Source organism: Pseudomonas sp. JZ114, from assembly GCF_051027705.1.
In the GTDB taxonomy this organism is placed as follows: domain Bacteria; phylum Pseudomonadota; class Gammaproteobacteria; order Pseudomonadales; family Pseudomonadaceae; genus Chryseomonas; species Chryseomonas luteola.
On sequence record NZ_CP069256.1, the window covers coordinates 3,391,005 to 3,506,347 of the forward strand.

Sequence of the window (115,343 nt, forward strand, 5' to 3'; positions counted from 1 at the left end):
ACTTTCTCGGCATGGGCCAATGGTGTAAAGGCCAGCGCAGCGGCAGTGGCAAGCAGCGTCTTACGAAGGGAAAGAAACACTCGGTCGTCCTCTTGGTTAGTGGCCAGTCCATACCTGACTGTGCGGCCGATTTCCTTGTGAAGAATCTATGAATGAATACAGGTTTAACGCGACGGCCCTACCATAGGGCTCTTACCTAACCCTGGAACGCATCCGGCAACGGCTAATATGGCCCGCACATGCACGGTTGCAGACATGCGAATTCCCGGCGGCTACCGCCAGTGGCAATAGTGCCTTCACCTGCTTACCGTACGGCCTGCCTGATAACGGGCCGCGTTGATACAGGATGAGCGTGGAAATGTCACGGATAAACTGATTTTTCGTATCGGTACAGCTCACCGAAGCTGCAATCAGATTCGAGCGTGGGTCGGATAATCGCTGCGTTGTATACATGCCCTATCCTTCCAGAAAGCCCCTCCAACAGCTGCCGGAGGGGCCTGCATCACTTATTTGCCGGACTTGATCGTTGTCCAGGCACGGGTCATCGCACGCTGCACCTTGGCCGGCAGGTCCGGGAAGGCGTACAGCTTGCCCATCGTCTCCTGAGTCGGGTAGATGCCCGGGTCGTTGCGAATCTCGTCGCTGACCAGCGGTGTCGCTTCCTTGTTGCCGTTCGGGTACTGCACGTAGTCGCTGATCTCGGCAATGATCTCCGGCTTCATGATGAAGTCGATGAACTTGTAGGCGCCCTCGGTATTGGTAGCGTCCTTTGGAATGGCCATGGTATCGAAGAACGTACCGGCACCTTCCTTGGGAATGTTGTACTTCACCGTCACGCCATTCTTGGCATCAGCGGCACGGGCCTTGGCCTGGGCAATGTCGCCGGAATAGCCGACCGCCACGCAGACGTTGCCGTTGGCCAAATCAGAGATGTACTTGGATGAGTGGAAGTAGGTGATCGACGGACGAATCTGCATGAACAGGTCCTGCGCCGCCTTTAGCTCTTTAGTGTCCTGGCTGTCAGGCTTGTAGCCCAGGTAATGCAGACCGGCAGGAATGATCTCGGTTGGCGAGTCCAGCAGTGCGACACCACAGCTCTTGAGCTTGGAAATATTTTCCGGCTTGAAAATCAGGTCCCAGGAGTCCACCGGGGCGTTGTCGCCCAGTGCAGCCTTTACCTTGTCAGGGTTGTAGCCAATACCGATGGTACCCCACAGGTAAGGAATGGCGTACAGGTTACCCGGATCGCTGACCTCCAGGGTCTTCATCAGCTGGGGATCCAGGTTTTTCCAGTTGGGCAGCTTGTTCCTGTCCAGCGTCTGGTAGACACCGGCCTTGATCTGCTTGGCCAGGAAAGAGTTGGAGGGGACAACCACATCATAGCCCGACTTGCCCGCCAGCAACTTGGCTTCGAGTACCTCGTTGCTGTCATACACGTCATAGACCACCTTGATGCCCGTTTCCTTTTCAAACTTGGCAATGGTGTCTTCAGCGATGTAGTCGTTCCAGTTGTAAACGTGCAGAACCTTGTCGTCTGCCATCGCGTGACCGGCGAAGGCGCCAGCCAGACTGAGTGCGAGCAGTGTCTTGCCAAAAGCTTTCATGCGGAAATGCTCCTAAACAGGGTCGTATAAGTATTCCGGAGGAGGCTTTTCAATCCTCCCCTGGTGCGTCTGGCCAACGCACCGGCGCAGTCTGGCAAGGTCCGGCGCGCGGCTCAAGAGTGCGCCACCATTCCTTTTGATTTTTGCCATCATCCAAGGGTGCTGTTATGTCAGACAAACACCCCTGGACGCTCGTTCTGCTCGCGACTCGTCTTCACTACCGATGCAGGTCAGCAGCCGTCAGGTCCAGGCACTTGCGCACCAGCACCATCAGCTCATCGATCTGCGCGGGCGTGATGACCAGCGGTGGCGAAATGATCATGGTATCGCCCACAGCCCGCATAATCAGGCCATTGCGGAAGCAATGTTCCCGACAGATCATGCCTGCCTCGCGTCCCGTAAAGCGCGCCCTTGTCCGCTTGTCCTGTACCAGCTCCAACGCGGCCACCAGGCCCACACCCCTCGCCTCGCCTACCAGTGGATGATCGGCCAGCGTCTGCCAGCACTTCTGCAAGTAAGGTGCCGTTTCGCTTTTGACTCGCTCGATAATGCCCTCGTCGCGCAGGATACGGATATTCTCCAACGCCACAGCGGCCGCAACCGGATGCCCCGAGTAGGTGAAACCGTGGTAGAACTCGCCGCCCTGGTTGAGCACCTCGACGATCTCGTCCCGCACGATCACACCTCCCATGGGGATATAACCGGAGGTCAGCCCCTTGGCGATGGGCATGAGGTCTGGCGTCATGCCGTAGTGCTGACTGCCGAACCATTCTCCGGTACGCCCGAACCCACAGATAACTTCATCGGAGATGAACAGAATGTCGTATTTCGCCAGTATTTCGCGAATCCGCGGCCAATAGGTATCCGGCGGAACGATTACACCTCCAGCCCCCTGGATCGGCTCGGCAATAAAGGCCGCCACCTTGTCCTCGCCGAGCTCAAGAATCTTTTGCTCCAGCTGATCGGCCACTTGAATCCCGAACTCATCCGGACTCATATCGCCGCCCTCGCCATACCAGTAAGGCTGGTCGATGTGCTCGATTCCCGGAATGGGCAGATCGCCCTGCTCGTGCAAGGCCTTCATGCCGCCCAGGCTCACGCCGGCTACGGTTGACCCGTGATAACCATTCCAGCGGCCGATGATAATCTTCTTCTGTGGCTGCCCCTTGGTCGCCCAGTAATGACGAACCATGCGCAGGACAGTATCGTTGGACTCCGAGCCCGAGCCGGTAAAGAACACGTGGTTCATGCCGTCGGGTGCGATATCTGCAATCGCCTTGGCCAACTCGATAGCTGGCGGGTGCGCAGTCTGGAAGAACAGGTTGTAGTAAGGCAGTTCGCGCATCTGCCGGGTAGCAGCCTGAACCAGCTCTTCACGGCCATAGCCGACATTCACACACCACAGCCCGGCCATCCCATCGAGGATGCGATTGTCATCGCTGTCCCAAAGATAGATGCCCTCGGCACGCGTGATGATGCGCGAGCCCTTTGCATTGAGCTGCTTGTAATCCGTAAAGGGCGGCAGGTGATGGTTCCGGCTGAGTGCCTGCCAGTGCGCGGTACGCTCGCTGACGGTCCTGTCGTTCATAACACCTCCTGGGTTGGAATGCGCCAGCTGTGCTGGCGCGATCAGGTCATACGCTCATCAACAGGAACTCGCGCTCCCAGGAACTGATGACCCGTTTGAAGTTTTCATGCTCGGCGCGCTTGACGGCCACATAGCCCCGCGTGAAGCGTGTGCCCAGGTATTGCTCAATGGTCACAGACTGCTCCATGCGCTCCAGGGCTGCTTCCAGTGTCAGCGGCAAGCGCAGGTTTCGACGCTCATAGCCTCGTCCCTTGACAGGAGCGCTGGGTTCGATGCCTTCGATCATGCCCAGATACCCACACAGAAGGCTGGCGGCCAGCGCCAGATAGGGATTGGCATCCGCACCGGCCAAACGGTTTTCCACACGGCGATTCTGCGGGTCGGAATCCGGCACCCGAAGGCCTACAGTGCGGTTCTCTTCGCCCCACTCCACGTTTACCGGAGCAGAGGTGTCCGGCAGGAAGCGACGAAACGAGTTCACATTGGGCGCAAACAGGGGCAAGGCTTCGGGGATGTATTTCTGCAACCCACCGATGTGATGACGGAACAGCTCGCTCATCGTGCCGTCGTCTTCCGAGAACACCGTCTTGCCTGTCTTCAGGTCCACGACGCTCTGGTGCAGGTGCATCGCGCTGCCGGGCTCACCGGTCATGGGCTTGGCCATGAAGGTAGCCGTGACGTTGTGCTTCAGAGCGGCCTCGCGCATGGTTCGCTTGAATACAATGATCTGGTCCGCCAGATGCAGGGCATCGCCATGACGGAAATTGATTTCCATCTGGGCCGTGCCTTCCTCATGAATCAGCGTATCCAGATCCAGCTTCTGAAGCTCGCACCAGTCGTACATGTCTTCAAAGAGCGGATCGAACTCGTTGGCGGCATCGATCGAGAATGACTGGCGGCCCGTCTCCTGGCGACCGGAGCGGCCTACCGGGGGCTGCAGGGGATAATCCGGGTCATCGCTACGCTTGGTGAGATAGAACTCCATCTCGGGCGCGACGATCGGCTTCCAGCCTTTGTCGGCATACAGCTTGAGCACCTTCTTCAGGATATTGCGTGGAGACAGTTCGATCGGGCGACCCTGCTTGTCGTAGGTATCGTGAATGACTTGCGCCGTGGGCTCGATGGCCCAGGGCACGAGGAAGACAGCGTTCTCGTCAGGCCGGCAAAGCATGTCAATATCGGCCGGATCGAGAAGCTCGTAATAGATATCATCCTCGACATAGTCTCCCGTCACACTCTGCAACAGAACGCTCTCCGGCAGGCGCATGCCTTTTTCATTGATGAATTTCGAGGTGGGCGAGATCTTGCCGCGGGCGATGCCGGTCAAATCGGAAATCAGGCATTCGACTTCGGTGATCTTGTGTTCTTTCAACCACTGGGTGAGCTGGTCAAGCTGGTTAGCCATAAAGACCTCAAGGTTTTGAAAAACCTGCCCGGAAGGCATATGGACTTACCGTCCAGGCAGGATGATACGGCGGTCAAGGACCGCCGTCAGCGCTGCCCGGCCCGCTGTCGGCAGGCATCGCCAAAGGCGTTGAAAATCGCCAGATAATTCGAATTGGAGCGTACCTGCCATTCAGGGTGCCACTGCACCCCAACGGCAAAGACAGAGGCGCCCTCTACGGAAAACGCTTCCACCAAGCCATCCGGCGCCAGAGCCTCGGCCCGAAGACCTGGTGCGAGACGCTCGACGCCCTGCCCATGCAGGGAATTGACCTGGAACTGCTCGGGCAACCCCAGGCGCTCGAATACACCGCCCGGCTGAACATGAACGGCATGACTGGGCGCATACTGCACGTCAAGCGGATCATCCGGTCGCTCGCGGTGGTCGGCAAACGGGCCGGCCTCATGCACCTTCTGATACAGGCTGCCGCCCATTGCCACGTTCATCTCCTGAAATCCGCGGCAGATACCGAGCACAGGAACACCTGCATCCACGGCCGCCCGAATCAGCGGCAGAGTAGTACGGTCGCGATCAGGATCATGGGCGGTGCCCGGCGCACTGGGAGGCCCTTGGTAGTGATGCGGCTCCACGTTGGAAGGCGAGCCGGTAAACATCAATCCATCGAGACGTGCAAGCAAGGTGGGCTGGTCAAGCAGGTCAGCCAGCGCGGGAATGACGAGTGGCAGACCACCCGCTCCGGTCACGACGGCACGCAGATACTTGTCGCCGGCGATGTGGAAGGTATGCAAACCGATCTGCTTGGTGCAGGCGGTCACGCCGATCAACGGCAGGCACGACATGGGACACCCGTTACGTTTGCCATGGTTGGATGAATTGGAGAGTAGTCTTGTTCATTTTTTTCCACAACCGTTCTTTCAAGACCGCTCATGCGGTTCGCACATTCTCTTTCAGCCGGCGTGTTACGGGGTCTCAAGCGAAGCCCTGTGCCCCAATGAAAGGCCTTGATGAGGCCTTCGAGCACCAATAACGAGCAAAGTTGACTTTAGGTCCCCTTTCGGATTGACTCCTAGGTGAAGTCCCCGCTGATTGATATTTTTAACAACTATAGGTGTTGCATCATGTCGGTACCCCCGCGTGCCGTTCACTTGAATGAAGCGACCGACTTCCTCCAGGCACATCCTGAAGTGCAGTTCGTCGACCTTCTGATCTCGGACATGAACGGCGTGGTGCGTGGTAAACGCATCGACCGAAACAGTCTGCCCAAAGTCTTCGAAAGAGGAATCAATCTACCCGCCTCACTCTTCGCCCTCGATATCACCGGCTCCACCGTAGAAAGCACAGGCCTCGGCCTTGATATCGGTGACGCCGACCGCGTCTGCTACCCCATCGCCGGTACGCTCTCCATGGAGCCCTGGCAGAAACGCCCCACCGCACAACTCCTGATGACCATGCACGAAATGGAAGGCGCGCCATTCTTCGCCGATCCTCGCGAAGTGCTGCGTCAGGTCGTTGAACGCTTTACCGAGATGGAACTGACGGTCGTCGCGGCCTTCGAGCTTGAGTTCTATCTGATCGATCAGGAAAACATCAACGGCCGGCCCCAGCCGCCCCGCTCGCCTATTTCCGGCAAGCGCCCGCAGTCCGTTCAGGTTTACTCCATCGATGATCTCGACGAGTACGCCGATTGCCTGCAGGACATCATCGACGGTGCCCGCGCCCAAAATATCCCTGCCGATGCCGTCGTGGCCGAGTCGGCTCCCGCGCAGTTCGAGGTCAACCTCAATCACGTGGCCGACCCGATCAAGGCATGTGATTACGCAGTGCTGCTCAAGCGGCTGATCAAGAACATCGCCTACGACCATGAAATGGACACCACCTTCATGGCCAAGCCCTATCCGGGACAGGCAGGTAATGGTCTGCATGTGCACATTTCGCTGCTGGACAAGAATGGCAACAATATTTTTACGAGCGAGGATCCCGAGCAGAACGCCGCGTTACGTCATGCCGTCGGCGGTGTGCTCGAGACCCTGCCCGCCTCGATGGCCTTTCTATGCCCCAACGTGAATTCCTATCGTCGCTTCGGCTCGCAGTTCTACGTACCCAATGCACCGAGCTGGGGGCTGGATAACCGCACTACGGCACTGCGTATTCCCACCGGCACACCTGATGCCGTACGCATCGAGCACCGTGTAGCGGGTGCTGACGCAAACCCCTATCTGCTCCTGGCAGGCGTGCTTGCGGGTATCCATCATGGCCTGATCAATAAGGTCGAGCCTCCGCCAGTAACTGAAGGCAACTCCTACGAGCAGCACGAGCAAAGTCTGCCGAACAACCTGCGTGATGCCTTGCGGCAACTGGATGACAGCGAAATCATGGCGCGATACATCGATTCGAAGTACATCGATATCTTCGTGGCTTGTAAGGAGCATGAACTGGAAGAATTCGAGCACTCCATCTCGGATCTCGAATACAACTGGTACCTGCACACCGTCTAGCACGTCGGTTGTAGACAACGTCCGTTCGTCCTCGCCGGGCGGCCGTTGTCTGTTTACGAGAACGACGTCACACTTTGCAGCTTTTCGTACCGTCCTGGCCTTAGTTCCACGGAAGGTCCCATGATGGAACACAAGGAGTTTCCATGCGAAAGCTGCTCATGGCACTGGCCATTCTGCCCCTGCTCGCACAGGCCGAAGAGGTTGTGCACGTCTATAACTGGGAGGATTACATTGACCCTCAGGTCATCAGTGATTTCCAGAAGGACACCGGCATCCGTGTCGACTATCACACCTTCAGCACTTCTGAGGAGGCGAATGCCCTCTTGGATGGCGACACGCCGATCGATGTGTATGCGCCTTCCCATGACGAGCTCAAGCAACTCATCCGGGAAAACAAGCTGCAAAAACTCAACACCCAACAGCTGCCCAATACCAGCAAGCTCGATCCCTATATTTCGGGCATTCTGAATTCCGTGGATCCGGGCAACCATTATGCAGTCCCCTACCTATGGGGCGCAGTAGGTCTGGCAATCAACGTTCCCAAGGCGCAGGAAGCCTTTGGCGGTCCGCTGCCGGAGAGCTGGAGCGTGCTGTTCGATCCCGAGCAGATCAAGCGCCTTTCCAAGTGCGGCGTCAATCTGCTCGACGACCCCATCTATGTCTCATCAATCATGATGAACTATCAGGGCAACATTCCCGAGCGCAGCTCTCCCGCGCAGATGGAAAAAATTGCCAAGGACCTGATGAGCATTCGTCCCTACATTCGCTCCATAGACAACGATGCCGCCATCGATGGTTTCAGGAATGGCCAACTGTGTGTCGCCATGGTGTACAGCGTAGGCGATGCCATTAATGCACGTAAGGCAGGCCAGCCGGTCAGCTATGTCGTACCGCAAGAAGGCACGTATGTCTTTGTGGATACGCTGGCTATCCCCAGCAAGTCGCGCAATGCGGAACTGGCGCATCGCTTCATCAACTATGTGATGAGTGCTCGTTCCCTGGCCCGCATTACCGAAGAGACGTCTTATCCAAATGCCAACCCTGACTCGATGAAGTTGCTTTCGCCTGAACTTCAGAAGGAAAATGCACTTTACCCCAACGGGGCGTTGCGCCGTCGCCTGTTTGCTCTGGTTCCGCCACCTGCCGAGACTCGTCAGACATTCGAAGGTCTCTGGCAGACATTCAAGCAGGCCCACTAAGTCTTAGAGGGAATCAACAGGCAGGCTACCCCCTGGATGGGCCGTATCAGGTTCTGGCAAGGCGCGGTAATACGGCGTGTCCGTACAGGCATTGTCAGAACCTCATCACCTTTGCGACCCAGGATACCGGTAGAGTCATGGCCCGAACCCCCAGCCCACGCAAGGCGCGCAGCAGCAGCCGCCAGCGAATCGAGCAGATTCTGACAGCGGCTCGGCACATGCTGATAGATCAAGGGCCTGCACGCCTGAGTATCTATGGCATCGCCGAAAGGGCAGACCTTCCGCCTTCCTCGGTCTATCACTTCTTTCCCAGCGTTACCGCACTGCTCGAGGCTCTTACCCAAGAGGCTCATGCAGCGTTTCGCGCCTGTCTTCAGGCTTCCGTCGACCATGACAGCCTTAACGACTGGCGTGATCTGTCGCGGATCGTCGAAGCACGCATGCTGGAAGTATATGAACAGGATGCCGCGGCCAGGCAATTGATCCTGGCCAATCACGGCCTGACCGAAGTAGTCCAGGCCGACCGACAGCATGACACCCGGCTGGGCGAGCAGCTTCAGGCCCTGTTCGCAACCCATTTTCATCTGCCGCCTCTGCCAGACGATATCGACGTCTTTACTCTTGCCATGGAGTTGGGTGATCGCATCTACGCAAGATCCGTACAACAGCACGGCGGTATTACGCCTCGCTGGGCTGCAGAAGGCCACCGGGTTTTCGATGCCTACCTCAGCCTTTACCTTCCTCCCTATCTGCCCAAGCGAAACACGCCCCTGCCAAACGACTTAACAGTTGCCCAATAAGCCGATAGTTATCCGTCCAGTTATCGCATGCCGTAATGGTATTGCTTAAATTCATTTTTAAGTCGGATATTTATCCGTTATAAAGCACGCCTTTGCCTGTCGGCATAACGGCCAGCCAGTAATGGCACTCGAATCTGCTACCGTTAACGGGATATCCCGCTCATTCGCGACCGTTGCCTGAACCTGTACGACCTACCCCTTCGATGGAGAATCACAATCATGAGTCTGCTCGCCTCGACACCCCGTGCTGAAGGCTTCCGTATGCCCGCGGAGTGGGAGCCCCAAAAGCAGGTCTGGATGATCTGGCCCGAGCGTACCGATAACTGGCGCCTGGGTGCCAAGCCAGCCCAACTGGCCTTTACCGAAGTCGCACGAGCCATTGCACGCTTCGAGCCGGTCACCGTTGGTGTTTCTGCTGCTCAGTTCGACAATGCCTGTGCACGACTCAACCACCCGGCCATTCGTGTCGTCGAGATCAGCAACGATGATGCCTGGGCGCGTGATACCGGCCCGACTTTCGTCATCAACGATCAGGGGGAAGTGCGCGGTGTGGACTGGACCTTCAACGCCTGGGGCGGGCTGGTTGGCGGGCTGTATTTCCCCTGGAAGCGGGATGATCAGGTCGCCAGTAAAATCCTGATGATGGAAAGCTGCCCCCGCTACCGCACTGAGGATTTCGTACTGGAAGGCGGCTCTATCCACGTCGATGGCGAAGGCACGCTCATCACCACCGGCGAGTGCCTGCTCAACCGCAACCGCAATCCGCATCTGTCCCAGCGTGAGATCGAGGCGATCCTGAGTGATTATCTGGCTGTGGATAAGGTTATCTGGCTGCCGGACGGTTTGTATAACGACGAAACCGACGGTCATGTGGATAACTTCTGCTGCTACGTGCGTCCTGCCGAAGTGCTGTTGAGCTGGTGCGACGACGAAAACGACCCGAACTATGCGCGGTGTCGCGCGGCGCTTGAGGTATTGGAAACCAACACGGATGCCAAAGGCCGCAAGTTCACCGTCCACAAAATTCCAACGCCCGGCCCGCTGTACGCGTCGGATGAAGAATACGAAACCGTAGATGCCTCGGTGGGCAGTCAGCCACGCAAGTCAGGCGAGCGTCTGGCGGCCTCGTACGTCAACTTCCTGATCGTCAACGGTGCCATCATCGCACCAACGTTCGATGTCCCGGAGGATGCCGAAGCGCTGGACGTTCTTCAGCGCTGCTTCCCCGAGCGCGAGATCGTCCAGGTCCCAGGCCGCGAGATTTTGCTGGGCGGTGGCAATATCCACTGCATTACCCAGCAGCAGCCTGCCCCCAGAGCGCGAAACTAAGCACCACGCGTACTGTGGAATAAAACCGGAGCCTCCCGCCAGGCTTCGGTTTTTTGTGAACATGTCAGGCGGTTCATATACAAACCGCCATCACGCATGTGATAACCCTGAATTGTCCTCTCGGATGTGCTGTCCATACCCCTACCGCGCTCCATAAGGAGCTTATCGGCAACTGGATCGGTGGACCCATCACATGAATATCCTTCTCGTACTGACGTCCCATGACCAACTAGGCAATACCGGTAAAAAGACCGGCTTTTGGCTGGAAGAGTTTGCGGCACCTTATTATGTATTCAAGGACTCAGGCGCTACGCTGACCCTGGCGTCACCCAAAGGGGGCCAGCCGCCTCTGGACCCCAAGAGTGATGAGCCAGAGGCGCGCACCGAGGCGACAGAACGCTTCCGTAATGATCCCGACGCACAGGCGGCTCTCGCCAATACCGTGCCGCTCGCGAGCGTCAAGGCGGATGATTACGACGCTGTTTTCTATCCCGGAGGCCATGGGCCGCTCTGGGATCTGTCTGAAGATCAGGACTCCATTGCGCTGCTGGAAGCCTTTTATGCGATGGGCAAACCCACCGCCCTGGTTTGCCATGCACCCGGCGTGCTGGCCAAGGTCAAGACTGCTGACGGTGAGCCTCTGGTCAAGGGCAAGCAGGTAACCGGTTTCACCAATACCGAAGAGGAAGCGGTTCAACTCACCGACGTCGTACCCTTCCTCGTGGAAGATATGCTCAAGGCCAACGGCGGCCTGTACAGCAAAGGGGCTGACTGGGCGCCTTACGTGCTGACTGAAGGTAATCTGATAACAGGCCAAAACCCCGCCTCTTCGGAGCCTGCGGCCAAGGCCGTGCTGGAACAGCTCTCTCGCTAAACCCGTAGAGCCTTCTGCAAAAAGAAAATGCCGCCTTCCCAAAAGGGAGGCGGCTTTTCCAGTCTACGTACCATCATAAAGGATGGTCTTATTCACGTCTTAGAGCAGCGGAATCGAATAGCTCAGCATCAGACGGTTTTCATCCTGATCGCGGGTGTTGGCGACATCGTTACGCCATACCGCGTTACGCCACTGAATGCCCAGCCCTTTCAAGGTTCCGGTAGGCACGGTATAACCCAGGGTAAAGTCCCGCTCCCACTCGCTCGGATTGCTGCCAGCCGCCTCGATATGGTCTCCCTTCAGATAGACCACACCTGCCGTCAACCCCGGCACGCCCACTTGGGAAAAGTCATACGCGTAGCGCACCAGCCAGGTCCGCTCACCGGCACGCGTAAAGTTCTGATTCTGCGAGAAGGTGATCAGGTATGGCGTAGCACCATCTCCCTGGTTCAGGAAGGGAAAGTTACTGTCCCCGTTGATGACCTGATAGCCACCGCCAAAGGTATGGCCGGCCACGCTGTACAGGAACTGACCGCTGTACAAATCGTTATCGACCTTGCCCTTGGTTACGCCGCTGCCGTAGTAGCCATTGGAGTAGTAGTCCGGATTATGTCCATTGGCACCATCGTCGGTACTGTGGAAATAACGCAGGTCACTCTTAAGCACACCCGGACCGATCTGCCAGTCATGCACCAGACCCAGGAAATGCTGCTTGTAGTAATCTTCAAGGTTGGCGTAGTAGTAGCTGACCGTCAGGTCCTTGGTCAGCTTGTAGTCACCCCCCGCAAAGTAGAACGTGTTGCTGCGCTCGGTGCCGCCGAGAATGCGCAGGCTGTCCATGTTTGAAGAGTTACGCGCCTTGGAATGCTCCAGGCGACCGGCATTCAAGGTCAGGCCTTCGATTTCCCTGGAGGTGATCATGCCGCCTTCAAAGGTCTGTGGCAGCATGCGGCTGTCATTGTAGGTCACCACCGGCAGCGTTGGCATAAGTGTGCCGTAACGCAGCTCGGTCTTGGAGATACGAACCTTGGCGGTCAGTCCCAGCGTTGAAAAGTTATCAACGCCAGTGCCGTGCCCGTTATCCGGGAACACACTGTTGGCATCAGTCCCATGCGTACCCTTGCCCGAGTCGAGCTTGAGACCCAGCATGCCCAAGGCATCGACGCCAAAGCCGACCGTACCCTCGGTGAAACCGGATTGATAGTTGAGCATGAACGCCTGCCCCCACTCCTCTGCCTTGGAAGCAGACTTGGGCGCAGCCGAGTCACGGTTATCCTGATTGAAATAGAAGTTACGTAACGTAAGGGTAGCCTTGCTGTCTTCCAGAAAGCCCGCGGCATGGGCAGCGCTGTTCAGGGTCAGGCCAAGGCAGCCGGCAGCAATGGCTGCGGCGAGAGGTTTTACGTTCAAAAGATGCTCCACAACTAACAACAACAAGAGCGGCTGTTAAGGCACACGTACGGCCGCACGGCTAGGCCGGCAAGAGAGCGGGTAGATCGAGGTTGGCTTTATAACGCCTTGTGTTTCCACTCCCTGGAAGATAAGGCCGTTCACTGACGCGTCCCTTGTCGGCGGCGCAAAACTAAATGTAAAAAAGTGTTTCGTCCATAACAAAGTGCCATCATTTCAGGCAAAACACTTTTTCACCGGAAGACTTGAATATTCAGAAAAATTCTTTTCTGCCAGGTCCAGGCTTGATAAGGCTTGCCGTGTAACGACAAGCCTCTCAACCTCATCAGAGCAGTGGAATGGAGTAGTTGATAATAACGCGCGTTTCATCCTGATCACGCTGCCCGGGAAAGCCCGGCCGGTACATGGCATTTCTCACCGTAAGACCCACACCCTTCAAGACTCCTCTGGGCACCGTATACGACACGGTAAGATCACGCTCCCATTCGCTTCTGTCACCTGTTTGATAACGGGCATTATCACCATGCCAGTAAGCAACACCGGCATTGAGCCCTTGTACACCTACGTTTCCAAAGTCGTACGCGTAACGGACATGCCAGGTATCCTCACCCGCATGGATAAACTTGCCAATCTGGGCATTGGTGATGGTGTACAGGGTCTTGCCGTTACCTTGCTCAAGGTAGGGGAAGTCACTGTTACCTTCCAAGCCCTGATACCCCGCACCCAGCGTATGCCCCGCTACGCTATAGCTGAACATGGCACTGTACAGGCGGTTGTCGATTTTGCCCTTCACAGCACTTCCGCCATCGTAATACCCGTTGGCATAGTACGCAGGCTCATGCCCATTGGCGCCGTCGCTACGGCTGTCGAAATACCGTAGATCCGTTTTGAGCACACCAGAGCCTAGCGGCTGGCTATGTAGCGCGCCCAGGAAGTGCTGTTTGTAGAAGTCTTCCAAACTGCCATAGTAATACTGGAGCGTCAGGTTTTTGGTGAGCTGGTAATCAGCCCCCGCATAGCGAAACTGGTTGCTGTCCGCTTTGGATCCGGCAATGGAAATCGACTCATAGTTGCTGGAGTTACGGTCTTTGACGTGTTCGATCTGGCCTGCAATCAATGTGAGGTTATCGAACTCTTTCGAGGTGATTTGCCCGCCCTCGTAGGTTTGCGGCAACAGGCGCCCATCGTTGTAGTTGACCACAGGGAGCTTGGGCATCAGCGTGCCATAGCGCAGCTCAGTCCTAGACATACGAACCTTGGCGGTCAATCCCAGGCTACTGAAATCATCCGTGGAAGCGCCATCGCTTTCGCGGGGAAACATGGTTCCTGGCTGGCGGCTGCCTTTGCCGATATGACTGCCGGAGTCCAGTTTCAGACCCAACATACCTATCGCGTCTACTCCAAAACCTACCGGCCCCTGTGTGAACCCGGACTGATAGTTGAGTATGAACGCCTGTCCCCACTCCTCGACCTTGGAAGGGTCCGTTGCCTTGCCGCCGCTTCGGTAGTCGGAGTTGATGTAGAAGTTACGCATGGACAGCGTAGCCTTGCTGTCTTCAATAAAGCCGCCTGCTTGTGCGGCCGTATGCAAGGAAAGCAGCCCGATGGCAGTCACCAGGGCAAAAGGGGAGGTATTCAAGGTGTGCTCCAACGCAATAACGACTTCTTGCAGCGCCGGAGCGCTACAACGCTTAGAGCAAGAGGTTGGTATTGGATGGGCTGCCTTACCTCCTGCCGGAGGCGGCAAAACTAAAGTCAAACGTCTGGAGCGTCTACCTTTCAATGCACTCTTTTGGGGCAAAACACTTTTAGCCAAGTAGCGCTTTTTAGGCCGCTCACCTGTCGATACAGTATCCGCCGTGAGCACGTACAAAAAAGCCCGCCATAAAGGCGGGCTTTTTTCCGAACCGCTCTATTAGAGCAGCGGCAACGAGTAGCTGACGATCAGACGGTTTTCGTCTTGGTCGCGCTGGTTAGGGAACTCAGAGCGATACATGGCGTTTTTCCATGTTAGACCCAAGCCCTTGAATGTCCCTTGGGGAATAACATAAGCAACGGAGATATCACGCTCCCACTCGCTCTTGTCACCCGTAGAGTGTCTGGCATTGTCAGCGTTCAGGTAGGTAACACCTGCCGTCAGGCCTGGTACACCAACAGTTGCGAAGTCATAGGCATAGCGAACCTGCCAAGTGTCTTCGCCAGCCCGGTTAAACTTAGCAATCTGGGAGTCCGTGTTGATATATGCAGAAGCGCCCTCACCCGTATTGATGAAGGGGAAGTCGCTGTCACCATTGGTGATCTGGTAGCCAGCAGCTACTGTGTGACCGGAAATGGTGTATGCAAACAATGCGCTATAGAGTTGGTTATCTACTTTGCCGCGGGTACGGCCGCTGCCGTAGTAGCCAGTAGAGCCGTAAAGAGCTGTTTGTGTATCAGCATCTTTATTGTTGCCGTTACCTTTGCTGTTGAAGTAGCGCAGGTCAGTCTTGAAGGTACCATCACCTAGCTTAACGCTGTGGCCCAGACCTAGGAAGTGCTGGTTGTAGAAATCTTCCAGCTGACCAAAATAGTATTGCAGCGTCAGGTCTTTGGTAACAGCGTAATCAGCACCTGCGAAACGGAACTGATTGGAATCGCGAGCGGTAACGCCACTGTTGGAACCAGCAATCGAAAACTCTTCATTGCTGCTGGAGCCACGAGTCTTGGTATGTTCAAGCTGACCAGCAATGAACGTTACGCCATCAATTTCCTTGGACGTAATTTGACCACCCTGGAAGGTTTGCGGCAGCAAGCGACCATCGTTAATAGTTACAACCGGAAGCTTTGGAGAAAGCGTGCCATAACGCAGTTCAGTCTTGGAAAACTTAGCTTTGGCAGTCAGGCCCAAGCTGCTAAATTCATTTTCATAGCTACCGTCTGTATCCAGAGGGAAGCTACCGCTAGCACTGGGCTGACGCTCTGCCGTGGACTTACCGACACGACCGCCGCCATCCAGGCGCAAACCCAACATACCAACAGCATCGACACCAAAACCAACGGTGCCTTCAGTAAAGCCGGATTGATAGTTAAGCATGAAACCCTGGCCCCACTCTTCCACCTTGGAAGGATTATTGGCGCCATTGCGGTTATCTGTGTTGATGTAAAAGTTCCGCATCGAAAGCGTTGCCTTGCTGTCTTCTACGAACCCAGCAGCTTGAGCGGAGGAAAAGGCATACAGAGACAAGCAAGCGCTGGCGACAGCCAGAGCCAAAGGCTTCTTACCCATGAAAATAGATGCTCCAAACTATTTTTGTGTTGCTACTGAACTTATCGGTCGATAAGTTCAGAACTTAAGCGTAGACCACTAGCAACACCGTTTTAACGCTATTTGAAATAAGGTTTCCCCGTCTTATTTCATGTAGCTATTAAAACCGTCATTAGTGACCGGTTCCCTTGCAGGGGAGCAAACTAAATGTAAAAAGGGTTTTCGTCTAGCCCTGGACGATCTGATCTTTACCCTGCCGCTTGGCCTTGTACATGGCCTCGTCAGCACGAGCGTAGAGGGCATCGAGCCCTTTGTCGTCTTCCTTGAGAACGGCCAATCCCTGACTGATCGTGACCCGCAAGGGGCCCTGGGGAGTAGGCACCATCAATTGGCGTACCGCTCGTTGCAAGCGTACCCCGATTTGCTCCGCCAGCTCTCGATCACAGCCCGGTAGCAGCAGCGCAAACTCTTCTCCACCGATGCGGCCAAACAGATCGCCCCGACGGATCATTTGGGCTCCACATTCAGCCACACGCTGAAGCACCAGGTCGCCCATCTGGTGACCGAAACGGTCGTTGATCTTCTTAAAGTCGTCGATATCGAAAAGCAGAAAAGCCAGCGGCTCAGCGGTCGTTTTAGCCAACTCAAAGGCACGCTGTGCGCTCTCGAAAAAGTGACGTCGGTTACTGCTGCGCGTAAGCACGTCAGTTGTCGCCAGGCGCTGGAGTTCTTCCTCCATGCGCTTTTTCTCGGTGATGTCCTCGGCGATACCGACGACCAGCAGCGGCATACCGGCTTCGCTGCGCTGGCTGACAAAGCACTTGTCGCTTAGCCAGCGAATTTCTCCATCCCCTCGAATAATGCGGTATTCACGGGATTCCATGGCGCCCTGCTGAAGCACCTGGTTAAGCGTTTCCTGAACATATTCGACGTCATCGGGGTAGACGTTATTTATCCAGACGTCGTAGCTGGTCATGGCCAGGGCGATCGGCCGACCAAATACCTGCTCATAGGCAGGGCTTACGTAGATGATTTCACCAGTCTGCCAGTTGAGTGCCCACAGAACCGAATTAACGCTTTCCAGCAGAGCGCTAAAGAGTCTTTCACGTTCCCGCAGACGCTCAGCCTCAGCACGCGAATGCAGTAACGCGAGCATTGTTTCATCCGCAGAAAGCGGACCTAGCAGCTGTTCGTCCATAATGTCGCCGTTATATCAATCCAGCAGCATAAGAACATCATTCGGGTTTCCAGTTCCGCTGCCGAAAAGACAAAAGCCCGCCATTTGGCGGGCTTTTGTTCAAGTTTATTTAAGAAAGCGCTGAAGCCGTTCCTGGTCGCAGTGAGTACGTCTTCAGATGCTCTGCAAATTCCTTCAAGGATTGGATGCCACTTGTCTCCGCCTCGACAATCCACTCCTTCATGGCCGATAGCATGTCATGTCCGTTGGCACTGGTCTTGACCCAGATATGCTGTAATGCCAAACGTTTCTCATAGATCAGTTTGAGCGACTGACTTTGCTCGAGCAGTGATTGAATTGTAGCGTGTTGGCGCTCTTTGAGCAGACTGGTTTCACGAGACAGCAACCGCTTTGCGCTGCGGATCAGCGGCCGCTTGGCTGGATCGGCCGTGCGCCACTCCTGCTTGACCAGGGGAGCAATGACCTGCTTTCGATATTGCGCCATGATCTGGAAGCGATTGTTGAGAATCGCCATGGCCGTATCCATATCGAGCAGCCCTTTCCCCTCCACGCGATGCGCGATGGGTGCCACGCGATTGACCTTTGCCAGCTTGAGCCAGGAAAAGAGCTTGATCCAGGCCCAGCCCATGTCGAACTCCCACTTCTTAACTGACAGCTTGGCCGAGTTCGGATAGGTATGATGGTTGTTGTGCAGCTCTTCGCCACCAATGATGATGCCCCAAGGGATCAGGTTGGTAGCCGCGTCGCGGCACTCGAAATTGCGATAGCCCACAGCATGACCCAGGCCATTGACCACACCGGCTGCCCAGAAAGGAATCCAGGCCATTTGGATAGCCCAGACGCTTAGTCCGAGCGTACCGAACAAGGCGATGTCGATAAGGAACATGAGCAGAATGCCGCCGTTGGGATAACGGCTGTATACGTTACGCTCGAGCCAGTCGTCCGGGCAGTTCTTGCCGTAGATGCGCAAGGTTTCTTCGTTCTTGGCTTCCTCTTTATAGAGTTCGGCGCCTTTACGAACGACTGTACTGAGTCCCTTGAAAACCGGGCTGTGAGGATCGTCTTCGGTTTCGCATTTGGCGTGGTGCTTACGATGAATGGCAGTCCATTCACGGGTGTTCATGGCCGTGGTCAACCACAACCAGAAACGGAAAAAGTGCTTGAGCGCGGGATGAAGATCCAGCGAGCGATGAGCGGAATAACGGTGCAGATACACCGTGACGCTTACGATGGTGATGTGCGTGAGCACCAGCGTAACCGCAATCAGTTGCCACACTGAAAGATCGAGCAAGCCGTTGTACCACATAGTGCTGGCATTACCTCAGAGGGGGTAAGAATGAATACGCTCAGTGAACAGGCGTTCGCCCATTATTACTGAGTATTTACAGATGTCCACTCATGCTTTTGCTACGAATAATGTCACCGCTCGGCTTCTTAAAATCTTAAAGCATAAGAAAATCACTAAATAGTATTTTAAGAAATAAGCCATTTCCATCACTATGCGCTCACGCCGTTAACACGACATGACGATCAGGAAGACTCCATGAGCGCAACGCCCTTTCGTAGTCTGGATAACCACAACGACACCATTCTTCACGATATTCAAAACGCTCTGCAGGGCCTGCGCTTCGGCTCGGTCGAGATCACCGTGCATAACGGGCAGGTTGTGCAGATTGAACGCAAGGAAAAGTTTCGCCCACAGCTACCTTCCAATAATAAGGCTTGAACGTCTATGCGACGTTCGTGCCATGCCACCGTCTATCCTAGTAGCCAACTCTAAATAAAAAGTCACAAGGAGCCGTTTCATGTTCATCCGCCGTTTCGCTTTGGCCGCGCTGGCCAGCGTATTGATTGCAGGGCCGGCCGCAGCCGCAACGGAACTGTTGAATGTGTCTTACGACCCGACACGTGAGCTGTACCAGGAGTACAACGCGGCGTTCGCCAAGCACTGGAAAAGCGAAACGGGTGAAGGCGTTACCGTCAAAAATTCGCACGGCGGTTCAGGCAAACAGGGGCGCTCGGTGATTGATGGGCTACGGGCGGATGTAGTCACGCTGGCCCTTGCAGGCGATATTGACCAGATCAGCAGCATCGGCAAGCTGCTGCCAGATAATTGGCAGACTCGTCTTCCCGATAACAGCACGCCCTATACTTCGACTATTGTTTTCTTGGTGCGCAAGGGTAACCCGAAAGGTATTCATGACTGGGCCGACCTGACCAAAGAAGGTGTAGAAGTCATTACACCCAATCCGAAAACGTCTGGCGGGGCTCGGTGGAATTTTTTGGCAGCCTGGGCCTGGGCCAAGAAACAGTACGGCACTGACGAGAAGGCACAGGCTTACGTGCAAGACCTCTACAAGCACGTCCCTGTATTGGACACCGGGGCACGTGGCTCGACCATCACATTCGTGAACAACCAGTTGGGCGATGTGCTCATTGCCTGGGAGAACGAAGCCTTTCTGGCCAAGAAGGAACAAGGCGGCGATCAGTTCGAGATCATCGTACCGTCACTGTCCATCCTGGCTGAGCCGCCAGTAGCCGTAGTGGACAAGGTGGTCGATCGCAAGGGGACACGCAAGGTTGCCGAGGCTTACCTGCAGTATCTGTATAGCGAAGAAGGTCAGCGCATTGCCGCGAAGAACTTCTACCGTCCGCGTAACGAGAAGGTGGTTGCCGAGTTTGCCCGGCAGTTTCCGAAGCTTGAACTGGTAACCATCGATGGTGCCTTTGGCGGCTGGAAATCGGCGCAGCCCAAATTCTTTAACGATGGTGGAATTTTCGACCAGATCTACCAAGGCCACTGATGCCAGGATAGCTCTACAGAATGGCCCCGGCTAACCGGGGCCTTTGCCAGGTCTGCGGGCCTGACTAAGGACACACTATGTCGCGTCGTACTTCCCCAGTCATACCCGGCTTCGGATTGACCCTGGGCTACACCATTGTCTACCTCAGCCTTCTTGTGCTGATTCCGTTGGGGGCCATGTTTGTCCATGCCGCCCAGCTTACGTGGGACCAGTTCTGGGCCATTATTACCGCACCGCGCGTCCTGGCCGCCTTACGCCTGAGCTTTGGCACTGCGTTTGCGTCCGCTGTTATCAACAGTGTTATCGGGATACTGCTGGCCTGGGTACTGGTCCGCTACACCTTCCCCGGACGCAAGATCATCGATGCCATGATCGATCTGCCCTTTGCGTTGCCAACGGCCGTTGCCGGCATTGCTTTAACGGCGCTGTATGCTCCGGCCGGACTTATTGGCAGCCTGCTCCAACCGCTGGGCATCAAGATTGCGTTCACCCCGCTGGGTATCACCCTGGCGCTGGTGTTCGTCACGCTGCCTTTCGTAGTCCGTACCGTGCAGCCTGTGCTGGCGGACATTCCCAAGGAAATTGAAGAAGCGGCAGCCTGCCTCGGCGCCAAGCCGTTGCAGGTGTTTCGTCATGTTCTGTTACCGGCGATTCTTCCAGCGTGGCTGACCGGCTTCGCCCTGGCCTTCGCCCGCGGGGTGGGTGAGTACGGCTCGGTTATCTTCATTGCCGGCAATATGCCGATGAAGACTGAAATCCTGCCCCTGCTGATCATGGTCAAGCTCGATCAATACGACTATACCGGCGCCACGGCCATTGGCGTGATGATGCTAGTGGTGTCGTTCATCCTGCTGCTGGGCATCAACCTGCTGCAGCGCCGCATCGAGCATCCTTGAGGGAACACCATGAATACATCGAATCCATCCTCCCTCAGTGCCGCTCGGCGTGGCAGCCCCTGGGGGCGACGTATCCTGATCACAGCTACCTGGATCGTATTTACACTGTTCCTGTTGCTGCCCTTGTATATCGTCCTGTCGGAAGCTCTGAAAGAGGGGTTCGGCACGTTCTTTAGTGCCATCATCGAGCCGGATGCCTTGTCGGCTCTGAAACTGACGCTCATTGCGACCGGTATATCGCTACCACTGAACGTGGTATTTGGCGTGGCGGCGGCCTGGTGCGTGAGCAAGTACGAGTTTCGTGGCAAGAGCATCCTGGTTACGTTGATCGATCTGCCCTTCTCTGTTTCGCCGGTCATCGCCGGTCTGGTGTATGTGCTGCTCTTCGGCGCGCAAGGACTGCTGGGTCCGTGGCTGCAGGATCACGATATTCAGATCATCTTTGCCGTACCCGGAATCGTGCTGGCGACCCTGTTTGTGACCTTTCCTTTCGTGGCCCGCGAACTGATCCCGTTGATGCAGGAGCAAGGCACGCAGGAAGAGGAAGCCGCGCGGCTGCTGGGTGCCAACGGCTGGCAGATGTTCTGGCATGTCACCCTGCCCAACATCAAATGGGGCCTGATCTATGGCGTGCTGCTGTGTAACGCACGTGCCATGGGTGAGTTTGGTGCGGTATCGGTCGTATCCGGCCATATTCGTGGCGTAACCAACACCCTGCCGCTGCATGTCGAGATTCTTTATAACGAATACAACCATGTGGCCGCGTTCAGCGTGGCCTCGCTGCTGCTGGCCCTGGCCCTGCTGACCCTGCTGCTCAAGCAGTGGAGCGAAAGCCGCCTCGCCAACCAGAACAGCACTCAGGAGACGCATTGATGAGCATCGAAATCCGTAACGTTAGCAAGCGCTTCGGTGCTTTCCAGGCCTTGAATGACATCAACCTTGATATCCAGAGCGGTGAACTGGTCGCACTGCTAGGCCCTTCCGGTTGCGGCAAGACTACCCTGCTCCGGATCATCGCCGGCCTGGAAACACCGGACAACGGCAACATTGTCTTTCATGGCGAAGATGTCTCCGACCGTGACGTGCGGGATCGGAACGTAGGCTTTGTGTTCCAGCACTACGCCCTGTTCCGCCACATGACCGTGTTCGACAACGTGGCGTTTGGCCTGCGCATGAAGCCCAAGCGCGAACGGCCCAGCGAGAAAGTGATCGCCGAAAAGGTCCATGAACTTCTAAACATGGTTCAGCTGGACTGGCTGGCCGACCGCTACCCTGAGCAGCTGTCCGGCGGCCAACGTCAGCGGATCGCCCTGGCGCGTGCGCTGGCGGTAGAGCCGAAGATTCTGCTGCTCGACGAGCCCTTCGGCGCGCTGGACGCCAAGGTACGCAAAGAGCTGCGCCGCTGGCTGGCCCGTCTGCATGAAGAAATCAACCTGACATCCGTTTTCGTCACCCATGACCAGGAAGAAGCCATGGAAGTAGCGGATCGTATCGTGGTCATGAACAAGGGCGTGATTCAGCAGATCGGCTCGCCGGGCGAGGTGTATGAGCAACCTGCCAGTGACTTTGTCTACCATTTCCTGGGCGACTCGAACCGCTTGCAGGTTAATGGCTCGGAGATCATGTTCCGCCCCCACGAAGTCTCCATCAGCCGGGAGGCACTCACAGGGCATCAGCCTGCCGAAGTCCGTGATGTTCGCCCGCTGGGCGCGACCACACGGGTGACGCTACGCGTGAATGGTCAGGATGAGCTGATCGAGGCGGAGGTCATCAAGGATCACGATAGCCTCATTGGCCTGCATAAAGGCGATGCCTTGTATTTCCGCCCCACCGTCAGCTGATCCTTACTATGAAAGCAGTCAGCCGTTGCCCGGCTGGCTGCTTTTTTATCGCCTGCTATAAATAGATCGCACCGCGCGTATTCACATACAGCGAATAAAGCGAGTGGCTGCTCGCCATGAAGAGGCGGTTACCGTTCAAGCCACCGAAGCATAGATTCGGGCAGCGCTCCGGCAAACGGATATGACCGATCGCCTTGCCGGCCGGATTGAAGACCATCACGCCGTCCAGCTCCTCCGGCTTAGCCTCCGGGACACCTGGGCTTCCCCAGCCACACCAGAGATTACCGTCTTCGTCACACTTGATACCGTCCAGTGCCCCGTAATTTACACCTTCAATATGCTTGCGCCGCTCACCTAACGTACCGTCATCGTTGACCACATAGGCCCAGACCAGCCGGTTCGGCTTGGCACGCCCCTCGACCACATACAGGGTCTTTTCATCTGGCGAGAAGCACAGGCCATTGGGCCCTGCCAGATTATCGATCACCCGCGTGACCGCTCCCGTCTTGCCATCGATGCGGTAAACCCCATGCGGCAGCTCGGTCTGGACCTTATGCCCTTCATAGTTACTGTCGGCCTGGAACGGTGGATCGGTAAACCAGATGGAGTCGTCACGCTTCACAGCAATATCGTTCGGCGAGTTGAAGCGCTTGCCTTCGAACTGATCCGCCAGAACAGTGATGCGACCGTCGTATTCCATCCGCGTGATGCGGCGGCCTTCATGGGTAGTGGTTGACCCTTCGCAGATCAACAGGCGGCCCTGACGATCCCGGCACAAGCCATTGGAGTAATTGGAAGAATCACGGAAAACGCTCAGGCTACCGGTAACCTCGTCCCACCGCATGATGCGGTTATTGGGAATATCACTAACCAGCAGATACCGACCGTCACCAAACCAGACCGGCCCTTCGAGCCAGCGCATGCCGGTGCCGAGCTTTTCAATGCTCGCGTTGAAAATGCGGTATTTAAGAAAGCTTTCATCCAGCACCTGGACCAGCGGATCCGGGTAACGCTCACTGAGCGGTTCGGGGCTTGCGGCTTCTGCAAGACTGAAGCGGCCCAGGGTTACAGATGCAGCCGAAAGGACGAGCGATGTTTTGAGAAAGCGCCTACGGGTATCGTCAGCCGTAGCGCCATGCTGCTGTTGATCAGCCATGGGGGCATAACTCCTTGTTCTTATTATGGATAGCCTGCCGAAACGTGGCGACGGGCCTGTCATCCTCCCGACAGCAACGCCCACATTGGCCGCTCGTGCTGCATACAGCACAGGAGCATTCGAAGAGGAAAGACAGACTCTAGACAAGTCATCGTATGACTTGCAAGGAAAAGGCTGCAGAATGCCTCACAAAGCGGCCTAAAGGCTCTAAATCAGCGCCTTAAATCGTCAGACAACTTTTTTTTCCAGACAATAAAAAACCGCCGCGAAAGCGGCGGTTCTTGTCATGCTGCAGATCAGGCCAGTTCGTCGAAGCATTCGCCGATAATGCTAATACCACGCTGCAGGTCTTCATCGCTGACAGTCAGCGGAACCAGGATGCGCAGTACGTTCCCGTAGGTGCCGCAGCTGAGCATGATCAGGTTCTTTTCACGGGCACGAACCACTATCTGGCTGGCCAGTGCACCGTTGGGCTTGTGGACGTCACCGTCCTCACCCAGCTCGACCGCAATCATGGCACCCAGGCCACGCACATCGACAATTGCCTTGTGCTTGGCAGCAATGGCCTTGAGGCCTGCTGTCAGCTGCTCGCCCACAGCCTTGGAACGGTCCAGCAGTTTTTCTTCCTCGAAGGCCTCGATGACGGCCAGTGCCGCCGCACACGCCAGCGGGTTACCGGCATAGGTACCGCCCAGGCCGCCAGCGCCAACAGAGTCCATTACGGTTGCACGGCCCGTAACCCCCGATAGCGGGAAGCCACCCGCGATAGACTTGGCAAAGGTGACCAGATCAGCATCAACGCCCATCTGCTCCATCGCGAAGAAAGTACCGGTACGGCCAGCACCCGATTGAACCTCATCGGCAATCAGCAGAATGCCATGGTCGTCGCACAGCTTACGCAAGCGAACCATGAATTCTTTCGGTGCTGCATAGAAACCACCCTCGCCCTGCACCGGCTCAAGAATGATCGCTGCGATATCACCCGGCTGTGCGTCGTTCTTGAATACACGCTCCACGCTGGCGATGGCGTCGTCCACGGTGATGCCATGCAGCTCACAAGGGTACAGGGCACGGAATACACCGCCCGGCATCAGCCCCATGCCAGCCGAGTAAGGAGCGACCTTGCCGGTAAGCGACAGAGTCATCATGGTACGGCCGTGGTAGGCGCTGGTAAACGCGATGACACCGGCGCGTTGAGTGGCTGCACGGGCGATCTTCACCGCATTTTCAACGGCTTCAGAGCCTGAGTTGAACAGTGCAGTCTTTTTGGGGAAGTTGCCTGGCACCAGCTGGTTGAGCTTTTCGCAAAGGGCGACATAGGGCTCATACGCTAGTACCTGGAAGCAGGTATGGGACACCTTCTTCAGCTGCTCCTGTACGGCCGCTACAACTTTGGGATGCAGGTGGCCGGTGTTCAGCACAGCGATACCGCCAGCAAAATCCAGGTATTCGTTACCTTCGACGTCCCACACCTTGGCATTCTCGGCGCGGTCGACAAAGATCGGGTGAGTCTGCCCAACGCCACGGGGTACAGCGGCGTTACGGCGATGCATCAGGGAAGCGTTTGTATCAGTCATGGTGTCCTCTTGAGCTGCTCATCGTCAGCCAGATAGGGAGTAAAAGCGAGCACCGGTCGCAGGGCAGCATACGATGATCGACTGCCAACAACGCCAGCCACTCGCCGGAGGTAGTGCGTTACCAACGGCTCGCTCAAGGCGATGACACCCTGAGCGAGGGAACCACAAGACGGCTACCAAAACTGGTCTGGCCTTGGGCCAAACGGGGTCCGATAGCCATCAACGTCTGTTAACCAGACGCCGTGGCGATCAAACACCCAGGCAGAGGTATTTGATTTCCAGATAGTCTTCCATACCGTACTTGGAGCCTTCACGGCCCAGGCCGGACGACTTCACGCCACCGAACGGTGCCACTTCGGTAGAGATCAGGCCGGTGTTGATACCTACCATGCCAGACTCCAGCGCCTCAGCCACACGGAAGACGCGGGACAGGTCGCGGGCATAGAAGTACGCGGCCAGACCGAACTCGGTATCGTTCGCGCGGGCAATGGCTTCTTCTTCCGTCTTGAAGCGGAACAGCGGAGCCAGCGGGCCGAAGGTTTCTTCCTTCGAGACTTTGGCGTCTGCCGGTACGTTAATCATGATGGTCGGCTCAAAGTAGCTGCCGCCCAGCTGGTGAGCCTTGCCGCCTGTGATCACCTGGGCACCGTGGGACACAGCGTCCTCGATGTGCTCCTTAACCTTGGCAGCCGCCTTGTCGTCGATGAGCGGGCCAATGGCTACGCCCTCTTCCAAGCCATTGCCCACTTTGAGCTTCTCGACCGCTGCCTTGAATTTCTCGGCAAACGCGTCGTACACGCCATCCTGTACATAAATACGGTTGACGCAGACACACGTCTGGCCGGCGTTGCGGTACTTGGAGATGAGCGCGCCCTGAACGGCGGCATCCAAATCGGCATCATCAAACACGATGAACGGTGCGTTGCCACCCAGCTCCAGAGACACCTTCTTAATGCCTGGGGAGCATTGCTCCATCAGCTTGGCTCCAATCTCGGTAGAGCCAGTGAAGGACAGCTTGCGAACAGTCGGGTTGCTGGTCAGCTCGGCGCCGATTTCGGACGCGCTGCCTGTGACCACGCTCAGCACCCCTTTCGGAATACCGGCACGCTCGGCCAGCTCGGCCATGGCCAGCGCGGTGAATGGCGTCTGGCTGGCAGGTTTGATGACCATGGTGCAACCGGCTGCCAGGGCAGGGCCGGCTTTACGGGTGATCATGGCTGCCGGGAAGTTCCAGGGCGTGATCGCTGCTGTTACCCCAATCGGCTGCTTGATAACAATAATACGCTTGTCCGCCTGATGGCCGGGGATGGTATCGCCATAAACACGCTTGGCTTCTTCAGCAAACCACTCAATAAAGGATGCGGCATAAGTGATCTCGCCCTTGGCCTCGGCCAGTGGCTTGCCCTGCTCCAATGTCATCAGGCGACCCAGGTCGTCCTGGTTCTCGATCATCAGCTCAAACCAGCGACGCAGCTTCTGCGAACGCTCCTTGGCCGTCAGATCACGCCAGGCCGGCAGGGCGCGCTCGGCTGCCTCGATGGCGCGCTTGGTTTCCGCGCGGCCCATCTTTGGTACTGTTCCCAGGGTTTCGCCCGTGGCCGGGTTGCCTACGTTGATCGTCTGGCCGCCGTCGGCATCCATCCAGGCTCCATCAATGTAAGCCTGCTGTCGGAACAGTGAAGCATCTTTCAATTGCATGAAGGTCTCCTCGAAGAGATTTCAGGTCGACGGGGCCACTTTATTAAGCCCCGCTGACAATATTCTGAATGGGAAAGGCAACAGCGCTTTCCGTTCAACTCTTTTATCGCGAATCGATAACCATCCCTCACCCTGAATTGAAAGGGTTATGAAGAGGCAATGATTGGCGGTACACAGCGGAACACGGCCCATCGCCGGACGGGCCGATGGATGACGCAGCGAACGTCTGCCAAAGCGAAGCGGCAAGCGTTCAAAATCTCAAACGCATGCTAGGCTTCCGCTAACATAAGCGCAATATGTGTTCGATAAAAACAACGCACGCTGCTTTATAGAAGAAATAAACCGTCAGAGAAGCTACGAAGCCAACCCGCTGATTTTGCTTGGAAACACGAACGCGCAACAGGGCATGGACGTTCCGCCCTGACATGCGTATCATGTCGCCCTCGTAACGCATCCGTAGCTCAGCTGGATAGAGTACTGCCCTCCGAAGGCAGGGGTCGTGGGTTCGAATCCCGCCGGATGCGCCAGATACCTGTTTCCACATGTGCTGCATGTAGCGAAACACCAAAAGCCCGCCTTGTGCGGGCTTTTTTGTTTCTTATCCCCTTTCGGCTTTGAGCAACGTTTCGTAATGCGGGCTGATTTCGGTCAGGATGACCAGGGCGGCAGCACCAAGGGCGACCGTGTCCGGGCCCGCAGCGCCGAGTTGGATGCGGGGGTATTCACGGTCCGGCCGGCGGCTGACCGAGACGGGTAGCGGCGCTAGCCGGTTTACCAGTTGCTTGAGAATTGGCTCAGGCAGAAAACCGCTGATGAGGATGGTTTGCGGGTCCAGGAGGGATTCGAGGATGTTGATGGCTTGTCGCAGGGCAGGTACGGCCTCATTCAGCCAGGCGTCGACGCCTGGCCTGAAGGCGACGGTATTGCAGTCCCAAGTGGCAATATCCTGATCGGCGGTTTGTCCCAGGTGTTCAAGCAGCGAGGCGATGGACACATACCGCTCCAGACAACCCGTGTTTCCGCAGTAGCAAACCTTGCCGTCAGGAATAACGGACATGTGGCCAATCTCCCCGGCGTTATGCCAGTGCCCGGGATACAGGCGATTCTCCAGATACAGCCCTGCCCCTAGGCCGCTGCCAATGAAGAGATGCACAAAGTTTTGCAGATCACTGGCAACGCCGTGTAGCCGCTCGCCCATGGTGGCGGCGGTGGCATCGTTCTCGATAAGCACGGGCAATTCCAGCGCCTCTTCAAGGCGTGAAGGAATGGCAGGGTCATCCCAGCCGGATAGGGCCGTTGGGCCAACGGCAGTGATGCCTTCCACGTCGAACGGCCCGGGCAAGGCAATACCGACGCCGATAAAGCGATGCGAGGGAAACTGTGCCCGGAAGCGGCCAACAGTTTCAGTGAGCAGGGGCAGCGCTTCGTCAAAGGTGGGGTAATCGACCGGCAGGCTGGCCTGCGCCTGACACTCTCCGAGCAGATCAAGCAGCACGGCAATGATGCGATGCTGCTCAACATGAAAACCGATGGCATAGCCGCCCTGAGGGTTGATCGACAGGGGAACAGGTGGCTGGCCCCGGCCAACCTTTTCCGGCGCATGGGCGAGCAGCACGCCCTCCTCCTGCAGCTCCGTCACGATGTTCGAGACGGTTTGAGCGGTAAGGGAGGTCAGCCTTGTCAGGTCGGCACGAGTCAGCCGTCCACCCAGGCGGATGGCTTCCAGAATGACCCGGCGATTATGCAGGCGGGCGTGTTCGGCATTGGTGCCGGTGGTCACGATGCGTTTGGTAGATGCCTTTCTCATGTTTACATCATCAGGAGCGCGCATTAATTAAATCAAGTTGAATTAATATAAAGCCTATGGTCTTCTAAGGGTGGTTCGCTGTTTGGCATGTACTCACCTGACCAAAGCGATCCCTTCACTACAACAACAATGCCGAATCGGTAGAGCCGATCGATGGCACGAAGAATCTTTCATCTGCCCATCCTTTACCTTTCGAGCGAAGAGATCGTCCTATGCCGTCATCACCCGTAACCGGCCAGCCTTCCTCCGGCCTCAAGAAAAAACTTGGTCTGTTTCCCGCCACTACGCTCAACATGAGCCAGATGTGTGGTGTGGGGCCTTTCATTACCATTCCAACCATGATTGTCATCATGGGCGGCCCGCAAGCTTATCTCGGCTGGATACTGGGCGCCCTGCTGGCCCTGTGTGATGGTCTGGTATGGGCGGAGCTGGGTGCGGCATTGCCAGGTGCGGGAGGCACCTATGTGTACCTGCGCGAGGCCTTTGGCAAACGCACGGGAAAGCTGATGCCCTTTCTGTTTATCTGGACGGCGATGCTGTTCATTCCGCTGATCATGTCCACGGGAATCATCGGGTTCGTTCAGTACCTCACCTGGTTCTGGCCGGACATGAGCCAGACGGCAGGCAATGTGATTGGCCTGGGGCTTATCTGGCTGATCATCGGGCTGTTGTGGCGCAAAATCGAGTCGGTCGCCAAGCTGGGCATCGTGCTGTGGGTGATCATGCTGATCAGCATTGGCAGTCTCATTACTGCAGCCCTCTCCCACTTTCACCCTGAGCTGGCCTTCAGCTTTCCCGAGGAGGCGTTTGATCTTTCCGACAGTGGCTTCTGGCTTGGCATGGCTGGAGGGCTGACAATCGGCATTTATGACTACCTGGGCTACAACACCTCGGCCTACCTTGCTGGTGAGGTTGACCAGCCGGGCCGTGTGATTCCCAGGTCCATCATCTTTTCGATTCTCGGCATTCTCGCCATTTACCTGTTGATGCAGGTGGGCGTGCTGGGCGTCGTGGATTGGCATCGCATGCTTGATCCCAATTCGGCGGCTTACAAATCCGTGGCCTCGGTGGTACTGAGCGAAACATGGGGCGCTACAGCGGCCAATGTCGTGACGGTTCTGATTCTGATCACTGCATTGGCTTCGGTGTTCGCAGGGCTTCTGGGGGGCTCGCGGGTGCCATATGAAGCGGCGAGGGACAAAGTGTTCTTCCAGGCGTTTGCCAAGGTGCATGCCCGCCATGAGTTCCCGACGTATGGCCTGCTGAGCATGGGTGTGCTGACGTCGATCGGCTTCATGATCGGCCGGTTGAGCGACCTGACCACGCTGATCCAGCTTCTGACAACCGTCATGATTCTGGTGCAGTCTGTTGCCCAGATCATTGCACTGTTCGTGCTGCGCAAGAACCAACCGCACCTGAAACGGCCTTATGCGATGTGGCTTTACCCGTTGCCGGCCGTTATTGCGCTGGTGGGCTGGGTCTATATCTACATGGCCTCCAACCATAACGCACCCGGTGCCTACCCGATCCAGTGGTCATTGGTCTGGCTGCTGGTGGGTGGCGGCGCCTATCTCCTGTGGGCGCGTACACACCGGCTCTCCTGACTGTAGCGCCATGACACAAGCACTTGAAAAAGAGAGTCTTACCATGCCTGATCAGGGCGTACTGCTGGCCATCGATGTTGGCGGTACTAAAACCCACATTGCCTGCTATGACCCCGCCAGCGAGCAGCTGGCGACCCGGGTCCTGGCGACCCATGCCAAGGGTCTGCTTGGCGATCCGGCCCTGATGCGCCTGCTTGAGGCCGCACGGGAATGTGCACAGCAACTCGGCGCAACGACCATTCGCAGCGTGGCGGGCGTATTCCCAGGCGTTGTACGTGGTCATACCTTGCTGATGGCGCCCAATACACCCGGCTTTGAAGGGCTCGACCTGCACGGCTTGATTGCTCAAGGGTTGGGTACGCCTGCGGTCATGCTGGACAACGACGTCAAGGCCGGTGCATTGGCCGAGGCACGCTGGGGCAGCCTGCAAGGTATCGATCATGCCCTCTACCTGAATCTGGGCACGGGGCTCTCTGCCGCAGCCATTGCCAATGGGCAGCTGATCCGTGGGCATAACGGCGCCGCCATGGAAATTGGCTATATGTTGTCACCGTTTCTGGACCCTGAGCGCGTATCGGACTGGTACAGCCACGAGCAAGGTGGCGCCCCGCTGGAGGAGCTATTTTCCGGAACGGCCCTGAATCAGCTGGCCGTTGAGCTACTCGGGCCGGGCCACCAGGCGCTCGACCTGTTCACCAGCCAGGAGCCTCGCGCTCAGCAGGCGCTGCATGTGCGGATTGCTGCCTGCACCGCTCAGGTGGCCAATCTGGCGATCGCCCTGGATGTTGGCCGCATTGCCATTGGTGGAGGGCTTTATCGGCAAGCGGCAACGCTGGCCCCGCTCATCAAGCACATGATTAACCGTACTGTTCCCTTTGCGCCTGAAATCGTCACGGCGCATTTCACGCACGACGCGCCTCTATGGGGCGCGCTCAGTATGGCTATGGATGCCGCCGGGCTTGCTTTTATCCCCGAGCAGATCCTGAGCCAAACCGAGCTTCTTTCCACACCGGACGCTACAGCGTCCGAAGGTTGACGTCCCGAAGGTAACTGCAATGTCCCTGATGTTGAATGAAACCCAGTCCATTCCTGCCGTCCTGCAACGTATGCTGGACGATGACAGTGCTGTTACAGCACTGGCAGACCGTCTGGCGCGTAATCTGCCTGACCTCATGATGACCGTGGCGCGGGGCAGCTCGGATCACGCAGCCGCCTATTTTGCTCATCTGATGATGTGCCGAATCGGCATTCCCAGCCTTTCCATGCCGCTTTCGCTGGTCAGCCTCAATCAGCCGCCCCTGCGCCTCAACAATGCCTGGGTGGCGGCGCTTTCCCAATCTGGCAAGAGTCCGGACCTGATTGCCAGCGTTCGTTATTTGAAATCCCGCGGCGCTCGGGCGACTGCCCTGGTAAATACGCCCGATTCGCCTCTGGCGGCAATTGCTGATGGTGAGGTCTTGCTGCCTGCCGGACTTGAGCAAAGTGTGGCTGCCACCAAGAGCTATGTTGCCATGCTTATGGCAGCCGCCCAGACGGTAGGTTATCTGGAGCGCAACCTGGGTATAAAGTCAGACCTGCTACAAGCGCTCCAGACATTGCCTCAGCAGATGGAGCGTGCCGTGGAGGCAGACTGGTCCAGGGCCATCGAGGTGCTGACACCGGTCGACAAGATGCTGGTCATCGGCAGAGGCCCGGCCCTCCCGATTGCCATGGAAGCAGCTCTGAAGCTTAAGGAAACCTGCGGCATACAGGCCGAAGCCTTTTCCAGTGCAGAGGTTAAACACGGCCCGATGGAGATCATCACCGAAGGGTATCCGGTTCTGATCTTTGCACCTGCCGGCCCTGAGCAGGCCGGCACGCTAGCGTTCGCCCAAGAGATGCGTGCGCGTGGGGCCAAGGTATTGGTGGCTGCAACCGAGGATAATGACGGCGTCGATTTACCCAGCGCCCGGACCGACCATGCCATGCTGGAGCCTTTCACCTTGATCCAGAGCTTTTATGTTCTTGCCGAGACACTGGCCAAGGCGCGCGGCTGCAATCCTGATCAGCCGCGTTACCTGAAAAAGGTGACCGAGACGCATTGATGAGCGCCTGCACGCTCTCGCCATGAATGCCGCCTCTCCCATTCATCGGTGACAAAACAAAGCCCCGATACGCCACTGGTCGGGGCTTATTGTCTTCGACTTAAGCTTGAATGTCCTTTGCCGATAGCCCTCGCATATCAGGCGCACTGTGCGCCGCGCATCAGCCAAATGGATAGAGTCATGGGACGCATGCCGCTTACGCAAAAGGCATTCACTGGATCAGTGCTTTTTCTTCTACCTTACCTGACATGGGCTGGGGATGCGGCTGCTGGGGCACTTTCCGTCAGCGATGCCGCGATCATGCTGGGTATTGTTGGCGTACTGGTAGCCTGGAGCGTCTATGAAGGGTTGCGCAGCAGTCGAGTACCTCAAAAACCCGCGCCGCACCATTCGATCATTGCTGCCAATGCACCTTTGGTTACACCCTGGCAGGCCAACGCGGAGAATTGCCCGTTCTGCTCGGCGCCCATGAGCCTGCGCACAGCCAAGGCTGGCAAGAGCTTTTATGGTTGCAGCCGCGCCCCTGTCTGCCGGGGAACAAAGCTCATCAGCCACTCTGCGAGAACGCATGGCTCTCGTCTATCCAGTCTCTAACCATGTTGCTCCAGTCTGAGGGCACGTCCGCCCCTTGCCTTCAGGGCACACAGTACGAATAAGCCAGCCGCTGCGGCCAATACCAGTGGCAGACCATTTGGCCCTGCGGACATGGCTGCGCCACTCAGGATGGGACCAGCAAGACTTCCCACGCCCCACAGAAACCCTGCACTGGCATTGGCGGTAATCAGGTCCTGCCCTTGAAAATGCTGCCCGATAAGGGTAATGGCCAGGGTATAGACGCCACCGGCTACCGCACCCAGTATGACCAGCACAGGCCAAAGCAACGCTTGCATCTGGATCAACCAGGGCAGCGCAAGACCAATCAGCAAGGCAATCAGGCCGCAGCCGAGGTAAAGGTGGTTGCGGTTGAAGCGATCGGACAGACAACCCAGCGGGTATTGCAGGCAGGTGTCACCTAGCAGAATGACGGTCGCCATCAGTGCGGCCAGTGCAACTTCGTAACCGTGGCTCAAGGCAAACACGGGAAACATGGACAGCACGACGCTATCAAAAAAGGAGAAGAACACGACGCCTGCGCAGATCGCAGGGGCGACCTTCAGAAAGCCCAACACAGTAAAGGTTTTTTCCTCGACGATAGCCTTACCGGCGATGGGGTTGGGCAGAAACCGCGCGGTAGCCAGCAAACACACAGCAAAGATCGCCAGAACGATGCCTGTGACCCAGGCACTGCTCGGGCCCAAGGCGGAAACCATGGCAGGCCCAAGCAGCTGAAAACCAGTGAAGAAGGTGGCGTACAGGGAGACAACACGACCACGGTTGGATTCATCAGCAATCTCGTTGACCCAGGCCTCCCCCAGAATGACGATCAGCCCTGCCCCTATCCCCATCAGAAAGCGGAACATCCCCAACAGGATGAGCTCGGCTCTGAAGACTTCCAGCATGGCGATGCTGATCATGGAGAGGAAAAAGCACAGCAGGTAGATGTGCTTGCGACCAAGCCGTGCGGTGAGCCATTCGACGATAAAGGCCGTCACGAGCATACCGGCGGCCGGCAAGGCCGAAAGAATGCCAATGGTCAGGTTGGGGATATCCGCTTCGTGCAGGCGTAGCGCCACGACGGGAATGGTGGCGCCGATACTGAGGCCGACGACAGAAATGCCGACAATCAGCACGGCAAGGATCAGTTTGTTGGGCAGCACACATCAACTCCACGCAAGCCATTCGGGCTGCGTCTCGATACTCATCAGGTAATGGGTGTCCGGCGTTATGGGGTGCCGGTTCAATAGGCTTATTCATACTCAGGGATAAGCGTGTCTTATTAGCTAGCTTACTGTAAGCAACATACCCTTACTAATCGGTGGTTCCTGTACTCCTCAAGATTGCCGTGCCGCTGATCAAGCGGCTTATTTTCAAGCTGTTCTCACTCAAGACTTACCAGGTCCAGCCGATGTTCTGTAACAACTTTCACGGGCTGAAACGTGCAGCGCCATGCATGTATAAGTCGGGTCGGACTTAATGAGTAATGATCTTTCGGCGTCTGATCGCGCCCAGATTTTGGAAACAGCAACGGATCGCTTCTGGAGCAGGGGTGTGCTTGGCATCAAGGCGGTGCTGGGTATTCACATCATTTTTCTGTTGACGTTCATTGCGCTGGACGTCAAAGCCCTCTGGCTGACCAATATTGGCAGCGTGGCCATCCACTTCTATTGCCTACAGCTACTGAAGGCCAAGCGCTATCGACTGACAAGCACGCTGTTGATGTCGGAAATCGTCGTGCATGCCGTGGTCGCAACCGTGGTCATAGGATGGCATACCGGGTTTTACTACTACTTGCTCTGCATCGTTCCGATTGCCTTGTTCAATTACACCGTTGCCCCCTTCTGGCGCTGGGTAACCTGCATACTGATTTGTACTTGCCTACTGATAGGCAAGGTTACGGATCTGTTTTTCGCCGTTGAACCCCTGCTCATGTTGAGCCCCAAGGTTACAGAGCTGTTCAGCCTGTTCAATCTGAGCTCGGCCATCGTGATGCTGGTCTATATTTCGGCCCTGACGGCTTCCAGCTCGATTGCCATGCAGGCAGACCTGTTTACCCTGGCCAACAAGGACAGCCTGACCAATCTATATACCCGCGGACGTCTGCACAGCGAGGCGCAGCGGCTGTACCGCAGCCCTCAAACGTTCAAGCCGATCTCACTGATCATGCTGGATGTAGATCATTTCAAGAACATCAACGATACCTTTGGCCACGACGTGGGCGACACGGTCCTGCAGCAGGTGTCATCGGTCATTGCCGCGTCGGTGAGAGGCACGGACGTGGCCTCACGCTGGGGTGGTGAGGAATTTTTGATCCTGATGCGTAATACCGACCTCAAAAATGCCGACAAGATTGCCGAGCGGATCTTGAATGAAATTCGCGCAATACGTTTAGAGGTAGAGGGTGCCACCATCATGGTGACGGCCACGCTGGCGACCTGCGTGATTGGCGAGTGCGAGTGTCTAAAGGATGCAATCAAGCGCACCGACAAGGCGCTTTACCAGGGTAAACAGCAAGGCCGCAACCGAATCATGCGAGCCGCTCAAGCTGTCGCAGCCTGAGCGGCATCAACGGGTGCCCTACCCTGTCAGCGGGCCTCTAGCGGAAACCGCAGCAGCAACCAGTGCAGGAAGACGCGGTTGACCTCATCGGGCCGCTCCTGCTGGGTCCAGTGACCGGAGGACTGGATGGCGCCTCGCTGAAGGTCATGCACGTACGTTTCCATGCCTTCCGACATGGAAGGCGGCAGGAAGGCATCCTGATCCGCAGTGACCATGAGCGAAGGCACGTTTATTTCCGTCGGCAGATTGGCCGAACGCTCCCAGTTACGTGTGATGTTGCGATACCAATTAATGCCACCGGTAAAGCCGGTCCGGCTGAAGGTTTCAACAAAGACGTTGAACTCCTCCTCGGTCAGAAAAGTTTCCCGAGTATCCTGTTCGGGCTGATAGGCCTCCAGCCAGCGCACCAGTGCAAAGGCTGAGCCCTGCTCGGATGCCTTGGCCTTTGCGATACCCGCCCCGTCGACCTCGTCTCCTCCAGGCTTTTTCATCAGGAAACTGAACACTTTACGGGCATCTCGGTTGAAAACGCTGTCTGCCTCGCCGGGCTTCTGGAAGTGCACCTGATACATCTCGTCGCCCATGCGCTTGCGCATCGCCTCGATCGGTTCGACGGGCGGACGTGGCAAATACGGCGTGTTAAGGCCGATCACACCGGCGGTACGGTCAGGATGCAAAAGCGGCATCTGCCAGACCAGCAGACCGCCCCAGTCATGACCACAGAAAATGGCTTTTTCCACGCCCAGATGGTCCAGCAGACCGACCAGATCACCGGTCAGGTGCTCCATGTCGTAGGCCTCAACAGCCTCGGGCCGATCGGTCAGCCCATAGCCGCGCTGATCAGGCGCGATGACCCAATACCCCGCTTCACTCAGCGCCTTGATCTGATGACGCCAGGAAAAGGCCAGCTCGGGAAAACCGTGGCAGAGCACAATGGGAATGGCTGGTTTGGAGCCGGTCATTCGAGGGCCGGCCTCGTAATAGGCCATCTGGATACCGTTGACCTGGGCTATACGAGCTGGCGGCATCATGGGAAGTGCTGGGGCAGACATGACGTTCTCCTCTGGTAGACCGTTCTTTAACGGACTGCGGCCAGTAGGAAGGGTTTTATTTCGTAGCGTTTTGTTGCGTTTAAGCGGAATGTGCAGCGGAAAAGATTCGATTCGCTCCAAACGAGACGGTAAGGCCAGGGTTTTGTATACAAAATGCTATCTATTGTCATTCATCAACGCCATTCATGAACAGTCGATAGCAGGGCTTGTCCAGAGTTAGGAAGGCTTGTGGCCAGTACGCACGCCATAACAACGATGCCACATAACGCACCCTGATGAGCTGAGGACTTTCCATGTCGACCACCCTTCCCATTCGCCCACTGCTGTTTGATCCATCATTTGAACAGATCCCGGAGGATGAGGCCGAGACCACTCGCGAGCTTGTCGAAACGATGCGCAAGATCATCGAGACGACCTCCGAGGATTATGGGCACGCCGTACGCAGTGTTCATGCCAAGAGCCATGGCTTGTTGCAGGGACGTCTGAAGGTACTGGAAGGTCTGCCACCGGAGCTTGCCCAGGGTGTCTTTGCCAAGATGGGTGACTACCCTGTCGTGCTGCGCTTTTCGACCAACCCTGGAGATCTGCTGGACGATAGCGTCTCCTCGCCGCGGGGGTTGGCGCTCAAGGTCATTGGTGTGGAGGGAGATCGCCTACCGGGTAGTGAAGGCCAGCTGACTCAGGATTTCGTAATGGTGAATGCACCGGCTTTTTCGGCAGCAACACCAAAGGCCTTTCTGAAAAGCCTGAAGCTTCTGGCCGCAACCACCGACAAGGCGCCGCGCCTCAAGAAAGCGCTGTCGGCTGTTCTGCGCGGTACTGAAAAGGTAATCGAAGCCGTTGGCGGTGAAAGTGCAACGCTCAAATCCTTGGGTGGCCATCCGGAAACCCATATCCTGGGCGAAACCTTCTACACCAGCGTGCCCCTGCTGTATGGCCCTTATTACGCCAAACTCAGCGTGGCGCCTGCTTCTCCCGAGCTGACGGCCCTGACCGACGCACCGCTGAATGTAAACGGCAAACCCAATGGGCTACGCGAGGCGGTAAGCGAATTCTTTGCCAGGCAGGGTGGCGTATGGGAGATGCGGGTTCAGCTGGCTACCGATGCGAAGAAGATGCCCGTCGAGGATGCTTCAGCACAGTGGCCGGAGGAAGAAAGCCCTTATATCACCGTAGCCCGGATCGAAGTCGATCCGCAGCCCACCTGGACGGAGGCCCGCGCTAGGGAAGTAGACGACAGCATGGCGTTCTCACCCTGGCATGGCCTGGCAGCGCATCGTCCCATTGGGGGTGTGATGCGTTCTCGCAAGCCGGCCTACGAGATGTCATCCGGGTTCAGGGGGCAATTCAACGGTTGCCCCATTCATGAGCCACGCTCACTGAATAGACTGCCTCAGTGAGCGTGCCCTGCCGGTGTCATCAGAAAGTGACGCCAGCAATCAATGCAATATTGGTATAGGGCTGGCATTCGCCAGTGCGGACCTGCACCCGCGCCTTTTTGCATAGCGCCTTGAGGTCCTCATGGCTTACCAGCTGGCGCTTGCCCAATTCGCCCGCGGCGCTTAACCGCTGGATTTCAACCAAGGCAGGCGGATGCTGGACAACGCTCTCCTCGGCGAGGACATGGGCCTCGACCTGCATTTCACTCACGATGACGCGTAGCGTAGTGGCGAAGTCGGGCACGCCATGAGTCACGGCCAGATCGATACATTCCACGCCGGGCGGTACGGGCATGCCAGCGTCGCCGATCACGATCACATCACCATGACCAAGGCTGGCAATCACGCGGGATAGCGCACTGTTAAGCAAAGGAGTCTTTTTCATGGGCGCTCTCAGATGTTCAATTCGCGGCGATAGGGAATGGAGGGTTGCGCTCCGGCACGGGTGACGGACAGCGCAGCCGCCTGCTGGCCCAAACGAACGGCCTCTTCCAGCGGAAGACCTTCACCCAGGGCAGCGGCAAATCCGCCGACAAAGGTGTCTCCGGCCGCCGTGGTATCCACCGCCTGGACAACCTGCGCCGGGAAGTGCTGCTGCCGTTCGGTATCCTTATACAGCACGCCCTGTGAGCCCATCGTCAGCAGGATACGCTTGGCGCCTGCGTCGAGCAGTTGTTGGGCAGCCTGGGCGGCTGTTTCCAGCGAGTTGACCTCAATACCAGTCAGAAGGCCGGCCTCGCTCTCGTTTGGAACCAGGTAATCCACATGACCATACCAATGAGCAGGCAGCGGACCTACGGCTGGTGCTGGATTGAGAATGACCGTCTTTCCCAGCTCGCGAGCGCGGGTCAGCGTCTTTTCGACCGTGGCGACCGACACTTCCAGCTGGGCGATGACCACATCGGCAGCCTGCAATGCGGCGTCGTGGCGGGTCAGGTGCTCGGGCGACAGCTCGCCATTGCTCCCCGCCACGATCACGATGCAATTCTGCCCATTGTCATCGACCAGGATGGAGGCGATACCGGTCGGTACACCCTCTACGGATGCGACCGTGGAGCACTCGATGCCTTCGGCTTCCAATCCACTGCGCAGCTGCTCGCCGTAGGCGTCACGGCCTACGCAGCCGATCATGGTGACCTGCGCGCCCAGACGGGCACACGCCACTGCCTGATTGGCACCCTTGCCGCCAGGCGCCGTCACGAAACTGCGGCCTGCCAGGGTCTCACCGCCTACCGGCACGCGTGGGGTCCGTACGACCAGGTCCATATTCAGACTCCCCACGATCACTATTTTTGCTTGCATCTTATGGACTCTCGTTCAATTCGATAGACGTGGTGGACTCGCGTACCACCAGGGTAGGCGCCACCACGGTATGTTCAGGTGTGGGCCGGTGCCGCTGCGCGAGCCGGGCCAGCAGCTGTCCGGCGGCGCGCTCGCCTAACTGCAGGATGGACTGCCCCACCGTGGTCAATGCCGGATAAAGGTAGCGGCTCACGGCAATATCGTCGAAACCCACGATGGACAGATCCTGCGGAACGCGCAGGCCGCGCTCGGCGGCGGCACGCAGGATACCGATTCCGATCATATCGTTCCCGGCAAAAATGGCCGTGGGTGCACTCTTTTCCAACAAGTGTGCGGCAGCGGTATAACCGGCGGCGCTAGTAAACTCGGTATTGAGCAGCCACGCAGGCTGTATCGTCTGCCCAGCTTCCTTCATCGCACGGCAATAACCAGCCAGGCGTTCCTGAGCGACCAGCGTTTCGGCAGGCCCACCCAGGCAGGCGATACGCCGATGACCCAACGCCAACAAGTGCCTCGTTGCCAGATAGCCGCCCTCTTCATGGTCGATCTGCACCAGATCGGCTTCCACACCTTCCAGCGGGCGGTCGACCAGCACCATCGGCACCTTGACTGCGGCCAAGGCCTGGGCGAACTCACCGTCGCCGCCCACGGTGGCCACGATCAAGCCGTCGATACGACGCTCCAGCAGCACACGCAGGTAACGGCGCTGCTTGTCGTTATTGTCATCGGAGTTGCAGAGGATGACGCTGTAGCCGTTACGCTCGCAGTGATCCTCGATACCCCGCGCCAGCTCCGCAAAGTACGGGTTGCTGCCATTGGGCACGAGCAGCCCAATGGTACTGGTGGCCTTGGCCTTGAGCGAGCGGGCCACGCCGCTGGGAACGTAGCCCAGCTGGTCAATGGCCGCCTCGACCTTGGTGCGTACTTCGGGGCTAACCGGGCGAGTACCATTGAGCACGTGCGATACGGTGGTATAGGAGATACCGGCCAGTGCCGCAACGTCCTTGATGGTCGCCATGGTTAGGCTCGGCGCTTGGCGCGATGGCTGCGGTAGGTGTCCAGCACCACGGCCACCACGATCACCGCACCGGTAATGATGCGTTTGGTCGGCTCGCTGGCGCCAATCTGTGCAAGCCCGGCGGCCAGCACGGAAATGATCAGCACACCAAAGAACGTGCTGATGACCGAACCGCGTCCACCCATGAGGCTCGTTCCGCCGATCACTACCGCCGCGATGACCTGCAATTCAAGCCCGGCGCCGGCGTTGGGGTCAGCCGCTTCCAGACGGGACACCTGAAACAACGCGGCCAACCCTGCCAACAGACCCATCAGGGCAAAAACCAGGATTTTGTAAGGCTTGGGGTTGATACCCGCCAGGCGCACTGCTTCTTCATTGGTGCCGATAGCGACGAGATAGCGGCCAAACACGCTGCGCGTCAGCAAGGCATGGGCAACGGCAATCACCAGCAGCGCGATGATAAAGGAAGGCGAAATCCCAAAGGCGAACGGCGTGGACAGCCAACCATAGGCGTCACCGATGTAGGCCGTGCGCGAATCCGTTAATTGGTAGGCCAGTCCCCGCGCCATTTCCAGCACACCCAGGGAGACGATAAATGAAGGAATCCGCCATGCCACGGTTACGCTGCCCGTCACGGTGCCTGCCAAGGCTGCGCAAACCATACCCAGGACCGCGGCTGGGAAAATGCCCCACCCCCAGTTGAGCGTAGCCACGCTAACGACCGAGGCCGCCAGTGCCAGCACCGAGCCTACGGACAAGTCGATCCCACCGATGATGAGGATCAGCGTCATGCCCACCGACAGCACCATCAGGTCCGGAATCTGGTTGGCCAGGGTGGTGAAGGTGTTATAGGACAGGAAATGGCTGCTCATGGCGGAGAACAGCACGATCATGGCCAGCAAGGCACCGGCCAGTCCCAGGTAGGTGCCCAGGCCGGACACACTGCTGCTGCGCTTGGGCGCGGCCGGAGTTACGGTAGTGTTCATACGGAGAGTTCCTGTATGGGAGAAACCGCTTCGCCCAGCATCGCTTCACGGCTGCTGTATCCGGCAAAGGCGGCGGCCAGAAGGCGATCCTGGCTCCAATCGTTACGGTCAAAGGTTTCCATGAGACGGCCGGCGGACAACACGGCGATCCGGTCGCAGATCAACATCAGCTCACGCAGGTCACTGGACACGACAACGAGCCCCTTGCCCTGCCGGGTCAGCTCGCCCAGCAAGCCGTAGATATCGAACTTGGCGCCGATGTCGATGCCGCGGGTAGGCTCATCGAACAACAGCACCTGACAATCACGCTCCAGCCAGCGACCGATCACGACCTTCTGCTGATTACCGCCGGAAAGCTCACCCACCGGCTGATGAGGGCTGGAGCTGCGAATGCGCATGGCCTTGATCTGCCGCTCAGCTAAGGCAAGTTCGGACGCGGACTGAACCACGCCGCGCTTGGCAACGGCAGGCATATTGCCCAGCGCCAGATTCGCGCAGATGGACTGGGTGAGTAACAGCCCCTCCCCCTTGCGATCTTCGGTGATCAGGGCGATGCCATTACGTACCGCCTCGGCTGGCGAGCTGACGTTGACTTCACGCAGCGGATTACCCACAAAAACACGCCCGCTGTCGGCCCGGTCGGCGCCGTAGATGAGCCGCAGCAATTCGGTACGACCCGCGCCGATCAAGCCGGAAATACCGAGAATCTCTCCAGCGCGAACCTCGAACGATACATCGCAGACCTTGCCGGCACGGCTCAGCTTGTCCACTTTCAGTATCGGCGCGCCAATGTGGCGCTCGCCCAGGTCAATATGCTCACCCAGCTCACGTCCCACCATCAGCGCTACCAGCTGATCGGTGTTGTAACGGCTAATGGACTCGGCGGCGACCAACCGGCCATCGCGTAGAACCGCGATCCGCTGGGAGATGCGCTTGAGTTCTTCCAGGCGGTGGGAGATGTAGACGATGGCGACACCACGGGCCTGCAGGCGCTCGATCTGCTCGAACAACAGGTCGACCTCGCGCGCCGTCAGCATGGCGGTAGGCTCGTCGAGAATCAGGATGCGGCAGTCACCGATCAGATTACGGGCGATCTCGACCATCTGCTGGTGGCCGACCCCCAGGTCAGAGACCAGGGTATCCGGATCAATAGCATCCAGCCCGACCTGCGCCATGGCCAGCCGTGCCTGCTCACGCAACCTCCCGCGGGAAATCCACCCGCCCCGACTGGGCAGGTTATCGAGAAACAGGTTTTCGGCAACGGTCAGGGTCGGCAGCAGGTTGAGCTCCTGCATAACCATGCGCACGCCCAGGCGCTCGGCCTCGGTGCGGCTACCGGGGGTGTAGGGCTGATCGAGAAAGGTCATCTGCCCGGTCGTGGGCGGAGTCAGCCCCGCGATGATCTTGGACAACGTACTCTTGCCGGCGCCGTTCTCACCTGTCAGCGCCAACACCTCGCCGGGATACAGCTCAAGGCTGACTTCTCCCAGAACGGGTTGCGCATAGGTCTTGCCGATGCCGGTAATGGAAAGGACTGGCCTGCCCGACATGACGGTCTCCTTTAAAACTCAGGTGCCCCGCAAGACTCCGGTGCAAAGGCGAATACGATCGACTCCGCGCCAAAGCCCGGCGGGTAAAGATGGATTACGGCTTGGTTACCAGCTCGACAGGCGTTTCGATCACACCGTCGACAGCACCGGTGGACTCACCCTTGACCAGCTTGAGCGCAGCGTCGATACCAAAGACCGCCTGCTTGCTGGCGTACTGGTCAGCCGTAGCCAGAACGCGGCCGTCCTTGAGCATGGGCTTGATGGCATTGATGTTGTCGTAACCCACTACCAATACTTCGCCCTTTTTGCCCGCAGCGCGAACGGCAGAAACAGCGCCCAGGGCCATGCTGTCATTACCAGCCAGCAGCGCCTTCAGATTGGGATGTTCGTTCATCATGGCAGAGGCCACGGCGTTGCCCTTGTCGATCTCCCAGGAGCCGGACTGGACACCCACGATCTTCATGTTGGCCGCTTCCATAGCGTCCTTGAAGCCAGCGGTGCGCTGCTGGGCATTGAAGGTAGTGGAAACGCCCTCGATGATGCCAACTTCGTCACCAGCCTTGAGCTGCTTGGCCAGGTACTCACCTACCAGACGGGCACCCTTGCGGTTGTCCGGGCCTACGAAGGGCACGTCAAGCTGCTTGCTCTTGAGTACGTCCTGATCCAGACGGTTGTCGATGTTTACGACCTTGATGCCTGCATCCATGGCTTTCTTGATGACGGGCACCAACGCCTTGGAATCTGCCGGTGCGATGACGATGGCATCGACCTGGGACACGATCATCTGCTCGACAATACGAATCTGGCTGGACGTGTCGGTTTCGTCCTTGATGCCATTGGAGATCAGATCGAACTGGTCAGAATGCTCTTTTTGATAACCCTTGGCACCGTCTTCCATGGTGCGGAAGAATTCGTTGGCGAGAGACTTCATCACCAGCGCGACCTTGGGTTTATCCGCATCCTGAGCATAAGCCGCGGACAAGGGCAGAAAAGCGGAAGTCGTGGAAAACAGAACAGCAGCAGCGAGAAGCCGCATAGGGCGGGATGCGTTCATGGTGCACTCCATTGTTGTCTTTGTTATGGCGCAAACGTTTGCGTGGCAAAACTATGAGAAGAATTGGCACGGTTGTCAATCTGCGAAGTGTGATGGCGGATGGGTTGCCAGAGAGAGAAAAACAGGGAAAACAGGCATGTCGAGCCGGCCATGACCGGCTCGACGAATAGCTTACGGTTTGGCGTGCTGAGTTTTCTCGATCAGGTCGAGGCGCTCTTTCCAGGGGTCCTCTTTAAGAACCGGACCTTCATCGGCCGCGAAATCCATGACCAGATTGCCCTCACGGTTGAACGGCAGCCAGCGCGCCACATTTGTACCGTTGGGATTACCCGTCTTGATGAAATTAACAAAGATGGCATGGGCCTCGTTTGCCATGTCCTGATCCTTGTCCGTTACCTTGTCGCCATATCGCGCTTCCAGCGTTTTGAAGAAATAGGGAATTTCGCTGGCATGCTGCGCCCCTTTGGTCTCACTGCGCAGCGAATCGGCGACGTAGGAGAAGCGATAAAGAAATGCCTGGCGATCATGCTGGGAGATCTTGCTGGCAACGAAACGAGCCGGCTCCGTCATCATCCGGTCCATAGCAACTGCGGCCCCTACCGCCTGCACATCGCCTGTATTTTCCGGGTCGTATAACTGACGGGCCCGCTCTGCTTCACGCCCAAACGGTGCGAACAGCTCTTCCATTGTCTTGGCCGTATTAAAGCCAAGATCGGCGCTAGTCGAACCGATCAGCATGGGCACCTTGTTTTCCTGACCGGCGCTGTAGACCTGCTCCGGTGTACCCACCACGACCCGCCCGTCGAGTACCGGTCCGCCCACGTAAGTAGAGGCATTGCTGCCCATGGTCATCATGTTCAGGTCGCCCAGCACACGGCTGGCCGGCAATTCACGCAGCGCCTTCAATGCCTTAGAACCAGTGCCTTCAACACCAACACTGCGGGCGAAATTCTTGCCGATGGTCTCGGCGGAGGGATTCCCGGGCAAGTCGCGGCTGATCTCATGCAGCTCACCCATCAAGGAACGTCCGCCCCCTGACATGACGATGGCACGGTCAAACAGCCCCCGCGTCAGTGGCGTGGTGGTGATATTGAGCACCGAGCCGCCGCCAGCAGACTCACCCATGACGGTAACGTTGTTTGGGTCACCGCCGAACTGACGGATGTTGCGCTTCACCCATTGCAGCGCAGCGATCTGGTCCATGTAGCCGTAGTTACCCAGCGGACCTTCTTTTGCAGCCGTCAGCGCAGGATGTCCAAAAAAGCCGAAGCGGCCAAGCCGGTAGTTGAAACTGACAAAGACCACGCCATCGCGGGCAAAGGCGCTGCCGTCATAGACCGACGGTGAAGCACCGCCGTTAACATAGCCGCCCCCATAGATCCAGACGACAACCGGCAGTGTGGCCTTGCGGTTTGCCGTCTCCTGCGCCGGACGCCAGACGTTGAGGTACAGGCAGTCCTCGGAGGGCTCTACGCCCAAGGGAGCTGCATCGCTGGCCATCGGCTTTTGCATGCAGTCTGCGCCATAGGCAGTCGCCTCACGCACTCCGCGCCAGGGCTTCACACGCTGAGGCGCACGCCACCGGTTCTCACCCACCGGCGGGGCCGCAAAGGGAATGCCTTTGAAGGAGATGACATCGCCCGACTGGCTACCTTTCAAGCGGCCACTGTCGATGCCTACCTCAGTCAACGCGCCGGGCTGAGCGAAGGCACCCAAAGGCGCCATGAGCAGCCCCAGGGTCATCAGTTTCTTTAGGGATGGAGTCATTGTTTTTCCTTTTGGCAGATCAACGGCGCCAGCCGCCTGCAGAGCATCTGGGGCGCCTGCGGGTGTGACTTGCAGGCCGCTGTCGTGGTTCCACCACCAGACCTTGCGCCAGCGTGTCTGGTACGCAGCCCGAACCTGTTTTTACACACGAATCCATACCGCGACGGCGACCTTTTGTCTGCGAACGCGGTTGCATTGAGGATCAAAACATCATTTGCACTGTCACAGCGGGAGTTGATGGCAATAGAGCATCATCTCGCCCTTAACCACAGATCGGCGCGCCTTTAAAAGCGTAGCCGAGACCAGACGCGGTATCGACTCGCCATACTTTCCGAGACTCATGCGGGAAAGCCCCTGGTAATGGAATGCCGCAGTTTGATGACTGCCGATAAAAGGACCCCACCCATGAGCATCGCCTCGATCATTGCCCTGATTCTTATCGTCGTCGTAGGAATTCCCTCCTTCAAGATCATTAGGGAAACGTTAGGCCGCGCGCGCCTGCTGGAAGATCAGCTGGTGGCCATCAGTACGCAACTCAGAGACGTCGAATTCAAGCTGGAAGAGCTGGATGACAAAGTGGCCGCTACACCGACCGTGCGCTCTTCAGAGCGTGTGGCGCGAGCCGCGGAAGAGGCCGCTCATCACTGAATGAGCGCTTAGCCAGGCTAACGCTGCGCGCCTGGGGCGTAGATGCCAGCAGGGACCGGTCTATGGTGAACGTCTTCTTTTAGGAGCTTTCGCCATGCTTACACGCACGCTCGGCAAGACCGGCCCCCAGGTATCAGCGCTCGGACTAGGATGCATGGGCATGTCGGACCTGTACGGTCCGGCGGACCGTACAGAAAGTATTGCCACGATCCACGCGGCGCTGGAAGCGGGCGTCAACCTGCTCGACACCGGTGATTTCTACGGCATGGGCCATAACGAGCTGTTGATTGCCGAAGCGCTCAGGGATCGCCGGGAGGCAGTAACGATCAGCGTAAAGTTCGGTGCCCTGCGAGGACCAGACGGGGCCTGGATGGGTTACGACGGCCGCCCCAAGGCTATCCGGAATTTCCTGGCGTACACGCTCAAACGCCTGAATACGGATCATGTGGATATCTACCGTATTGCCCGCCTCGATCCAGACGTTCCTATCGAAGATACCGTGGGCGCCATCGCCGAAATGGTCAAGGCAGGCTATGTGCGCCATGTCGGCCTCTCCGAAGTCGGGGCCGATACGATCCGCCGGGCCGCGGCCGTTACCCCTATCGCTGATCTGCAAATCGAATATTCACTGATTTCACGCGGAATCGAAGCGGACATCCTGCCTACCTGCCGTGAACTTGGCATCGGAATCACGGCCTATGGCGTGCTCTCACGTGGCCTTATCAGCGGTCATTGGTCAAAAGACCGCGCAGGTGAGCAGGACTTTCGCGCCATCAGCCCGCGTTTTCAGGGCAGCAATCTGGACGCCAACCTCAAGCTGGCCGACACGCTCAAAGTCATTGCTCAAGAGAAAGGGGTTACCGCGGCACAGATGGCAATCGCCTGGGTGCTGGCGCGCGGTGAAGATATTGTCCCGCTGGTAGGCGCACGTACCCGTGAACGTTTACATGAGTCGCTGGGTGCACTGGATATCATGCTAACCGCCGAGGAGCTGGCCAGAATCGAGCAGGCCATTCCCGCCAACGCCGCGGCAGGAGAACGCTATCCCGCCGCTCAATTGGCTCACATGGACAGTGAGAAGCGGCACGACTGAGCGGTTTGCCTGATTCCCTTTATGAATGAACGGGTGAATTTTTGTCATTTGTAAGGCAGGAAAGCGGCCAGCAGAATGGACTGATACCTCTATAGTCCGGCCCATCTAAGGAGCGGTTTGCCATGACGACGCAGGCTTTTGTCGATCCCGATGAGATTCGCGCCCGGTTCGCCCGCGCCATGTCCGATATGTACAAGGCCGAAGTGCCCCTGTATGGGACATTGCTGGAGCTGGTGAGCGATATCAATCAGCGTACGCTGGCAAACAATCCCACCTTGGCAAAGCAGCTGCGCCAGACGGGTGAAATCGAGCGGCTGGACCAGGAGCGCCATGGGGCTATCCGCGTAGGTACGGCGCAGGAGCTGGCTACGCTGCGGCGCCTGTTCGCAGTCATGGGCATGTATCCGGTGGGTTATTACGATCTTTCCGAAGCAGGCGTGCCGGTGCACTCCACCGCGTTTCGGGCCGTCCACGAGGCTTCGCTGCAAAAAAGCCCCTTTCGCGTGTTTACTTCTCTGCTCCGTCTGGAGCTGATCGAGGACGAAGCACTCAAACAGAAAGCCGCGGCGATTCTGGCGCAGCGCATTATCTTTACATCACGTGCGCTGGAATTGATCGCCCGCTGCGAGACCGAAGGCGGGCTGAGCGCAAGCGATGCCGATGCCTTCGTGCATGAGGCCTTGGAAACCTTCCGTTGGCACGGCGAGGCCACAGTCAGCGCCGAGGTGTATCAGCAGCTGCACGACCAGCATCGCCTGATTGCCGATATCGTGGCGTTCAAGGGGCCGCACATTAATCACCTGACGCCCCGGACCTTGGATATTGATGCCATCCAGCAAGACATGCCGTCACGGGGGATTACGCCCAAGACGGTCATCGAGGGACCACCCCCCCGCCGCTGCCCTGTTCTGCTTCGCCAGACAAGCTTCAAGGCATTGCAGGAAAAGGTGACCTTCATCGATGAAGAGGGCAATGCCGTTGCTGGTAGCCACACGGCCCGCTTTGGCGAGATCGAGCAGCGTGGTGTTGCATTGACGCCCAAGGGACGTGCGCTCTACGACAAGCTCCTGAACATTGCCCGCACCCAGGCTCCCAGCGAGAGCAACGCTCAGGCATACATGCAGGCACTGACCGACATATTTGCCGAGCTGCCGGACAGCTATGAGGCTTTGAGAAAGCAGGGGCTGGCCTATTTTCGTTACTTCGTCACCGACAAGGGCGATGCGGTTACCCAGGATGGGCCAAGAGATCTGGATGCCCTGATCCAGTCAGGTTATATCCACTATGAACCGCTGGTATATGAGGACTTTCTGCCGGTCAGCGCGGCCGGTATTTTCCAGTCCAACCTGGGCGATCAGGCTCAGACACAGTATGCCGAGGCGTCCAGTAAGGACCGCTTCGAGCAGGCACTGGGCGCGTCGGTACTGGATGAGCTGGCCCTGTACGCCGAGACCCAGGCGCGCTCGCTCAAGCGCTGTGAAGAGCAGCTGGGAATACCTCTTTCTTAAAGTCCGCAAGGTTCAAAGCGCTCTTCTTACCAGCGGAGCGCTTTAAAGAGCCGTGCTAGAGCGGCTGTCGGATTGTTCCTATCTGCAGGGTGCGTCCAGCCTAAAGATATTTCATTTTTTTACCGATACAGAGCGGGTGAAACCTTTACTGCCTTCTCCTATCGGAGCGCGTCCCATGCTGTCCAATTTAAGTATTGCCAAAAAGCTTGGTGCAGGCTTTGGGCTTATCATCGCGATCATCTGCATCCTGGTGTATGTAGCCCGCCACGGCTTTACCGAGGTCGATAATTCGGTCAAGTGGAACATTCATACTTATCAGACCATTGATGGGGCTAACAACCTGTTGATTAGCCTGACCAACATCGAAACGGGTATGCGTGGATTTGCCCTCAGCGGTCAGGACGACTTTCTGGAACCTTACAACGCAGGGAAAACAGCGTTTGAGCAAACCTGGACGAAGCTTAAAAACCTGACGTCGGATAACCCGACCCAGCAAACCCGTCTGGATGAACTCAAGGCCACGCAAATGAAGTGGCTGAGCGAAGACATTGAGCGTTCCATCCAGCTACGCCGCGCAGTCGTACAAGGTGCCTCCTCCATGGACGACATGGTGCAACGCATCATCGACCGTCAGGACAAGGCCAAGATGGACAAGATGCGCAAGATCATCGCTGACTTCAGCAACGATGAGTCCAAGCTGCTGGGCGTGCGTAATGAAGCCATGCAGTCTGCCGAACAGGTTGCTATCTGGACGCTTATCGGGGGTGGAATCCTGGCTGCCCTAGCGGCCGTAGTCATTGCCTTCAGCCTATCCGTATCCATCAAGCGCCGTCTAAATGATGCCATTCAGGTTGCTCAGGCCATTGCCGCTGGCCGTCTGGATACTCAGATCCGCAGCACCGGCGAAGATGAAATTGGCAGTTTGCTCAAGGCCTTCAACGCCATGCAGCAGCGCCTGCGGGAAATGATTTCCGAGATCAAGGGTGGTGCCGAGCAGCTTCTGACGGCCGCTCGCGATATCTCCAACACCTCGGAGCAACTGGCTGTCGCCGCACGGGACCAGTCAAGCTCGGCATCCTCCATGGCAGCCACCGTGGAAGAGCTTACCGTCAGCATCAGTCACGTTTCGACCAGCGCGAACGAGGCCCATGGTATTTCTACTGATTCCGGCAAGCGCTCCGTCGAAGGTGGCAATGTCATCAAGCAAACCCTGGACAGCATGACGCAGATCGCCGGTACGGTGCAGAGCTCGGCTGAACAGATTTCCGAGCTGGACCGCCACGCCGATCAGATCACCTCCATCGTGAACGTGATCAGCGAGATTGCCGAGCAGACTAACCTGTTGGCTCTGAACGCAGCCATCGAGGCCGCCCGTGCAGGTGACCAGGGCCGCGGCTTTGCGGTGGTCGCCGATGAAGTTCGCCTGCTGGCGCAGCGCACCGGCAAGTCAACCCAGGAAATCGCCGACATGATCAAGAAGATCCAGGCGAGCACCCAGGACGCAGTCAGCAGCATGAACGTGGGCGTGACTCAGGTGAACCAGGGTGTGGAACTGGCTCACTCGGCCAGCCAGGCCATCGACGAGATTCGCGGTGGCTCGGATCGCATCATCTCCGTGGTTGATCAGATCTCCATGGCACTGCGTGAACAATCTGCTGCCAGCCAGGATGTAGCTCGCAGCGTGGAGCGCATCGCGCAGATGGCAGAGACCAACAGCCATTCCATTGAAAGCGCCTCACGCAATGCATCGAGCATTCAGCATCTGGCCCAGTCATTGGACAAGCAGGTCGCGCAGTTCCGCCTGTAAGCGCTGTGTATTGAAAAGCCCACCGCCTGGTGGGCTTTTTCCTGGGTGCGTCAATAACGCCCGATGAATTTCGCTACGTTTTAGCCGGCACTGCGCTTAGAATGCGCGCCCTGCTCACAAGAGCAGATCGACTTCATGGGTTCCCTCACCCCATTCCACTAAAAAGGATGCATCATGCAACTGACCTCTTCCGTCAGGCGCTCGGCATTGGCCGGCCTGATTGGCTTTCATATCCTGATCATCATCGCAAGTAACTACCTCGTCCAGCTGCCGCTCAACCTGTTTGGCTGGCATACAACCTGGGGCGCATTTAGCTTTCCGTTCATCTTCTTAGCCACTGATTTGACGGTGCGGATTCTCGGTAAAGGCCCGGCGCGCCAGGTCATCGCCCGAGTCATGGTGCCGGCGCTGGTCGTCTCGTACATCCTTTCTGTGCTGTTCCAGGAAGGCGCATTCCGCGGCCTGGAAGCCTTGGCGCAATTCAATACCTTTGTACTGCGTATCTCATTGGCGAGCTTTTTTGCCTATGTGCTGGGCCAGCTGGTAGATATCCATGTCTTTGATCGTCTGCGCCAGCTGCAGCAATGGTGGATAGCACCTACCGCCTCGACGATCCTGGGCAACCTGCTCGATACCTTCGCCTTTTTCTCTATTGCCTTCTGGCACAGCGACAACCCTTTCATGGCCGAGCATTGGGTCGAGATTGCCTGGGTCGACTATACCGTCAAGCTCAGCGTCAGCCTGCTCCTGTTCCTGCCGCTCTATGGGGTGCTGCTGAGCGCCATCGAACGCATGCTGCTGCGCCGCGCCTGACAGGATTCGTGTCGGACTATGTCTCGTCTGCCCCATCAGGCCAGATGAAACAACCCTGGAAACACCCTGAAAAGGCATTCCAGACCCAAATCGACAGCTTTGTGCGGTGTTTTACAGTTTCCGAAACAGAATCGAACTGTTCTCGTTCGCAAACATCTCTTACCCTCAGCCGCTGCGTTGAGGATTATTCGAGACAGGTCTTTGTTATCGGACAGAGCCGGCCCCGTTGCCACAGCGCTTGACGACACCTTAGTCACATAGGTTCATGTATGCACCGCAGAGATCTTCTGAAAGCTTCACTGGCCTTTGCCGCGTATACCGGTCTTCCTTCGACGACCGTATTCGCCGCTCAATCCCTGTCTGGCGCCTCCAGCCAGGATGTAGAACCGTTCGAGTTCGATCTGCTGAAAAATCAGGCCAAGCAGATGGCAGCCAGTGCCTATGTGGATACGTCTCAGCAGTTGCCGCCCACGCTGGCAAAAATGACGCCACAGCAGTTCAACGCCATTCAGTACGATGCCAACGAGTCGCTATGGCATGACCTGAAAGGCCAGCTCGATGTTCAGTTCTTCCATGTTGGCATGGGCTTCAAACAGCCGGTCCGCATGTATAGCGTTGATCCAAAGAAAAAGCAGGCCACGGAAATCCATTTCCGACCTCAGATGTTCAAGTACGAGAACAGCGGCGTCGACCAGTCACAACTCAAGGGTGACCTGGGCTTCGCCGGTTTCAAGGTGTTCAAGTCACCCGAGCTGACGCAGCACGATATCGTCTCGTTCCTGGGGGCAAGCTACTTCCGTGCAGTGGACGATACCAAGCAGTACGGCTTGTCTGCCCGTGGCCTTGCCATCAATAACTTCTCGGATACGGTGGAGGAATTCCCGAACTTCACCAAGTTCTGGTTCGAGACGCCCGAGCCGCACAGCACGCGCTTTGTAGTCTATGCCCTGCTCGACTCGCCCAGCGCGACCGGTGCATATCGCTTCGACATCGACTGCCGCGCCACGCAGGTGGTAATGGCAATCGACGCTAATATCTATGCGCGCAAGGAAATCAAGCAGCTGGGTATTGCGCCGATGACGAGCATGTTCAGCTGCGGCACCCATGAGCGCCGCATGTGCGACACCATCCACCCGCAGATCCACGACTCCGACCGCCTCTACATGTGGCGCGGTAATGGCGAGTGGGTGTGCCGTCCGCTGAATAACCCCGCCAAGCTTCAGTTCAATGCATTCGAAGACAAAAACCCCAAGGGCTTTGGTCTCGTGCAGAGCGACCATGAGTTTTCCAGCTATCAAGATACGGTGGACTGGTACAGCCGCCGCCCAAGCCTGTGGGTCGAGCCCACTACGGAATGGGGTGAAGGCAGCATTGATCTACTGGAAATCCCGACAACCGGCGAGACGCTCGATAACATCGTGGCCTGCTGGAATCCCAAGGTGCCTATCACAGCGGGCAAAGAGCTGCGCTATGGCTACAAGCTCTACTGGAGCGCGCTGCCGCCGGTTAGAACACCGCTGGCACAGGTTCATGCGACGCGCTCCGGCATGGGCGGCTTCGTAGAGGGGTGGGCGCCGGGTGAGCACTATCCAGACGTCTGGGCCCGCCGCTTTGCGGTGGACTTCGTGGGCGGTGGCCTGGATACCCTCCCTCAAGGCACCGGAATCGAGCCCGTCGTCAAGGTCTCGAGCGGTGAGCTGAAAGACTTCCACGTCCTCTGGATACCGGACATCAAAGGGTATCGTGTGATCTTCGACTGGTATCCGACCAGCGATAGCGTGGACCCGGTAGACATGCGCCTGTTCATCCGCACCAACGACCGAACGCTCAGCGAAACATGGCTGTATCAATACTTCCCGCCAGCGCCTGAGAAGCGTCGCTACCCTTGATCTGTAGGAATAGTGCATGAAAAAAGCGGCTCCTGTGAGCCGCTTTTTATTGCGCGAAAAGAAGTTACAGCCGGTAGGCGACTGAGTTACAGAGCGAACCGCCGGATCATGCCGTTGAGGTCCGTTGCCAGACGCGACAATTCATGACTGGCCACGCCTGTCTGTTCTGCGCCAGAGGCTGTCTGCTGGGACAGGTCGCGGATACGCACCAGATTGCGATCCACCTCGCGGGCAACCTGCGCCTGTTCTTCAGCGGCAGTTGCGATAACCAGGTTACGCTCGTTAATACCCATGACCGCACAGGTAATGCTGTGCAGAGCCTGTTCAGCAGCGCTCGCCTTATCCATAGTCTCCCCTGCCTGCTCGGCACTACTTTGCAATGCACTTACGGTTTCGCGCGTACCGACCTGAATCTGGCCGATCATGCTCTCGATTTCGCGAGTCGACTCGCCGGTCCGGTGGGCCAGGGCGCGAACTTCATCGGCAACCACTGCAAAGCCCCGTCCGGCATCTCCAGCTCGTGCAGCTTCGATCGCTGCGTTAAGCGCCAGCAGGTTGGTCTGCTCAGCCACAGCACGAATAACATCGAGAACCTTGCTGATGTTTTGCGTTTGCGCAGCCAACGCTTCCGCTCGCTGAGAAGCTCCCAGCACGTTGCTCACCATGGACTGGATCGACTCAATGGTTTCGCTGAGTTGAGCCTGACCCTGCTCGGCGGTACGGGTGGACGCTTTGGACTCTTCTGAAGTGGCCACCGCATTGGAGGCTACCTCATCCACTGCCGCACTCATCTCGGTTACGGCCGTTGCTGCAAGATCCAGTTCACTGTTTTGCTGTTGAATATCCCGCTTGCTTTCCTGGGTAATGTTGCTCATTTCCTCCGCAGCAGCTGCAAGCTGGTTGGCAGAACCCTCGATTTCGCCCAATGTTGTACGCAGGTTTTCCTGCATGAGGTTCAAGGACTGAAGGAGTTGAGCTGCTTCATCTACACCTTGGGTATCGATACGCCCCGTAAGATCGTTTTGCGCAATCTGTTGGGCCACGCTGACCGCCGAACGAATTGGTAAAATGATGCTACGGCTAAAAAACCAGGCAAGCAGTGCACCAAACAAGACAGCCAAAGTAATGGCTGTAATGGCAATGGTGCGTGCCTGAGTGTAGGCATTGTTGGCATTATTACCTGCACCTTGCGCTTCTTTCTGGTTATGGTTTGCCAGAACTTCAATCTGCGCATTGATAACGTCTGCGTAGGAAGAAACACTGCGAAGAACTTTCAACGCCTCTTCCGGCTTTTTAGCCTCCATCAGGGAGATAACCTTATATATGGCTTCTTTATAAACCTGATAAGAGTCGCCTAGCGTCTTCATGGCATTAACTTCTTCCGGCGCATCGGCATCCTTGTTGTAATCTGCCATGACGCGCTCGACCTGAGCCGTTATTTTGGAAAATCGCTCCTTATATTTGGTTTGCTCTTCCGGCAGGTCGTATACATAGAGTTGCAGTGCTGTGGTACGCAAACGGGCAAGTGCAATGCCAAGCTCATCGCCTAAAGCCAGACTGGGTAACGATTCGTTCTGAATGACCTCGCCGGACTTTCTGATCTCCGCCATCTGGAGCAGGCAAAAGACACCAAGCCCAAACAGCAGGATAATAATGAGACCAAAACATAATACGGTCCGTTGTGCGATTCTCATGCGTCTTAGCATACACACATCCTTTGCCTGAAAAGGCAAACTGCAGGGCTATAAAGATGCAGATATTTAATCTGCAAAAAGAATTCTGGCAAACAAACTTATCGGCTAAAAATCAGGGACCATGAATAAATTTTCAATATGAAGGGTCAATAAAATGCTTATTACCAAGCACTATGTGAAAACCTTGTTAAGGCCTTTAAAAAAGCAGCTGGTTATAATTAAATAAACTACTTTTTATTACCGTTCATCATGGTTATCCATCGTCTTTGTCCAGATCATGCAATCAGTTACCGCACCCTGATGCTTGAGGCTTATGCCTTGCATCCGGAATCTTTTACCTCCAGCGAGGCGGAGCGCGCGGTGCTACCGTTGGACTGGTGGCGATCCCGGCTGGAAAGCGATGCGGTATTTGGCGCATTCGACAAGGATCAGCTGCTGGGTGTAGCAGGACTTTCCTTCGAAACTCGAGAAAAGATCAGGCACAAGGCCACTCTGTTTGGCATGTACGTTCCACAGCGGTTTGGCCGTCAAGGCATCGGCTTTCATCTGATCCAAGCTGTACTGGAGCATGCCCGACATCACGAAGACATCAGGCTGGTACAGCTTACCGTCACGGAAGGCAACCACACCGCACTGCGCCTGTATGAACGTTGCGGTTTTGAGGTGTTCGGGGTAGAGCCGATGGCGGTCTCCATTGGCAAAGCCTTCGTCAACAAGGTCCACCTCTGGCAAGAAATCCATCCTGCCAAATAAAACCAACTGCCAGCTCAGATTATCGGGTCAAAACGGTCGCGGTACAGGTCAGTCAGCCACTCCACAAAAACTCTCACTCGAGGCGATATCTGCCTGTGTTGGGGATAGAGCAATGAAACCGGCAGGCCCGGCGTAGCAAACTCTTGTAGAACCGCCTTCAGCCGCCCCGCTTTCAGGTATTTTTCCACCCGAAAGCGAGGCACCTGAATCAAACCGCAACCGCTCAGGGCTGCGCGGGTATAGCATTCGGCATCGTTGACCGAGATCCAACCGCCAAGATCGCACTCGATAACCTGCCCCTCAACCTGAAAGGTAAAGGGGTAACGAATGTCGTGGCTGCTGGCGAAGAAGCCGACGGCCTGATGCCGGGTCAACTCATCTGGATGCTTTGGCACACCATAGCGGGCAAAGTAGCCAGGGCTTGCACAGACCACCTCGGGCATGAGCGCCAGCCTTTTTACGATCAGCGTTGAGTCCCTAGGGTGCCCTGCCCGCACCACACAATCGATTCCTTCACGCACCAGATCCACCAACCGATCACCGCTGCTGATGGATAACTCAATGTCTGGATAACGCTGCCGGAATTCGGCGATTCGAGGAAGGATGATTCGTGTGGCATGACTGCCGTGCAGATCGACGCGAAGCATGCCACGCGGATTGGCCGCAATGGCACTCAGGGAAGATTCAGCCTCTTCCAGATCCGCCAGAATACGAGAGCATCGCTCGTAGTAGGCCTGACCATCGAGCGTTGTGCGGACCTGCCGGGTGGTACGCTCCAGCAGGCGCGTTCCTAACCGCTTCTCCAACTCCTTAACCGCATGGGTTGCCGTAGCACGGGGGATACCTAGGGCATTGGCTGCCTGCGTGAAGCTGCCCAGCTCGACGATACGGGTAAACAGCCGCAGCGACTCGAATCTATCCATGGCTTCAGCCCATTGTTGGTGCCTGTTGAACGGTCTTACCAAGTTCTGTGCATTTATCCAATGCCAATGAATTGCAAAAAATGACAGCCATGAAAGGGCTGGACGTTCCGGCCCTGCCTTTAGGAGTCGGACATGCCGCATTCATCCCGTACAGCCATTGTTACCGGCGCTTCGCGTGGTATCGGACACGCCATTGCCAAACGTCTCGCCCAGGCAGGCTTTTCCGTTGCCATTCAATACGCCCACAGCCGAGGCCCTGCAGAGGCTTTGGTGGCTGAAATAGAGTCATTGGGAGGTAGTGCCCTCGCGGTCAGAGGCGACGTTGCCACCCTGGAAGATGTGCAGACCCTGTTCAAGGCGGCCAAGGAAGCCTACGGACGGATCGATATAGTCGTGAACAGCGCCGGTATCATGACCAATACTCCTGTTTCGGCAGGTGATCTGGAGGCGTTTGACCGAATGATGGCCGTCAACCTGCGCGGCACGTTTCTGGTGTTGAGCCAGGCGGCGCAACAGGTAGAGCGTGGCGGCCGGATCATTGCGCTATCCAGCAGCGTGATCGCCAAATCGCTGCCCACATACGGCCCTTATATCGCCACAAAGGCTGGCGTTGAAGGTTTGGTCAGAGTATTGGCTAATGAATTGCGCGGTCAGGACATCACCGTCAATGCCATTGCGCCCGGCCCGGTGGCAACCGAGCTCTTTCTCAATGACAAAAGTGAGGAGCAGATCCGGCAGATCGAACAGGCTACACCGCTTGAGCGCCTCGGAACGTCTGAGGACATCGCCGAGGTGGTGGCGTTTCTGGCAAGCCCTGCAGGCAGCTGGATCAACGCGCAAGTCATCCGCGCCAATGGCGGGTTCGCCTGATCCTATCGTCCGCCCCTGCTCTGTCCCAGAAAGTACACCATGCGTCTTTCCTGGGGTATACAAAGATCCGATCTATAAAAAGGTATGTAAAGCTGGCCCGCTGTTATTTCCAGGCGGGCCTGCTTGCCGAGGCGTCAGACATCGGCGTCCGGGAGCACCTTCCCTGGGTTGAGAATTCCCTGGGGGTCCAGCGCCATTTTGAGGGTGCGCATGGTGTTCACTGCGGCGCCATGCTCAAGCGTCATGAACTTGATCTTGCCCGACCCTACGCCATGCTCGCCCGTGGCGGTCCCGTCCAGGGCGATGGCGCGGCGCACCAGCCGCTCATTGAGCGCTTCGGCCTCCGCCAGTTCGGCTTCACTGGACGGATCGACCACCAGCCCCAAGTGAAAATTACCATCCCCCACATGTCCAACCATCGCGATAAAGAACGAGGCGGCCAGCACGTCTTTTTCAGTTTCCGTAATACAGGGCGTCAGCTGCGAGATAGGCACGCACACGTCGGTACTCCATACCCGTCCATTCGGCCGCATGGCCTGCATGGCGTAGTGTACATTGTGGCGGGCCTTCCAGAGCGCGTTACGCGAGTCGGCATCGGCCGCAGCGACAAAGCTCAGCGCCCCGTTGCCCTCGGTGATTGATTGGGTCAGCTCTACCTGTTCGGCAACGCCTGCCGGTGAGCCGTGAAATTCGAAGAACAAGGTGGGCCGCTCATCCAGCGTCATCTTTGAATAGCGGTTCACAGCCATGATAGTCCGCGCATCCAGCAGCTCGACCCGGGCGACAGGAATACCGTACTGGATGATCGTTACCACCGAGGTCACAGCGCTCTCTACATCGGGAAAGGTACATACCGCAGCGGACGTGGTTTCCGGAATGCCATAGAGCCTTAAGGTCACTTCGGTGATGATCCCCAGCGTACCTTCCGAGCCCACAAACAGCCGCGTCAGGTCATAACCCGCCGAGGACTTGCGGGCACGGTTGGCCGTCTTGATGATCTGGCCATCGGCCAACACCACGGTCAGCGACAGGACATTCTCCCGCATGGTCCCGTAGCGTACGGCATTGGTCCCGGAGGCACGTGTTGCCGCCATGCCGCCCAGGGTGCTTTCTCCGCCCGGATCGATGGGAAAGAAGAGTCCCGTGGCCCGCAGTTCGGTATTGAGCTGCTGGCGCGTCACTCCGGCTTCAACCGTGGCATCCAGATCGCCCGGGCGAACCGCCAGGATGCGCTGCATGCGACTAAGGTCTATACAGATGCCACCCTTGAGCGCACAGACATGCCCTTCCAGCGAGGTGCCGCCCCCAAAGGGAACGATGGGTACGCCGTAGTGGGCGCAGACCTTGACGATGCGGGAGACTTCTTCGGTGCTATGTGCATAGCAGACGGCATCAGGCATCCGGGTCGCATGGTAGGACTCGCCATGACCATGCTGCTCACGCTCCGCGAGACTGGTTACGATCCGCTCACCGAGAAATGCCTGAATCTCCTCAATAACAGCAGATAATGGAGAGAGAAAGGGTTGTTGCGCATTCATGGGCCTTTCACCTTGTTCTTGTTGTATATAGCGAGTGCTCTAAGCTTAGCCCTTTCCTGCTGGCTTATTATTCAATCCATTGAACGTTTTCCGATGATATATAGATAGCCTAGAAACAATGTCTTGAACGGAGTCGTCATGCCTGAACTTTCACACCTGCTCGCCTTTGCGGCTATCACCCTGGGCATGGCGCTGACGCCCGGACCAAACATGGTCTATCTGATTTCCCGCTCCATCTGCCAGGGCCGAACGGCTGGCATGATTTCCCTTGGCGGCGTGGCCCTGGGCTTTGCGTTCTACATGGTCTGTGCAGCCCTTGGAATCACTGCTCTGCTGATGGCGGTGCCCTTCGCCTACGATGCGCTGCGGATAGGCGGTGCGCTGTATCTGCTATATCTGGCCTGGCAGGCCGTGAAACCCGGCGGACGGTCTCCGTTTCAGGTCAGGGATCTACCCAAGGACAGTCCACACAAACTCTTCGCTATGGGCTTTGTGACCAACCTGCTCAATCCCAAGATTGCCGTAATCTACCTGTCGTTGCTGCCGCAGTTCATTTCCCCTGCACAGGGCAGCGTGTTGACCCAGTCCCTGCTCCTGGGCGCGACGCAGATTCTGATCAGCGTAACCGTGAACGGATTGATCGCCTTTACGGCAGGCTCGATAGCGGCCTTCCTGACGGATCGGCCGCTATGGCTGGTGGTCCAGCGCTGGCTGATGGGTACGGTGTTGGCGGGGCTGGCCGTCAAGATGGCAGCGGAACGTTAAGCCGTTATCCGCCCGACTGCACACGGCGGGCGGATAATCGGCCCGATCATGAAAGGCTCATATCGATCACGATACGTCCTTCGATCTTACCTTCGTGCATCCGGGAAAAGATATCGTTGATGTTTTCGAGGGGTTCGGCTGCAACCGTCGCCTTGACCTTGCCCTCACCGGCAAACTCCAGGGCTTCCTGCAAATCCAGCCGCGTCCCGACAATGGAGCCGCGAACGGTCGTGCCGTTGAGGACCATGTCGAAGATCGATAGCGGAAACTCTCCCGGCGGAAGCCCGTTCAGGGCAATGGTGCCACCACGACGGGTCATGCCGATAGCCTGCTCGAATGCCTTGGGCGAGACAGCCGTGACCAGGGCACCGTGGGCACCGCCGATCTCCTTTTTCAGATACCCCGCCGGGTCCAGCTCACGGCAGTTGACCGTAACCTCGGCCCCCAGCCGGCGCGCCAGTTCCAGTTTCTTATCGTCTACATCGACTGCGGCCACATTCATGCCCATGGCCTTGGCATACTGCACGGCCATGTGTCCAAGGCCACCAATTCCGGAGATCACTACCCACTGCCCGGGCTTGGTTTCGGTCATCTTGAGTCCTTTGTAAACGGTCACCCCGGCACACAACACCGGCGCAATTTCCACAAAGCCCACATTATCCGGCAGCCGTCCCACATAGCCGGCATCAGCCAGGGCATATTCGGCAAAGCCGCCATTGACCGAGTAGCCCGTGTTCTTCTGATCCTCGCACAGTGTTTCCCAGCCCCCGAGGCAGTGTTCGCAATGACCACAGGCGGAGTACAACCATGGGATACCGACCCGATCCCCCTCCTTCACATGGGTGACGCCAGCACCCACCCCGACCACATACCCAACCCCTTCATGCCCCGGGATGAAGGGCGGATTGGGTTTGACCGGCCAATCGCCTTCGGCGGCATGCAGGTCGGTATGGCACACCCCGGAGGCTTCGATCTTCACCAAGACCTGTCCTGCGCCTGGGGTAGGGACATCCACCTCCTCGATTTCCAGCGGTTTACCAAACTCACGAACGACGGCAGCTTTCATTGTTTTAGGCATGACGTGATCCCTCATGGATACATGACGTATGGAGTCGTGCTGGCAAATACAGGTCAATCGTTCCGGCGCTCCATACTGCAAGCCTGGAGCAAACAAGGCACAGAAATGATGACCTGGCTCAAGGAAGGCTCAGGTTGAGCCTTCACAGGAGTAGATACGCCGCAGTCCCAGGGGCCGATGAGGATTCACCGGCCCCCATGACGGGCCTAGAAGAAACCCAGCGGATTCGTGTCGTAGCTGATCAGCAGGTTCTTGGTCTGCTGATAATGATCCAGCATCATCTTGTGGGTCTCGCGACCGATGCCGGACTTCTTGTAGCCACCGAATGCCGCATGGGCAGGATAGAGGTGATAGCAGTTGGTCCACACACGCCCGGCCTTGATGCCGCGACCCATGCGATACGCGCGATTGATATCCCGCGTCCAGACCCCCGCGCCCAGGCCAAACTCGGTATCGTTGGCAATGGCAAGCGCTTCGGCCTCGTCCTTGAACGTGGTCACGCCGATGACCGGCCCGAAGATCTCTTCCTGGAATACCCGCATCTTGTTGTGGCCCTTGAGCAGGGTCGGCTGGATGTAATACCCATTGGCCAGGTCGCCCTGCAGGGTTTCCACAGCGCCGCCAGTCAAAAATTCGGCCCCTTCGCCACGCGCGATTTCCAGGTACGAAACTATCTTTTCGAACTGCTGCTGAGAGGCTTGGGCGCCGACCATGGTGTCGGTGTCCAACGGATCACCGCGCTTGATCTGCGCAACCTTTTTCATGACTTCCGCCATGAACGGCTCATAGATAGATTCCTGCACCAGGGCGCGGGATGGACAGGTACACACCTCTCCCTGGTTGAAGAAGCCAAGCACCAGCCCTTCGGCCGCCTTTTCAATAAAGCTTTGCTCCGCACCCATGATGTCGTCGAAATAGATGTTGGGTGACTTGCCTCCCAACTCGACCGTACTTGGAATGATATTGGCCGCTGCGCACTTGAGGATGTGCGAGCCCACCGGCGTCGAGCCGGTAAAGGCAATCTTGGCGATGCGTGTGCTAGTCGCCAGGGCTTCCCCCGCCTCCTTGCCGTAGCCCTGCACGATATTGATCACACCGGGTGGCAGCAGGTCGCCAATCATCTCAACGAAGAGCGTAATGGAGAGCGGCGTCTGCTCGGCCGGTTTGAGCACCACACAGTTACCTGCAGCCAGCGCAGGTGCCAGCTTCCAGGCAGCCATCAGAAGCGGGAAGTTCCAGGGAATGATCTGCCCTACCACGCCGAGCGGCTCATGGAAGTGATACGCCGCCGTATGCTGGTCGATTTCGGCCGCCGTCCCCTCCTGAGCCCGGATACAACCTGCAAAGTAGCGGAAATGATCGGCAGCCAGCGGCACGTCGGCATTAAGGGTTTCACGCACGGCCTTGCCGTTGTCCCAGGTTTCGGCAATGGCCAGTTTTTCCAGATTCTGCTCGATGCGGTCGGCAATCTTGAGTAGGGTCAACGAGCGCGCCTGTACTGACGTCTTGCCCCAGGCATCTGCCGCCGCATGGGCAGCATCCAACGCTTTTTCGATATCTTCAGCAGAGGAACGGGGAAACTCGCCAATGACAGAGCCATTGACCGGCGAGGTATTGGTGAAATATTGGCCCTTGACCGGCGGTACGAATTCGCCGCCGATGTAATTGCCGTAACGGGATTGCAGGGTGATCAGAGCACCTTGGCTGCCAGGGGCTGCGTAACGCATGGTGGTTCTCCCGATGTTGTGTTTGTTATGAGGACCGGTAATACCTGAGAAATAGCAAGGCCTGGGCCAACTGTGGCAAATGTGCGCCGCAGGCGGCTTCGGCTGTCCGGCACGAACCGGCAGGTGTCACATCGTGTGTCAGCGCCAGGACAGCAGGCGTGACAGGCTGTACCACTTCTGACACAGTCGATGATCTGCATTGCATTTAACCTGCGCCTGATCAAGCATAGGCGCTATTACGCACTTCGCTGAATCGGAGGGTTCCTGTGAATCAAGGACCCGGAATTCACCTTGCGGAGCACAATAAGAATGACTGCCACACCCATGAGTCGTCACACGCGTCAGGTGCTTGCCGTTGGTCATGGTCTGGGCCAGGCCGACACCGATCCAGCCATTGCCCGTTCGTGGCGCCGCTGTCTCGAACAGCACCGCCTGGATCCGTCCACTGCCACCTCGCCCAGCGTACTCGAGCACCCTCGTATCCTTGAGCAGCGCGAGCGCTCGCAACGGGTACTGGAAATCGCCCATGGCGAGATGAATCGCCTGCATCAGCAGCTCGCGGGTGCCGGTCATGCCGTCCTGCTTACCGATGCCAGCGGCCTTATTCTCGATTGCATCACCCACGAGGCCGAACGAGACACCTTTCAGCGAGCAGGCCTGTGGTTGGGAGCAGACTGGAGCGAATCCTGCGAGGGCACCAATGGCATCGGCACCTGCGCGGTCGAACGGCATGCACTGACGATTCATCAGGATGAGCACTTCCGCAATCGCCACACCATCCTAACATGCTCCGCCAGCCCGGTATTCGACCCTGCCGGAGACCTTTTGGCCGTACTGGATGTGTCCTCGGCGCGGCGCACCGTTTCCCGGCAGAGCCAGTTTCACACCATAGCGCTGGTCAACCTGTCGGCCAAGCTCATCGAAAGCTGCTATTTCCTGCGTCAATGCGAGGACAGTTATCTGCTGCGCTTCCATACCCAGCCGGATTACGTCGGGCTGCTGAGTGAAGGCTTGCTGGCGTTTGATGAGTCTGGCCGAATCAGCGCCATCAACGAAAGCGCGCTGAACCTCCTGAGCACGACGCGACCGGCCCTTCTGGGGCAACCCGTGGAGGCGCTCGTCGAGCTTCCCCTTGCTTCGTTACTTGATCGTGCACAACCGCATCCTACACATTGCTGGCCGCTGTACAGCACTGAGGGAACACGCTTCTATGGGCAGCTGCGAGCGCCGCACAAGCTTGTTCATTCCGTGCCTGTCCGTACCCCGCCGCGTCCAGCGCTGTGCCTCGAAGATCCTGCCCTTGCGCGGGAGTTCGAGCGCGCCCGCAAGGTCATGGAGCGCGATGTTCCGGTGCTGCTCACCGGTGAGACGGGGACCGGCAAGGAGGCCTTCGCCAAAGCCCTGCATCTGGCCGGTTCGCGCGCCAGTAAGCCTTTTATTGCTCTTAACTGCGCGGCGATCCCGGAATCACTTATCGAAAGCGAGTTGTTCGGCTACGCCGGTGGCACGTTTACCGGTGCGCGTAAGGAAGGCATGCGTGGCAAGCTACTCGAAGCCCACGGCGGCACCCTGTTTCTCGACGAGATCGGCGATATGCCCCTGATGTTGCAGACCCGCCTGCTGCGCGTACTGGAGGAACGGCAGGTCGTTCCGCTGGGCGGACAACCGCAGACGATTGACATCCGCATCATTAGCGCCACCCACCGCGATCTCAGGATACGGGTAGGCGACGGCAGCTTTCGAGAGGATTTGTACTACCGGCTCAACGGTCTGGTGGTGAGCCTGCCGCCGGTACGTGAGCGGCTCGACAAGGCCGCGCTGCTCAATCACTTGCTGCTTGAAGAGGCGCAGGGCCAGAGCCTGCACCTGGACGCCGAGGCTCGCCAGGCCCTGCTTGGGTATCAATGGCCAGGCAATGTTCGTCAGTTGCGCAATGTCCTGCGAACCCTGGTGGCCTTGTGTGAGGATGGGGTGATTCGCAGGGGTGATCTGCCGCAGGAGATTTCCAGCCCAGCGAGCCTGCCCGCCCTGACGCTGGATGCGCCTCTGGAAGATGCCGAAAAGACCGCTCTGCTCCTGATACTGGAGCAGGAACATTGGCAGATGACACGCACGGCCGAACGCCTTGGCATAAGCCGAAACACGCTTTACCGGAAGCTGCACAAGCACGGCATTACACCCAGACGCTAGCGATCCCGCTTGCGGGAGCCGCTCAAGACCGGTGGTTTGGCGGAATGACCATTGGTCGTGTCGCGCCTTCGAGATCGAAAGATGCCTACGCTGATGCGAAACCCATCGCCAACTACTGGCACCTTTACGGTACTATCCGCGCTTTCTCGCCTCATCGGGCCAGCAGGCCTGAAGATGGCCTGCCCAGGCATTGAACACGTCAAGTTGCCAAGACCATGAATGGATTTTCAAACCGCTACCGTTTTCATGCGGTGTTATTTTTTTTGTTCCTGCTTACTCTGGCCGTCGCGTCCAGGCTGGTCTATCTCCGAGTTCATGACAGTGAGTTCCTGATCGATCAGGGCGAACGACGCAGCGTTCGTCATATCCCCATCCCCGTTACCCGCGGCCTGATTACCGACCGCAATGGCTCCCCCCTGGCCGTCTCAACCGAAGTGTCGACGATCTGGTGCAACCCTTCGGAAATGAAGGAGAGCATGGACCGGGTGCCTGCGCTGGCAGCGGCACTGCATCGTCCCGCCGGCGAGCTTGTGTCCTATATCAAGGCCCGCTCGGAAAAGCATTTCCTTTACCTGGCCCGTGGCCTGTCTCCCATCGAAGGCGAGGACATCATGGCGCTCGATATCAAGGGCGTGCACCAGCTCAAGGAGTACAAGCGCTATTACCCTACCTCCGACCTGACAGCCCAGTTGATTGGTCTGGTGAATCTGGATGGCGAAGGCCAGGAAGGCGTGGAGCTGGGCTACAACGAGTGGCTCAGCGGGAAAGCAGGCGTTCGCGAGGTGCTGATCAACCCGCGCGGCTCCATCGTCAAGAACATCAAGGTCGACAAACAGCCCAAGCCCAGCCAGGATATTGCCCTGTCCATCGACTTGCGTCTGCAGTTCGAGGCCTATCGCGCCCTGCAGGAGGCAGTAACCAAGTTTGGTGCCCTGTCCGGCTCGGCCGTACTGGTCAACCCCAAGAATGGTCAGATCCTGGCCATGGCGAACTTTCCGTCTTATAACCCGAACAACCGGGCATCCATCAACCCGACTTTCATGCGTAACCGCGCGCTAACCGATGTGTTCGAACCCGGCTCGGTTATCAAGCCGTTCAGCATGTCAGCAGCGCTGGCCACGGGAAAATTCAACGAAAATACCCAGGTGAGTGTGGCGCCGGGCTGGTTTGTCATCGACGGCCACACGATTCGCGACGTAGCACGTCGGGACATCCTGACCATGACCGGCGTGCTGATCAACTCGTCGAACATCGGCATGAGCAAGGTTGCCTTGGAAGTCGGTCCCAAACCTATCCTTGAGCAGCTGGCCCGGGTCGGCTTTGGCTCGCCCCTGTCTCTGGGTTTCCCGGGTGAAAACGCAGGTTATCTGCCCAACCATGTGAAATGGTCCAGAATCGCCACAGCCAGCATGTCCTATGGCTATAGTCTAGCCGTCAATACCGCCGAGCTGGCCCAGGCCTATACGGTCTTTGCCAATGACGGAAAGCTTGCCCCACTCTCGCTGCTGCGCGATAACCCACAACAACTGGTGCCTGCGATGGACCCACAGGTGGCGCATCGGATTCGCATGATGCTCAAGGAGGTAGTGGAAGATCCTAGCGGTGTCGTGCGCGCCCGGGTGCCGGGCTATCAGGTGGCAGGGAAAAGTGGTACTGCCCGTCGCTCCGGGGGCGGCGGCTACAAGGAGCATGCCTATCGTTCGATGTTCGTAGGCATGGCGCCCGCCAGCGATCCCAAGCTGGTACTGGCCGTGATGATGGACTCCCCGACCAAGATCGGCTACTACGGCGGTCTGGTTTCGGCACCGGTGTTCAGCCAAATCATGTCAGGTGCGCTGCGCGCGCTGGCCATTCCGCCCGACAACCTGCCGCCTACCAATACCGCCCAGAGTGAAACACCAGCCCCTCACTCCCATACGTGAGTGAGGGCTTGCCGGAGAGGATTTCGAGGAGATCCTTTTTCCGGCCCAACGAAAAAACCCCGCCTAGGCGGGGTTTTTGCTGACCGCTCGATATCCTTATCGAGTGCCATCCTGGCGGGTCTTTCATCCTTGAGGCTCATGAGCGCGTCCTGCGCTGCATTCCATGGGTAAGAAGATTACGCCACCGCCGCCTTCTTCCCTAGCGTCAATCACAGTCACTTCTTGTAAGCCTTTGCCTACATAGATAGCTTTCTGAGCAGATATGCCATTACCGTAATCTCATGAAACAAAGCGTCCGCTATCCTGCAGAACACCCACAGTCTGGTTCTTTCTAAACCTTCGCCTGTCCCCATAAGGGCACCCCTACATACCAACGTCACATACCTGTGCTTAGCTCGGCCGACGCGACGTAATGACGCCTGTTGCCATCCGGACTTTGACTGTTGAGGTTATCATTTGAACACCAGGACACTTCCCCCAGGCGCACTGATACCGGCCGATATCGAAGCGGCCCTGTCCGAACTGATCGCGCTGCGTGACGAGATGATCACGGCGGCCTGTGACGCACCCATCCTGGCGGAGCATGTGCACCAGAGCTATACCGAGAGCGCACATAACCTACTTAACTATCTGGCGCTACGCCGTCATGACATCCGGCCGCTACAGGCACGCCTGGCACGGCTGGGACTGTCGTCGCTGGGGCGCTCGGAAGCGTACATCCTGGTTGCAATCACCACCCTTATTGAAATCCTGCAAAAGCTCTCCGGCAGCAAGAACGCGCCCCCTCCCTATGAGCCGCTGGGCATGGACCGGGGCGAGCAGCTGCTGCATGAGCACACCGAGGCTCTGTTTGGCGCAACGCCTGTCGGGCGTGGAGTCCGAATCATGGTGACCATGCCCAGCGAGGCCGCACAGGACTACTCGCTTGTGCATGATTTGCTGGCGGCCGGCATGGACAGCATGCGCATCAACTGTGCTCATGACGACGCCAAGACCTGGCAACAGATGATTGAACATGCACGCCGAGCGGAAAAGGCCCTTGGCAAGCCTTGCCGCGTCATGATGGACCTTGCGGGTCCCAAGCTGCGCACCGGGCAAATCAACGCAGGCCCGGCCGTGATACGCGTCAAGCCGACCCGCGATGATTTCGGTCGAGCAGTCAAGCCAGCCCGCCTCTGGCTGACCGCCAGAGAAAACCCTCAAGCTCCACCGACCCAGGCAGATGCCAGCCTGCCGGTGGCAGCGGACTGGTTATCGAATCTCCAGCCACATACACAGATAATCCTTCACGATGCCCGCGGCTCGAAGCGGCAGATCGAGATCGTTGATATCTCCCGCGAAGGGTGCTGGGGCGAACTCTACAAGACCGCCTACCTGACGCCGAACACAGCCCTCTCGATCAAAGACAGGAAAGGCCGGAAACGCGAGACACGCATTGCGCCCTTCCCGGCTCAAGAGCAGGCCATCAAGCTGGTGGAGGGCGATGTGCTGATTCTGACCAAGGATCAACATACCGGGCATCCGGCAACCTACGACAGTTTCGGAGAAGTCCTGACCCCAGCGTCCATCGGCTGCACGCTGCCGGAAATCTTCGAGGATGTACGGGCTGGCGAGCCAGTCTGGTTCGACGATGGCAAGATTGGCGGAATCATTGATTCGGTGCAGAGCGAGACGCTGCGTATCCGTATCACCCACGCGCCTGGGGGTGGCAAGCTCAAGAGCGACAAAGGCATCAACTTTCCGGACAGTCATCTGCGTCTCGATGCGCTTACGCCCCATGACATCGAAGCCCTGGCGTTCGCAGCCGAGCATGCCGACGTGGTCGAGTTCTCTTTCGTTAACACGGCAGATGACGTCAGGACCCTGCTCCATCACATTGATCGACTGAACGCCCATGAGCTGGGCGTCGTGCTCAAGATCGAGACACGTCGAGGCTTCGAGAACCTGCCGGCGCTGCTCTTTGCAGGCATGAACCTTCCGCGTTTCGGCGTCATGATCGCGCGGGGCGATCTGGCGGTAGAAAGCGGCTTCGAACGACTGGCTGAGCTTCAGGAAGAAATACTTTGTCTGTGCGAAGCGGCCCATGTGCCGGTGATCTGGGCGACCCAGGTATTGGAAACCCTGGCCAAGAAAGGCGCGCCGTCGCGGGCCGAGATTACGGATGCCGCCATGGGCGTACGGGCCGAATGCGTGATGCTGAACAAGGGTCCGCACATTCTGAAGGCCGTCCATACTCTGCATGATCTGCTGGCACGCATGCAGGCGCATCACTCCAAGAAGCGGGATCTCCTGCGAAAACTTCAGGTAGCGCAGCAACCTACTCTGGCGGCCAGCTGCCCGGAGTGACACCTTACCGTGCCGATAGCGGGCACCATTTTGCAGCCAGGCGCTCTACAAGGGATGTTCCATAGCCCAAAACAGTGCCAGAGCCGCGTGCTTCTGGTACGTTCACCGCAGACATAACGGGAGTGATACGCCCTCGGCAGTGCCTGGCCCCGCCCTTGCAAAGCCGTTGGCCTCGCCATAAGCGAGCCCGTTATAGTCACGTGCGTGACCGCTAATCCCAATGGAGATCCCATGAGACATATCTTTGCCGGCGCCGTTTGTGTACTGGCGTTGAGCGCCTGCGGTAAATCGGAATTTGTCCAGCCCCAAACCCCTGCCAACACGCTGCAGTCCGGCATCAAGAAGGAGAACTTCGATCCCGGCGTCCGGCCTCAGGATGATTTTTTCAACGCCATTAACGGTCAATGGTTGAAAAACACACCTATCCCGGCCGACAAGACCAGCTACGGCGCCTTCCATGCCATTGCCGATACCACCGAGAAACAGCTGCACGCCATCATCGAGGCGCTGGCCGCCAAGCCCGACAAGGCTACTGGCAGCGACGAGCAGAAAATCGGCGACCTATATGCCTCCTTCATGAATGAAGCCGCCATTGAGGCGCAGGGGCTCAAACCCTTGCAGGGTGCGTTCGATGCTATCGACTCCATTCATGATCGTCGCTCGCTGCTCATCACAATGGCCCGCCTCCAGCGGCTGGGTATCGATGTTCCGCTCGAACCCTATGTCACTCAGGATGCTAAGGACTCCAAGCGATACGTAGCCGAGATTGCCCAGTCCGGTCTCAGCCTGCCCGACCGGGATTACTACCTGATCGATGACACGTCATTCGCCGAGATCCGCTCCGGCTTCGTTTCGCACGTGCAGCGCATGTTGGACCTGGCCAACCTCCCTGACCCTGCCGGTAGTGCCCGCAAAGTGGCTGCATTGGAAAAGCAGATCGCCCTGGCCCAGTGGGACAAGGTCGACAACCGCGACCCCATCAAGACCTACAATGCCTATGAGCCCACCCAACTGCGTACGCTGACCCGTGCCATCGACTGGCCGTCGTACCTGAAGGAGACCGGCTTTGTCGATCAACACCCGATCATTGTTGAACAGCCCAGCTACATCACGGGGCTTGGCAAGCTGTTGACGTCTACACCGCTCTCCACCTGGAAAACCTATCTCAAGTGGCACGTCCTGCATGCCTATGCCCAGGCACTACCGCACGCCTATGCCCAGGAGGATTTCGCATTCTTCCAGCAGACCCTGAACGGCGCCAAGGAGCAGCGTCCACGGTGGAAGCGTGGCGTAAGTGCGGTTGAAGGCAGCCTGGGTGAAGCTCTGGGCAAGGAATATGTCGCGCGTCATTTTCCGCCGGAAAACAAGGCCCGCATGGAGGCGCTGGTGCGCAACCTCATCGCCGCCTATGGGCAGGCTATGGATAAGCTGGACTGGATGAGCGAAGACACCCGCCAGGCAGCCAAGGCCAAGCTGGCGAAGTTCACCTACAAGATCGGGTACCCCAACCAGTGGCGTGACTACTCATCCTTGCACATCGCCCCGGATGACCTGATCGGCAACCTGCAGCGGGCCCAGACATTCGAGTATCAACGCAGCCTTGCCAAACTCGGCAAGCCGGTCGATCCAGATGAGTGGGCCATGACGCCACAAACAGTCAACGCCTATTACAACCCGCTGCGTAACGAGATCGTCTTCCCGGCCGCCATCCTGCAACCGCCCTTCTTCAACATGCAGGCAGAAGATGCTGTCAATTACGGTGGTATCGGTGCAGTCATCGGCCACGAAATCAGTCATGGTTTCGATGATCAGGGCTCGCAGTTCGATGGCGACGGTAATCTGCGAGAATGGTGGACCAAGACAGACCGCGAGCGCTTCGCAAAGCGTGCGACAGCGCTGGCTGAACAGTACTCGGCCTATGAGCCGGTACCGGGCTATCACATCAATGGCCGCTTTACCCTGGGTGAAAATATTGCCGACCTGGGTGGCGTAACGATCTCCTACTCGGCGTATCACCTGTCATTGAACGGCAAACCTGCCCCTGTCATTGACGGCATGACGGCCGAACAGCGCTTCTTTACCGGATGGGCGCAGGTCTGGTGCACCAAGTACACACAACAGAACCTGCTCAATCGTCTGAAAACCGACCCGCACTCACCGGCGCAATACCGCACCAATGGGGTGCTGAGTAACGTGCCTGGTTTCTACGAGGCCTATGACGTCAAGCCAGACGACCAGATGTACCTGCCCCCGGACAAGCGCATCAAGATCTGGTAAGCCCCTCCCCTCCCGGTGAGCCTGAATCCTTTCAGGCTCACCCTTGGAGCCATTTAGGACATGCTGATGCTCAATACACTGATATTCGATCTCGACGGAACCCTGACTGATACCGATCCGGTTCATTACCAGGCCTGGAAGCAACTTCTGGCCCGCGAGGGACGCAACTTGAGTGAAGAAGACTTCAGGCGTCACATTTCGGGTCGCGCCAACGACGCAGTTTGTAAAGACCTCTATCCAGACAAGACGCCCGATGAGCACACAGTGATTGCAAACGAAAAGGAAGCCTTGCTGCGTGAGTTAGCCAACACACTCGAGCCCACCGCTGGCCTTGAAACGTTGTTGAGCTACGCGGACCAACAGGGATGGAAACACGCGATCGTGACCAATGCCCCGCGTGCCAATGTCCACCACATGCTCAAGGCGCTTGGACTGGAAAACCGCTTTCCCCTGGTCGTGCTGGGTGAAGAGCTGGAACGTTCGAAGCCGGATCCCCTTCCCTATACCACTGCGTTGAATACGCTGGAGATCCAGCCCCGGCAGGCGCTGGTTTTCGAGGATTCTATTCCCGGCCTGACGGCAGCCAAGGCAGCAGGAATCGTTACGGTCGGTATTACCTCAACACTGACAGCCGATGAACTGCTGGCAGCCGGCGCCGATCTGGCAATAGCAGACTTCAACGACCCCAGGCTCTGGGAAATGCTGAAACGAACCTCCTGATCAGGCGACGGTATGCAACTCGGCCAAGGTGCTCATTTGCACTTGTGCCTCCTGACGCGTGGTGAACGGACCACTGATGCGCTCGCCATTGCGTACCAGATACCAGCAGACCATAAAACCGGCCTCCCGAAGCGCAGCAGGTACGGCACTGCCTACTACTGACATGATTTGAACAATGGGCATAAGGACCTCTATCTACTCTTAAGCCAGGCTTCACAGTACGCTGTGATTGATACCTTGAGAAATCGACAGGATTGATAGTGGTCATTAACGGTTCAAAGGTCCGACGAAATGATGACCCTCTTTTGATTGAAGCCATTACCGCCCTTGACGATGCCCAGCGCCAGGCGCTGCTCAGCCTTGAATTACACCCTGAGCAGATAGCCTTTCCAGGCACGCCTGAGGCTGCACTGATGAGTCTTGAGGAGCAGTCACCTCGGCATGTACAAGGGTTCACCCTGTTGGAAGCAGGCCTGCCGGCAGGTCTGCTTCTACTCAAGCGGCCTCCCCTGTCTCCCCAGTGGGTCAGCGCCGATGCCTGCTCGCTCCATGCCTTGCAAATCGCGGCTCGCGCACAGGGCCGAGGGCTGGGCAAAGCCTGCCTGCGGGCGCTTCCCGAGCTGGTCTGCAGGCAGTGGCCCGATATCCGGCATATTCAACTAGCAGTAGACGCCCACAATGAATCAGCGCTGGGGCTCTATTTAAAAGAAGGATGGATCGATGAGGGCAGGACGTATAAAGGACGCGTCGGTCTGGAACGTCGACTGACCCGGAGAATAGACTGCTAAACAGCGGTGAAACGGAAAAACCCCGCCGTAGCGGGGTTTCGTTGACCATGCTCGACATCCTGTCAAGCTGCCATCCTGGCGGTCATATCGGGTCCTTGATCTACCATGAGCGCTTCCGTGCGCTGCTCCGATGTAAATAGATTACGCCTCTCCCTTCGTTTCCCCTAGAGCCAACCGCTGAGAGTCCTTGTAAGCTTTTTCCTACAAATACTGGCCAATCGCCTTTCGTCCGTTTGGCTTGCTACCCCAGCCGTGAATACGAACCGCCGCCTCAGTCGCCGGGTCTTTTCCTGTATCCCTCATAACTACAGGAAACCTAATCAGCATGACTCCCAACCGAGGCCTTACCTGGCTGGCCCGTGGTGGCTACGCTGCCCGAGGCGTGGTGTACCTCATTATCGGTGGCTTCGCGTTACTGGCAGCCATAGGCTCAGGACAGCCCGTCGACAGTCATCAGAGCCTGCAAACCGTATTGGCGCAACCGTCCGGCAGTACCCTGCTCTGGATTGTGGTGATCGGGCTTGCAGCCTTTGCAGCCTGGCGTGCCGTACAGGCTCTACGAGATTCGGATCATCACGGCACGGATCTCAAAGGATTAACGATCCGTACAGGACTCCTCGCCAGTGGCGTGACATATGTCCTCCTGGCGCTCTTCGCCCTAGGCCTTCTGATCAGCGGTTTCAAAACTCCTGGTGAGGGCGGAGGCTCTGGAGGTGGTGGTCAGGCACAGGACTTTCTTTCACACCTGCTCAGCTGGGACCACTCCAATATAGTGATACGGCTGATAGCCCTGATTCCGCTGGGTGTAGGCATTGCCCATATCATCAAGGGGTGGAAGGCCTCCTTCGAACGGTATTTCGAGGCGGATGAAGGTGTCATGCGCATGGTACGCCCCGTCTCCCGATTCGGACTGATTGCACGGGGGGTGGCCTTTATCGAGATTGCCGTACTGCTGGCTGTCAGTGGCTCACGCTACGATGCAATGCACCCACCGGGAATCAAGGAGGCTCTCAACGGGCTTCAGAACTTGCCTTTCGGCCATATCATTCTGCTGGTGGTTGCGCTGGGTTTGATCGCCTTTGCGGTCTACAGCTTTGCCGAAGCGGTATGGCGTCGTATCAATATGAACGTCCCGGTATGACGTAGCGCCCTGCAAGGCAGGATCGCAGGGCGCTTTTACCTAGCGGAACAAGGTATCGACGTAATCTGCGCCGATACCGACGCGCTCGAAATGCTCCCGGCAGAGCTTGATATAGTCGTGTACATCGAAATAGCCCGCGGCGTTGCCGTCCTGATCCAGCCAGATCAGAGGGCCCTTGACGATAAAGAAGACCCGCATCGGCTCATCATAATCATAAGCCACCAGCGTATGCCCCTCGCCAGGCGTTTCGTAAACGAAGTCGCCGGCTCTGGCCGTCCAGCCATGCTCCAGGTACCCCCACTTTCCAGAGATGGTATAGGCAAAAACCTCATGGGGATGGTAATGACGGTTCACCAGGCCCGCCTGTTTGGCCATGAGGACATCGCACCACTTGTTCTCGGAGGGCGAGATCCATAACGGGCGACTCGAGACGGTATCGGTAAACGGCACGTAATAGCGCTCGTCTTCTGTCGGCGCGTCCTCGATGTAGACCTCAGGCCTGGCATCGGGCTTCAAGCTGTTGGGAATCGGCTGGAGTTCTTTCCAGAATTCACGACGGGCGAGTTCAGGCATGGCAGTGCTCCTCTTATTATTGTTCTAGTGACTATAGCCAGCTTACGGGGCTTTGCAGGCCAGAAACCGGAGAGTGTCCAGGTTTGAGACCTAGGCAGCTTTTTGAACCATGTATTGTTCGTAGAAATCGATCACGGCGAGGTTTTTGTGCTTGGCTTCGAACATGATGTCGAACTCGTCCAGAAATGACTTGGCGTATTCGTTACACCAGCGGTTCCACATCCGGTCGCTGTGACCATACAGGTCACGCTTGTTGACCTTGGTCAGCAGCTGCTCCATTTCAATCTTCTCGTCAGCCGAGATACCCAGCTCCATCAACATCTCCTGGGACTGTGAGTAGTGCATGGCCGGACGTACGCCCCGCCAGCTTTCAACGATGCGCTTTACCCGTGGGTCATGACGGTCGATGTAGCGACCTTCGTGAATCCAGCAGTGGTGGATATCCAGAACGACCGGAGCGTGGTCGGCTAGCTCAAGGCAGGCGTCGACACCGTATTTCTTTTCCTCGTTCTCAAAGGTTATGCAGTTGCGGGCCACGTCTGACAGGCGCGGCCAGATATGCAGGATGCCTTCGACGCCCAGCTTGCCCGCAATGTGGATATTGCATTTGAAATCCTGAAACTGCCGTCCATAGCCCATCATGCGGATCATATCGGCGTGGTATTCAAATTCGCGGATACTGTTTTCCACCGTATCCGGGTTATCCGAGGCCAGCACGCAATACTGCCCCGGGTGCATGGAGAGGCGAATGTCATGGGTACGCGCATAGTCACCGATACCTTGGAACTGTTCGGAGATGAAATCCCGGATAGCCGTGGAGTCGTAGAAATAGGCATAACTGGGATGGCTGTAGAACGGCAGGATATCGCTGCTCATGCGCATCATGTGCAGGTGAACCGGCAAAGAATTGACATACTGCAACAGACGCATCTGGGCCTGAAGATTGTGCTCGATCACATAGAGCAGCTTTTCTTCGGCCGCCTCGGTTGTCTGGCTGGACAGCCAACGTAGCGTGGTGGTCTTGCCATTGTAGAGCCGCTCGATGGCTTCGATCTCTTTTGCAGGCAGGCTTCTGTCGGGATGGCGGTAATTGCAGGCAAAGCCGATCCGGTACATGGCAAACTCCTTCGAGGCACGGACAGGCGTTGCTCATAGGCATCACCTGTTCTGGATAACATTTTATTAGGAGGCTGTATTCGGGCCGAAGTGCCTGAACAGCGATCGCTACCGGTCGACAGACGCTACAAGCGCTCGCGCAAATGCTCTGCAATAAAGTCCAGAAACAGCGTGATCCGCAGTGAGAGTTGGGTATTGCGGTAGTAGACCGCATTGATGATCTGAAAGGAGTCCTGCACCTGATCCCTCATGATCGGAACAAGCAGACCCTGCTCGCGAGCCGACCGTGTCATGTAGTCCGCCAGGCACACAATCCCCTGTCCGGCCAGTGCCAATGCCTGAATCGTCATCCCGCTTGAGGCGGATATATCGGGCGAAACCGCCAGCGTAGCGCCTCGCTCGTTTGGTAGCGGCCACTGATTGAGGTGATCAAGCTGGCTGAAACCGATCAAGGTATGTTTATGCAGGTCAGCGACAGCAAGCGGTGTCCCATGCCTATTCAAGTAGTCCGGGCTGGCCAGCAGGCTGAGCCTGCTCTGCCCCAACGGTCGCGCGTGCAGAGTAGAGTCACGCAATTCGCCGATCCGGATGGCAACATCCGTGCGCTGCTCCAGCAGGTCGATGAAGCGGTCATTCGTGTCCAGCTCCAGCGTAATGCCGGGATACTGTTCACGGAACAGGCCCACCAACGGGACGATAACGTGGTACATGAAAGACGGTGCCGCATTTACCCGCAAACGGCCTGCCGGCCGTTGCCGCCGGATCGCCAGTTGCTCCTCGGCCTCATCGACCGAGGCCAGGATGGCACGGACCTGGGTCAGGAAATGCCGTCCCTCATCGGTAAGCTCCAGACGCCGGGTCGTGCGACGTAACAGTGTGGTGTCAAGCTTTTGCTCAAGGCGGCTAAGAGCGCGGCTCACGCCCGAAACGGTTTGTCCCAACTGGTCGGCCGCTGCGGTTATGGAGCCCGTTTCGACAACGGTCTTGAATACCAGATGTTCTTCCAGCGTGGTTTTCATGCCTGCCTTCGCCCGTCATTCTTGATTTCAAATCAATTATCTTTTCCAGTTTATCTACTTTAACGACAAGCATGTGCGGAGGACACTGTACCGCTTTCTGGCGCACCCCTTTTGCGCCCTACCCGTTTAAGTGGGAGCTTTCATGAATATCTTGTTGATCAATGGCGGCAAATCGTTCGCCCATTCCGCAGGGCGTTATAACGAAACCCTGCACACTCTGGCTGTAGGCCATCTGAGCGAGCTGGGTCATACCGTCAAGGAAACCGTGATCGAGTCGGGTTACGATGTTGAGGCTGAAGTCCAGAAGTACCTATGGGCTGATGCCATCATTTATCAGATGCCGGGGTGGTGGATGGGCGCCCCCTGGACCGTCAAGAAGTATCTGGACGAGGTCCTGACCGCCGGCCACGGCTCTCTATATGCCAACGATGGTCGTACCCGTAGCGATCCTACCAAGCAGTACGGCACCGGTGGCCTGCTGCAGGGCCGTCGCTACATGCTGTCCCTGACCTGGAACGCACCGCGTGAAGCGTTCGACGAGCCGGGCAACTTCTTCGAGGGCAAAGGTGTGGACGGTGTGTACTTCCCCTTCCACAAGTCGCAGCAGTTTGTAGGCCTTGAGGCCCTGCCGACCTATCTGGCGAATGATGTCATCAAGGCGCCGGATATCGAGCGTCATCAGGCCGAATACAAAGCGCACCTGACGCGCGTATTCGGTCAGCAGTAATCAGTCTGCGTCAGCATGAAGCCCGGTCTAGACCGGGCTTTTTCATGGCCGCTTAAAAGTCGTCGCACAACCCAATTGTCATGTTCCCGCCACAGAACTGAAAAGCTGGCTACGTACGCTCCTCGACCTTTGTACCGCTTTGTACCTTTTCGTAAAGCTTCGGATACATGAAAGGAGTCGTTAGTGAGACCGTCAAACGTCAGTTCGTGTGTGGTCGCTTCATCGTTCGTTCTGTCCCTGCTGGCTGCATCAGTACAAGCGGCCGGTCGTGCCGATAACAACGCCATCAACGGTGTGGACCTGCTGTCTGGCTTCAATACGCTCTGGACACCCGGCGCCACGTGGAATACCGGTACGCCGACCGCGCTGGGGGCACCGATTCTTCAGCGTAACGTTCAGTATGTTGTGGACCTTTCCCATACTCGGACACGTGAGCAGGAAATCGCAGCCTATTACGATGACCGTCGCAACCAGAGCTATAGCGCCATCGATGGGCTGGGCTCACTGGCGGACGGATACCGCGCAGGTTCCGGTGCCTTTACCACCATCACCACGTTCGACGACTCCAACCAGACCGTCAAATACGACGACAAGGGCAACGGTGCAGGCGAGACCTCATCCGCCCTGGGCAAGGTTGTCCAGCTGGTCGGTGCGGTGCGCAACGATGCATCCACTACACCCGCCAAGAATGCCTATCAGTACCCTCGCCCCTGGCGCCAGACCCAGGAAGAGATTATTCAGCCCTCCCTGCGGCCGGCTCGCAGCAGCACTCCAGAAACGGACGGCGGCTTTCCCAGTGGACATACCAACGCGGCTTATCTTTCCTCGATTGCCCTGAGCTATGCCATCCCGCAGCGCTTCGAAGAACTGATGCTGCGCGCCTCGGAGGTAGGTAACAACCGGATCGTCGCAGGTATGCATTCGCCGTTCGATGTAATAGGCGGCCGTATCACCGCGACCTACTTTGCTATCGACAACCTCACCAATAACGCCCAACTTCGCAATGAGGCTTTTCAGCAGGCGCAGGCATACTTCACCGAGCAGTGCGGTGGCGATATCAACAACTGCATGGATCCAATCGACCCGGCAACGGACCGCTTCTCGCAACATGCGCAGGACAAGGCGCTGTATACCTCACGCATGACCTATGGCTTTGCGCCGGTAGGCCCGACAGACCTTGCGCCCATCGTGCCGGTCAATGCCGAAGTGCTGCTGGAAACCCGCTTCCCCTATCTGGACGCCAGCCAGCGTCGTGATGTGCTAGCCAGTACCGAAATCTCGTCCGGCTATGTGGTCATCGATGAGTCCAACGGCTATGGCCGCTTGAACCTGTTGGCGGCTGGTGATGGCTACGGGGCCTTCACCTCCGACGTAACGGTCAACATGGATGCCAGCCTCGGCGGCTTCAACGCCAAGGATGCCTGGCGAAATAACATCAGCGGTAGCGGTGGGCTGATCAAGAATGGCACCGGCGAGCTGACGCTAAGTGGCGAAAATACCTATACCGGCGGCACGACGATCAACGGCGGTACGCTCAGGGGCTATGCCCGCGCGTTTGGCAGCGGTGCCATCACCAACAACGCCACCCTTGTGCTGGACCAGTCCGTCGACGATACGATGGGCAACACCCTTGCCGGTAACGGCTCGCTGATCAAGTCCGGAGCCGGCTCGCTGGACCTGACCGGCAATAGCAGCTTTTCGGGTACCACAGCAGTCAACGAAGGCCGCCTGGCCGTGAACGGCAGCCTCGCCAACTCTGCCGTTACCGTCAACCAGGGCGCGACCCTGGGTGGCAACGGTACGGTCGGCACCCTCGTCGTGGCCCAGGGCGGCATCGTCGCGCCCGGAAACTCCGTCGGACAGTTGAACGTGAACGGTAATGTCACGCTCGCCAATGGAGCGGTCTATCAGGTTGAAACCAACGAGGCCGGCCAGACGGATCGCATCGTCGCGACCGGTAGCGCCACGATCGATAACAGCACGCTGTCGCTGGTCCAGAGCGGCAACTGGCAACCCTTGACGCGTTATTCCATCCTGACAGCCAATGGCGGGGTTACCGGCACCTTTGCCAACGTCACCTCCAACTATGCCTTCCTGACGCCCACGCTCAGCTACTCTGCCAATGGTGTTGAGTTGGCGCTGGAGCGCAACAGCACTGCCTTTGCCTCCCTGGGCACGACCCGTAACGAGCGTGCCGTTGCGGCTGGGCTGGATAGCATCGTAGCTGGCAGTGCGTTGTGGGATCAGGTGGCACAGTTGGACACGGCGACGGCGCAGCAGACCTTCCGTGCGCTGTCGAATGAACTGCACGCCTCTACCCAGACAGCATTGGTCGAGGACAGCCGTCTGGTCCGTAACGCCATGACGGATCGCCTGCATAATGCCCAGGTCTCGGCAGCTGATACCGCGCCGGGCATGCAGAACCTGATGGGCGATAACGCTAGGGGTGTGGTCTGGACGCAAGCCCTTGGCGCCTGGGGCAAGACCGATAGCACACATAACGTCTCAGGTCTGGATACGCACACCACCGGCATCCTGTTCGGCGCTGATGCACCGCTTAACGATACCTGGCGCCTGGGCGCGCTGGCAGGTTATAGCCACAGTGACTTCGACCTGCACCACACCTCGGGCTCGTCCAAGAGCGACAACTATCATCTGGGTCTGTACGCCGGCGCCCAATGGGATGCCCTGAGCCTGAAGCTGGGCGCGGCGCACACCTGGCATGACATTGATGCCAAGCGCACCCTGTCCGTTCTGGGCAGTGCCGATCGGCTGTCGCCTAATTATGATGCAGGCACCACGCAGGTGTTTGGCGAACTGGGTTATCTGATCAGGCAGGATCAGGTGACGCTGGAGCCCTTCGCGGGCCTTGCCCATGTCCGTGTGCATACCGACAGCTTCCATGAGCGCAGCGGTGCCCTGGCGCTGGATAACAAATCCCAGGATACAGACGTGACCTTCAGCGCTCTGGGCTTGCGTGCGTCGACTACGGCCTCGGTTGGCAGCGTACAACTCAAGCCCAGCGCAACTCTCGGGTGGCGGCATGCCTTTGGCGACGTAACGCCTGAGCACAAGGCAGCGTTCGAGGGTGGCAATACATTCACCCTGGAAGGCGCACCGATTGCTCGCAACGCAGCCGTTATCGAAGGCGCAGTGGATATGGCCCTGAACGAAACGGTCAGCGTAGGGATCAGCTACGGCGGCCAACTCAGCAGCGATACCACTGATCAGAATGTCAAAGCCAACCTGAGCTTGCGCTTCTAAGCATCTGGATGGCCTCTTTGGAGGCCATCCCCCACCTGACAACGAAATGGTTTGAGACCATAAAACTGTGACGATCGTCAGATCTGTATTGCCAGCCTCCCCTCCTGCCAGTAGATTCCGCGCCCAATGCCCATCGGCTGTAGATGAAGTTGTTGGTAAGCCTGATGAGTAGCTGCGCGCCTTGATCGCCCACGCGCGCCCTGCGGCCTGTTTTTAACAGAGCGAAGCCACGTCAAGCAGCCCAACATCCTCCTCATATACCCAAGGTCCCGCTAGCCGGCGGCTTTGTTTCTGCCTGCCCCGTTGTAGAGCCGTTTACATGTTGGATGTCGAACTCAATTCAATCATGCCGCAGGATGCGCTCACTCCAGACGTGGATCGCTTTGAAATTCTCAACCGGATTGGTGCCCGCCTGGCTGCCGAACTGGACCTGGACAAGCTGGTGCAGGAAGCGACCGATGCAGCCGTTGCGTTGATTCATGCGCAGTTCGGCGCGTTCTTCTACAACGTGCTGAACGAGCAGGGTGAAAGTTACATGCTGTATGCGCTGTCGGGTGTACCGCGCGAAGCGTTTGCTGATTTTCCCATGCCGCGTAACACCGCCGTCTTTGCGCCAACCTTCAAGGGCGAGGGCATCGTACGCTCTGATGACATCACCCAGGACCCCCGTTACGGAAAAAGCGCCCCCCATGCTGGAATGCCTGAAGGGCATTTGCCAGTGCGCAGCTATCTGGCCGTCCCGGTGGTTTCACGCTCCGGCGAGGTACTGGGCGGCATGCTGTTTGGCCACGCCGAGCCCGGCATGTTTACCGAAGAGCACGAATACCTGCTGGATGGCATTGCCGGTCAGGCGGCCATTGCCATCGACAATGCCCGTCTCTTCCGCAAGGCCCAGAACGAGTTGGCCGAGCGCAAGCGGGCCGAGCAATTGGCACATGAGCGCAGCAACCGCCTAGAGCTGCTGTCCGAGGCCATCGAGAAAGCACCTTCCGCCCACACGTTGGAGGAGCTGATCGAGATCGTGAGTCATGCAGCACGTCGGCTTTCCAATGCTGATGGGGTCGCGATCGTGCTGCGCGAAGGCGATCAGTGCTTCTACGCTGCCGAGATCACGCCCGAACCGCTGTGGAAGGGTCAACGGTTCGCCATTACCGACTGCATCTCCGGCTGGGCCATGACTCACCTGGAAACAGCAGTGATTCCCGATGTGCAGGATGATCCCAGGCTGATCAAACGCTTTTACACGCCTACCTTCATCAAGAGCCTTGTGATGGTGCCCCTAGTCAGCGATGGACGCGCTACCGCTGCCATCGGCGCGTACTGGGCCAGACTCCATACGCCTGAACCGGCCGAGATTGCTACGCTTGAAGCGCTGGCGCGCGCGGCCGGGGCCGTACTCAAGCGCCTGGAGGCGGAGCAGGCACTGCGCAAGCTGAACGAGACGCTGGAAGCGCAGGTAGCCGAACGCACCGCCGACCGGGACCGGATGTGGCGACTGTCAACAGACGTCATGCTGGTGGCCCGCTTCGATGGCACCATTACGGCGGCCAACCCGGCCTGGAAAACACTGTTTGGCTGGAACGAAAAGGAGTTGATTGGCCGCTCCTACTTCGACTTTACCCATCCTGATGACAGGCAGCGCACCCTGGCCGAGACAGAAAGTCTCGCCAAGGGAATCACCACCATGCGCTTCGAAAACCGATACCTGCGCAAGGATGGCAGCTACGGTTGGCTGTCCTGGATTGCCGTTCCGGATGGCACACTCATCCATGCCGTAGGTCGAGAAATCACCGCAGAAAAGGAGCAGGCCGAAGCGCTGCGAATGGCTGAAGAAGCCTTGCGTCAGTCGCAGAAGATGGAAGCGCTGGGACAGCTGACGGGTGGCATCGCCCATGATTTCAACAACCTGCTGACAGGCATCATCGGCTCGCTCGATATCATGCAGACCCGCCTGGCCCAGGGCCGTGTCGAGGCTATCGAGCGTTACGCCAAGGCCGCGATGACCTCTGCCAACCGAGCTGCCGCGCTGACTCATCGCCTGCTGGCCTTTGCCCGCCGACAGCCGCTGGACCCCAAGCCCGTCAATGTGAACAAGCTGGTCGTCTCGATGGAAGACCTCCTGCATCGCACCCTGGGCGAGAGCATTCAGATGGAGCTGGTTACTGTGGGCGGGTTGTGGATTACCTTGTGTGATGCCAACCAGCTCGAAAGCGCCATTCTTAATCTGGCGATCAATGCGCGCGACGCCATGCCCAACGGTGGCCGTCTCGTGATCGAAACCTGCAATGCCCATTTGGATCAGGCCTATACGTCACGCCAGCGCAACATAAAGCCCGGACAGTATGTGTGCATCTCCGTAACCGATACCGGCGTTGGCATGCCCAGGAAAGTCATTGAGCGGGCATTTGATCCTTTCTTCACGACCAAGCCCATCGGGCAAGGTACGGGGCTTGGCCTGTCGATGATCTATGGCTTCATTCGTCAGTCCGAGGGCCATGCCACTATCTATTCTGAAGTGGGCATCGGTACGACGGTAAAACTGTATCTGCCGCGTTTTCAGGGCTCGCACGAAGAGGATCGCGAAGAAACAGGCCTGACCGACGCCTACCGCACCGAGCACGGTGAGACGGTGCTGATTGTCGAGGACGAGCCCATTGTTCGCGAGCTGATCGTCGAGGTCCTCAAGGACTTGGGTTATAAGGCCTTGCAAGCCCATGACGGACCGTCCGGGCTCAAGATCATTCAGTCATCCCAGCCTATCGATCTGCTCATCACCGACATTGGCTTGCCCGGCCTCAACGGTCGCCAGCTGGCTGATGCCGCCCGCGAGCTACGCAGCGACCTGAAGGTTCTGTTCATTACCGGCTATGCTGAAAACGCGACGCTGGCGAGCGGCTTTCTGGAGCCCGGTATGGAAATGGTCACCAAACCCTTTGCCGTGGAAAAGCTGGCCATCCGTATCCGCGAGATGATCGAGCACTAACAGGTTCGCCAGCCCTTGCAAGGCTGGCGCGCTAATTGCTCGGAAGAGGTTTTCCTGGCGGCGGTGCCTGTTTTCCGCCGCTCGTTCAACCAGTTCTGGGTCCGACATGAATACTCGATTCGCCTGTAACGGCTGCGGCAAGTGCTGCAACGATCATCACGTCCCTTTGACGCTTCAGGAAGCCAAGGCCTGGGCAACCGATGGCGGCCAATTGATCATTCTGGTCGAAGGCTTTCTGGACAATGGCTACGGAGTGCCCGTCAACCAGCGTGAGCATGTACAGCGCCGTTCGCTACCGGTTCGTTGCGGCAATACACAGGCCTACGTCTCTATCACCTTCGCCGCGTATAACGTTGGGCCGTGCCGCAACCTGGACGACAGTAATCGCTGTTCGATCTATGAGCGTCGCCCCCTGGTCTGCCGGATCTACCCAATGGAAATCAATCCGCATATTCCGCTGCGCCCGGATTTGAAGGACTGCGCGCCTGAAACCTGGCAGTCCGGCCCTGAGCTGATTCATGGGGGGCGCCTCATGGATACAGAGCTGGCAGCTCTGATCGAGCGCTCCCGGCAGGCGGACCGCGAAGAAGTAGGCGCAAAGGCGGAAATCTGCCGTTTGCTGGGCATTCGTACCATGGCGCTCAAGGGGGATGGCTATACCGTCTTCCTGCCAGACCTGGGTGCTTTCCTGAATGCAGTGGATCAGGTAGAGGCCAGCCCTGAACAACCCTGGCCGCCGCTTGAAGAGGAAGAGTGGTCAATGCGGGTTTCGAGCGATGACCTTGCCAGCCAGCTCGAAGAAACCGGTGCCATGATCGCTTCGGCCCTGGAAAACATCGGATTCATCTCGCTCAGCAAGGTATCCTGACAGACGAAAAACGGGCCGGTCACCAATCTGCACCCAAAAAAGAAGCCGCTTTTCAGCGGCTTCTTTTCGATCAGGATTGTGCAATATCCGACTTGGTCATGTTGCCGTATGCCTGCGTCTTATCATGACGCCAATGCGGCAGGGAGTTCCAGTAACGCTCGCCTTTTTCAGCGTCGTACAAACCTTCCCAACGGGCAATGACCAGAACCGCCAGGGCATTACCGATTACGTTCAGGGCCGTACGCGCCATGTCCATGATGCGGTCCACGCCAGCAATGAATGCCAGACCTTCCAATGGAATACCCACGCTGCCCAGGGTAGCCAGCAGCACCACGAAGGACACACCCGGTACACCGGCGATGCCCTTGGAGGTCACCATCAGGGTCAGGACCAGCAGAAGCTGCTGACCAAGACTCAGATCGATGCCATAGAGCTGGGCGATGAAAATGGCGGCAATGCTCTGATACAGCGTCGAGCCGTCCAGATTGAAGGAATACCCTGTCGGAACCACAAAGCTGCTGATCGACTTGGGCGCACCGTAGGCTTCCATTTTTTCGATGATACGCGGCAGTACGGTTTCGGAACTGGCCGTGGAGTACGCCAGGATCAGCTCGTCCTTGAAGATGCGGATCAGCTTCATGACCGAGAAGCCGAACAGCCTGGCCACCAGTCCTAGCACCACCAGAGCAAAGAACAGGATGGCGACATAAACCAGGATCACCAGCTTGGCCAGCGGCAGCAGCGAGGAGAAACCAAAGTTGGCCACGGTTACCGAAATCAGCGCGAACACACCGATGGGCGCGTAGCGCATGATCATGTGGGTAACCTTGAACATAGCTTCGGAAATGCCCTGGAACACACGAACCACGGGTTCACGCGTACTGTCAGGCAGCGCGCCCAGGCCTAGTCCGAACATCACCGAGAAAAAGATGATGGGCAGCATCTCGCCACGGGCCACCGCAGCAAAGATATTGGAAGGGATCAGGTTGAGGATGGTCGCCACGAGCGCATGGTCGTGCTGAACCTCCTGCGTGGTCTTCTGGTACTGGGAGATATCCACCGTACCCAGGGTAGACATGTCGATCCCTGAGCCAGGCTGGAAGAAGTTGGCCAGCATCAGTCCCACCACAATGGCAATCGTGGTGACAATCTCAAAATACACGATGGTCTTGAGGCCGATGCGCCCCAGCTTTTTCGAGTCCCCTACCCCGGCGATGCCTACGATGAGGGTGGAGATCACGATGGGTATGACAATCATCTTGATCAGGCGAATGAAGATATCGCCGCCTGGCTTGAGAACATTGTCGATCCACCAGGCTTTTTCGCCGCTGAAGTGGTTGAGAAGCGCTCCGACTGCAATTCCCAGGGCAAGACCGATGAGAATCTGCCAGGCAAGACTAAGCTTGGGCTTGGACATGAATGTATATCCCCGTTGTTCTAGTTTTGGCGTTGTAATGGAAGGCGCCAGAAAAAGAGAATTGGCGCAAAAAGGCGGCCATCATTGGCTGACGAGACACTACCGTCTAATGCCGCTCCTATCTGCCCTATACCGATTCGGCATGGGCATGCCTCTTGATTTCCTTTAAAAACAAAGAGTTGGCTAGTCTACCACAGGCCAAAACAAACACAGCCGTCTAGAATATTTCTGAGGAATAGATCAGCTAAACGGTATTTCAAGGCCGTAGCCGCCAGGATCCGTACGCGGGCAATCACTTTTGCCGATGTTCAGGCTCAAGAGTACAACGGCACCCTAGTTCCTGGCAGGCGTGCGGCTGGCCTTGGAGGAGCGATCGTCCTGCCAGAGAGGCTCCATGCGCTGGCGATCCAGACTGAACGCAGGGCAGCGCCTATCACCACCGGCGATGCCACCGCTGGGATAACACCATAACGTACCGTCAACCCGGTAGAGTTCACTGGGTATGTCACAGCAGGCCGGAGAAACGTAATAAGCGGTCTCTCCCTCAAACGTCGTCCTGAAAATACGTCTGGGCGGATTGGCCTCAGGCAGCGCCTGTAACGACTTGATCCTGGCCTTTAACCAGTCCGGGGTATCTGCGGACTCCGTTGGGGTAGACACTTTCGAGCATCCTGCCACTGTCACCAACAGTAGTATCCATGCGATTCTCATGCAGCATTCCCTCTATTCATCGTTACGTCATTAAAGCAGATGGGCGAAAGTGCCGGAGGATCGCTCCGGAACTCGCCTTCGGGTGCAGGCTCGAAATAACGCACCCATCCGAGGACAACATCATGCACAAGACTCTTGCCTCTGCCGTCTTGCTGGCCAGTGCACTTGGCTTGGCCGCCTGTGAAAAGACTTCCGAAGACAACAAGACTGGCAGTCAGCCTACCAACGAGCAGGCGCAAGGCGCCGTGTCCAGCCCTGCCAGCGAGCAGGGCGTCAAGCAGGAACTGGCACCCGCTGCCAGAGCCTCTGACGAGAAGAAGCCCTAACGGTCGACTTACAGGCGTCTTACTCACGCAATAGCAAAAGGCTTACATCGCATGCCTGTAGTCAGCGCTATTGCCCGCGCCTTATCCTGCGTAATCTACACACATCGGACTGCAGCGCAGGAAGCGCTCAGGGAGATCAAGGACGAATGACCACGCCAGGATGGCAGCTTGCCAGGGATGTCGAGTATGGTCAGCAAAACCCGCTTCGGCGGGTTTTTTATTGCCTGCAAAAAGGTGCTCTTCCAACCGCTTTCGAACAGGTGGCCTCAAGCACGTTCAGCGCTAGCGCCGTCACGTTCATTGACAGCGCGTTGAAAATCCATATCGTTATATAGCTAACTATATAGCGATTATGCATGATGAACCTCACTCTGAAAGCTCTTATTCCTTCACGCCTGCTGGGCGTTACACTTGTGTCGCTCCTCTTCTCGACCTCCCCCGCCCATGCGGCTGATGATTTTCGTGTGACCTATGCAGGGTCGATGGGCGTGGTGATGGACAAGTCGCTTGGCCCGGCTTTCGCGCAACGTGAACAGGTCAATTACCAGGGACAAGGCCAGGGCGCCTATGGCATGGCCAACTTGTTGGCGTCCAGGAAAGTGGTAGCGGACGTTTTTGTATCCATCACGCCTGGGCCGATTGCCGTTCTACAAAAGGCCGGGCTGGTCGATACCGCCGAACCGGTCGCCAGTACCAGCATGGTGATCGCCTACAACCCGAAAGGAAAATATGCCGAGGCATTTCGCGCCGCCAGTGAAAATCCGACGCAGGCGACTCCTTGGTGGAAAGTCCTGCAGACACCATCACTGTGCTTTGGCCGCACCGATCCGGTAACCGACCCCCAGGGACAAAACATTATTTTCACGCTGATGCTGGCCAGCCGGTATTACCATCAGCCTGATCTGGCTGAAAAGGTACTGGGCGACACGCGAAATCCGCAGCAGGTATTTGCCGAAGGTGGGCTGCTGACGCGGCTGGAAGCCGGTCAGGTCGACGCAGCCTCCGGCTATGAAAGTGCTACGCGCTCAGCCGGTTTGCCCTATATCAAGTTGCCGGACGAGATCAATCTGAGCAATCCGGCCATGGAGGCAGACTGGTACAACCAGGCCAGCTTCGAGATTACCGACCCGCAAGGCAAGCGCAAGACACTCCATACCCAGCCGCTGGTGTTCTATGCCGCCGTGTTAAAAAACGCACCTCATCCTGAACAGGCTCAACAATTCATTGCGTTCATGAAGAGTCCGGAAGGCCAGGCGCTGTTCGAGAAAAACGGTTATGACCGCCCGAAAGGTGGGTCGATCTGAGTTGAACGCGCTCTGGTTGGGGATGCCGGCGGTCCTTCTGTTGATCATCCCTTTCATGACACTGGTACTGGTCACCCCCTGGTCAGGCTTTCACCTTGCCTATGGCGATGGCCAGGCAGTGGCCGTGTCACTGGGTATGAGCGCTATCTCATTGCCGGTAATCATTCTGCTTGGCCTGCCTCTGGCCGTATGGCTGGCCAGGACTCGATCCGTGTGGCGAGGCGCAGTGGAAATGGCTGTTCTCGTACCGCTGCTGGCGCCGCCCCTGGCGCTGGGTATCCTGTTGGTATCTGCCTACGGAGCCTATGGTTCGCTGGGGGAAGTGCTCTCTGCCATTGGTCTTGAACTCAATAACAACGCAGCCGCCTTTGTCCTGGCACAAATTTACGGCGGACTCCCCTACTTTGTACTGTCGGCTCGCTCGGCATTTGAGCAGGTGCCGGTCGAGACCGAAGAAGCTGGTAGAACGCTGGGGGCCTGTGCCTGGCAGATCTTTCTGCGGCTCACCCTACCCCAGGCAGCCCGCGGGCTGGCCGCTGCACTGGCCATTACTTGGGTAAGGGTGATAGGCGAGTTTGGCATCGTGCTGGTATTTAGCTATTTCCCGCAGGGGATTCCAGTCAAGCTGTTCATCAACCTGCAAAACGAAGGCGTCGACTCGGTATACACCCTGCTGTGGGTTCTGCTGATCACTACCCTTCCCCTCCCACTGTGGTGCGTGATGTGGGCGGGCCGCAGAGGAGCCGCGAGCCACTAGTACAGCGTTCTGCCTGTTGTCCTGAGCGCAATGGTCCGCGCCTTTTAACGGGCAAAAAAAAGCCCCAACAGGTGGGGCAGAAAAAGAAGTCAGGCAGCGAAGGAGGGTGGAAAGCTGCCTGCCTGATCACTGTATCGACACGGTTTGCCAGAGCTTGAGCCGCATTGAGTCAATTATCTGGAAAAAACTCAAACCGCTCCGTGTCCTGGATAGGGCAAGGGCTCGTTGCTCCATAAACTGCGCAGGTCGAATGGCAGGCGTCCGGCAAACTCGGCCACGACTTCAGCCGGTATCCTCTTGCACATCACTTCAAGGGACGCCTTGACGCCGCGCTCGACCGAAATGTCGAGGTTGCGAAAAACGGTTTCCTCGATGCGGCCCAAAAACTCGCTACGGCTTGTAGCCGGACTAGGTGCTGCTGGGCGCCAGTTCTCGAACATGGCCCCCTTCAATGGAATGGGTAGACACTTGGCCAGACGCGCGACCTGATCAGGATCGAGCTGCCGACGGACCGCTTGCAGCGTGCATTGCAAAGAGGTCATGGCAAGACGCCGGTTTCGAGTTCCCATACGCTCATCGACGTCCGCGATCCACTGCAAGGCCTGCTTTACGGACTGGTCCAGCTCTTCAACGTTGATGTGCATCTTACGCTTCCCCTTCCCGAGTGCCGGGCACACCGGTGTCTTCCGGCCAAAGGCTACGCAGCGGCATGGGGAACAGGCTGGCGACCTTGGCGACTTCGTTGGGGTCTATACGCTCATACAGGACACGTAGCACCGACTTGGCCGCCTTGTGCGGATCCAGATCGATTGAGGGCGATACAAGGCTGCTGATCTTTTTCAGGAAGGCGTCCTGGGTGTCTTCCTGGGTGGGTGTGCCCGCCGGATGGAAGTTCTCATAAAAAATACCGCGAATCATGAGGGGCAACTGGGCAGCCAGGTGAGCCGCGTTATCGATTCCGATACGGTCTCGTACCGAAAGCAGTACAGCGCGCAAGGCGTGATAAGCCGTCTGTCGATCAGAAGCGCCCAGGTGCGTGGCGATATCGTCAAGCCACAGGTTCGTTTGCTGAATAGTTCGGTCCAACACCTCGACATTGGATGACATAGAGGTCCTCCTCGTGATTGCAGGATGAATTCGGTTGACCGTGCGTCTGTAACAATGTCGCAACGAAGCGGAGCCCCTGCCGATGACTGGTTTGGACGCCAGTGCGTTGGTCGCATGGCTGGAACATCCCCCTGCCGAGCCCTGTCTCTGATATAGGCATGACCGCACCCTACCGCCCATGGATAAAGGGCCTCACTGCATTCGCGAGGTAACAACCATGAGCGCACCGGCCAGAGAACGACTGCAACGCTTCCTGCGTCGATCATCCACCTCGGATCAACACACGATCGACGTGCTCAGGCGCTATGCAGAACCGCTTCCGGACCTGGAAAGCCCTGATTTTGGCACTCTCTTCGATCGCTACGCCGATGCACGGGTGGTGTTGATCGGCGAAGCCAGTCACGGCACATCCGATTTTTATCGGACCCGCGCCGCTATCACCCGCCACCTGATCGAGCACCATGGGTTTTCGATCGTGGCCGTCGAGGCAGACTGGCCGGACGCCGGCTACATAGATCGCTACGTGCGCGGGCGAACAGACGATGACTGGAAGGCAACGGGCTTCAAGCGCTTCCCCACCTGGATGTGGCGTAATACGGACGTAGAAGCCTTTACACAATGGCTACGCGGTTATAACGAGCAACGAGCCCCTGAAGACCGGGTAGAGTTTCGGGGTCTGGATGTCTACAGCCTGCGCAACTCCATCGCCGAGGTGCTGGATTACCTGGGCAAGACCGATCCGGAATTAGCGAAGCAGGCCCGGGAGCGCTATAGCTGTCTTTCCCGTTGGCAGGACGAGCCGGCTATCTATGGTCATCTGGTAGAGCGCGCCGGAAAGGACTCCTGCGAAGACGCAGTCGTCAACCAGCTGCACAGCCTGCTCTCCACCCGGCTTGAAGAGCTTGCGCAGGATGAAGAAGATCTGTTCAACGCCAAGCAAAACGCTCGAGTGGTCCGGGCGGCAGAGCAATACTATCGGGCGATGTACCGCGGATCGGTCGCCTCTTGGAACCTACGTGATCGACATATGTTCGATACCCTGCAAACCCTTTTGGAGCACCGTGGCCCGGAGGCAAAAGCCATTGTCTGGGCACACAACTCCCATGTGGGCAATGCCGATGCGACTGCTATGGGCTGGCGCGGTGAATTCAATATTGGTCAGCTGTGCCGCAGCGCCTACGAGCGGGAGGCCGTCCTGATTGGTATGGGCACTGATCGGGGAACCGTCGCGGCAGCAGACGACTGGGATGGCGAGATGTATATCAAGCAGGTTCGCCCTTCCCGTCACGACAGCTGGGAACACCGCTTCCTGAAGGCGGGTGTACCGGCGTCTCTTACTGATTGGCGGGACTTCCGGCGAGAGGATCTGCGTGAGGCCTTGGGTGAGCTAAATCTCAACCGCGCCATCGGTGTCATCTACCGGCCTGAAACCGAGCGCATGAGCCACTACTTCGAAACGGTACTGGCCGATCAGTTCGATGCCTTCGTCTGGATTGAGGAAACCCAGGCCGTTACGCCGTTGGGCGACTCGGAAGCGGCAGGTTCGGCAGACGAGACCTACCCGTTCGGCCTGTAACATTCTTTGGCCAGGCGCGACGGCATTCTGCGCTTGGCCAACCTCATGCCGCTCAGCTGCGACGGGCAGCTGTTGCATTCACATAGGTAGCATAGAGTGACTGCCCACCCGTAATGAACAGGCGGTTGCCCTTAGGCCCACCAAATTCCACATTGGACACTGTTTCCGGCAGATGCAGGGTAGCCAGTGGCTGACCTTCAGGCGAAAAGACGCGAACACTGTTGTTAGCCGCGTCCCCTGCCCAGCTGCACCAGAGATTGCCATCGCTATCGCAGCGGAATCCATCGATTACACCGTTCTTTGCATCGATCAGGACACGCCCCCCATCAAGCTTGCCGCCCTCGCCCACATTAAACGCCCGCAGGTGGCAGGGCTTGACCGGATCACCGCCGCCAGCCGTATCACTGACATACAGGCGCTTGCCATCGGGTGAGAACGCGATACCGTTCGGACGCTGGAAATCTCCCACGGCCACCTGGGCCTCGCCACTTTGTGGATCGATGCGATAGACATTGGTCGGCAGCTCAAAGTCTGCCTTATGGCCTTCGTATGCCCCCAGGATTCCATAGCCCGGATCGGTAAACCAGACGGCGCCATCAGCCGCAACGACCACATCGTTCGGCGCGTTGAGCTTTTTGCCCTGGAACGCGTCCAGCAGTACCGTGATTGTGCCGTCATGCTCCAGGCGAGTTACCCGACGACTGTCGTGCTCACAGCTGATCAGCCGTCCTTCCCGGTCACGCGTATGGCCATTGGCATTATTGGACTGGGCGCTATACACCGTGACGCGACCGTCATCCTCATTCCAGCGCAGGATTCGCCCGGTAGGAATGTCACTGAAGAGAAGACAGCGCCAATCCGCCATCCATACGGGGCCTTCCGTCCAGCGACCGCCGCTCCAGAGGCGCTCTACCATCGCATTGCCCAGCCGCCCGGTAAATGCCTTGTCATGAATCTCCCAGGCAGGATCAGGCATGACGGTAGCCGGTGTCCCGTTCCAGTCACGGGTGAGGCCAAACGGATCGCCGGAGGGGGGATTGGTAGCTGCCAGCGCACTGCCAGCCGCCAGCGCTGCGGCCGAGGTGAGTGAAACAGTAAGAAATTCGCGACGCGCGAAAGCCATTCTGCATTCCTTATTGTGATTGTTAGAGGAAGTCGTCAAACGCCCACCCTAGAGAGGACGAAGCAAATAGTCTGACTAAAGAACTGTAGAACAGCGCGATATAAATGCCATCCTTTCAACAGCATTTCGCCAACCATCCCTCATTACAACTCAAGTTTTCCGCCTTCCAGTCGATGTATGACGAAGGGTGAGTAATGGGCGTAACTCAGCTAAACGATGCCCTACGCCCACTAAATACGTTTGATTACTCATGCTAGAGCGATGCTGTTCAGACCTCGCTCACCTTTATTTCAGGGACACACCATGGCCTGGTTTGCCAATGCAAGACTTGCAACAAAGTTGCTAATTGCCTTTCTTTTATGCGCACTGATCACCTTGGCGGTCGGCCTGTTGGGCAAACAGAACATCGACTCGCTATCCGATGATCTGGACAACGCGATCCACAACGATCTGGCCTCGGTACTGGCGGTCAATACGCTCTTCCGAAACGTCATTGCCCATAATCGCGATCTCTACAAAGTGCTGGCACTCAAGGCCACGAATGCGGAGCCCGCCGAAGTTCAAATAGCCCTGGACTCGCTGAAAGAGAACGGCGGGACGGTTGATAAAGCATTCGTGGATTATCGAGCGACCCCTCTGGATGGCGAGGAAAAGGCCGAAGGCGACAAATTTGCCAACGATTGGCCCGCCTATACTGCCAGCGTGGACAAAGTCATCTCGGCACTGAGTCGGGGGGAGCTTGAGACCGCTGTGAAGATAACCAACAGCGAGACCTATCCGGCTTATCGCAAGGCTGTTGGCGAGCTGAAGAACATTCTGTCCATCAATATCAAGCAGAGCGAAGAAAGTGCCGCCGATGCGATGCATACGCAGAAAAGCGCCAACCTAACGCTGCTCATGGGCATTATCATCGCCTTCTTCCTGGCCATTGGTCTGGGTCTTCTGATCACTCGCATGATTACTCGCCCGCTGCACTCGGCGGTGGATAGCGCCAAGCGCATTGCCCAAGGAGATCTGACCCAGCATATTCAGGCTCATACCCAGGATGAGACCGGTCAGCTACTGGTGGCACTGTCCAACATGCAGGGCAGCCTCAAGGACACCCTACAGGAAATTGCCCATGCCTCCCATCAGCTGGCATCGGCAGCCGAAGAGCTCAGTGCAGTAACCGAGGAAAGCACCCAAGGACTGACTCGCCAGAATGACGAGATCCAGCAGGCCGCCACGGCAGTCAACGAGATGACCGCCGCGGTGGAAGAAGTGGCACGTAACGCTGTTTCGACGTCCGAAGTTTCCCAGGCGACCAGCCAGGACGCCATGACCGGCCGCCATCAGGTACAGGAAGCCGTAACGGCCATCAATGTCATGACATCGGAAATCACCACCTCCACTGACAAGGTTGGCACATTGGCTGGTCAGGTGCGCGATATCGCCAAGGTGCTGGACGTGATCCGTGCCATCGCCGAGCAGACCAACCTATTGGCACTGAACGCCGCGATCGAGGCGGCCCGTGCCGGTGAGCAGGGTCGTGGTTTCGCCGTGGTAGCCGATGAAGTGCGCGCGCTGGCTCATCACACACAGGCCTCCACCGGAGAGATTGAAAGCATGATCAGTACGGTACGCGCCGGGGCGGATCAGGCGGTAGAAGCCATGGTGAAGAGCCAGTCGCTGGCCACTAACACCCAAAGCCTGGCGATTGCTGCCGGCGATGCGCTGACCCGGATCACCGAAGGTGTATCGCAGATCAACGAGCGCAACCTGGTAATTGCCAGTGCGTCCGAAGAGCAGGCCCAGGTCGCCCGGGAGGTCGACCGTAATCTGGTCAACATCCAGGACCTGTCGGCCCAGACTGCCGCAGGGGCTAACCAGACCAGCGCCTCAAGCCAGGAACTGTCCCGTCTGGCGACGTCTTTCAACACCATGGTGGCACGATTCAAGCTGTAACGCGGTAATACTGGAAAGCCCGCTCCGGCGGGCTTTTTCATGCGCGGTACTTTTTAGCAGGCAAACAAAAACCCCGCCTAAGCGGGGTTTTCTGACCGGACTCAATGTCCTTATCGAGTTTGCCATCCTGGCTCGGTCATCATCCTTGACCTTCGTATGAGCGCGTCCTGCGCTGCTGTCCGATGTGTGTAGATTACGCACAAGCCCGGCGGCGTCATAGCGCCAACTGTGGTAATGCTGTGTAAGCCTTTTGCTATACCGCTGTAGGACATGGCAACGGCTTTCGAAATATTCCCTGGCGATCGGTGGTCTGCTGTAAGGTATCCCTTGATGTTTCAGGAGTCCCTTTATGGCCATGAACACCACCTATGCTGCGCAGGAGCCCAGCCGCAATGAGGTTGATGCGCTCGAAGGTGCCACGCTCATCGAGTTCGGCGCGCCCTGGTGCGGCTTCTGTCGGGCCGCACAACCCTTGATTGAGCAGGCCTTCCAGGATCACCCAGCTATTCGTCATCTCAAGATCGAGGATGGCAGCGGCCGGCGACTAGGCCGCTCCTTCAAAGTCAAGCTCTGGCCTACGCTGATCTTCTTTCGAAACGGCCAGGAAGTCTCTCGTCTGGTGCGTCCTGCCAGCACCGACGATATCCGGCAGGGCCTGGCGGGCATTGATCAGTGACTGGCAAGCAAGGCGAAAGCACCCTTCGCCTTGCCGCCCGGCTAATGAGCCCCTGGTACCACCGAGTCGATAAACTGCTGCCGGAAGGATGCTTTGGGATCGAGCCGAAGCTCATTCGCATTAATGACGCCTGCCAGCCGCAACGTGACCCCGTCGTCCGGATCCTGTGGGTCATCCTGATCAGTCAGTTTGGCCGCCACACTGGCGATGCCTTCCTTCAGAGTGCCCAAGACGCCTTTTTCCTTTACGTCCTTTTCCAGCGAAACCATTTTGAGGTTTTCGTACCGGGGCTTCGTATAGGCCGTGAAGTTACCCTGTTGCGCCGAGACGTGTGTTCGTGAAGACAGCGTGCCCTGCTCGACATCGATATTGGCATAAGCCCGGAAAAAATCATTCAGCCGACTGAGCGGCAAATCATCGATTGCACTATCCATCTCAAACGTCGGGTTGGGCGACAGACCATCCAGACGCAGGCGGGTCGTCATGCTGCCGGCCCCCATGGGATTACCCGTCATTTCTGATTCTGCCCAGAGCGGATCATCGACATTGTCTGCATTGGCCAGATTACGAGTAACCGACTCTATATTACTGATGTAAAGCGTCACGGGGCGTTCTGGACGCTTGTCGATCAATTGAATTATTCCATCATGGATTTCCGACTGGTTAGGCGGTAGCGGCGATAAGGCATCGACCTGTTGCAACCAGCTCGAATCGATTCCAGTCTGACTATGACTTTCGCTGTCTGCCAGTACAAAGGTCAGCACCGGGCGATACATGTGCATCAGTCCCACAGGTTTTGCATCGACAAACTTTCCCCATTGGGTCCAGCTATCGATGCGCTCAGCTTCGAAGAACGGCTCCGGCACTGCACCGTTGGACTTTTCGATCCGAACGTTTTTGAGCGTGTAGCCCCCTTTCAACAGGCTGACGTCCACGTCTTCGATAGTGGCTCGATACCCCGGTATTTCGTTGAGCGTCTGCTCTACGTAGCGGTGGATACCATAAGGTGCTGCCAGTCGCGCCAGGACAAGCACGGCGACTACAATAAGCAGCACAGGAAGCGTTTTATCAGACGTACGTTTCATGAAACCTCTAGCAGACAGTCATCATGCGGTAAGCACTAGACCCGCAGGAGTCGCCTGAAATTTGTCTGGCCAGACGACCGGCATGGCTTGAAAACGGGAAAACGCCTTGATTCAACGTGTTTTATGACAAGCGAGACGCTAACTACTTCGCACCTGAAGCAGGTCAATGCAACTCTTGCATTGAAAAGAACCTAACAACATCACCTATACAGACGGCCACGGCGGCCGCTCTCCCTACTTCATGGAGAATTCGATGAAAGCTGTTCAGATTCACTCCTATGGCGATGCCAGTGTCCTTACCTATACCGACGTGGAAAAGCCGACCCTGAACCCCGACGATGTATTGATTCGTGTGGTGGCTTCCTCGGTCAATCCCGTCGACTGGAAAATCCGCCAGGGTTATCTGAAGGACATGCTGCCCTACGACCTGCCTGTGACCCTGGGCTGGGACGTTTCCGGCATCGTTGAAGAAGTCGGTGCGAGCGTTACTCGCTTCAAGAAAGGCGATGCGGTCTATTCCCGCCCGGACATCAAGCGCAATGGCACCTACGCCGAATACATTGCGGTGCGCGAAAGCGAAGTGGCCTGCAAACCCAAGACGCTGTCCCATGCCGATTCCGCCTCCCTGCCCCTGGCCGGTATCACGGCCTGGGAAGCTATCGTGCATGTGGGCCAGACCCAGCCGGGTCAGAAGGTGCTGATTCATGCAGCCTCAGGCGGCGTCGGCACACTGGCTGTACAGCTGGCCAAATGGCGCGGCGCCCAGGTGATTGCCACTTGCTCCGAAAAGAACCGCAAGCTCGTCGAATCCCTGGGTGCTGATCAGGTCATCGACTACAAGAGCCAGAACTTCCAGGAGATCGTAAAAGACGCCGATCTGGTCTTCGATACCTTGGGTGGTGATGTGCAGGAAGCTTCTTTTAGCGTTCTCAAGCCCGGCGGCATCCTGGTCTCCATTGTCGCGCCGCCATCCGAGGAAAAGACCAAAGCCCATAACATACGCAGTGCGTTCATCTTTATCGAACCCAATGCCGAAATCCTGCAGGAGCTGGCTCGTCTGGCAGACAGCGGTCACTTGCGTCCGGTTGTCTCTGCTGAATTTGGCTTAAAAGATATCGCCAAAGCGCACGCAGCAAGCGAGTCGGGCCGTACAGTAGGCAAGATCGTCATTCACGTCGGTCAGCCCTGATCCCACTGCTGGACGCAGGCCACGCTGCGTCCAGTCCTTTCATGGTAGTTTCATACCGTTCCCTCCCCGACCCGTCTATTCTTTCCCCTCAGCATTGCTGAAACAGCTCGATCCCGTCTAAACCAAGGCATACAGGCATTTTGCCTTGATTAAACCTGGCACAACTTTTTCATAGACCCCAGCTCTCTTGGATGAGAACAACAAAAGGAGCGGATCAGGCACCAACACGGTTCCTTTTCTGTTTTGGCGGACTTGAACGAGTCCAGACAAGTGCACGGTAGAGACTCAAAAGGTCTGTACCCGGGCGCTTCGGATATGAGGAATACCCTCGCTATGTTCGATGTGACTGCGTCTTTGCAACAACGCTTCGACTTACTTCACAGTCGCGCTGACACCTGGTCCCTGCGTTATGTCAGCGAAACCACCCATGCCTTGAGCGTCACCCGAAATGTCATCGATCCGCCCTTCTTCCAGAGGGACGAAGGCGCAATGGTCTATGTTCGCCTGGATGGGATCGAGACCTATGCAGCAACCTCGGACCTCACCGTAGCGGGTCTTCAAAAAGCCCTCAAGCAGGCCGAGCAGTATGCCCAGGTACTGGCCCGGCATAGCCTGATCGACTTTACCGATATGCCGGTGGCCACGGCCAGGGCGGATTACCTTTCGCCCAACCTGGACAAGGCCTTTCCCGATACCCGCGAATGGCTCGACATCCTGACGGCGGAGTCTGCTTCCGTTCCGGGCAACGAGCGCTTCGTGGATTGGTCCGCCCAGCTCAACATTGTCGAGACCGAGCAGATCTACCTGAACAACCACGGCGCCTGCGTACGGCAGGCCCAGCGGTTTCTCTTCCCCGACATGCACGTTACCGCCTATGACGGCACCGATACACAGACCCGTACCCTCGGCTTTGGCCGCTTGGGTCAGCAAGGCGGTCGGGAAGCGGTGGAGCGCATCGGGTTGATCGGCTGCGCACCGCGCCTGGCCGATGAGGCGCTGCAATTGCTGCTCGCGCCGAACACGCCCAATGAGACGCTTGATCTGTTGCTGATGCCCGATCAGATGATCCTCCAGATTCATGAGTCCATCGGTCATCCGCTGGAGCTGGATCGCATCCTGGGCGATGAGCGTAACTATGCGGGAACGAGCTTTGTCACACCCGACATGTTCGGAAGTTACCGGTACGGCTCCGAGCTGCTCAACGTAAGCTTCGATCCCGATATTCCCGAGGAGATTGCCAGCTACAGCCATGACGATGATGGCAGCCCGGCGCGTAAGGCGTTGTTGATTGAAGACGGTATTCTCAAGCGACCCTTGGGGGGTGCACTTTCACAGCGACGCAGTGGCATGGCAGGCGTCGCAAACAGCCGGGCCTGCAGCTGGAACCGTCCTCCCATCGACCGGATGGCCAACCTGAACGTTGAAAATGGCGACCAGTCCCTTGCGCAGCTGATCGCCGGGATCGAGCAGGGTGTGCTCATGGCCAGCAACCGCTCCTGGTCCATCGACGACGCACGTAACAAATTCCAGTTTGGCTGCGAATGGGGGCAGATGATCGAGAATGGGCAGCTCACTCATGTTGTGAAGAACCCCAACTACCGCGGCGTTTCCGCTCAGTTCTGGCGTAGCCTGTCGGCCGTAGGCGATGCCTCGACCCGAGAAGTCATGGGTACCGCTCATTGTGGCAAGGGTGAGCCCAACCAGGCTATTCGGGTCGGCCATGCGAGTCCCGCCTGTGTGTTCAGCCACGTCGATATATTCGGAGGAGAAGGCTGATGACTATAACCCCACTCGCCTCCACCGAAAAACCGGCCGATGTCTTCGCAGCCCTAGTGGACTGGTTGCGTACCGCCGTATCAGCTGAAGAACACTTCACGCTCTGGTACAGCGCTGAAGCATCCGATTTTGTCCGCTTCAATCATGCCAAGGTCCGACAGGCCGGCCATGTTCAACAGGCGGAGGCAACACTCAAGCTGATCCAGGGTGAGCGCCATGCCAGCTTCAAAGTAACGCTATCAGGTAACCCTGCGGCCGACCGCAGCGCCCTGCAGGATGCATTGGCTTCATTGCGCAAACTCGTGGCGGCCCTGCCGGCAGATCCCTATTTGCTGATGGATACCAGCCCCTGGCGCAGTGAAAACATTCAGTCGGGTAATCTTGCCTCAGCAGGGGGAATCGCCGAGCAGGTCAGCACACTGGCGGGTGCTCAGGACCTTGTAGGCTTCTATGCCGGCGGCCCTGTCTATCGCGGCTTTGCCAGCTCATGGGGTAGCCTGGGTTGGCACGAAGCCAGCAGCTGCACCTTTGACTGGAGCCTTTTCGAGCCGAAGGGCAATGCCGTCAAATCCATGTATGCCGGCACTTCCTGGGATCGCGAACAGGTAGCCGCACAGATGGACAGCGCCCAGCGTCAGCTTGCGCACTTCAACAAGCCAATCCGGCAGCTTTCGCCCGGTGAGTACCGTGCATACCTTGCTCCAGCGGCCTTGAACGAGGTGGTAGGCCTGCTGAATTGGGGCAGTTTTTCTGCTCGGCAACTGGCAACCAAGCGGAGTGCACTGCAAAAACTGCACAGTGAACACATGCTGCTCAGCCCATTGGTAAGCTGGACGGAGCAGGCATCTGGCTCACTGGCTCCTGCGTTCAACCCGGCCGGGTTCCAACGGCAGGACCAGCCGCTCGTCGAGGCTGGCAGGATGGTTGGCCAGCTCGTCAGCCCGCGCAGTGCACGTGAGTACGGTCTGACGCAGAACGGCGCTGGCAATGGCGAAAGCTCACAATCGCTGGTGATGAAAGCTGGGGATCTGGCTGATGACGCCATTCTGAAAACCCTGGATACCGGGCTGTATATCGGCAATCTCTGGTACCTGAATTATTCGGATATCACCGTGGCTCGTCTGACCGGCATGACGCGCTTTGCCTGTTTCTGGGTAGAAAATGGAGAGATCGTCGCGCCAGTCAGTACGATGCGCTTTGATGACAGCGTCTTCAATTTCCTGGGCTCCAGCCTGGAAGCCGTGACCCAACGGCGCGACCTGTGCGTCAGCGACAGCACCTACGGTCAGCGACATACCGACTCAACCCTGTTGCCCGGCGTTTTGACCAGCCGATTCACGCTCACGCTCTAGCTTATCCCCGCCTTGCCCGGTCGCCTCCTCCCATAGCAGGTAACCGGGCCGTTTTCGCTGTGATTGTTGCTGATCTTTCGACTTAGCCAGGACTATCCGATGTCTGACGATCCCGCTGAACCCCTGACGATTCCACCCGGCACGCCGCGGGCGTTTATCTGGCATTACAACCGGCTGTATCCTGGCTGGAATATAGCCATCGTTCTGCTGCAACTCTGTGCAGCGGCCTGTACCACACTGATTCCCTATGCCATCGGTGAAATCACCGGCGCTGTCAGCCAGGGACTTTGGAGCAGCACCGATGTACTGGAGGCCTGCCTGCCCTACCTTCTGCTGCTGGCCGGATTGGCATTAGGTGAAATGCTGTTCTCACGCACCATGAGTATCTGCATGATCATTGTGCGGCCGATGCAGAAACGCCGGGTCACCGGCGATCTTTTCGCCTATCTGCAACAGCACTCCCACCGCTATTTCAGCGAACGGTTTGCTGGTAGTCTGTCCCAGCGCATCAGTGAAGCCAGCGTGGGACTGCTCGAAATCAACTATATGGCCGTGGTGGAGCTTATGCCGATTGCGGTGACACTCATCGGCTCGCTATTGTTGCTGGCTACAGCGTCCGTCTGGTTGAGCCTGAGCCTTTTGGCCTGGATGCTCATCTATGTCACGGCGTCCTATCAGATGGCCAGACGTGCCCAAGTGTTTGCCCATGCCCATGCGGAAGCACGCAGCACCACCTCCGGCAAAGTAGTCGATGCTGTCACCAACCTGAGCAGCGTTCGGCTTTTTGCCAGAAACCAGTATGAGCGGCAGTACCTGGACCGTTATCTGTCCCGGGAAAAGCAGGCGGCCCGTCGCTCGTTCTTCTTCATGGAACGGGTACGCTGGTTTCAGGATGCCATGGCTTTAGTTCTGCGGCTGGGCCTGATCATTCTGGCTTTGTATCTTTGGCACATAAAGCGAATCGATGTCGCTCAGTTCGTCATGGTCGCCAGCCTTGGCTTATTGATCGTGGCCAACGCCAAATACCTGAGTTATCAGTTCCTGCACTTTTTTGAGTCGAGCGGCAATATTCAGAACAGTGTTGATACCTTAATAAAACCCCATGAATACCCGGACCGAGAAACGGCACAGGACATAAAAATCGAGCGCGGCGATATTGAGCTTGAAAATGTGACGTTTGGATATTCGGCCACCCACCCCATACTCCAAAACTTCTCACTCAAAATACCGGCCGGACAACGCGTGGGAATAGTAGGGTATTCCGGCTCAGGAAAGTCCACATTATTAAACTTGTTACTTCGCCTATATGAACCGCAAGAGGGCAATATCCGAATTGACGGCATTGAAATACGCGACATGACATATGAGTCGCTTTACCGACAAGTAGGTCTCATTCCCCAGGAGCCTGGTTTATTTCATCGCACGTTGAGTGAAAACATCGGATATGGAAAAGAAAAAGCCAAACAGGATGATATTGAAATAGCGGCACGCCGTGCACATGCCCATGATTTCATTAAACACATGGAGCAGGGTTATGAAGCATTGGTAGGTGAGCGTGGCGTTAAACTCTCCGGCGGGCAACGGCAACGTATCGCCATTGCCCGGGTACTTATAAAAAACGCTCCGATTCTCATTATGGATGAAGCGACATCCAGTCTTGATTCGGAGACGGAGCGCCTTATTCAAAACAGCCTTGATGAAATCATGGGTAATAAGACCGTTCTGGTCGTTGCACATCGTCTATCCACCATTGCCCACTTGGATCGAATCCTGGTGATGGATAAGGGGCGAATTATCGAAGACGGCAGCCACCATGAGCTCCTGGCCAGGAAAGGTGCCTACGCCAGGCTTTGGGCCCATCAGGCAAATGGTAGCTTTGGTGTGGAAATCACAGCGACCGAGGATGAAGTCGCCTCGGTAAAGTAATACGTCCTGCAAGCTTCCCTTCCGCTTAACCGTGCCTTAGCCAAGGCGCGGTTCGTTTATAACCTCATCACTACTTATTTTAATTAGTTATCAAACGATGCGGCATACTCACAATTTTATGAACAAAACTTAATGACCAACCAGTCACATCGAGGACACTTATCATTAATTTATAAAATATTTAATAAGTTATTAAATAGCTTCAGTTTAGTCTCACCCTTCCTGCTCTAAAAAAGAGATAACCGCACACAAACAGTGCAGTTACACAACAAAAAATGTATCTGAGTTGACACCAAAAAGTCGCTTGACCGTATAAATGTTCCAATTTTGCGACCATTCAGCAGCCATTCAGAAATTTGATACATTTCCGTTACATTGGCACATGCATTGCTCAGTAAAAGACGTTGATGATTCTCACCAACCCGCTGGGAATTAAGATGAAAACAACAACGCCGTACTTATCGGATTGCCTCAATGTGCTGAACGCACTTTTGGTAACTAAGGGCCAAAAGCCCTGTTCGACTGATGCAGCCAATACTACAACGTAAGCAACGTCCTAACTAATTACGACGCGCTGTTACTTGGAGCGGGCCTTTATTGGCTCGATGGCTTCGTGTTGTCGATTTAATGCAGAGGACGTTTGATGGGTAATGCTGTTACTAAAGTTGAAGCCGGAGGGCTTCATACCAATAAGGCGAGCCAAACTCAGGTATTAGATATACCGTTCAAACCGAACCGTTCTTCGTTACGTAGTGTATCGCGTCGAGACTTATCGCTATTGGCAGGGTTATCTCTTCTGCTTCATGGCGGTATCTGGTGGTACATCAATAACGCGCCGGCTGAACAACTGGAAACACCACCCAAGATCCCCGAAATGGTCGTGGAATTTTCCAGCCCTACGCCGCCTGCGCCGGAGCCGCCCCCTCCTCCGCCACCACCTCCACCGCCGCCGGAACCCGAGCCGCCCAAGGTCGAGGAGCCTGCGCCGCCACCGGTGGACGAGAATGCCGTCAAGCCACCGCCCAAGCCCGAGAAGCCAAAGCCCAAGCCGGTTGAAAAACCCAAGCCCAAGCCTAAGCCCGTGCAAAAGCCTACACCGCCTGCGCCACCCGCGCCGCCGCAGCCAACCCCTGCGCCACCGGCTCCCAAAGCGCCGCCTGCCCCGCCCGCCCCACCGGCGCCGGTCAAGGAAACCGCTGCGGTGTCAGGCCTCGCCAGTCTGGGTAATCCGCCGCCTGAATACCCCTCGCTGGCATTGCGCCGGGGCTGGGAAGGCAGCGTCACCCTGCGCATCCGCGTCCTGCCCAATGGGCGTGCTGGTAGCGTGGATGTGACCAGGTCTAGCGGCAAGAAGCAGCTGGATGATGCAGCGGTAGAAGCGGTACGCGGCTGGAAATTCATACCGGCCAAGCGCGGCGACACGCCTATCGAAGGCTTCGCCACACAGACCATTGATTTCAAGCTGCCTCAATAACCAACGGCCGCTTGTACCGACAAGACGATTTACGAGGGTAACGATATGAACAGCTCACTGACTTCCTTGATTGTTCCCGGCGTACTTTGGGCGCTGATTCTGTTTTCCGTAGTGACCTGGGCGATCCTGCTCATCAAGGGTATCCAGCTCACCAAGCAGAAAGGCGAGAACAAGCGCTTCCAGAAAGCCTTCTGGGCGGCGCCGGATCTGCTCACCGCCGCCGAGCACTCCTCGCAATACCCCGGCGCGCTGGCTCGTATCGCCAACAGCGGGTTTGCCGCACTGGTCACCACCGAGTCCCCCAAGAATACCCAGCAGCTGGCCCAGACCATCAACCGATCGGATCGCCTGGAACGTAACCTGCGCCAGCAGATCCAGAAGGAGCGGCGTGCGCTGGAAAGTGGCCTGGCGATTCTGGCCAGTATCGGCAGTACCTCGCCCTTCATCGGCTTGTTCGGCACCGTATGGGGCATCATGGAAGCCCTGCAAAGCATCGGCGCTTCCGGCTCCGCCAGCCTTGAAACCGTGGCAGGCCCTATCGGTCATGCCCTGATCGCGACCGGTGTGGGGATTGCCGTCGCGGTTCCTGCGGTACTGGTCTACAACTTTTTCCTGCGCCGCCTGAAGCTGGCCGCCGCCCTGATGGAAGACTTCGCCCACGACTTTGACAGCCTGGCCCAGCGCAGCGCCTTTGTGGTGACCCGCCAGCCGATATCCCACACCGCCGCTGACATGAGGGAGGCTAGCTAATGTCCTTTTCAACCCAAGACAGCGATGAAGTACTGAGCGAGATGAACGTCACGCCCCTGGTGGATGTGATGCTGGTACTGCTCGTGGTGTTCATCGTGACGGCGCCGCTGATGACCAATGCCATCAAGGTCAACCTGCCCAAGACCGACGCCGTCGCTCCGGCCGAGCAGAAGGACCCGGTGATCGTCAGTGTAGACAAGGACGGCAAGTTCTATCTGGACAAGTCCGAGCTGCAACCCGAACTCCTGGAGACCAGCCTCAAGGATGTGAAAGCCAAGGACCCGGAAGTGCGCGTCCGGCTGCAAGCCGATGAAGGCGTGAATTATGGACAGGTCGCCAAGGCCATGGCGTCCATTGAACGTTCGGGAATCACCCGCATCGCGGTCATGACCTCCCGCTAGATCCCCCGCTGTACAGCCGTCCCGCTTGCGCTTGCGTAAGCGGGTTGGGGAACGGCTGCTTCAAAAAAGAGAAATCGCCCGGGAAGGCACAACCCACCGGCGCGCAGGCGGCCCATAAAGCCACATAAACAACGCCTCACCTTTGGGGATGAAAGAGTGATGATGAGAGATATAGCCAAACCGTTTGCTCCCACTCCGCTCGCCGCGGCCGTGCATCGGTATCGATTCATACCGTTGTGCCTGGCCCTTGGCGTAGCACCGTTGGTCCATGCGCAGCAGGCGACGGAAGAGGAAGCGCCTGATTCGACCGCAGCTGCTGTTGCTGCTCCAGCCGTAGCACCTACCGCTGCGGCAGGAACAACGCAACTCGAAAGAGTGGAAGTCACCGGTACAGCGGTACGTCGCGTAGATGCAGAAACCGCTGTCCCTGTGACAATCCTACGCTCGGAGCAATTGAGGAAAGAAGGCGTTAACACGACTGAAGAGCTGCTAACACGCATCGTTGCCAGTCAGTCTACCCAGAGCTCTAGCCAATCGGTAGGCTCTAGCACAGGGGGAGCCTCATTTGCCGACTTGCGTGGCATTGGCTCCAACAAGACGCTGATTCTGCTTAACGGACGACGTCTGGCCAACAACGCCATCGATGCATCGGCCGTTGACCTGAATACTATTCCCTTTGCTGCTATTGACCGCGTGGAAATTCTGCGTGACGGCGCCTCTGCATTGTACGGTACCGATGCCATCGGTGGCGTAATCAACTTTATTACCAAAAAAAGTATTACCGAAGGACAGGTTAGCGCCAGCTTTGATAGCCCTACTCACTCTGGCGGAGGTGAAAGCCGGTCCTTTGACGGTAGTTGGGGTTTTGGTGACCTGGACAATGATAATTTTAATGTCTTTGGTGTTTTCAACTACGACAAGCAGAATAATCTTTCAGCGGCGGATCGCTCCTTTACCAAGGACTACGAGCCTGGACGTGGATTGAGTAGTACCTCTGGTACGACCTATCCGGCTAACTATGGTCAGAACGGCAACTACACTAACCCCTTGGCTACTGCCGGTTGCAATGGGCCAAACCAGATCAACCCTGGTACTGGAACTTGCCGATTCAGCACACGAAACTACATCGATGCCGTTCCAGAGACTGAAAAAACATCTTTCTTCGGTAAGGCTTCTACTAAGTGGGCGGAAGATCAAACTGCCAGCGTGGATTACTTCTGGGCTCGCAATGACAATACCACCACTATTGCGCCTGCACCGCTCACTGATATCTCAGTGAATCCGGGTACAGCCTTTTATCCTGGCAATGGCATCACGCCGCTGACTCCTGGCTTTGCTCTCGACCCGACTCAGCCTGTTGATGTGAACTGGCGAGAGTCGGCAGCCGGTGCGCGTATCCAAAAGGATCAGAACACCAGCCAACGTCTGCAGCTGACATTTGACGGTAACGTCGGAGGCTGGGATTACAACATTGGTACCTCCTACAATGAAAATAAGGTTATCAGCAGCCTACGTGGCGGCTATCTAAATGATGATTTGGTTACCGAAGGCATAGCTAATGGCATCCTTAACCCTTTTGGAGAGCAAACTCAGGAGGGGATTAACTTCATTAATAACGCTGGCGTACATGGCGACTACCAGACGGCCGTAGGTCGCGTAAAAGCGATTGATGGACGCATCAGTCGTGAAATCGGTGATTGGTTCGGAGCAGGCCCTGTAGGTCTAGCACTTGGAGGTGAATTCCGTAAAGAAGAATTCCATAGCGACGTCGAGCCATTTGCAGGTTTGGTTGACAGCCTGGGGGTTGACCCTGACTCCAGCGTTTCAGGTGATCGTAACGTCAAGGCTCAGTATGCCGAGATTAACGTTCCCGTTCTGGAATCACTAGAACTAGGCGCAGCTATTCGTCACGATAAATACAGCGATGTAGGTAGCACAACCAATCCGAAATACAGCTTCCGCTTCCAACCGATTCGTGAACTGGTTGTTCGTGGTGCCTATAGCGAAGGCTTCCGTGCACCTTCACTATACGAGCTGTATAACCCTAACTACACGACCTTCACATCTGGCTTTTATGATGATCCACGCCTCTGTCCGGGTGGTACGCCTATTGCCGGTGCCAACCCTGGTCGCGATTGTAGCCAGCAGTTCCGCAACCGTACTGGCGGCAACGAAGATCTCTCGCCAGAGAAAGCGCGTAACGTGACGTTGGGCTTTGTTTACCAGCCAGTCCGTAATTTATCAGTAGGCTTGGACTTTTATTGGATCAAGATTTCCGATCAGATCGCCGAATTTCCAGAGTCCTCTGTATTTGACAACCCAGATAGCTATGCTGATCGCTACATTCGCAATCCGGATGGCTCGCTTCAGTATATCCAAACTGGTTTGGCTAACTTGGGTAAGGTCAAGACTAGCGGCATAGACGTAACACTGGATTACCGATTCCCTGCAACCGCCTACGGCAACTTTGGCTTATCCATGCAGGGTACTTACGTTGATCGATATGACTATCAGGAAACCATCAACGGTGCTTACTTTGACAACGTAGGTGACTTCCAGGGTATCGGTGTTATTTCTCGCTGGAAACACTCTCTGACCGGCAGTTGGAGCAAGGGTCCGTACCGTGCCTCTTTAACCAACCGCTTCCAGACGGGCTACCGCGATTACGATCCGGAAACCCATAACCGAGTGTCGTCCTACTCTGTATGGGATCTCTCAGCCGGTTACACCTGGAGCAAATCTCTGGACATCGACGTAGGCGTGAAGAATCTGTTCGATCGCGACCCGCCCTTCTCGAACCAGGCATACACCTTCCAGAGCGGCTACGACCCCCGCTACACCGACCCACTTGGCCGCACGCTGTTCACCCGTGCGACCTATCACTTCTAACCTCTTTGTCTGTCTCCAGCCGCCTTGGCTGGAGACAGGTATGCTTCAGGACAGGACGGTATAACCACTCGTGCAGGCCCTTGCCAGTATCCCCTATCAATTAAGGTTGATTGCCTGGACCGAGCGTCAACGCGTGTCGTTCATAAGGAGTGAAGCGGTGTTTTCAACAGGGTCGATCCACACGTACAGCCGCTTGATGGTACTGCTTGTTTCCTGCCTCGTTTCATCGGCGTTATTGGCTACGCCCCACAGTTACATGACAGTCTATGGCGACCCGCCCAAGTACCCTGAGGGCTTTAAGCATTTCGACTATGTGAATCCCGACGCGCCCAAAGGAGGCTCGCTCAGACGCTCAGCCAAATCGATCGACCGTTTCAACTTCCTGCTGCCCTATCTAGACAAGGGCACTGGCGTCGACCAGATCAATGCCTGGGTCTACGAGCCGCTGGCCTATCGCTCGCTGGACGAGCCCTATACGGTGTATGGCCTGATTGCCGAACAGATGGAGCGCGACCCGGAGAACCGTTGGGTACGCTTCTTTCTCAACCCCAAGGCACGCTTTCATGACGGTATGCCCGTTCTGGCTGAGGATGTTCGCTTCACTTTCGAGACCTTGATGACCAAGGCGAGCCTGAGCTTTCGGCAGCTGTATGGTGACGTAAAAGACGTCACCATTGAAAGCGACCGGCAGATCCTTTTTACCTTCAAGACGAACGAAAACCGCAGTCTGGCGCTGGATCTAGCGTCCATGCACATCCTGCCAGCGCACTGGTGGAAAGACCGGGACTTTGCCAACGGTAACGGCTTTGAGCCGCCGCTGGGGAGCGGACCTTACAAGGTCTCGCACGTCGATCCGGGCCGTACCGTCGCATTCGAGCGCGTCAAGGACTGGTGGGCAAAGGATCTGCCGGTGACGCGAGGGCTGTACAATTTCGACATGCTCACCGTCGACTTCTTTGCCGACACCGATGTCGCCCGCGAGCTCCTGCTGGCCGGCGCGTACGACTACAACCGCGAGTACTCCGCCACAGGCTATACCATCCGCTACGACAGCCCCGCCCTGCGCGATGGGCGCTTGCAGCGAGACATCCTGGCGACAGGAAAGCCCGTCCGTGCTCAAGGCTTTGTCTTCAACCTGGACAATCCCTTCTTTCAGGATCGCCGCGTCCGCCAGGCCATTGCCATGCTCTGGGATTTTGAGTGGACCAACAAGCAGCTCATGCGCAGCTTTTACAAGCGCCAGCAGAGCTACTTTCCCAAGACCGAAATCGCCGCCACAGAGCTGCCGGACGCACAGGAGCTGAGTATTCTTGAACCTTTCCGGGGCCAGATCCCGGATGAGGTATTCACCCAGGTGTTCCAGGTGCCCAAAACCGATGGCTCGGGCTTTATTCGGGACAAGCAGCTCGAAGCCCTGCGCCTGCTTGAGGAGGCCGGCTGGCATCCGCAAGGCGATCAGCTCGTCAACGCCAACGGCGATCCCCTGATCTTTACCTTTCTCAATGGGCAATCCGGTCTTGAGCGGATGGTGCTGCCCTTCAAGCGGACGCTGGCCCAGATAGGCATCGGGCTGAATATTCGCAATGTGGACACAGCGCAATACATCAACCGCATCAATAGCCGCGACTACGACATGATCGTGACCGGCTTTCCCAAGGATGGCGATCCCAGCGCATCGCCAGGGCTAGAACTCTTTGATTATTACGGCTCCGACAGTGCCAACCGGGTGGGTAGCTCCAACGCCATGAACCTGAAGAATCCAGTCGTCGATCGGCTTATCGAAGGCGTGGCCAATGCCAGAAGCCGGGATGAGATGGTGCATTACGCCCGCGCGCTCGATCGGGTTCTGCAATGGGGTTATTACATGATTCCGCATTATTACTCGGACGGCGAGCCCAGCGTGTTTCGCAACCGTTTCGGCCGGCCTCGTATCGCGCCCGCCTATGAAGAGGGGCTCGATACCTGGTGGGAAGTCAGCCCAACCCCGCTCACCCACGAGCAGATGGCCGCACGGCTACAGGAGAAACCCTGATGGCAGCCTATATCCTTAGACGCCTGTTGTTCATTACTCCTACGCTTCTGGTCATCCTGATCGTCAACTTTGTCATTATCCAGGCGGCCCCTGGCGGCCCGGTGGATCAGGCCATTGCTCGCCTGCAAGGCATGGGCAACCAGGGCGGTATCGCAGGAGGCAGCCATGATGGGGCGGCCGGAGCCTCATCCGGCTCGCGGGGTAGCAGAGGCTTGGACCCTGAGCTGATCAAGGAAATCGAGCGGCAGTACGGCTTCGACAAGCCACCGCTTGAGCGCCTTTGGCTGATGCTCAAGAACTACGCGCACCTGGATTTTGGTAACAGCTTTTTCCGTGGTGCCAAGGTAACGGACCTGATTCTGGAAAAGCTGCCGGTATCCCTTTCACTCGGCTTCTGGGCCACACTGATCACTTACCTGATCTCGATTCCGCTCGGGATACGCAAGGCGATCCGTCATGGCAGCGCATTCGATATCTGGACCAGCACCGCCATCATCGTGGGTTATGCCTTGCCGGCCTTTCTGTTCGCCATGTTCCTGATCGTGGTGTTTGCCGGTGGGAGTTATTTCAGTCTGTTTCCCGCCGTAGGGCTTACCTCGGAGAACTTTGACCAGCTCAGCCTCGCGGGCAAGGTAGTGGACTATTTCTGGCATCTGGTACTGCCTGTTTCGGCCTTGGTCATTGGCGGGTTCGCTACCCTGACCATTTTGACCAAGAACAGCTTTCTGAATGAAATCAGCCGCCAATATGTTGTCACGGCGCGGGCTAAAGGGCTTACTGAGCGCGGCGTGCTGTACAAGCATGTATTTCGCAATGCCATGCTGCTGGTCATTGCCGGTATTCCCCAGGCACTGATCGAGGTGTTCTTTGCCGGCTCCCTACTGATTGAAGTGATCTTTTCGCTCGACGGACTGGGTCGCATGAGCTACGAGGCGGCGCTCTACCGTGACTATCCGCTGGTATTCGGCTCGCTGTTCATCTTCACGCTGTTTGGCCTGCTGATCAAACTGGCCGGGGACATCTCCTACACCCTGGTCGATCCACGCATCGACTTTTCGGCGAGGAACGCCTGATGCTGACACTGTCACCCTTGAGCCAACGCCGCTTTGCCCGCTTCAGGGCCAACCGTCGCGGCTGGTGGTCACTCTGGATCTTTTGCGGGTTGCTGGTGACTTGCCTGTGTGGCGAGCTGATCGCCAACGACAAACCTCTGGTAGTGGGCTACCACGGCTCGCTGTATTTCCCGATATTCAAGCGCTATACCGAAACCGAACTTGGCGGCCAGCTGCCCTTCCAGCCGGACTATCGCAGTGAGTACGTACAGAAACTGATAGAGGACCAGGGCGGCTGGATGGTCTTTCCGCCTATACCCTTTAGCGACAACACGGTGAACTATGATCTTTCTGTTCCCTCTCCCAGCCCGCCCAGCCAGGCGAATTGGCTAGGCACAGATGAACAGGCGCGCAATGTCCTGGCACGTGTGATCTTTGGGGCACGTATTTCCATCCTGTTTGCCTTGGCACTTACAGCCATCAGCGCGGTGATTGGAGTTACCGCTGGCGCTCTGCAAGGGTATTACGGCGGCTGGGTCGATCTGCTAGGGCAGCGCTTTATCGAAATCTGGTCAGGCCTGCCGGTCCTGTATCTGCTGATCATCCTGTCCGGCTTTGTGGAGCCCAACTTCTGGTGGTTGTTAGGTATCATGGCGATCTTTTCCTGGCTGGCGCTGGTAGACGTGGTTCGGGCCGAGTTCCTGCGCGGGCGCAGTCTGGAGTACGTCAAAGCGGCACGGGCGCTGGGGCTGTCTGATCGCAAGGTCATGTGGCGGCACATCCTGCCCAACGCGATGACCTCCACGCTCACCTATGTTCCCTTCATCATTACCGGTGCCATTACAACGCTGACCGCTCTGGACTTCCTGGGCTTTGGCCTGCCGATCGGCACCGCGTCGCTAGGGGAGCTGGCCAACGAAGGCAAGCAGAACCTGCAAGCACCCTGGCTGGCGATGACCGCTTTTTTCGCCCTCGCCTTGATCTTGAGCCTGCTGGTTTTTATTGGCGAAGCCTTCCGTGATGCATTCGACCCGAGGGCTGTGTGATGACCGAGAGTCTGATTGAAATCCGCGATCTGAGAGTGGCTTTTTCCGGCCAGGAAGTCGTACACGGTATCGACCTGGATATTCGCCGTGGCGAATGTCTGGCGCTGGTGGGCGAATCCGGCTCGGGCAAATCCGTCACGGCTCACTCGATCCTGCGCCTGCTGCCTGCGTCTATTACCACAACCTCCGGCGGCATCTGCTACAACGGCGAAAATCTCGTGACCGCAGACGAAAAGCGTCTGCGCACCCTGCGCGGCAACCGTATCGCCATGATCTTTCAGGAACCCATGACATCCCTCAACCCGCTGCATACTGTGGAACGGCAGATCAGCGAAGTATTGGCGCTGCACAAGGGCTTGGGCGGCAAGCACGCGCGTGCACGAGTGATCGAATTATTGGAACTGGTCGGCATACGCGAACCGCTCAAGCGGCTCAAGGCCTACCCGCATCAGCTCTCGGGTGGCCAGCGCCAGCGGGTGATGATCGCCATGGCGCTGGCCAACGAGCCGGAATTACTGATCGCCGACGAGCCCACCACAGCCCTGGACGTGACCGTGCAGCAGAAGATCCTCGAACTCCTGAAGGACCTCCAGGCGCGCCTTGGCATGTCGTTGCTGCTTATCAGCCATGACCTGAATTTGGTCCGGCGCATTGCCCAGCGTGTCTGTGTGATGCGTAACGGCGTGGTAGTTGAGCAGAACAGCTGTCAGGCCCTTTTTTCCGCGCCTCAGCATACCTATACCCGCATGCTGATCGAAGCCGAACCCGACGGCGGGCCGGTAGCAACAACCAGCGATGCCTCGCTGATACAGGCGCAGGATCTACGCGTCTGGTTTCCGCTGCCCAAACCGTTGTTCAGCCGCCAGCGCCACTATGTCAAGGCGGTGGATGGTGTGAGCTTCGAGCTAAAGAAAGGCCGCACCCTGGGCATCGTGGGCGAGTCCGGCTCAGGCAAGTCCACCTTGGGCCAGGCGATCCTGCGACTGGTGCAGGCCCAGGGCGCCATCCACTTTCAGGGGCAGGCGATCGAAACCTTTAACGCCAGGCAGATGCGTCCGCTTCGTCGCCACATGCAGGTTGTGTTTCAGGACCCGTTCGGCAGCCTGAGCCCACGGATGTCCGTCGAGCAGATCATCCGTGAGGGTTTGGATATCCACGAGATCGGCACACCCAAAGAGCGGGAATCGGCGATCATTCGGGTCTTACAGGAAGTAGGTCTCGATCCTGAAACACGGCACCGCTATCCTCATGAGTTTTCGGGCGGCCAACGCCAGCGTATCGCCATCGCGAGGGCGCTTGTGCTGCAACCCGAGCTGATATTGCTCGACGAGCCCACGTCTGCTCTGGATCGTACCGTTCAAAAGCAGGTTGTCGACCTGTTGCGTAACCTGCAAGCGATTCATGGGCTAACGTATCTGTTCATCAGCCATGATTTGGCCGTGGTTCGGGCATTGGCCCATGATCTGATTGTCATCAAGGATGGCAAGGTCGTGGAACACGGCGAGGCCTGCAGGATCTTTCAGGCGCCACAACACCCGTATACTCAGGAATTACTGGCGGCGTCGGTCGCACCATTGGAACGCTCAGGCGAGATCGTTGACCGACAACGGGCCTGAATCAAGGAGGACTCATGACCATTACCCTACGCGCTATCCGCGAGAGCGATGCCGAGGCTTTGGCATCGATTCTGAACCAGCCGGGCACGTGCCGGGGTACGCTGCGCCTACCCTACCGACCCACTCAGAGCATGAGCGACTGGATCAAGCAATACCCCGCTGAAGACGTTCGGGTACTGGCCGAACAGCAAGGCAACGTGTTGGGCTTTGCAACGCTCAACCGTATGAAAGGCCGGCGGATTCATGTGGCGGAGCTGGTCATTGCGGTTGGGGATGACCACACTGGTAAAGGCGTGGGAACCCAGCTGATGGCGGCACTGATCGATGCCGCCGACAACTGGATGAACCTCAAGCGTGTTGAGCTGACGGTATACACGGATAACGCGCCGGCTATCGCCCTGTATGAAAAATTCGGCTTTGTTCACGAGGGCACTCAGATCGCCTATGCCTATCGTGACGGTGCCTACGTGGATGTCTATTGCATGGCCCGGGTGAGCGCATGAAGGATGTGGTAAAGGGCGCGCTGCTGGCACTGGCCGTGTTGCTCCAAGGTTGTGAACCCACCGAAAAGACAGCCGAAACGCAAACGCCAGCCGTCCCGAAGGTGGACATCGCAACGGTTACGCCCTCGACGGAGCCGCTGACCACGCGTCTCACCGGCCGGATGGAGGCCTATCGTACGGCGGAAGTCCGTGCCCGCGTGGAAGGTATCGTGGAGGCTCGCACCTACCAGGAGGGCCAGGAGGTCAAAGCCGGTACGTTGCTGTTTCGTATCGACCCGGCTCCGCTCAAGGCCGAGTTGGCTGCGGCAGAAGCCGAGCTGGCCCAGGCACGGGC

Annotated in this window: 93 protein-coding genes, 1 tRNA gene and 4 pseudogenes (2 of these 98 cut by a window edge); 58 read left to right on the plus strand and 40 right to left on the minus strand. The window is 57.3% G+C overall.

Translation table 11 applies throughout. From position 1 onward, the window contains the following. From JQR90_RS16045 to JQR90_RS16065, 5 genes are all read right to left on the minus strand, one after another. Positions 1 to 56 carry the 5' portion of a polyamine ABC transporter substrate-binding protein gene (locus JQR90_RS16045; protein WP_051370210.1) on the minus strand. It extends 1,015 nt beyond the left edge of the window, so 56 of the gene's 1,071 nt are visible here — the first part of the coding sequence; it begins with the start codon at positions 54 to 56; the stop codon falls past the left edge of the window. Positions 57 to 506: 450 nt separating this feature from the next. Further along, positions 507 to 1,604 carry a polyamine ABC transporter substrate-binding protein gene (locus tag JQR90_RS16050; RefSeq protein WP_010795661.1) on the minus strand — a complete coding sequence of 366 codons (1,098 nt, stop codon included), beginning with the start codon at positions 1,602 to 1,604 and terminating at the stop codon, positions 507 to 509. Between the two features lie 217 nt (positions 1,605 to 1,821). Continuing rightward, positions 1,822 to 3,192: an aspartate aminotransferase family protein gene (locus JQR90_RS16055; protein ID WP_010795662.1), complete on the minus strand. Its 1,371-nt coding sequence runs from the start codon at positions 3,190 to 3,192 to the stop codon at positions 1,822 to 1,824. 46 nt (positions 3,193 to 3,238) lie between these two features. Then, a complete protein-coding gene (locus tag JQR90_RS16060; RefSeq protein ID WP_010795663.1) occupies positions 3,239 to 4,597 on the minus strand; it encodes a glutamine synthetase family protein in 1,359 nt (452 codons plus the stop codon). Positions 4,598 to 4,683: 86 nt separating this feature from the next. Beyond that, positions 4,684 to 5,436 carry a gamma-glutamyl-gamma-aminobutyrate hydrolase family protein gene (locus JQR90_RS16065; protein WP_010795664.1) on the minus strand — a complete coding sequence of 251 codons (753 nt, stop codon included), beginning with the start codon at positions 5,434 to 5,436 and terminating at the stop codon, positions 4,684 to 4,686. A 279-nt stretch (positions 5,437 to 5,715) separates the two neighbouring features. On the opposite strand from JQR90_RS16065, the gene JQR90_RS16070 reads away from it, so the two are divergent. The 5 genes from JQR90_RS16070 to JQR90_RS16090 all read left to right on the plus strand — a co-directional run bounded on the left by JQR90_RS16070 (position 5,716) and on the right by JQR90_RS16090 (position 11,294). Further along, positions 5,716 to 7,092, plus strand: coding sequence for a glutamine synthetase family protein (locus JQR90_RS16070; protein ID WP_010795665.1), 1,377 nt, complete (start codon positions 5,716 to 5,718; stop codon positions 7,090 to 7,092). A gap of 143 nt (positions 7,093 to 7,235) precedes the next feature. Beyond that, positions 7,236 to 8,291: an extracellular solute-binding protein gene (locus JQR90_RS16075; RefSeq protein ID WP_010795666.1), complete on the plus strand. Its 1,056-nt coding sequence runs from the start codon at positions 7,236 to 7,238 to the stop codon at positions 8,289 to 8,291. A 137-nt stretch (positions 8,292 to 8,428) separates the two neighbouring features. After that, on the plus strand, positions 8,429 to 9,091 hold the full coding sequence (locus JQR90_RS16080) for a TetR/AcrR family transcriptional regulator (protein WP_010795667.1): 663 nt from the start codon (positions 8,429 to 8,431) through the stop codon (positions 9,089 to 9,091). A 219-nt stretch (positions 9,092 to 9,310) separates the two neighbouring features. Then, entirely contained in the window at positions 9,311 to 10,420 is a 1,110-nt protein-coding gene (aguA, locus tag JQR90_RS16085) for an agmatine deiminase (protein WP_010795668.1), read from the plus strand. A 193-nt stretch (positions 10,421 to 10,613) separates the two neighbouring features. Continuing rightward, positions 10,614 to 11,294, plus strand: a complete 681-nt coding sequence (locus JQR90_RS16090) for a type 1 glutamine amidotransferase domain-containing protein (RefSeq protein WP_010795670.1) — start codon at positions 10,614 to 10,616, stop codon at positions 11,292 to 11,294. Between the two features lie 99 nt (positions 11,295 to 11,393). On the opposite strand, the gene JQR90_RS16095 is transcribed toward JQR90_RS16090, so the two are convergent. The 5 genes from JQR90_RS16095 to desA form a co-directional block, all read right to left on the minus strand. Further along, a complete protein-coding gene (locus JQR90_RS16095; protein WP_010795671.1) occupies positions 11,394 to 12,704 on the minus strand; it encodes an OprD family porin in 1,311 nt (436 codons plus the stop codon). A 325-nt stretch (positions 12,705 to 13,029) separates the two neighbouring features. After that, a complete protein-coding gene (locus tag JQR90_RS16100; protein ID WP_434140115.1) occupies positions 13,030 to 14,343 on the minus strand; it encodes an OprD family porin in 1,314 nt (437 codons plus the stop codon). Between the two features lie 276 nt (positions 14,344 to 14,619). Beyond that, positions 14,620 to 15,969, minus strand: coding sequence for an OprD family porin (locus JQR90_RS16105; RefSeq protein WP_073449876.1), 1,350 nt, complete (start codon positions 15,967 to 15,969; stop codon positions 14,620 to 14,622). Positions 15,970 to 16,174: 205 nt separating this feature from the next. Beyond that, positions 16,175 to 17,146 carry a sensor domain-containing diguanylate cyclase gene (locus JQR90_RS16110; RefSeq protein WP_073449874.1) on the minus strand — a complete coding sequence of 324 codons (972 nt, stop codon included), beginning with the start codon at positions 17,144 to 17,146 and terminating at the stop codon, positions 16,175 to 16,177. Between the two features lie 109 nt (positions 17,147 to 17,255). Beyond that, on the minus strand, positions 17,256 to 18,452 hold the full coding sequence (gene desA / locus JQR90_RS16115; protein WP_010795675.1) for a delta-9 fatty acid desaturase DesA: 1,197 nt from the start codon (positions 18,450 to 18,452) through the stop codon (positions 17,256 to 17,258). 237 nt (positions 18,453 to 18,689) lie between these two features. On the opposite strand from desA, the gene oscA reads away from it, so the two are divergent. The 5 genes from oscA (at position 18,690) to JQR90_RS16140 (ending at position 22,687) form a co-directional block, all read left to right on the plus strand. After that, on the plus strand, positions 18,690 to 18,872 hold the full coding sequence (gene oscA / locus JQR90_RS16120) for a sulfur starvation response protein OscA (RefSeq protein WP_010795676.1): 183 nt from the start codon (positions 18,690 to 18,692) through the stop codon (positions 18,870 to 18,872). Between the two features lie 79 nt (positions 18,873 to 18,951). After that, complete coding sequence (locus JQR90_RS16125; RefSeq protein WP_010795677.1) at positions 18,952 to 19,950, plus strand: sulfate ABC transporter substrate-binding protein; 999 nt, start codon at positions 18,952 to 18,954, stop codon at positions 19,948 to 19,950. Between the two features lie 77 nt (positions 19,951 to 20,027). Continuing rightward, a complete protein-coding gene (gene cysT, locus JQR90_RS16130; protein WP_010795678.1) occupies positions 20,028 to 20,846 on the plus strand; it encodes a sulfate ABC transporter permease subunit CysT in 819 nt (272 codons plus the stop codon). 9 nt (positions 20,847 to 20,855) lie between these two features. Beyond that, positions 20,856 to 21,719 (plus strand): sulfate ABC transporter permease subunit CysW, encoded by an 864-nt coding sequence (cysW, locus tag JQR90_RS16135; RefSeq protein WP_073449872.1) that lies wholly within the window; start codon positions 20,856 to 20,858, stop codon positions 21,717 to 21,719. Next, positions 21,719 to 22,687, plus strand: coding sequence for a sulfate/molybdate ABC transporter ATP-binding protein (locus JQR90_RS16140; RefSeq protein WP_010795680.1), 969 nt, complete (start codon positions 21,719 to 21,721; stop codon positions 22,685 to 22,687). The genes cysW and JQR90_RS16140 overlap by 1 nt, the downstream gene beginning before the upstream one ends. A gap of 55 nt (positions 22,688 to 22,742) precedes the next feature. Here the strand turns inward: JQR90_RS16140 and JQR90_RS16145 are convergent, their stop codons facing one another. The 3 genes from JQR90_RS16145 to gabD form a co-directional block, all read right to left on the minus strand. Next, on the minus strand, positions 22,743 to 23,843 hold the full coding sequence (locus JQR90_RS16145) for an SMP-30/gluconolactonase/LRE family protein (RefSeq protein WP_010795681.1): 1,101 nt from the start codon (positions 23,841 to 23,843) through the stop codon (positions 22,743 to 22,745). 296 nt (positions 23,844 to 24,139) lie between these two features. Continuing rightward, entirely contained in the window at positions 24,140 to 25,420 is a 1,281-nt protein-coding gene (gene gabT / locus JQR90_RS16150) for a 4-aminobutyrate--2-oxoglutarate transaminase (protein ID WP_010795682.1), read from the minus strand. Between the two features lie 249 nt (positions 25,421 to 25,669). After that, complete coding sequence (gene gabD, locus JQR90_RS16155) at positions 25,670 to 27,118, minus strand: NADP-dependent succinate-semialdehyde dehydrogenase (RefSeq protein WP_010795683.1); 1,449 nt, start codon at positions 27,116 to 27,118, stop codon at positions 25,670 to 25,672. A gap of 450 nt (positions 27,119 to 27,568) precedes the next feature. Between gabD and JQR90_RS16160 the strand changes: the two genes are divergently transcribed. Continuing rightward, positions 27,569 to 27,645, plus strand: a tRNA-Arg gene (locus tag JQR90_RS16160). Between the two features lie 71 nt (positions 27,646 to 27,716). Here JQR90_RS16160 and JQR90_RS16165 read toward each other — a convergent pair. After that, the gene (locus JQR90_RS16165) at positions 27,717 to 28,925 is read right to left on the minus strand and encodes an ROK family transcriptional regulator (RefSeq protein WP_434140116.1); all 1,209 of its coding nucleotides are present in this window, start codon (positions 28,923 to 28,925) and stop codon (positions 27,717 to 27,719) included. 212 nt (positions 28,926 to 29,137) lie between these two features. Here JQR90_RS16165 and JQR90_RS16170 point away from each other — a divergent pair, with 212 nt between their 5' ends. The 4 genes from JQR90_RS16170 (at position 29,138) to JQR90_RS16185 (ending at position 33,207) form a co-directional block, all read left to right on the plus strand. Beyond that, the gene (locus JQR90_RS16170; protein WP_434140117.1) at positions 29,138 to 30,529 is read left to right on the plus strand and encodes an APC family permease; all 1,392 of its coding nucleotides are present in this window, start codon (positions 29,138 to 29,140) and stop codon (positions 30,527 to 30,529) included. 10 nt (positions 30,530 to 30,539) lie between these two features. After that, on the plus strand, positions 30,540 to 31,565 hold the full coding sequence (locus tag JQR90_RS16175) for an ROK family protein (RefSeq protein WP_434140118.1): 1,026 nt from the start codon (positions 30,540 to 30,542) through the stop codon (positions 31,563 to 31,565). Between the two features lie 19 nt (positions 31,566 to 31,584). Beyond that, positions 31,585 to 32,613, plus strand: a complete 1,029-nt coding sequence (locus tag JQR90_RS16180) for an SIS domain-containing protein (RefSeq protein ID WP_434140119.1) — start codon at positions 31,585 to 31,587, stop codon at positions 32,611 to 32,613. A gap of 180 nt (positions 32,614 to 32,793) precedes the next feature. Beyond that, positions 32,794 to 33,207 (plus strand): topoisomerase DNA-binding C4 zinc finger domain-containing protein, encoded by a 414-nt coding sequence (locus tag JQR90_RS16185; RefSeq protein WP_434140120.1) that lies wholly within the window; start codon positions 32,794 to 32,796, stop codon positions 33,205 to 33,207. On the opposite strand, the gene JQR90_RS16190 is transcribed toward JQR90_RS16185, so the two are convergent. Next, positions 33,204 to 34,370 (minus strand): MFS transporter, encoded by a 1,167-nt coding sequence (locus JQR90_RS16190; RefSeq protein WP_434140121.1) that lies wholly within the window; start codon positions 34,368 to 34,370, stop codon positions 33,204 to 33,206. The two genes, JQR90_RS16185 and JQR90_RS16190, sit on opposite strands and share 4 nt — an antisense overlap. Positions 34,371 to 34,686: 316 nt before the next feature. Between JQR90_RS16190 and JQR90_RS16195 the strand changes: the two genes are divergently transcribed. Next, entirely contained in the window at positions 34,687 to 35,769 is a 1,083-nt protein-coding gene (locus JQR90_RS16195) for a GGDEF domain-containing protein (RefSeq protein WP_434140122.1), read from the plus strand. Between the two features lie 26 nt (positions 35,770 to 35,795). On the opposite strand, the gene JQR90_RS16200 is transcribed toward JQR90_RS16195, so the two are convergent. Together JQR90_RS16200 and JQR90_RS16205 are read right to left on the minus strand one after the other, a co-directional pair. Beyond that, a complete protein-coding gene (locus JQR90_RS16200; protein WP_219651090.1) occupies positions 35,796 to 36,821 on the minus strand; it encodes an alpha/beta fold hydrolase in 1,026 nt (341 codons plus the stop codon). A 166-nt stretch (positions 36,822 to 36,987) separates the two neighbouring features. Then, positions 36,988 to 37,116 carry a hypothetical protein gene (locus JQR90_RS16205; protein WP_258019711.1) on the minus strand — a complete coding sequence of 43 codons (129 nt, stop codon included), beginning with the start codon at positions 37,114 to 37,116 and terminating at the stop codon, positions 36,988 to 36,990. Between JQR90_RS16205 and JQR90_RS16210 the strand changes: the two genes are divergently transcribed. Beyond that, entirely contained in the window at positions 37,115 to 38,221 is a 1,107-nt protein-coding gene (locus JQR90_RS16210) for a catalase family protein (RefSeq protein WP_434140123.1), read from the plus strand. The genes JQR90_RS16205 and JQR90_RS16210 overlap by 2 nt on opposite strands. 19 nt (positions 38,222 to 38,240) lie before the next feature. Here the strand turns inward: JQR90_RS16210 and rbsD are convergent, their stop codons facing one another. The 7 genes from rbsD to JQR90_RS16245 form a co-directional block, all read right to left on the minus strand. After that, positions 38,241 to 38,645 (minus strand): D-ribose pyranase, encoded by a 405-nt coding sequence (gene rbsD / locus JQR90_RS16215; RefSeq protein WP_434140125.1) that lies wholly within the window; start codon positions 38,643 to 38,645, stop codon positions 38,241 to 38,243. Between the two features lie 8 nt (positions 38,646 to 38,653). Further along, positions 38,654 to 39,562 carry a ribokinase gene (rbsK, locus tag JQR90_RS16220; protein WP_010795712.1) on the minus strand — a complete coding sequence of 303 codons (909 nt, stop codon included), beginning with the start codon at positions 39,560 to 39,562 and terminating at the stop codon, positions 38,654 to 38,656. A 1-nt stretch (position 39,563) separates the two neighbouring features. Further along, complete coding sequence (locus JQR90_RS16225; protein ID WP_010795713.1) at positions 39,564 to 40,580, minus strand: LacI family DNA-binding transcriptional regulator; 1,017 nt, start codon at positions 40,578 to 40,580, stop codon at positions 39,564 to 39,566. A gap of 2 nt (positions 40,581 to 40,582) precedes the next feature. Beyond that, positions 40,583 to 41,566: an ABC transporter permease gene (locus JQR90_RS16230; RefSeq protein WP_434140126.1), complete on the minus strand. Its 984-nt coding sequence runs from the start codon at positions 41,564 to 41,566 to the stop codon at positions 40,583 to 40,585. Further along, positions 41,563 to 43,116 carry a sugar ABC transporter ATP-binding protein gene (locus tag JQR90_RS16235; RefSeq protein WP_074822175.1) on the minus strand — a complete coding sequence of 518 codons (1,554 nt, stop codon included), beginning with the start codon at positions 43,114 to 43,116 and terminating at the stop codon, positions 41,563 to 41,565. The genes JQR90_RS16230 and JQR90_RS16235 overlap by 4 nt, the downstream gene beginning before the upstream one ends. A gap of 94 nt (positions 43,117 to 43,210) precedes the next feature. Further along, on the minus strand, positions 43,211 to 44,170 hold the full coding sequence (locus JQR90_RS16240; RefSeq protein ID WP_019365991.1) for a sugar ABC transporter substrate-binding protein: 960 nt from the start codon (positions 44,168 to 44,170) through the stop codon (positions 43,211 to 43,213). Between the two features lie 171 nt (positions 44,171 to 44,341). Next, positions 44,342 to 45,937 carry a carboxylesterase/lipase family protein gene (locus JQR90_RS16245; RefSeq protein WP_434140127.1) on the minus strand — a complete coding sequence of 532 codons (1,596 nt, stop codon included), beginning with the start codon at positions 45,935 to 45,937 and terminating at the stop codon, positions 44,342 to 44,344. A gap of 405 nt (positions 45,938 to 46,342) precedes the next feature. Between JQR90_RS16245 and JQR90_RS16250 the strand changes: the two genes are divergently transcribed. The 6 genes from JQR90_RS16250 (at position 46,343) to JQR90_RS16275 (ending at position 53,695) form a co-directional block, all read left to right on the plus strand. Beyond that, a complete protein-coding gene (locus JQR90_RS16250; protein ID WP_434140128.1) occupies positions 46,343 to 46,585 on the plus strand; it encodes a hypothetical protein in 243 nt (80 codons plus the stop codon). 94 nt (positions 46,586 to 46,679) lie between these two features. Beyond that, entirely contained in the window at positions 46,680 to 47,678 is a 999-nt protein-coding gene (locus JQR90_RS16255) for an aldo/keto reductase (protein ID WP_434140129.1), read from the plus strand. A 122-nt stretch (positions 47,679 to 47,800) separates the two neighbouring features. Next, on the plus strand, positions 47,801 to 49,186 hold the full coding sequence (gene hglS / locus JQR90_RS16260) for a 2-oxoadipate dioxygenase/decarboxylase HglS (RefSeq protein WP_434140130.1): 1,386 nt from the start codon (positions 47,801 to 47,803) through the stop codon (positions 49,184 to 49,186). Positions 49,187 to 49,361: 175 nt separating this feature from the next. Continuing rightward, positions 49,362 to 50,993 (plus strand): methyl-accepting chemotaxis protein, encoded by a 1,632-nt coding sequence (locus JQR90_RS16265; RefSeq protein WP_434134895.1) that lies wholly within the window; start codon positions 49,362 to 49,364, stop codon positions 50,991 to 50,993. Between the two features lie 174 nt (positions 50,994 to 51,167). Continuing rightward, the gene (locus JQR90_RS16270; protein ID WP_074822161.1) at positions 51,168 to 51,806 is read left to right on the plus strand and encodes a 7-cyano-7-deazaguanine/7-aminomethyl-7-deazaguanine transporter; all 639 of its coding nucleotides are present in this window, start codon (positions 51,168 to 51,170) and stop codon (positions 51,804 to 51,806) included. A 269-nt stretch (positions 51,807 to 52,075) separates the two neighbouring features. Beyond that, positions 52,076 to 53,695 carry a glucan biosynthesis protein D gene (locus JQR90_RS16275; protein WP_434134897.1) on the plus strand — a complete coding sequence of 540 codons (1,620 nt, stop codon included), beginning with the start codon at positions 52,076 to 52,078 and terminating at the stop codon, positions 53,693 to 53,695. Between the two features lie 86 nt (positions 53,696 to 53,781). On the opposite strand, the gene JQR90_RS16280 is transcribed toward JQR90_RS16275, so the two are convergent. Both JQR90_RS16280 and JQR90_RS16285 read right to left on the minus strand, forming a co-directional pair. Beyond that, on the minus strand, positions 53,782 to 54,645 hold the full coding sequence (locus tag JQR90_RS16280) for a methyl-accepting chemotaxis protein (protein ID WP_349681643.1): 864 nt from the start codon (positions 54,643 to 54,645) through the stop codon (positions 53,782 to 53,784). Between the two features lie 39 nt (positions 54,646 to 54,684). After that, positions 54,685 to 55,401, minus strand: a pseudogene (locus tag JQR90_RS16285) (MCP four helix bundle domain-containing protein); the annotation flags it as partial. 237 nt (positions 55,402 to 55,638) lie between these two features. On the opposite strand from JQR90_RS16285, the gene JQR90_RS16290 reads away from it, so the two are divergent. Then, positions 55,639 to 56,142, plus strand: a complete 504-nt coding sequence (locus tag JQR90_RS16290; RefSeq protein ID WP_286787831.1) for a GNAT family N-acetyltransferase — start codon at positions 55,639 to 55,641, stop codon at positions 56,140 to 56,142. A gap of 14 nt (positions 56,143 to 56,156) precedes the next feature. On the opposite strand, the gene JQR90_RS16295 is transcribed toward JQR90_RS16290, so the two are convergent. Next, complete coding sequence (locus tag JQR90_RS16295; RefSeq protein ID WP_434140131.1) at positions 56,157 to 57,065, minus strand: LysR family transcriptional regulator; 909 nt, start codon at positions 57,063 to 57,065, stop codon at positions 56,157 to 56,159. A 132-nt stretch (positions 57,066 to 57,197) separates the two neighbouring features. Between JQR90_RS16295 and JQR90_RS16300 the strand changes: the two genes are divergently transcribed. Continuing rightward, complete coding sequence (locus JQR90_RS16300; RefSeq protein WP_434140132.1) at positions 57,198 to 57,935, plus strand: SDR family oxidoreductase; 738 nt, start codon at positions 57,198 to 57,200, stop codon at positions 57,933 to 57,935. Between the two features lie 134 nt (positions 57,936 to 58,069). Here JQR90_RS16300 and JQR90_RS16305 read toward each other — a convergent pair whose 3' ends face one another. Continuing rightward, positions 58,070 to 59,473 (minus strand): FAD-binding oxidoreductase, encoded by a 1,404-nt coding sequence (locus JQR90_RS16305; protein ID WP_434140133.1) that lies wholly within the window; start codon positions 59,471 to 59,473, stop codon positions 58,070 to 58,072. Positions 59,474 to 59,611: 138 nt separating this feature from the next. On the opposite strand from JQR90_RS16305, the gene JQR90_RS16310 reads away from it, so the two are divergent. Continuing rightward, a complete protein-coding gene (locus tag JQR90_RS16310) occupies positions 59,612 to 60,238 on the plus strand; it encodes a LysE family translocator (RefSeq protein ID WP_434140134.1) in 627 nt (208 codons plus the stop codon). A gap of 46 nt (positions 60,239 to 60,284) precedes the next feature. Here JQR90_RS16310 and adhP read toward each other — a convergent pair whose 3' ends face one another. Together adhP and exaC are read right to left on the minus strand one after the other, a co-directional pair. Then, a complete protein-coding gene (gene adhP, locus JQR90_RS16315; RefSeq protein WP_010795729.1) occupies positions 60,285 to 61,316 on the minus strand; it encodes an alcohol dehydrogenase AdhP in 1,032 nt (343 codons plus the stop codon). A gap of 206 nt (positions 61,317 to 61,522) precedes the next feature. Then, the gene (gene exaC / locus JQR90_RS16320) at positions 61,523 to 63,043 is read right to left on the minus strand and encodes an acetaldehyde dehydrogenase ExaC (RefSeq protein ID WP_019366011.1); all 1,521 of its coding nucleotides are present in this window, start codon (positions 63,041 to 63,043) and stop codon (positions 61,523 to 61,525) included. Between the two features lie 309 nt (positions 63,044 to 63,352). Here exaC and JQR90_RS16325 point away from each other — a divergent pair, with 309 nt between their 5' ends. The 5 genes from JQR90_RS16325 to JQR90_RS16345 all read left to right on the plus strand — a co-directional run bounded on the left by JQR90_RS16325 (position 63,353) and on the right by JQR90_RS16345 (position 72,498). Next, a complete protein-coding gene (locus JQR90_RS16325; protein WP_010795731.1) occupies positions 63,353 to 65,233 on the plus strand; it encodes a sigma-54-dependent Fis family transcriptional regulator in 1,881 nt (626 codons plus the stop codon). Between the two features lie 215 nt (positions 65,234 to 65,448). Continuing rightward, a complete protein-coding gene (locus JQR90_RS16330; RefSeq protein WP_010795732.1) occupies positions 65,449 to 67,155 on the plus strand; it encodes a peptidoglycan D,D-transpeptidase FtsI family protein in 1,707 nt (568 codons plus the stop codon). A 456-nt stretch (positions 67,156 to 67,611) separates the two neighbouring features. After that, positions 67,612 to 69,501 (plus strand): pyruvate kinase, encoded by a 1,890-nt coding sequence (locus JQR90_RS16335; protein ID WP_010795733.1) that lies wholly within the window; start codon positions 67,612 to 67,614, stop codon positions 69,499 to 69,501. Positions 69,502 to 69,732: 231 nt separating this feature from the next. After that, complete coding sequence (locus JQR90_RS16340) at positions 69,733 to 71,778, plus strand: M13 family metallopeptidase (RefSeq protein WP_010795734.1); 2,046 nt, start codon at positions 69,733 to 69,735, stop codon at positions 71,776 to 71,778. A 66-nt stretch (positions 71,779 to 71,844) separates the two neighbouring features. Beyond that, on the plus strand, positions 71,845 to 72,498 hold the full coding sequence (locus JQR90_RS16345; RefSeq protein ID WP_010795735.1) for an HAD family hydrolase: 654 nt from the start codon (positions 71,845 to 71,847) through the stop codon (positions 72,496 to 72,498). Here JQR90_RS16345 and JQR90_RS16350 read toward each other — a convergent pair whose 3' ends face one another. Continuing rightward, positions 72,499 to 72,681, minus strand: coding sequence for a hypothetical protein (locus JQR90_RS16350; protein WP_010795736.1), 183 nt, complete (start codon positions 72,679 to 72,681; stop codon positions 72,499 to 72,501). 122 nt (positions 72,682 to 72,803) lie between these two features. Between JQR90_RS16350 and JQR90_RS16355 the strand changes: the two genes are divergently transcribed. Both JQR90_RS16355 and JQR90_RS16360 read left to right on the plus strand, forming a co-directional pair. After that, entirely contained in the window at positions 72,804 to 73,286 is a 483-nt protein-coding gene (locus JQR90_RS16355; protein WP_037030491.1) for a GNAT family N-acetyltransferase, read from the plus strand. A 325-nt stretch (positions 73,287 to 73,611) separates the two neighbouring features. Beyond that, on the plus strand, positions 73,612 to 74,427 hold the full coding sequence (locus JQR90_RS16360) for a DUF1206 domain-containing protein (RefSeq protein WP_010795738.1): 816 nt from the start codon (positions 73,612 to 73,614) through the stop codon (positions 74,425 to 74,427). Positions 74,428 to 74,466: 39 nt separating this feature from the next. On the opposite strand, the gene JQR90_RS16365 is transcribed toward JQR90_RS16360, so the two are convergent. The 3 genes from JQR90_RS16365 to JQR90_RS16375 all read right to left on the minus strand — a co-directional run bounded on the left by JQR90_RS16365 (position 74,467) and on the right by JQR90_RS16375 (position 77,135). Next, the gene (locus tag JQR90_RS16365) at positions 74,467 to 75,000 is read right to left on the minus strand and encodes a 2,4'-dihydroxyacetophenone dioxygenase family protein (protein WP_010795739.1); all 534 of its coding nucleotides are present in this window, start codon (positions 74,998 to 75,000) and stop codon (positions 74,467 to 74,469) included. Positions 75,001 to 75,090: 90 nt separating this feature from the next. Further along, positions 75,091 to 76,116 (minus strand): UV DNA damage repair endonuclease UvsE, encoded by a 1,026-nt coding sequence (gene uvsE, locus JQR90_RS16370; RefSeq protein WP_010795740.1) that lies wholly within the window; start codon positions 76,114 to 76,116, stop codon positions 75,091 to 75,093. 125 nt (positions 76,117 to 76,241) lie between these two features. Continuing rightward, a complete protein-coding gene (locus JQR90_RS16375; RefSeq protein WP_010795741.1) occupies positions 76,242 to 77,135 on the minus strand; it encodes a LysR substrate-binding domain-containing protein in 894 nt (297 codons plus the stop codon). Between the two features lie 142 nt (positions 77,136 to 77,277). On the opposite strand from JQR90_RS16375, the gene JQR90_RS16380 reads away from it, so the two are divergent. From JQR90_RS16380 to JQR90_RS16395, 4 genes are all read left to right on the plus strand, one after another. Continuing rightward, positions 77,278 to 77,862, plus strand: coding sequence for an NAD(P)H-dependent oxidoreductase (locus tag JQR90_RS16380; protein ID WP_010795742.1), 585 nt, complete (start codon positions 77,278 to 77,280; stop codon positions 77,860 to 77,862). A 183-nt stretch (positions 77,863 to 78,045) separates the two neighbouring features. Then, positions 78,046 to 81,126, plus strand: a complete 3,081-nt coding sequence (locus tag JQR90_RS16385) for an autotransporter domain-containing protein (RefSeq protein WP_073449840.1) — start codon at positions 78,046 to 78,048, stop codon at positions 81,124 to 81,126. A gap of 319 nt (positions 81,127 to 81,445) precedes the next feature. After that, positions 81,446 to 84,109, plus strand: coding sequence for a GAF domain-containing protein (locus JQR90_RS16390; protein ID WP_073449838.1), 2,664 nt, complete (start codon positions 81,446 to 81,448; stop codon positions 84,107 to 84,109). Between the two features lie 106 nt (positions 84,110 to 84,215). Then, a complete protein-coding gene (locus JQR90_RS16395) occupies positions 84,216 to 84,977 on the plus strand; it encodes a YkgJ family cysteine cluster protein (RefSeq protein WP_010795745.1) in 762 nt (253 codons plus the stop codon). Positions 84,978 to 85,047: 70 nt separating this feature from the next. Here the strand turns inward: JQR90_RS16395 and gltP are convergent, their stop codons facing one another. Together gltP and JQR90_RS16405 are read right to left on the minus strand one after the other, a co-directional pair. Continuing rightward, a complete protein-coding gene (gltP, locus tag JQR90_RS16400; RefSeq protein WP_074822120.1) occupies positions 85,048 to 86,394 on the minus strand; it encodes a glutamate/aspartate:proton symporter GltP in 1,347 nt (448 codons plus the stop codon). Positions 86,395 to 86,727: 333 nt separating this feature from the next. After that, on the minus strand, positions 86,728 to 87,054 hold the full coding sequence (locus JQR90_RS16405; RefSeq protein WP_019366026.1) for a DUF6970 domain-containing protein: 327 nt from the start codon (positions 87,052 to 87,054) through the stop codon (positions 86,728 to 86,730). Positions 87,055 to 87,227: 173 nt separating this feature from the next. On the opposite strand from JQR90_RS16405, the gene JQR90_RS16410 reads away from it, so the two are divergent. From JQR90_RS16410 to JQR90_RS16420, 3 genes are all read left to right on the plus strand, one after another. Further along, positions 87,228 to 87,431 carry a hypothetical protein gene (locus JQR90_RS16410; RefSeq protein WP_010795748.1) on the plus strand — a complete coding sequence of 68 codons (204 nt, stop codon included), beginning with the start codon at positions 87,228 to 87,230 and terminating at the stop codon, positions 87,429 to 87,431. 356 nt (positions 87,432 to 87,787) lie between these two features. Next, complete coding sequence (locus tag JQR90_RS16415) at positions 87,788 to 88,735, plus strand: extracellular solute-binding protein (RefSeq protein ID WP_010795751.1); 948 nt, start codon at positions 87,788 to 87,790, stop codon at positions 88,733 to 88,735. Then, positions 88,707 to 89,492 (plus strand): molybdate ABC transporter permease subunit, encoded by a 786-nt coding sequence (locus JQR90_RS16420; protein WP_010795752.1) that lies wholly within the window; start codon positions 88,707 to 88,709, stop codon positions 89,490 to 89,492. The genes JQR90_RS16415 and JQR90_RS16420 overlap by 29 nt, the downstream gene beginning before the upstream one ends. Positions 89,493 to 89,680: 188 nt before the next feature. Here JQR90_RS16420 and JQR90_RS16425 read toward each other — a convergent pair whose 3' ends face one another. Both JQR90_RS16425 and JQR90_RS16430 read right to left on the minus strand, forming a co-directional pair. Next, on the minus strand, positions 89,681 to 90,136 hold the full coding sequence (locus JQR90_RS16425) for a DUF2267 domain-containing protein (RefSeq protein ID WP_010795753.1): 456 nt from the start codon (positions 90,134 to 90,136) through the stop codon (positions 89,681 to 89,683). Position 90,137: 1 nt separating this feature from the next. Further along, positions 90,138 to 90,599, minus strand: a complete 462-nt coding sequence (locus JQR90_RS16430; protein ID WP_010795754.1) for a DUF2267 domain-containing protein — start codon at positions 90,597 to 90,599, stop codon at positions 90,138 to 90,140. Between the two features lie 217 nt (positions 90,600 to 90,816). Here JQR90_RS16430 and JQR90_RS16435 point away from each other — a divergent pair, with 217 nt between their 5' ends. Then, positions 90,817 to 92,175: an erythromycin esterase family protein gene (locus JQR90_RS16435; RefSeq protein ID WP_010795755.1), complete on the plus strand. Its 1,359-nt coding sequence runs from the start codon at positions 90,817 to 90,819 to the stop codon at positions 92,173 to 92,175. Between the two features lie 52 nt (positions 92,176 to 92,227). Here JQR90_RS16435 and JQR90_RS16440 read toward each other — a convergent pair whose 3' ends face one another. After that, positions 92,228 to 93,298, minus strand: coding sequence for an SMP-30/gluconolactonase/LRE family protein (locus JQR90_RS16440; RefSeq protein ID WP_010795756.1), 1,071 nt, complete (start codon positions 93,296 to 93,298; stop codon positions 92,228 to 92,230). A 303-nt stretch (positions 93,299 to 93,601) separates the two neighbouring features. On the opposite strand from JQR90_RS16440, the pseudogene JQR90_RS16445 reads away from it, so the two are divergent. From JQR90_RS16445 to JQR90_RS16455, 3 genes and pseudogenes are all read left to right on the plus strand, one after another. Next, positions 93,602 to 94,336, plus strand: a pseudogene (locus tag JQR90_RS16445) (MCP four helix bundle domain-containing protein); the annotation flags it as partial. 306 nt (positions 94,337 to 94,642) lie between these two features. Continuing rightward, a pseudogene (locus tag JQR90_RS16450) lies at positions 94,643 to 95,242 on the plus strand (methyl-accepting chemotaxis protein); the annotation flags it as partial. Between the two features lie 349 nt (positions 95,243 to 95,591). Beyond that, positions 95,592 to 95,918, plus strand: coding sequence for a thioredoxin family protein (locus JQR90_RS16455; protein ID WP_010795758.1), 327 nt, complete (start codon positions 95,592 to 95,594; stop codon positions 95,916 to 95,918). 41 nt (positions 95,919 to 95,959) lie between these two features. Here the strand turns inward: JQR90_RS16455 and JQR90_RS16460 are convergent, their stop codons facing one another. Beyond that, positions 95,960 to 97,003: a DUF748 domain-containing protein gene (locus tag JQR90_RS16460; protein ID WP_010795759.1), complete on the minus strand. Its 1,044-nt coding sequence runs from the start codon at positions 97,001 to 97,003 to the stop codon at positions 95,960 to 95,962. 253 nt (positions 97,004 to 97,256) lie between these two features. Here JQR90_RS16460 and JQR90_RS16465 point away from each other — a divergent pair, with 253 nt between their 5' ends. From JQR90_RS16465 to JQR90_RS16530, 14 genes and pseudogenes are all read left to right on the plus strand, one after another. Beyond that, positions 97,257 to 98,192 (plus strand): NADP-dependent oxidoreductase, encoded by a 936-nt coding sequence (locus tag JQR90_RS16465; protein ID WP_010795760.1) that lies wholly within the window; start codon positions 97,257 to 97,259, stop codon positions 98,190 to 98,192. A 333-nt stretch (positions 98,193 to 98,525) separates the two neighbouring features. After that, positions 98,526 to 99,968, plus strand: coding sequence for a TldD/PmbA family protein (locus JQR90_RS16470; RefSeq protein ID WP_073449836.1), 1,443 nt, complete (start codon positions 98,526 to 98,528; stop codon positions 99,966 to 99,968). Next, positions 99,968 to 101,320, plus strand: a complete 1,353-nt coding sequence (locus tag JQR90_RS16475) for a TldD/PmbA family protein (protein WP_010795762.1) — start codon at positions 99,968 to 99,970, stop codon at positions 101,318 to 101,320. Before JQR90_RS16470 ends, JQR90_RS16475 begins: the two co-directional genes overlap by 1 nt. Before the next feature lie 99 nt (positions 101,321 to 101,419). Continuing rightward, on the plus strand, positions 101,420 to 103,246 hold the full coding sequence (locus JQR90_RS16480) for an ABC transporter ATP-binding protein (RefSeq protein WP_010795763.1): 1,827 nt from the start codon (positions 101,420 to 101,422) through the stop codon (positions 103,244 to 103,246). A 721-nt stretch (positions 103,247 to 103,967) separates the two neighbouring features. Beyond that, positions 103,968 to 104,720, plus strand: a pseudogene (locus tag JQR90_RS16485) (energy transducer TonB); the annotation flags it as partial. A 45-nt stretch (positions 104,721 to 104,765) separates the two neighbouring features. Beyond that, complete coding sequence (locus JQR90_RS16490; RefSeq protein ID WP_010795765.1) at positions 104,766 to 105,470, plus strand: MotA/TolQ/ExbB proton channel family protein; 705 nt, start codon at positions 104,766 to 104,768, stop codon at positions 105,468 to 105,470. Then, positions 105,470 to 105,871, plus strand: a complete 402-nt coding sequence (locus JQR90_RS16495) for an ExbD/TolR family protein (RefSeq protein ID WP_010795766.1) — start codon at positions 105,470 to 105,472, stop codon at positions 105,869 to 105,871. Before JQR90_RS16490 ends, JQR90_RS16495 begins: the two co-directional genes overlap by 1 nt. Positions 105,872 to 106,030: 159 nt before the next feature. Next, on the plus strand, positions 106,031 to 108,760 hold the full coding sequence (locus JQR90_RS16500) for a TonB-dependent receptor (protein WP_010795767.1): 2,730 nt from the start codon (positions 106,031 to 106,033) through the stop codon (positions 108,758 to 108,760). Positions 108,761 to 108,956: 196 nt separating this feature from the next. Continuing rightward, positions 108,957 to 110,792 carry an extracellular solute-binding protein gene (locus JQR90_RS16505; protein ID WP_037030499.1) on the plus strand — a complete coding sequence of 612 codons (1,836 nt, stop codon included), beginning with the start codon at positions 108,957 to 108,959 and terminating at the stop codon, positions 110,790 to 110,792. After that, positions 110,792 to 111,865, plus strand: coding sequence for a microcin C ABC transporter permease YejB (locus JQR90_RS16510; protein ID WP_010795769.1), 1,074 nt, complete (start codon positions 110,792 to 110,794; stop codon positions 111,863 to 111,865). The genes JQR90_RS16505 and JQR90_RS16510 overlap by 1 nt, the downstream gene beginning before the upstream one ends. Then, positions 111,865 to 112,890 (plus strand): ABC transporter permease, encoded by a 1,026-nt coding sequence (locus JQR90_RS16515; protein WP_010795770.1) that lies wholly within the window; start codon positions 111,865 to 111,867, stop codon positions 112,888 to 112,890. Before JQR90_RS16510 ends, JQR90_RS16515 begins: the two co-directional genes overlap by 1 nt. Continuing rightward, a complete protein-coding gene (locus JQR90_RS16520) occupies positions 112,890 to 114,506 on the plus strand; it encodes an ABC transporter ATP-binding protein (protein ID WP_286790524.1) in 1,617 nt (538 codons plus the stop codon). The genes JQR90_RS16515 and JQR90_RS16520 overlap by 1 nt, the downstream gene beginning before the upstream one ends. A 14-nt stretch (positions 114,507 to 114,520) precedes the next feature. After that, positions 114,521 to 115,009 (plus strand): GNAT family N-acetyltransferase, encoded by a 489-nt coding sequence (locus tag JQR90_RS16525; RefSeq protein WP_286790525.1) that lies wholly within the window; start codon positions 114,521 to 114,523, stop codon positions 115,007 to 115,009. Beyond that, positions 115,006 to 115,343: the beginning of an efflux RND transporter periplasmic adaptor subunit gene (locus JQR90_RS16530; protein ID WP_286790526.1), read on the plus strand. 805 nt of this gene lie beyond the right edge of the window; only the first 338 of its 1,143 coding nucleotides appear in the window; the start codon lies at positions 115,006 to 115,008; its stop codon lies off the right edge, out of view. The genes JQR90_RS16525 and JQR90_RS16530 overlap by 4 nt, the downstream gene beginning before the upstream one ends.

What these genes read in the sequence shown, in the direction of transcription:
- JQR90_RS16520 (WP_286790524.1), top strand. Translation starts at nt 112,890, where the DNA reads ATGACCGAGAGTCTGATTGAAATCCGCGATCTGAGAGTGGCTTTTTCC.
- JQR90_RS16200 (WP_219651090.1), bottom strand. Translation starts at nt 36,821, where the DNA reads ATGTCTGCCCCAGCACTTCCCATGATGCCGCCAGCTCGTATAGCCCAG.
- JQR90_RS16380 (WP_010795742.1), top strand. Translation starts at nt 77,278, where the DNA reads ATGAATATCTTGTTGATCAATGGCGGCAAATCGTTCGCCCATTCCGCA.
- JQR90_RS16080 (WP_010795667.1), top strand. Translation starts at nt 8,429, where the DNA reads ATGGCCCGAACCCCCAGCCCACGCAAGGCGCGCAGCAGCAGCCGCCAG.
- JQR90_RS16250 (WP_434140128.1), top strand. Translation starts at nt 46,343, where the DNA reads ATGAGCATCGCCTCGATCATTGCCCTGATTCTTATCGTCGTCGTAGGA.
- desA (WP_010795675.1), bottom strand. Translation starts at nt 18,452, where the DNA reads ATGTGGTACAACGGCTTGCTCGATCTTTCAGTGTGGCAACTGATTGCG.
- JQR90_RS16490 (WP_010795765.1), top strand. Translation starts at nt 104,766, where the DNA reads ATGAACAGCTCACTGACTTCCTTGATTGTTCCCGGCGTACTTTGGGCG.
- hglS (WP_434140130.1), top strand. Translation starts at nt 47,801, where the DNA reads ATGACGACGCAGGCTTTTGTCGATCCCGATGAGATTCGCGCCCGGTTC.
- JQR90_RS16395 (WP_010795745.1), top strand. Translation starts at nt 84,216, where the DNA reads ATGAATACTCGATTCGCCTGTAACGGCTGCGGCAAGTGCTGCAACGAT.
- JQR90_RS16070 (WP_010795665.1), top strand. Translation starts at nt 5,716, where the DNA reads ATGTCGGTACCCCCGCGTGCCGTTCACTTGAATGAAGCGACCGACTTC.
- JQR90_RS16165 (WP_434140116.1), bottom strand. Translation starts at nt 28,925, where the DNA reads ATGAGAAAGGCATCTACCAAACGCATCGTGACCACCGGCACCAATGCC.
- JQR90_RS16280 (WP_349681643.1), bottom strand. Translation starts at nt 54,645, where the DNA reads ATGCAGGAAAACCTGCGTACAACATTGGGCGAAATCGAGGGTTCTGCC.
- JQR90_RS16225 (WP_010795713.1), bottom strand. Translation starts at nt 40,580, where the DNA reads ATGGCGACCATCAAGGACGTTGCGGCACTGGCCGGTATCTCCTATACC.
- JQR90_RS16060 (WP_010795663.1), bottom strand. Translation starts at nt 4,597, where the DNA reads ATGGCTAACCAGCTTGACCAGCTCACCCAGTGGTTGAAAGAACACAAG.
- JQR90_RS16360 (WP_010795738.1), top strand. Translation starts at nt 73,612, where the DNA reads ATGACTCCCAACCGAGGCCTTACCTGGCTGGCCCGTGGTGGCTACGCT.
- JQR90_RS16505 (WP_037030499.1), top strand. Translation starts at nt 108,957, where the DNA reads ATGGTACTGCTTGTTTCCTGCCTCGTTTCATCGGCGTTATTGGCTACG.
- JQR90_RS16410 (WP_010795748.1), top strand. Translation starts at nt 87,228, where the DNA reads ATGCACAAGACTCTTGCCTCTGCCGTCTTGCTGGCCAGTGCACTTGGC.
- rbsK (WP_010795712.1), bottom strand. Translation starts at nt 39,562, where the DNA reads ATGCAAGCAAAAATAGTGATCGTGGGGAGTCTGAATATGGACCTGGTC.
- JQR90_RS16275 (WP_434134897.1), top strand. Translation starts at nt 52,076, where the DNA reads ATGCACCGCAGAGATCTTCTGAAAGCTTCACTGGCCTTTGCCGCGTAT.
- JQR90_RS16110 (WP_073449874.1), bottom strand. Translation starts at nt 17,146, where the DNA reads ATGGACGAACAGCTGCTAGGTCCGCTTTCTGCGGATGAAACAATGCTC.
- JQR90_RS16430 (WP_010795754.1), bottom strand. Translation starts at nt 90,599, where the DNA reads ATGTCATCCAATGTCGAGGTGTTGGACCGAACTATTCAGCAAACGAAC.
- JQR90_RS16470 (WP_073449836.1), top strand. Translation starts at nt 98,526, where the DNA reads ATGTTCGATGTGACTGCGTCTTTGCAACAACGCTTCGACTTACTTCAC.
- JQR90_RS16210 (WP_434140123.1), top strand. Translation starts at nt 37,115, where the DNA reads ATGTCGACCACCCTTCCCATTCGCCCACTGCTGTTTGATCCATCATTT.
- JQR90_RS16205 (WP_258019711.1), bottom strand. Translation starts at nt 37,116, where the DNA reads ATGGAAAGTCCTCAGCTCATCAGGGTGCGTTATGTGGCATCGTTGTTA.
- JQR90_RS16185 (WP_434140120.1), top strand. Translation starts at nt 32,794, where the DNA reads ATGGGACGCATGCCGCTTACGCAAAAGGCATTCACTGGATCAGTGCTT.
- JQR90_RS16425 (WP_010795753.1), bottom strand. Translation starts at nt 90,136, where the DNA reads ATGCACATCAACGTTGAAGAGCTGGACCAGTCCGTAAAGCAGGCCTTG.
- JQR90_RS16295 (WP_434140131.1), bottom strand. Translation starts at nt 57,065, where the DNA reads ATGGATAGATTCGAGTCGCTGCGGCTGTTTACCCGTATCGTCGAGCTG.
- JQR90_RS16145 (WP_010795681.1), bottom strand. Translation starts at nt 23,843, where the DNA reads ATGGCTGATCAACAGCAGCATGGCGCTACGGCTGACGATACCCGTAGG.
- JQR90_RS16170 (WP_434140117.1), top strand. Translation starts at nt 29,138, where the DNA reads ATGCCGTCATCACCCGTAACCGGCCAGCCTTCCTCCGGCCTCAAGAAA.
- JQR90_RS16195 (WP_434140122.1), top strand. Translation starts at nt 34,687, where the DNA reads ATGAGTAATGATCTTTCGGCGTCTGATCGCGCCCAGATTTTGGAAACA.
- JQR90_RS16350 (WP_010795736.1), bottom strand. Translation starts at nt 72,681, where the DNA reads ATGCCCATTGTTCAAATCATGTCAGTAGTAGGCAGTGCCGTACCTGCT.
- JQR90_RS16140 (WP_010795680.1), top strand. Translation starts at nt 21,719, where the DNA reads ATGAGCATCGAAATCCGTAACGTTAGCAAGCGCTTCGGTGCTTTCCAG.
- JQR90_RS16125 (WP_010795677.1), top strand. Translation starts at nt 18,952, where the DNA reads ATGTTCATCCGCCGTTTCGCTTTGGCCGCGCTGGCCAGCGTATTGATT.
- JQR90_RS16325 (WP_010795731.1), top strand. Translation starts at nt 63,353, where the DNA reads ATGACTGCCACACCCATGAGTCGTCACACGCGTCAGGTGCTTGCCGTT.
- JQR90_RS16330 (WP_010795732.1), top strand. Translation starts at nt 65,449, where the DNA reads ATGAATGGATTTTCAAACCGCTACCGTTTTCATGCGGTGTTATTTTTT.
- JQR90_RS16375 (WP_010795741.1), bottom strand. Translation starts at nt 77,135, where the DNA reads ATGAAAACCACGCTGGAAGAACATCTGGTATTCAAGACCGTTGTCGAA.
- oscA (WP_010795676.1), top strand. Translation starts at nt 18,690, where the DNA reads ATGAGCGCAACGCCCTTTCGTAGTCTGGATAACCACAACGACACCATT.
- JQR90_RS16245 (WP_434140127.1), bottom strand. Translation starts at nt 45,937, where the DNA reads ATGACTCCATCCCTAAAGAAACTGATGACCCTGGGGCTGCTCATGGCG.
- JQR90_RS16345 (WP_010795735.1), top strand. Translation starts at nt 71,845, where the DNA reads ATGCTCAATACACTGATATTCGATCTCGACGGAACCCTGACTGATACC.
- JQR90_RS16290 (WP_286787831.1), top strand. Translation starts at nt 55,639, where the DNA reads ATGGTTATCCATCGTCTTTGTCCAGATCATGCAATCAGTTACCGCACC.
- uvsE (WP_010795740.1), bottom strand. Translation starts at nt 76,116, where the DNA reads ATGTACCGGATCGGCTTTGCCTGCAATTACCGCCATCCCGACAGAAGC.
- JQR90_RS16090 (WP_010795670.1), top strand. Translation starts at nt 10,614, where the DNA reads ATGAATATCCTTCTCGTACTGACGTCCCATGACCAACTAGGCAATACC.
- JQR90_RS16495 (WP_010795766.1), top strand. Translation starts at nt 105,470, where the DNA reads ATGTCCTTTTCAACCCAAGACAGCGATGAAGTACTGAGCGAGATGAAC.
- JQR90_RS16265 (WP_434134895.1), top strand. Translation starts at nt 49,362, where the DNA reads ATGCTGTCCAATTTAAGTATTGCCAAAAAGCTTGGTGCAGGCTTTGGG.
- JQR90_RS16065 (WP_010795664.1), bottom strand. Translation starts at nt 5,436, where the DNA reads ATGTCGTGCCTGCCGTTGATCGGCGTGACCGCCTGCACCAAGCAGATC.
- gabD (WP_010795683.1), bottom strand. Translation starts at nt 27,118, where the DNA reads ATGCAATTGAAAGATGCTTCACTGTTCCGACAGCAGGCTTACATTGAT.
- JQR90_RS16390 (WP_073449838.1), top strand. Translation starts at nt 81,446, where the DNA reads ATGTTGGATGTCGAACTCAATTCAATCATGCCGCAGGATGCGCTCACT.
- JQR90_RS16460 (WP_010795759.1), bottom strand. Translation starts at nt 97,003, where the DNA reads ATGAAACGTACGTCTGATAAAACGCTTCCTGTGCTGCTTATTGTAGTC.
- JQR90_RS16310 (WP_434140134.1), top strand. Translation starts at nt 59,612, where the DNA reads ATGCCTGAACTTTCACACCTGCTCGCCTTTGCGGCTATCACCCTGGGC.
- gabT (WP_010795682.1), bottom strand. Translation starts at nt 25,420, where the DNA reads ATGACTGATACAAACGCTTCCCTGATGCATCGCCGTAACGCCGCTGTA.
- JQR90_RS16240 (WP_019365991.1), bottom strand. Translation starts at nt 44,170, where the DNA reads ATGAACGCATCCCGCCCTATGCGGCTTCTCGCTGCTGCTGTTCTGTTT.
- JQR90_RS16420 (WP_010795752.1), top strand. Translation starts at nt 88,707, where the DNA reads ATGACCGCCCGAAAGGTGGGTCGATCTGAGTTGAACGCGCTCTGGTTG.
- JQR90_RS16235 (WP_074822175.1), bottom strand. Translation starts at nt 43,116, where the DNA reads ATGTCGGGCAGGCCAGTCCTTTCCATTACCGGCATCGGCAAGACCTAT.
- JQR90_RS16415 (WP_010795751.1), top strand. Translation starts at nt 87,788, where the DNA reads ATGATGAACCTCACTCTGAAAGCTCTTATTCCTTCACGCCTGCTGGGC.
- JQR90_RS16500 (WP_010795767.1), top strand. Translation starts at nt 106,031, where the DNA reads ATGATGAGAGATATAGCCAAACCGTTTGCTCCCACTCCGCTCGCCGCG.
- JQR90_RS16480 (WP_010795763.1), top strand. Translation starts at nt 101,420, where the DNA reads ATGTCTGACGATCCCGCTGAACCCCTGACGATTCCACCCGGCACGCCG.
- JQR90_RS16525 (WP_286790525.1), top strand. Translation starts at nt 114,521, where the DNA reads ATGACCATTACCCTACGCGCTATCCGCGAGAGCGATGCCGAGGCTTTG.
- JQR90_RS16305 (WP_434140133.1), bottom strand. Translation starts at nt 59,473, where the DNA reads ATGAATGCGCAACAACCCTTTCTCTCTCCATTATCTGCTGTTATTGAG.
- JQR90_RS16270 (WP_074822161.1), top strand. Translation starts at nt 51,168, where the DNA reads ATGCAACTGACCTCTTCCGTCAGGCGCTCGGCATTGGCCGGCCTGATT.
- JQR90_RS16465 (WP_010795760.1), top strand. Translation starts at nt 97,257, where the DNA reads ATGAAAGCTGTTCAGATTCACTCCTATGGCGATGCCAGTGTCCTTACC.
- JQR90_RS16365 (WP_010795739.1), bottom strand. Translation starts at nt 75,000, where the DNA reads ATGCCTGAACTCGCCCGTCGTGAATTCTGGAAAGAACTCCAGCCGATT.
- cysW (WP_073449872.1), top strand. Translation starts at nt 20,856, where the DNA reads ATGAATACATCGAATCCATCCTCCCTCAGTGCCGCTCGGCGTGGCAGC.
- exaC (WP_019366011.1), bottom strand. Translation starts at nt 63,043, where the DNA reads ATGCGTTACGCAGCCCCTGGCAGCCAAGGTGCTCTGATCACCCTGCAA.
- JQR90_RS16515 (WP_010795770.1), top strand. Translation starts at nt 111,865, where the DNA reads ATGCTGACACTGTCACCCTTGAGCCAACGCCGCTTTGCCCGCTTCAGG.
- JQR90_RS16175 (WP_434140118.1), top strand. Translation starts at nt 30,540, where the DNA reads ATGACACAAGCACTTGAAAAAGAGAGTCTTACCATGCCTGATCAGGGC.
- cysT (WP_010795678.1), top strand. Translation starts at nt 20,028, where the DNA reads ATGTCGCGTCGTACTTCCCCAGTCATACCCGGCTTCGGATTGACCCTG.
- JQR90_RS16180 (WP_434140119.1), top strand. Translation starts at nt 31,585, where the DNA reads ATGTCCCTGATGTTGAATGAAACCCAGTCCATTCCTGCCGTCCTGCAA.
- JQR90_RS16475 (WP_010795762.1), top strand. Translation starts at nt 99,968, where the DNA reads ATGACTATAACCCCACTCGCCTCCACCGAAAAACCGGCCGATGTCTTC.
- JQR90_RS16300 (WP_434140132.1), top strand. Translation starts at nt 57,198, where the DNA reads ATGCCGCATTCATCCCGTACAGCCATTGTTACCGGCGCTTCGCGTGGT.
- JQR90_RS16255 (WP_434140129.1), top strand. Translation starts at nt 46,680, where the DNA reads ATGCTTACACGCACGCTCGGCAAGACCGGCCCCCAGGTATCAGCGCTC.
- JQR90_RS16440 (WP_010795756.1), bottom strand. Translation starts at nt 93,298, where the DNA reads ATGGCTTTCGCGCGTCGCGAATTTCTTACTGTTTCACTCACCTCGGCC.
- JQR90_RS16435 (WP_010795755.1), top strand. Translation starts at nt 90,817, where the DNA reads ATGAGCGCACCGGCCAGAGAACGACTGCAACGCTTCCTGCGTCGATCA.
- JQR90_RS16075 (WP_010795666.1), top strand. Translation starts at nt 7,236, where the DNA reads ATGCGAAAGCTGCTCATGGCACTGGCCATTCTGCCCCTGCTCGCACAG.
- JQR90_RS16050 (WP_010795661.1), bottom strand. Translation starts at nt 1,604, where the DNA reads ATGAAAGCTTTTGGCAAGACACTGCTCGCACTCAGTCTGGCTGGCGCC.
- rbsD (WP_434140125.1), bottom strand. Translation starts at nt 38,645, where the DNA reads ATGAAAAAGACTCCTTTGCTTAACAGTGCGCTATCCCGCGTGATTGCC.
- gltP (WP_074822120.1), bottom strand. Translation starts at nt 86,394, where the DNA reads ATGTCCAAGCCCAAGCTTAGTCTTGCCTGGCAGATTCTCATCGGTCTT.
- JQR90_RS16230 (WP_434140126.1), bottom strand. Translation starts at nt 41,566, where the DNA reads ATGAACACTACCGTAACTCCGGCCGCGCCCAAGCGCAGCAGCAGTGTG.
- JQR90_RS16340 (WP_010795734.1), top strand. Translation starts at nt 69,733, where the DNA reads ATGAGACATATCTTTGCCGGCGCCGTTTGTGTACTGGCGTTGAGCGCC.
- JQR90_RS16105 (WP_073449876.1), bottom strand. Translation starts at nt 15,969, where the DNA reads ATGGGTAAGAAGCCTTTGGCTCTGGCTGTCGCCAGCGCTTGCTTGTCT.
- aguA (WP_010795668.1), top strand. Translation starts at nt 9,311, where the DNA reads ATGAGTCTGCTCGCCTCGACACCCCGTGCTGAAGGCTTCCGTATGCCC.
- JQR90_RS16455 (WP_010795758.1), top strand. Translation starts at nt 95,592, where the DNA reads ATGGCCATGAACACCACCTATGCTGCGCAGGAGCCCAGCCGCAATGAG.
- adhP (WP_010795729.1), bottom strand. Translation starts at nt 61,316, where the DNA reads ATGCCTAAAACAATGAAAGCTGCCGTCGTTCGTGAGTTTGGTAAACCG.
- JQR90_RS16055 (WP_010795662.1), bottom strand. Translation starts at nt 3,192, where the DNA reads ATGAACGACAGGACCGTCAGCGAGCGTACCGCGCACTGGCAGGCACTC.
- JQR90_RS16510 (WP_010795769.1), top strand. Translation starts at nt 110,792, where the DNA reads ATGGCAGCCTATATCCTTAGACGCCTGTTGTTCATTACTCCTACGCTT.